The organism is Streptomyces sp. NPDC054765 (assembly GCF_053612065.1).
Genome location: NZ_JBSHBP010000012.1, coordinates 1 through 102837, shown reverse-complemented (window position 1 = coordinate 102837; position 102837 = coordinate 1). Strand labels below are relative to the sequence as shown.

Here is a 102837-nt window from a genome sequence, read left to right as displayed (position 1 = left end):
GTGGCCGCGCGACGGCTGCGGCTGACGCGCCGGGGGCGCCGTGGCGACCCCCCGGCACCGGCGCGGGCCCGCCCGAGGGCTGGGACGCCGGGTGAGGAGCAGCCTCCTCACCGGGCGACCTGCCGTGCCCGTCCGGTCTCATTCGGGGACGGTGCACTCGAACGCGTGCAGATACGGATTGACGACCAGGATCTCGCCGACCTTCAGACCGGCCTCCGCCATGCGGCTGACCAGGCTCGCCTTGGTGTGCTTGGCACCGCCGACGTTGAGGAGCAGCAGCAGGTCCATGGCGGTGGTGAACTTCATCGAGGGGCTGTCGTCGACGAGATTCTCGATGATCACGACACGGGCGCCGGGACGGGCGGCCCTGACGACGTTGGCCAGCGTTCTGCGGGTGCTCTCGTCGTCCCATTCGAGGATGTTCTTGATGATGTAGACATCGGCCCGGACCGGGATGTCCTCGCGGCAGTCGCCGGGCACGATCCGTACCCGCGAGGCGAGCGGGCCGCCGTCGCCCAGCCGCGGGTCGGGGTTCGCCACGACCGTGGGCAGGTCGAGCAGAGTGCCTTCGAGGGCGGGGTGCTTCTCCAGCAGGCCGGCCAGCACATGACCCTGGCCGCCGCCGATGTCCGCCACGGACGACGCCCCGGTCAGATCGAGCAGGTCCGCGATGTCCTGCGCCGACTGCTTGCTGGACGTGGTCATCGCACGGTTGAAGACCTCGGCGGATTCCCCCGCGTCCTGGTGCAGGTACTCGAAGAACCCCTTGCCGTACAGGTCGTCGAAGACGCTGCTGCCGGAGCGCACCGCCTCGTCGAGCCGCGGCCAGGCCTCCCAGGTCCACGGCTCCGTGCACCACAGGGAGATAGCGCGCAGGCTGTTCGGGGTGTCCTCGCGCAGCAGCCGGGACATGTCCGTGTGGACGTACTTCCCGTCATCGGTCTCCGCGAAGATCCCGTAGCAGGACAGGGCGCGCAGCAGCCGCTCCAGCGGCCGTGGTTCGGTCTGCACCGCGGTGGCCAGTTCTTCCGGGGTGGTGGGCCGGTCGCCGAGTGCGTCGGCGACGCCGAGTCGCGCCGCCGCCCGTACGGCCGCCGCACAGGCAGCTCCGAAGACAAGCTCCCGGAGCCGCATGGCCGGCTGGGGGGTGGGACTTACGGTGGTCATTCCGCCTCTATTCTCCCGTTGAGGAGGGGTGCACCCCGTGCACCCCGTACAGCCGCCAGCACAGACCGGCCGGCACCGAGGTCCGGCACACATTGCGGACGAACCTGTTCTTCTTGCCCTTGGGGTCCCGGTTGGCCAGGTCCGCCGGCTTGTTGCGCAGCACGACGTTGTCGCTGATGACATTGCGTTCGTTGAACGTGTTCACAAAGCTGCGGAACAGCACGACGCCGCCGGAGAGCGGGGAGGTGCCGACGTTGTCCCGGATCAGATTGCGCCGCACCAGCGCCTGTTCGGTGCCGGTGAGGACGATGCCGGAGCCCTGGAGGAACGGCAGCCGGCTGGTGGCGGGGCAGTGCTTGTTGTTCTTGGTGATGTTGTTGTCCCGGACCGTCAGCGCTCCTGCCCGCGGGCGGGATTCGTCACCGACGATGAACACTCCGCCGCAGTTCCCGGTGATGGTGTTGTGGGCGACCAGCAGGTTTCTGACCCGCCGGACCGTGATGCCGATCCGGTTTCGCGCGAGATGGTTCCCGACGATCGTGGCCCCCCGGGTGTCGGTGGCCCCGCCCTCCTCCTTGACCGTGTTCGCCAGGAAGATGCCCGAGTCGCCGTTGCCGGTGACGACGTTGTCCCGGATCATCCCGCGGACGGACTTCTCCTGGGCGATGCCCCACACGCCGTTGTTCCGCGCGGCGACCTCGTGCACGGTCAGCCGGTCGGTGCCGGAGGCCCAGATGCCGTTCTTCTTGAAGCCCCTGACGGTCAGCGAGCGGATGCTGACGTCCCGCAGCGGCCTGCCCGCCTCACCGAGCACGCAGATCCCGCTGCCGCTCTGCCCGCAGGCGTTCTCGGCCCGCTTGCCGACCGGGCTGATCACCGTCTTCCGGCCCGCGCCGACGAGGTGCAGCCGCGACTTGCGGATCAGTACGCTCTCCCGGTAGAGGCCGGGCCGGAGGATGACGGTGTCGCCCGGCTTTGCTCTGTCCACGGCCTGCTGGATCGATTCACCGGGGTGGACGACATGCCGTTCCGTTGCGTCGTGCGGCGATGCCGCGCCCAGTCCGCCGACCAGCATCGCGGCGACACACCCCATGTATTTCATCTGTCGTAGCACCATGAGGCGAAGCTATGGGTGATCACTCCCGCTCGCCACATATGGTGACCCGGCGATGACGGTGTGTACGGAGGCCGGCTTCCGACACGCCGTCAAGTCCGCGGCCCCGCCACCCGCCGGACCGCCGGTCAGGGCCGGTCAGCGGGCTTCCGGGGGCTCCTCGCCGACGGCGCCGGACGCGCCGGTGCGCGGGCGGCAACCGGCCGGACCGCACTCAGCTGACCGGGTATCGGACGGGGTATCGTCCCCGTCCTCGGACCGGGTGCCGGGACCGGAATCCGACGGGTCATCAGCCGGCCCGTCCGGCCACGCCTCGGTCAGGAATGCTGCGAGGCTGGTGGGCAGAAACCACGGTCGGGCGCGGGAGACGGTCACGGAGGACCAACGCGCCAGGCCCCGCCGACGACACCCGCTCAAGGGCACCGAACGCGCTTGATCACCCCAACGGCGGTGGGGAGGGCGCCGCCGGACGGGTGGGCACGGGGCGCCGGGGGCGCGCGCCGAGCGCCGGCAGCCGCTTGACCTCCTCGTCCCGGCTCCGGTCCGGTGGCTGCAGATCCAGATGCACCCGGTTCTTCCCGGCCTTGGCGCCGGGCACGGAGACGAACAGCAGCACACCGCCCGCGGACATGACCGTGATCTCCGGATCGCCCGGCAGATCATCCTCGGCCGGTGCCCCGTCCAGCACCTCCCTCCGGAAGCCCGCCAGACGGTAGGGGTCGGAGCAGTCGATCGTGACGTGGCGTACCAGTGAAGTCATGAGCGTCACCATGCGGTGGGGAGGTGGGGGAGTGTCCACCGGATTCCGCGGTACCCGGCGCCGCCGATTCCAACTGCCGCCGGGCGCCGCAGGGTTCGGTGGTGTGCGAGCGGAAGCGCGGGTCGGCGGACGGGGCAGGCCCCTTCCGGCCGACGGCGCCGGGGGGTGTTCGGGAGGTCCGCGCCGCGCAGGGCCCCGATTTGTCCGGCACACCCATTCAATTGGCCCGCACCGGTCGTCTACAGTTGCAGAATTCCGCAATTCAACAGATGACGCGATGGCCGGTCGGCCTGAACGCGGAGGACATGCGTGGGCGGTTTCGCCGGATCGGTACGGAAGCGGGTGCGCGCGGTGCGCCCGGCGCCCGGTCCCGGGAGCGGGGCGCGGATATGAACGGAGCCTGGGTCCCGCGCTGTCAGGCCAAGGCCGACTTCTTCCGGCTGCTGGGGCATCCCGTCCGTATCCGGGTACTGGAACTGCTCCAGAGCGGGCCGATGCCGGTGCGGGGTCTGCTCTCCGCGATCGAGGTGGAGCCGTCCGCGCTCTCCCAGCAACTGGCGGTCCTGCGCCGCTCGGGCATGGTGACGGCCACCCGCAGCGGCTCCACTGTCGTCTACGAACTGGCCGGCGGCGATGTCGCGGAGCTGCTGCGGGCCGCCCGCCGGGTCCTCACCGAGGTGCTCGCCGGGCAGCATGCGCTCCTCACCGAGCTGCGGCAGGCCGAGGCCGGGGCGCTGCCGGCGGCCGGCGGGGTGGGGGCGGCCTCATGATCCGCCCGCCCCGCTCCGCGCACCGTGGCCGCACCGGAACCGTCCGCTCGTTCACCACCGGAAGAGGGTGATCGCGGATGTCCGGTGTACCGAGGCGTAAGGGGCCGCCGCCGTGGCGGGCGGTCCGCTCACGCACCTGCATACCCTCGCCCTCCGGGCCGGGCACCGTACGGCCCTGCCGGGGACGTCCCCCCGGACGAGGACCGCTCCGCACGGCCCGGGGACACGGCCGCGCCTGCCCGGAGAGCACCGCACCCCGCCGCACCCCGCCGCGCTGCGGCATCCGGCGGCCCCGTACGGCCATCGTGCGTCCCGGGGCCCAGCTGGCGCGGCTGCCCGGAGCGGTCCTGCTCGCCCACCGGGCCCCACGACGCAGCCGGTGGCGGCAGGTGCTGCTCTCCATCGTCGTGACGAATCTGCTGCTGGTCTTCCTGGCACTGGTCATCTATCTGGGCCGGCACGCCGGGACGTGACGCGGAGGCCGGTCAGGGCCCGTTCGCGGACGCCCACCACAGGCGTCGTGCCCGCCCTGTCGTCCGCGGTCCGCCACAACCACGCGACATCCCGGCCGAAGGACCACACCAAAAGCCCCAGCGCCACGGCCACCGCGGTGACCGCCGACGCCCGCGGCAGGATCCCGGTGCCGGCCACCACCAGCACGATGCCCTGCAGTGCCGCCACGGTCTTCCGGGCCATGCTGTGCGGCAGCGCGCCGCGCAGCCACGGCAGCACCCAGGATGCCGCGACAAAGGCGTACCGCATCAGGCCGATGCTCAGCACCCAGGCGCCCAGCGGAATCGCGACATGGACACAGAGCACCAGGATCAAGAAGGCGTCCACCTCCATGTCGAAGCGCGCGCCCAGCGGGGTTGCCGTTCCGGTGCGCCGGGCGACCTGCCCGTCCACGGCGTCCAGGACCAGTGCCACGGTGGCGAACGCGATCAGCACCGCGACCGGTGCCCGCCGGTCGAAGGAGTCCGCGACCAGCGCGGTCACCCCGCCGACGAGGATCGTACGGGCCAGCGTGACGCGATTGGCCGGTCCGAACGACGTGGTCCACGTCCGGCGCAGCGCCACGGTGAGCACCGCCCAGGTGACCACGGCGAAGACGCAGCCGGTGAGCCACCCCGCGGTGCCCAGTCCGGTCATCCGGCACAGCGCTTCCAGTACCAGCAGTTGCATACCCATACCGGCCGTAATGTCCGGTCCGAATGGCCTTGTGTCGTAGCGCTCTTGTACGGCCACCCTGCCTCCCGGGTTGTGTGTAGCGGAGTCGAAGGGCGCCGCGTAGGGTGACGGCGTCCTCATGATCTCCAGCATCGATGAACCATCGCCGTAGCGTCCAGGAGGATCCCGATGCCGCGCGCCGCTTGTGCCTTTTGGCTAAGCGCTCCAGGCCGGGGCGAGATCCGGACGGTGCCCCTGCCCGAGCCCGCCGCCGGCGAAGTCCTGGTGCGCACGATCTGCTCCGGAGTGAGCCGTGGAACGGAGACCCTGGTCTTCCGTGGCGGTGTCCCCGAGAGCCAGCACGCCGTGATGCGGGCGCCGTTCCAGGAAGGCACCTTCCCGGCGCCGGTCAAGTACGGCTACCTCAATGTAGGTGTCGTCGAGGAAGGCCCGCACGACCTGCTGGGCCGTACGGTCTTCAGTCTGTACCCGCACCAGACGCACTTCGTCGTCCCGGCGAGTGCCGTCACCCCGGTACCGGACACCGTCCCCGCCGGGCGCGCCGTCCTGGCGGGCACCGTGGAGACCGCGGTGAACGCCCTGTGGGACGCCGCGCCGCTGGTCGGCGACCGGATCGCGGTGGTCGGTGCGGGCATGGTCGGCTGCAGTGTCGCCGCCGTGCTCGCCCGCTTCCCCGGGGTCCGGGTGCAGTTGGTCGACGCCGACCCCGCGCGCGCCGCCACGGCCGGGGCGCTGGGGGTGGACTTCGCGCTGCCCGCGGACGCGCTGGGCGACTGTGACCTCGTCGTGCACGCCAGCGCCACCGAGCAGGGGCTGACACGCTCGCTCGAACTGCTCGCCCCGGAAGGCACCGTCATCGAGCTGAGCTGGTACGGAGACCGGCAGGTCAGCCTGCCGCTGGGGGAGGCCTTCCACTCCCGCCGGCTGGTCGTCCGCAGCAGCCAGGTGGGCACGGTCTCCCCGGCCCGGCCCCGCCGTACCTACGCCGACCGGCTCGCGCTCGCCCTCGATCTGCTCGCCGACCCCGCCTTCGACGCGCTGATCACCGGCGAGTCCGCCTTCGAGGACCTGCCGCGGGTACTGCCCGAGCTCGCCCGTGGCGACCTCCCGGCGCTGTGCCACCGCATCCGGTACGGGCCGGCGGACCACGGCTAGCAGCCCCGGGGACCGCCCCGAATCCGCTGCCCCACGACACCCGCACTGAGACCGACATCACACCGGAGGAACGGCCTTGTTCAGCATCACCGTCCGCGATCACCTCATGGTCGCCCACAGCTTCCGTGGTGCGGTCTTCGGACCGGCGCAGCGTCTGCACGGCGCGACCTTCCTCGTGGACGCCACCTTCCGCCGTGCGGAGCTCGACGCCGACAACATCGTCGTCGACATCGGCCTGGCCACCCGGGAACTCGGCGCCGTGGTCGGCGAGCTGAACTACCGCAACCTCGACGAGGAGCCCGCCTTCGCCGGCATCAACACCTCGACCGAGGCCCTGGCCAAGGTCATCGCCGACCGCCTCGCCGACCGCATCGAGGCCGGCAACTTCGGTGCGGGCGCCCGCGAGCTGGCCGGGATATCGGTCACCCTGCACGAATCGCACATCGCCTGGGCGACATACGAGCGCACCCTGTGACCCGGACCGGCGCCACCGCGGCGGCGGAGCGCGTGGTGCACGTCGTCCTGCCCGGTGACGTCGGTGATCCGGCGGTACCGAGCGGAGGCAACACCTACGACCGCCGGGTGTGCCGCGACCTCCCGGCGGCGGGCTGGCAGGTGCGCCCGTACGCGGTGCCCGGAAACTGGCCGCGGCCGGATGCCGCGGCCGGCGCGGGGCTGGCGCGGCAGCTGGCGGCGCTGCCCGACGGCGCCGTGGTCCTCCTCGACGGCCTGGTCGCCTGCGGTGTCCCCGAGATCCTCGTCCCTCAGGCGGGACGGCTGCGGCTCGCTGTACTGGTCCATCTGCCGCTGGCCGACGAGACGGGGCTCGACCCCGCCCTGGCGGCGGAGCTGGACGCCCGCGAGCGCCGCACCCTGCACGCCGTGGGGGCCGTCGTGGCCACCAGCGAGTGGGCCGCCCGCAGGCTCGTCGCCCATCACGGGCTGGCGGCGGAGCGGGTCCATGTCGCCAGGCCGGGAGCCGACGCCGCACCCCTCGCACCCGGCACCGACGGCGCCACCGGGCTGCTGTGCGTCGCCGCGGTCACCCCGCGCAAGGGGCAGCACCTCCTGGTGGAGGCCCTGGCGACGGTCACCGAGCTGCCCTGGAGCTGCGTATGCGTCGGAGGGCTCGACCGCGCTCCCGGATACGCCGCCCAACTGCACAGCCGCGTCGCGGAGTTCGGCCTCGCCGACCGGATCACCTTCACCGGGCCGCAGGCGGGCGCCGATCTCGACGCCCGGTACGCCGCGGCCGATCTGCTGGTGCTCAGTTCGTACGCCGAGACCTACGGCATGGTCGTCACCGAGGCACTGGCGCGCGGGATTCCGGTGCTGGCGACGGCGGTGGACGGCGTACCGGAAGCGGTCGGGCACGCCCCCGACGGAAGTGTGCCCGGCCTCCTCGTACCGTCCGGACGGCCGTCGGCCCTTGCCGAGGCGCTGCGTGGCTGGCTGGGCGATCCGCAGTTGCGGGACCGGTTGCAGAGTTCGGCACGCGGACGGCGTGCCATGCTGGAGGGGTGGGAGATGACGTCGCACAGTCTGGCCGGAGCGCTGGAACGGCTTCGGGACGAGACCCGGAGCGTACGGTGAACGAAACCGGCAGGCCCCGATTCGCCCCGCGGTGGCTGGAGTTGCGGGAACGCGCCGATGCCGCGGCCCGCGCGCCCGAGCTGCTGCATCCGCTGCTCGACCGGTTGTCCGCGCAGCCGGCGCCCGGCGGCCCGGACGGGAGCCCGCAGGGCCTGGTGATCCGTGATCTCGGTTGTGGCACCGGCTCGATGGGGCGCTGGCTCGCCGTCCGGCTGCCCGGCCCGCAGCGCTGGATCCTCCACGACCACGACCCGCTGCTGCTCGACCACGCCGGGGCGCGGATGCCCGTAACGGCCGCCGACGGCAGACCCGTTGACGCCACGACCGAGCGCGGCGATCTGGCCACCCTCACCGCCGACGACCTCGCCGGCACCTCGCTGGTGACCGCCTCCGCGCTGCTCGATCTGCTCACCCGCGACGAGGTGGAGGCGCTCGCCGAGGCCTGTGTGGACGCGGGCTGCCCGGCGCTGCTGGCGCTGTCCGTCGCCGGACGGGTCGAGCTGACCCCGGCCGATCCGCTCGACGCCGAGATCGCCGACGCCTTCAACGACCATCAGCGCCGCACGGACCAGGGCCGCGCCCTGCTCGGGCCGGACGCGGTCGCGGCGGCGGTCGCGGCGTTCGAGCGGCGGGGCGCGACCGTTCTGGTGCGGTCCAGCCCGTGGCGGCTGGGCTGCGCGGAATCCGCGCTGATCGGTGAATGGCTGCGCGGCTGGGTCGGCGCGGCGCACGCCCAGCGGCCGGAGCTGGCCCCCGAAGCCGTCGCCTATCTGCGGCGGCGGCTGGAGGAGTGCGCGGCGGGGGAGCTGAACGTCGCGGTGCACCACACCGATCTGCTGGCGCTGCCGGGGCCCCCGTCCAGGGGTGCGGGATGAACCGGTCCCGCTGGGCGGCATGGCTCAGGATGCTCGCGGGACTGGGCATCCTGGTGGCGCTGGTGTGGCATCTGGGATCCGACGCCTTCCTGGACGGTCTGCGCAGGATCGACGCCGCCACGCTGTCGGCCGCCCTCGCCATCGGCCTGCTGACCACGGTCTTCAGCGCCTGGCGCTGGTGTCTGGTGGCCCGCGGCCTCGGTCTGCGGCTGCCGCTGGGCGGGGCCGTCGCGGACTACTACCGGGCGCTGTTCCTGAACGCGGCACTGCCCGGCGGTGTCCTGGGCGATGTGCACCGCGCGGTACGCCACGGCCGGGACAACGGTGACCTCGGCCGGGGCGTACGCGCGGTGGTCCTGGAACGCACCGCCGGCCAGTTCGTCCTGCTCCTCGCCGGGGCGGTGGTACTGCTCGCCCACCCCTCACCCGTCCTGGCGCCGGTCGCCCGCTTCCTCACCTCGCCCCCCGTCGCACTGACCGCGGCCGCGGCGGTCGTGCTGCTGGTGGTGGCCGCCGCCCGGCTGCGCCGTCGCCGGGGCGCCTCCCGCGCCGAACGCGCCGTACGCACCCTCCTGGCCGAGGCGCGCCAGGGCCTGCTCGCCCGCGGAGTCTGGCCCGGCGTCGCCGTCTCCTCCGTGGCGGTCCTGGCGGGCTACCTCGGGATGTTCGTACTCGCCGCCCGGGTCGCGGGAGCCACCGCACCGACGGCCGAACTGGTGCCGCTCGTGGTGCTGGCGCTGCTCGCGATGGCGCTGCCGCTGAACGTCGGCGGCTGGGGCCCACGGGAGGGCGTCGCCGCCTGGGCGTTCGGCGCCGCCGGGCTAGGCGCGGCGCAGGGACTCACCACTGCCGTGGTCTACGGTGTGCTCGCCTTCGTCGCGAGCCTCCCGGGCGCCGCAGTACTCCTCGTCCGCCGGTCCGCCCGGCGGCGTGCCGAACGCCCGCAGTTCGAGTTCGAAGAGCGTGTCCTCGCCGAGCAGGGCGCGCCGCAGCGGCGGGCGTAGCGCCTCCCGCATCACCGGTGTACCGGGAAACCGCAGGCCGGGGATGCCGTCGCCGAGCAGGACCGGCGCGACGGTGACATACAGCCGGTGCAGCGCCCGCTCCTGCACGAACCGCGACACGGTGACACCGCCCCCCTCGATCAGTACCCGTCCCAGTCCCCGCCGCGCCAGCGCCGACAGCAGACGCTGCGGGGCGAAGGCGTCCGCGTCCGGCAGCACCAGGACATCGGCCCCGGCGGTTGGGGGCACGGCGCCGGCGTCCGGCCCCACCACCCACAGCGTCGGCGCGGCACCATCGGTGAACACCCCGCTGTGCCGCGGCACCCGGCCCCGTGGGTCGAGCACCACCCGCACCGGATTGTCCCCCGCACAGGCCCGTACGGTCAGCCGCGGATCGTCCGCCACGGCGGTACCGGCCCCGACGACCACCGCATCGGCCAGCGCGCGCAACCGGTGCAGATGGCAGCGGTCCTCCGCGCCGGTGACATAGTCGGCGTCGCCGGTACGGGTCGCGATGAAGCCGTCGAGGCTCTGCCCGAGCTGCGCGAACGCGGCCCGGGGGCCGGCCAGGCACAGCGGCAGATAGCGTCCGGCCAGCTCCGCCGCCCCGGGGGTGGCGGGCAGGCCCCAGCGCAGTCCGCCTTCCCCGTCCGCCACCAGCCCGGCGGCCCGCGCCTCGTCCGGCGTACGGACGGCCCGCAGCCGGTCCCAGGCGGCCGCCGCGTCGAGCACCTCAGTCATGGGCTTCCGTTCGTGCGCCGAACAGTGCGGCATATTCATCGAATGCCTCGACCAGGCCGGCCAGCAATTCCTTCCCCTTCCGGGCGGACGCCAGCGACGGGCGCCCGATAACGCCGGATTCGGTATAGGCCGACATGCCGAGCGTCAGCAGCTGCTTCCGGTCATCGGCGACACAATCCGCTGATTCGTAGCCTTCCTTGACCAATTCGGGATGGGCATACAGCAGAATGGACGTCTCGGCCTCTCCGGCATGCATATCGGTGTGTCCGGAGGTGAGCACCCCGGCCCGGGTACGCGCCGCGTCCCAGTCGGCCGATCCGGGGAAGAGCGCCATCCGTACGCCGCTCCCTGCGGATTCCTGAACGACATTGCGCAGTACGTAATTGCCGCCGTGCCCGTTGACGAGAATGAGGGTGCCGATACCGGACCTGCGGAGCGAATCGGCGATGTCCGTGACGACCGCATGCAGGGTGCGCGCCGAAATGCTGACGGTCCCCGGCCATGCGGCGTGCTCGTGCGAACAGGACACCGTCAGCGGCGGCAGCAGCTGGACCCGGCGGCCGGCGGCCACCTCCCGGGCGATGGTGCAGGCGATGACGGTATCGGTGGTCAACGGCAGGAAAGCACCATGTTGTTCGAAGCTGCCGATGGGCAGCACAGCCATCGTCGGCTGCCGTTCCCGTACGTCCTGTGTGGTGTCCGCCGGCAAGAGGCCGGGTGCCGGAGCGGGGTGTCCCGAAGCGGTCATCGTGTGCTGCGGCCTTTCGTCACTGACTCACCGAGTCATGGTTGTCGCAGCATACTTGTTGTGTTCTGAGTGACTACCGGCGATTGATTCCCCACGCGGGTACGATCGCGCCATGATGGACCCCGACGACGATGCCCGCCCCGACCTCCGTGTCGCAATCGATGATGCCCTCGGCCAGAAACCGGGCGTCGAACAGGTGGTGACGACCAGGCTGCCTACCACATACGGCGAATTTCTTGCCGTCGGCTATCTGGACCGCCGCAGCGGGATCGAGCAAGTGGTGCTGGTCCACGGCGATGTCGTGGGAGAGCAGGTGTTGACCCGGGTACATTCCGAATGCCTCACCGGCGATGCCTTCTCGTCCACCCACTGTGAATGCGGGGACCAATTGTCCGCCGCGCTGCGCGCGATCGTGGCGGAAGGGCGCGGCGTGCTCGTCTATCTCCAGGGGCACGAGGGCCGGGGCATCGGGCTGCTGGCCAAGCTGCAGGCGATGAAGCTCCAGGAGGGCGGGCTCGACACGGTCGAGGCGAACATCGCGCTCGGGCTGCCCGTCGACGCCCGCGAATACGGCGTTGCGGCGGAGATGCTGCAGGATCTCGGCGTCCGGTCCGTGCGGCTGCTGTCGAACAATCCGCGGAAGCGCGAGGCGCTGCTGCGGCACGGCATCGCCGTCGCCGAACAGGTCCCGCTGCTGATGACGCCCCGTGCGGAGAACATCCGCTACCTCCGCGCCAAACGGGAGCGCCTCGACCACGATCTGCCGCATCTGGACGGCATCCCCGGTCTGTCCTGACGCGGCCGGACGGCGCGAAGCCGGCCACCCGTGCCACGAGGGAGGGCTTGCGACGCAGCGGTCGCGAGCCCTCCCTCGGTCCGTGCGGTCCGGCGGCGGACGCCGGAATCAGGAGGTGGCGGGTGCCGCCTCGGCCGTGGCGGCCTCCGGCCGGGCCGGGATGACGCGCTCCGCGAGGTGGCCGAAGACCAGCCCGAAGGCGCTCCACAGCACCAGCTGGATGGCGATCGCCGACAGCCGGAACTGCCAGAGCAGCGTGGGCGAGAAGTCGTGCGGCACCTCGTCGATGGCCGGCAGGAACGCATAGGCGAGGCCGATGGCGACCACGAAAGCGGCGGCGGCCGCGACCGTCGCGTACCAGTTGCCCAGCTTCGGAGCCAGCCGCCGGCCCAGGATCGTGGCGGCGACGGCCAGCAGGATGCCGAGCAGCATCATCAGGAAGTACAGGGCGGTGCGCTTGCCGATGGTGTCGGGGTCACCGACGGACGGCGGGTTGGCCGGGTACTTCAAGAACGGTACGAGGTAGACGGCCAGCAGCGCCGCGCCGGACATCAGCGCCGCCGTGGCGCGGGCACCGAACCGGCCGATCCGCCCGAGGGCGACACAGAAGGCCAGTGCGGCGATGCCGCCCAGCGCCACGCCGTAGATCAGTACGCCGGTGGCCAGTCCCGCCGTGGACTGCAGAGCGCGGCTGACGACCTCCATCTCGTGTTCGTGGCTGTGCGCGTCCTCGAACGCGATGGCGGCGTCCACCCGCGGCTCGCCCAGCAGATAGGCGACGACGAGGGCCAGGACACCGGCGGCCAGACCGGCGAGCATCCCGCGCACCAGAAGGTTTCTGATGGTGACGGAGTTCATGGGTGCGCCGTCCGATCAGTGGCAGGGGAAGCCGAGCAGGTGGCGCCCGTCGTGGACCCACTCGTGGACGTCCGTACCGGAGAGCAGCGAGGTGGCGCCCTGCTCCGCGCCGACGAAGTAGAGCAGGACGAGCATCAGGACGCCGACGAACAGCGCCCAGGGGGCGATTGCCTTGAGGGGGAGCGGGGCCGGGGTGACGGCGCCGGTGGCCGGGGGTGCGATGGTCTGGGCCATGGCAGAACCTCCTGTGCGGGGAACTCGCGTCCCTGATCGGTGGAGTACGTGACGACATGCCGGGTCTGGCTCGCCCGGTTCCGGCCCTGCTGGGCTGGTAAAAACCGGACATACAGTGGCGCGACCGCGCCGGGATCCCACCGGCTTCCGTCATGTCGTCGTCAATATCATCGGGAAGGTACCGCGAACCGACCGCCGGGCCAAGGCCGCGTGGGGGGCGGAGAGGCGCAGGACAGGGCGCGCCGGCCGGACAACTCCCGTGCACCGGCACGGTGTTGCCGGTGCCGGTGAAGAGTGAGAGAAGAGGGCATGACAACTCGGGTGATGTTGGTCTCACCGGCAGCGGGCGACGCCCAGCGCGAGGTGCGCTTCGATGACGACGGCCCGCTGGGCGAGGCCGGGCTGCGTCGCGTCCGGGCCGTCGCCGGGGCGCTGCCGGCCGCCGACCGGACCTTTGTCTCGCCCTCCGTCCGGTGCCGGCGTACCGCCGAGGAGCTGGGGCTGGCGGCCCGCGCCACACAGGAGCTGGCGGGCTGCGCGATGGGGGGCTGGCGCGGCCGGACCCTGGCCGAGGTCGCCGATGCCGAGCCGGTCGCGGTGTCCGCGTGGCTCTCCGACCCGGACTTCGTGGGGCACGGCGGGGAGTCGCTGAGGCAGCTCTGCGACCGGATCGCGGGCTGGCTGACGCGGATGGCCCTGGACGCGGGCCGGGTGCTGGCCGTCGTCGAGCCGGATGTCGTCCGTGCGGCGGCGGTCTGCGCCCTCGGGGTCCGTCCGGACGCGTTCTGGCGGCTGGACGTGGCGCCGTTGACCGTGACGGAGCTGAGCGGCCGTGGCGGGCGCTGGAATCTGGGCCTGGGGCGGGCGCCGGACCGCAGGTGACAGCGGTGTGGTGGATGCGTGGCAAAATTCACTTGCCCTTTCATCTACACATAAAGGCGACATAAGCGCAGAATAAAAGTGCGTGGCTCGATGTCACGCGGAACGGCCAGGCTTGCGAACGAAGGAGGCGAGTCGCATGGCCGACGTCTCACACCACAGGGGTGATCTCGCAGGTCACCCCGATGCTTCTGAGATGCAGGCGCGGTACGAGCGGGTGCTCGGCGGGCGTGACGTGGTACTCGTCGATGGACCGGTGTTCCTGGTCGGCCTGTACTGCGCCGTGTCACCGTGGGTCCTCCACTTCGCCGCCGCACAGCCGGCGCTCGTGGCGCACAACCTCATCCTCGGGATCGCGATCGTCCTGCTGGCGGTCGGGTTCACCGTGACCCCTGAGCGGATGTACGGGCTGAGCGGCGCGATGTGCGCGATCGGCGCATGGATGATCATCTCGCCCTGGATCGTCGCCAGTGCCCCGGACGCCGGTGTCATCTGGAACAACGTCGTCATCGGTGCCCTGACGTTCCTGCTGGGCGCCATGTGTGTCGCCGCGGCGTCCAAGAGCCGCCGCGTCACCTGAGGAGCGCTCCCCACGGGGGCGTGCGAAGGCCGCCGGCCGTTTCCCGCCATGTGAGGGGCGGGCCGGCCGGCGGCTGTATGCGTGGCCGTGGTGCGGTCGGTCCCGGCTGCTAGCGGTACCGGTCGCGGCCGCCGGTGAACCCCAGCAGCCCGGCCAGCACCAGCCCGCCCGCGAGCAGCAGTCCGTGCGCCAGCGCGACGCCGGCGACCAGGCTGCCGGCCGCGGCGGCCGGCGCCAGCCAGGCGAAGCCGCGGTGGTACGGGCGTGGCCGGACCCGCCGGCGCTCTGCCGGGGCGCGGGGGCGGGTGCCGGGGCCGGTGCCGTGCCGGAACAGCTCGGTGAGCTCGCCGAATGGGCGGTCGTCGTACGGGGACAGCGTCGTCCCTCCTCCGGGTCGTGCGGACGGCCGCGCCGTAGCGGCGGGCGAAGGTGAGCGGGGGCATTGCTCCGGTGATCGCGCGAAGTCGGCGTTGCCTCACCAGAGGCGGCGGGGTGGCGACATCATCGGCTTTGTTGTGCCCTGCCCGGCCTTGCCCGTAACGCCGTTGACGAGACAGGTGCTGCATCATCCCGCGCGAGAACGCCCCCCCACACCAGGACCGGGACGCGCTGGTCCGGATCGCGTCATCCCCGACAGCGGCCGGCTGCTGCGCGTGGAGCCGGTGCTGCCGCCGGTCGTCGATCCGGCGGTGGCCGGTGTCAGCTACCTCAGCGACCTCAACATGCTGGGTGAATGCGGGCGGCCGCCGGGAGCGCACCCGGGACGACTTCGAGCGGCTGTGCCGCGCTGCGGGCTTCGCCGTCCGTACGGTCCCCCGGCTCCCGAGGCCCAGCCGCTTCAGCGTCATCGAGGCCGAGCCGGTGTGAGGCGGACAGCGCGGTGCGCGGGGCCCGGCCCCGGAGGGCGCCCGTGCGCACGCCGGGAGCGGATGCCCGCACGCATGCGATAACCGGGCACATTCGGTTAAATCGGTGGCATGGGTCCCGCCGACCGTGGCCCGCCGCCCCGGAGAGGGAGCGTCCCGTGACCGCTGTACCCGTGGACGACCACCAAGACGTCGCCGACGCCGACCGTGGCTTCATCGCCGCGCTCGACCCGCCCCAGGTCACCGCGGACGACGGCCGGGTGATCTGGGACGCCGAGGCCTACGGCTTCCTGGCCGGGAACTGCCCCGACACCGCGCACGAGAGCCTGTGGCGGCAGGGCCGGCTGGTGAGCCGGCAGGGCCTGTACGAGGTCACCGACGGCATCTACCAGGTCCGCGGCCTGGACCTGTCCAACATGACCCTGGTCGAGGGCGACCACGGGGTCATCGTCATCGACCCGCTGGTCTCCGCCGAGACCGCCGCCGCGGCCCTCGAGCTCTACCGCAAGTACCGCGGCGACCGGCCGGTCACCGGCCTGGTCTACACCCATTCGCACACCGCACACTTCGGCGGCGGACGGGGCGTACTGCCGCACGACCACCACCCCGTCCCGGTGCTGGCGCCGGCCGGCTTCCTGCGGCACGCGGTCCGCGAGAACGTCTACGCCGGTACCGCCATGACCCGGCGCTCCGCCTATATGTACGGAACACACCTCCCCAAGAGCCCGGACGGACAGATCGGCTGCGGCCTGGGCACCACCCGCTCGACCGGCACCGTGACCCTCATCCCGCCGACCGTGGACATCACCCGCACCGGCCAGGAGGAGATCGTCGACGGCGTACGCCTCGTCTTCCAGCTCACCCCGGGCACCGAGGCACCCGCCGAGATGAACTTCTGCTTCCCGGCCCACCAGGCCCTCTGCCTGGCCGAGAACGCCACCCACACGCTGCACGCCGTCCAGCCGCTGCGCGGCGGCGCCGTCCGGGACGCCCGAGCCTGGTCCCACCACCTGGGCGAGGCGCTCGCCCTCTTCGGCGACGAGGCGGAGGTCGCCTTCGCCTCCCACCACTGGCCGACCTGGGGCAAGGAGCGCGTCCGGACCCTGCTGGCCAACCAGCGTGACCTGTACGCCTATGTGCACGACCAGACGCTGCGGCTGCTCAACGAGGGGCTCACCGGCACCGAGATCGCCGAGGAGCTGCGACTGCCGCCGGGCCTGGAACAGGACCCGTCCCTCCACGGCTACTACGGCTCGCTCAGCGACAACGTCAAGGCGGTCCACCAGCGCTACCTGGGCTGGTTCGACGGCAACCCCGCCCATCTGTGGGAACACCCGCCGGCCGAGCAGGCCAGGCGCTACGTGGACACCATCGGCGGCCTCGAGGCCACGGTGGACGCGGGCAAACGGTACGCCGCCGACGGCGATCTGCGGTTCGCCGCCACCCTGCTCCACCACGCCGTCTTCGCCGACCCGCACAACCTCCGCGCCCGCCGCGAACTGGCCCTCGTCTACGAGCGGCTGGGCCATGGCAGCGAGAACGGCACCTGGCGCAACTTCTACCTCACCGGCGCCATGGAACTGCGCGGCACCCTCGCCGAGGCACAGCCGGACACCACGGACCCCGGCATGGCCGCCGCCCTGACCGTCGACCAGCTCATCGACTCGCTCGCCATCCGCATCGACGGCCCCCGGGCCTGGTCCACCGCGCTCACCCTCGACCTCTACCTCCCCGACGAGGACCGCACCTGGCACCTGACGCTCTCCCACGGCGCCCTCACCCACCTCAGCGCGCCCGGCGCCCCCATCCCGTCCGGGGAACACACCCCGGACCTGACCCTCACCCTCACCAAGTCCCAGCTGCTCGGTCTGCTTGCCGGACGCGGGCCGGGCGACGCCGCCCAACACGGTGAGCCCGGGGCACTGAACCAACTGCTGGAGCTCGTCCGTACGCCGGACCCCACCTTCCCCGTCGTCACCCCCTGACGGGCACCGCGCCGCCGGACCGAGGCCGTCAACCTCGTGCCCCGGCCCGCCGCACGGGACTCCTGCGGACGCCGCGGCTGGGGCAAACTGGGCCGGTGGCGAGCAACATTCCCGAGGAGCCGACCAGTTTCGTCGGTCGGCACGCCGAACTGCGCCGGATCGACGACGAGTTGACGGAGCACCGGCTGATCACCCTGACCGGCCCCGGCGGTGTGGGCAAGACCCGGATCGCGATGCGGGCCGCGCGCGCGGCGGCCGGGCGGTTCCCCGACGGGGTCTGCTGGGCCGATCTGTGGCCCCTCCAGGGCGCGGGGCGGCTGGTGGCCGCCGTCTGCGATGCCGTCGGGCTGGCCGACCACACGGCGCGGACGCCGGTGGCGGTGCTGTGCGAATGGCTCGCCGACAAACGGCTGCTGCTGGTGCTGGACTCCTGCGAGCACCTCGTCGACGCCTGCCGCGACCTCCTCGGGGACCTGCTGACCGCCGCCCCCGGCGTGACCGTGCTGGTCACCAGCAGACAGCCGCTGGACATCGTCGGCGAGTGGACCACCGAGATCGGCCCGCTGTCCTGCACCGGCGACAACGACGCCCTGGCCCTGTTCACCGAACGGGCCGGGACCGCGGCGCCCGGCGTGCGGTTCACCGACCCACCGCAGGCGACGGCCGCCGCCGTCATCTGCCGGCGCCTCGAAGGCATCCCGCTGGCCCTGGAACTCGCCGGTGCCCAGCTGGCGCACAGCTCCGTCCAGCAGATCGCCGAGCGGCTCACCTCCCGCTTCGACACCCTCGCCGGTGACGGACCGGCGCGGCTGCCGCGGCACCGGACGCTGCGCTGCACCATCGGCTGGAGCCATGAGCTGTGCGCACCGCTGGAACGGCTGCTGTGGGCCAGGCTGTCCGTCTTCCGCGGCACCTTCGACGAGGAGTCCGCGAGCGCGGTGTGCGCCGGGGGACCGCTCACCGGACCCGGGGTGCGCACCACGCTGGCCGCGCTGGCCGCCAAGTCGGTGCTCACCCGCGAGGGCCCGCGCTTCCGCATGCTCGACACACTGCGCGAGTACGGCCGGATGTGGCTGGCCGAACTGGACGAGACGACGGCGCTCGCGGACCGGCATGCCGCGCACTTCGCCGCCTTCGGGCGCCGCGCCGAACTGGGCTGGCTGGGCCCCGAACAGGTCGGCTGGTACGGCAGGATCGCCGAGGCCCATGTCGATCTGTGCTCCGCACTGGACCACCTCCTGGTCACCGACCCGGAACGGGCCCAGGAACTCAGCGCCGCCATCGGCTTCTTCTGGAGCTGCTGCGGTCATCTGCACGAGGCCCGCGACTATGTGGCCCGCGCCCTCGCCGCCCACCGGACCCCGGGCCCGGCACGCACCCGGGCGCTGTGGGCGCTCGGCGTCGCCGTCCTGCTGCAGGGCGATCTGGCGCTGGCCGACGCCCTGGGCCTGGAGTGCTCCCGCACCGCGCGGGCGTGCGACGACTCGGAGGCGGTGCTCCAGGCCGGCTATCTCATCGGCCTCACCCACCTGATGGCCGGCCGGCCGATGTCCGCGCACTCCGTCGCGGACCAGGTGCTCGGCCCGGGACCGCACACCCCGTTCGGCTCTCCCGCACGGCTGCGCTGCCATCTCGTACAGCTCTTCGCGCTCACCGGCCTGGGCAGGCTCGCCGAGGCCCGCGCCGAGGCGACCGCACTGCGCCGCGGCTGTGTGCAGCGCGGCGAATACTGGACCCGCTCCTACATCGACTACCAGCTCTCCCTGATCTCGCTGTTCCAGGGCCGGCCCGAGGAGTCGGCCGGCCACGCACGGGCGATGCTGGCGGCCAAGCAGGGCATCGGCGACAAGTTCGGTATCGCGCTCGGCCTGGACCTGTTCGCGGCCGCGGTGGCGGCCCAGGGCGACGGCGCCGCGGCCGCCCGCGTCTACGGGAGCGGCCAGGCCATCTGGCGCACCGTCGGGCATCCGCAGCGCGGCACCCCGGAGCTGCGCGCGGTACGCGCGGAGTGCGAGCGGCGGGCCCGTGCGGCGATCGGCGACACGGCGTACGCGGACCTCTTCCGCCGGGCCAGCGAGGAACGCCCCGGCACCTCCCTCGCCCGGATCCTGGCGGGCGAGCCGTGAGCGGCGGCCGGGCGAGCTGTGAGCGGCGGCGATCCCCGTTCAGCCGGCAAGATCGCCGGCCAGCGCGTACAGCAGCTCGTAGGCGGTGCCGATCATCCGGCAGGTGCGGCCGCGGCGGGTGGCCAGGGCGACCAGCCCGGTGTGTGAAGCGGGGTGGTAGCCGAGGAACGCCTGCTGGCCGAAGGTCGCCCCGACGTGGAAGAGCAACGGACCCCGTGGGGCCGGATGCTGATACCACGTCAGGGTATGGGTGTTGCGCTTGCGCCAGCCGCGCCGCAGCAGCGGCACCTGGACGTCGCGCAGCGGCCGGGCCAGCGGTGTGCCGTCGGGGGAGAGGTGCGCTTCGAGGTAGGTCAGCAGATCGGCGGGCGTGGCGCGGACCGATCCGGCGGCGAGGAAGGCGCCCATGTCGGCGCTGCACACCGGCGTCACCCCGTTCGTACGGTGGCCGATGGCGTCGGTGCCGGTGGTGCCGGGGCCCAGCGTGGTGCCGGCCAGCCCGAGGGGGCTCAGCACCCGGTCGGTGAGCAGGGCCGGGTAACCGGCCCCCGCGGCGTGGGACAGGGCCGGGCCGAGCAGCGCCAGCCCGAAGTTGGAGTATCGCCAGCGGGTGCCCGGCCGGTGCCGTGGCCGGGTACGCGCGAAGGTGTGCAGCAGCCGCTCGGTGTCGTAACGGGCGTAGCCGTTGGCGTACGGGTGCACCAGCGCCCCGGCGATCAGATCGGCGGGGATCCGCGGCAGCCCGGAGGTGTGGGTGGCCAGATGCCGCAGCGTGATCCGGCGCGAGGAGGGGTGCGGCAGCGGCAGGTCCGGCAGGTGGGCGGCGAGCGGATCGTCCAGGGACAGCACGCCGGACCGGGCCAGTTCGGCGAGCAGCAGCACGGTGAAGGTCTTGGACAGCGACCCCAGCTCGTAGCGCAGCGCATGGCGGGGGGTGGGCGGTGCCAGCGCCGAGCCGCCGGTCATCATGGTCCGCCGGCCGTGCCGGGTGACCGCCAGCACGATGTCCGGGGCGTCGATCAGGGTGACCGCGTCCGCGAGGCGGTCACCGAGCGCAGGTCCGGGGCTTTCGGGGCTCATCCGACGGCGGACATGGCCCGGGAGGTCGCCATCGCGGAGGCGAACGCGGCGACCAGGGTGGGGTGGTGGACCAGGTCGAAGACCCGCGCCGCGTCGCCCTGCGGCATCCGGCGCTGGATGGGCATCGCACCGGTGGGCGACTGCGCGGCGGCGTACCGCTCCCACAGCTCCGCGTCCAGTGTGGGCCGCGGCAGACAGGCGTCGACGACGAGGAGTTCGCCGAGCAGGTCCCAGTGTTGGAGGTCCGCCCAGTCGTCCGTCCAGGCGGGCAGATACCGCGTGAGGTAGTCGGCGATGGCCGGGGGGATGCGCTCGGGGGCCTCGCCCCAGTTGGTGAGGTGGAAGACGGTGTGGGTGAGGTCGTAGGCGATGTGCAGCTGGACCGTCCACGGTTCGGGCAGCTGTCCCAGCCAGGTGCGGTCCACGGCCTGGTCGAAGTCGCTGCTGGGCGGCAGTCCCAGCTTGCGTTCCGCGTTGAGCACGCCGAGCCGGCGGTTGGGCATCATCTCCAGCGCCGTCCAGGTGGTCGTGCGCCGGCACACCTCCAGCGCGGCCTCCAGCCCCGGATGGCGGTGCCCCAGCTCGTGGAACGTCGCATAGATCTCCAGCGGCACGGGGGAGAGCGGCTCGTCGTGCTGCAGCCGGGCCAGCACATTGCCGCCGTCCAGCAGCTCCCGCCAGGCGAAGTCCAGCAGCTTCCCGGCACGCTCTTTCTGCCGGGACCCCGCCACACCCTCCCGGAACAGCACCTGCATATTGAGCGCCAGCTCCCCGATGGGCTTGAGCCGTTCGACGGCCGCGCCGTTGGTGGCGAAGTCGTCGGGGGCCAGCCGGAAGTGCTCGCGGTGGTCGTCGAGCCAGGTCAGGGCCCGGTCGCCGACACCGTGCAGCAGGGCGGGGGATGCGGCCGTCACGGTCACGGGGCTGTCTCGCTTTCGCAGGAGGTCCGCCCGCCCGCCGTCGCCGCATCCCCGGCCGGGGGACCGGCCTCGGCCTCGACGGAGGCGGTACGGGCGAGGGTGGCGGCGAACGCGGTCACCAGGGTGGAGTGATAGCAGGCTGTGAACGCCGCGGCCCGGTCGCCGGTGGCCGGCGCGGCACCGATCTCCGGCACACTGCCGTCGGCCGCCTGGGCGCCGGCCAGCCGCTGCCAGGCCACCGGGTCGTACGGGGCCCCGGGCAGGCAGGCCGTCACGGCCAGCAACTCACCGGCCAGGTCCCACAGCGCTTCCTCCAGCCAGTTCTCCAGCCAGGAGGGGACCCACAGCCGCAGATAGCCGGCGAGTTCGGGGGACAGCCGTTGCCGGTTGCGCCCCCAGTCGGTGAGGTGGAAGACATCATGGGTCACGCCGTACGCGGCCTTGCGGTCCAGCGCCCAGGGCTCCGGCAGCCCGCCGAGGCCGGTCAGGGCCAGGACGGCGCCGAAGTCGGCGTGCTGCCGCAGCCCGATCCGCCGCTCCGCGTTGAGCACTCCGAGCGTGCGGGTGTGGTCCTCACGGGCCACCCGCCAGCCACGCAGCCGCGTGGTGGTCCGCAGCAACTCGTCGACCTCGGCATGGCGCAGCCCGGCCTGGGCGAAGACCCCGTACAGCTCGACCGGGTAGGTGGCGAAGGGCTCACCGCGGATCAGCTCGGCGAACAGCTCGCCGTCGCGGGTCTCGTTCCAGGCGAACGCGAAGAGCCCGCGGGCCGTCTGCCGGACCTCGTCCCGCGGGTGCAGCACCCCGATCAGCTGGGACAGTTCGGCGAGTTCTCCCAGCGGTTTGAGCGTCAGATTGGGGTCGGCGTCGGTGGTGACGTCCGGGGGCAGGCGGAAGAGGTCGCGCACCTCGTCCAGCCACCCCAGGCTGCCGCGGACCATCCGGTCCAGCAGCCCGGGGTCACCCCGGCCGCCGGTCACCAACCCCGTCCGTAGAAGCGCTGGGCGGCCACGACATGCAGTGCCACCCGCGGGTCACCGCCACCCATCTGGCGGACGAACGCCAGCCCGCTGTCGAGCCCCAGGGTCTGCGGTACGTCGGGCAGCCGGGCCAGCCAACGGCCCAGCCCCGCCGCCTGCTGCCAGTCCCGGCGGCGGACCGCCCGGACGAAACCGCGGGCCAGATCGTCGGTACGTGCCGTCAGCTGCTCGGCAAGGCCGGGTGCCAGCCCCGGCAGTGCGAGCGCGGCAAGCTGGGACACGCGATGGGAGAGCTTCGGCCAGGGGTCGCTGCCGACCCATCCGGCCGCGGCCTCGGGGGGCGGCGGCCAGTGCGGTGTGCTTCCGGGCAGAAACGCATGCGAGGCCTCGACCAGGCCCCGGTAGCTCCACACCGAAACCGCCGAGGCATCCGCTCCCGGCGGATAGGCCGTGAGCGCCTGCCGCACGATCTCTTCGTCGTCCGCGCCGACGGGCGCCCCGCGGTGTTCGATTGCGTACGGCGCGAGCGCATCGGCACCGAGCACCCGGAGGGCGGCCGGAGCCAGCGCATCGCTCTGCCGCAGAATGCCGGACAACGCATAAGGGTCGCCCTCACCCCGGAGGGCGAGGGCAACCCCGGTTGCGGCATCGGCAATCACAGCGCTCAGCGGGACTGCTCCCTGCGTCTGGTCAGCCAACGCTTTCCCCTCAGCCTTGGCGAACGTCAGTCTTGGGCCGGGGGGTGGGCGGCGAGATCAGGAGCAGCGCGGCCAGCAGCAGCGCACCTCCACACTCGCGGGTATCGCGGTAAACACCGTCGGCCTCGGCGGGTTCAAGCAGTCCCTCGACCTCGGCGGCCAGGGTGGCCGTCTCGACCGGCGCTGTGCGATCCGTAACCATGCGATCAACTCCTTCGACGAATGGGACACCAGATTCACATCGGCATATTTCGTACGCAAGATGAGAAAAGCGACAAATGGCTATCTTTCGAGTGGTGGTGATGGCCTCTCAGCCGGTCCCGCGACTGTCAACCACCCTTTTCCCGCCCAGCGGTTGACGTTTCGTCCGCCGTGGCAGCCAGGTGTACGGAACAGCTGCCCCGAGGGTGACGAAGCCGCGCCGATGGGGTATCGGACTGCTCTGTTCGGATGCATCGGCCCGGAAGGGGCGCGAGCCTCCTGGGGCCCCGGGGGAGCGGCGTCGGGCGGGCGGCGCAGGCAGGATCGTGGACTGCGCCCGGCCCGGTGTGGGACCGGAACCACAGCGGATCTCCGGCCGGCTGCGCCGCCAAGCGCTGACGACCCACCGCGGGCCCGTCACTCCGAGGACTTACGGGCCCGCTCCACAGCCGCCCGTTACGGTCGCCGCCCTGGCCGGTCCCCGCGCCAAGAGTTAGATTGGTTGATGTCAAGCAAGTAAATATCCCGGTGGGAGTGAGTGCCCCGTGGGAAGTACTGCTGCTGATTTTGGCGACCGGGCCGCTGCCGGCCCGGGGCCGCGCTTCGCGCCGGCCCCGGGCTACAAATGGGTCGCGTTGTCGAACACGACCCTGGGCGTGCTGATCGCGTCGATCAATATGTCGATCATGCTCATCGCCCTGCCGGACATCTTCCGGGGCATCGGCGTGGACCCGCTGCAACCAGGGAACACCGGCCTGCTGCTGTGGCTGATCATGAGCTATCTGGTCGTCACCGCCGTGCTGGTGGTCAGCTTCGGCAGGCTCGGCGACATGTACGGCCGGACCCGGATGTACAACTTGGGCTTCGCCGTCTTCACGGTCTTCTCCGTGCTGCTGTCGGTGACCTGGCAGCACGGCACGGCCGGTGCTCTGTGGCTGATCGCCATGCGGGTCCTGCAAGGCGTCGGCGGCGCGATGCTGATGGCGAACTCCAACGCGATCCTCACCGACGCCTTCCCTGCCCACCAACGCGGCCTCGCCCTCGGCCTGAACCAGGTCGCGGGCATCACCGGTTCCTTCATCGGGCTGGTGCTCGGCGGTCTGCTCGGGCCCGTCAACTGGCGGCTGGTCTTCCTGGTGTCGGTGCCGTTCGGCGTGTTCGGCACGGTCTGGGCGTATCTGAAGCTGCGGGACACCGGCATCCGCACCCCGGCCCGGCCCGACTGGTGGGGCAACTTCACCTTCGCGGCCGGTCTGATCGCCCTGCTGGCCGGGATCACCTACGGCATCCAGCCGTACGGCGGGCACACCATGGGCTGGAGCAATCCCGCCGTGCTCGCCGCGATGGGGGGCGGGGCGCTGCTGCTGGCTGTCTTCTGTGTCGTCGAGACGAGGGTGGCGGAGCCGATGTTCCGGCTCGGGCTGTTCCGGATCCGCGCGTTCACCGCGGGCAACCTCGCCAGTCTGCTCGCCTCGCTCGGCCGCGGCGGCCTGATGTTCATCCTCATCATCTGGCTGCAGGGGATCTGGCTGCCCCGGCACGGTTACGGCTTCACCGAGACACCGTTGTGGGCCGGCATCTACATGCTGCCGCTGACCCTCGGCTTCCTGGTGGCCGGCCCGGTCTCCGGATGGGCCTCGGACCGGTTCGGCGCCCGGACCTTCGCCACCGGCGGGATGCTGCTCGCGGCCGGTACGTTCGTGGCGCTGCAAGCCCTGCCGGTCGACTTCGGCTACCCGAGCTTTGCGCTGATCCTGCTGCTCAACGGCATCGGCATGGGGCTGTTCGCGGCCCCCAACCGGGCCGCCATCATGAACAGCCTGCCGCCCGACCAGCGCGGGGTGGGCGCCGGCATCAGCACCACCTTCCAGAACTCGGCCATGGTGCTGTCCATCGGCATCTTCTTCTCCTTGATGATCGCGGGCCTGGCCGGGGCCCTGCCCCGCGCCCTCACCAGCGGGCTGACCGCTCAGGGCGTCCCGGCACCCGACGCCGCCAAGGTCGCGGCGCTGCCACCGGTGGGCGTGCTGTTCGCCTCCCTCCTGGGCTACAACCCCGTCCGGACCCTCCTCGGGCCCCAGGTGCTCGGGCACCTTCCGGCCGGTCATGCCGCGTATCTGACCGGACGGGAATTCTTCCCGCAGCTGATCTCCCAGCCGTTCTCCGACGGGCTGGCCGTCGCCTTCGACTTCGCCATCGCCGCCTGCCTGATCGCCGCGGTCGCCTCGCTGCTGCGGGGCGGACGGTACGTCCACGACGACGAGCGGGCGCGTGCCGGGGCAGGAGCAGCGCCGGTTCCCGGGCCGGTGCCGCTGCCGGCGCGGGTCGCCGCGGGCGGGACGCCCGGGGCCGTGTCCGCGGGCCCCGGCCCGACCGCCGGCTCCGGCCAGGCCCCCCGCACCGACGCGCCCCCACCCCCACCCCCGGCCCCTCCCAGGAGCCCTTGATGCAGCACCCCGACCCCGCCACCGAGCAGCCGCCACCCTCCCGGGCCGAACCGGCGGAGCTGGCCGGGCGGCTGCGTGCGGTGATCCAGCAACTGCTGCCGCTGCTCCGTGGCGGGAGCCGGCACCGCGATCTCACCCCCAGCCGGACGGCCGCCCTCGCGGCACTCGCCGCCCACGGTCCGCTGCGGGTCGGCGAACTCGCCGCGCGGATGAACATCGCGCTGTCCACCACCTCCCGCATGGTGGATCTGCTCGACAACTGCGGCTGGATCGCCCGCCGTCCCGACCCCGCGGACCAGCGCGCCAGCCTGATCAGCCTCAACGACGACGGGCTGGCGCTGCTGCGCGCCGTACGCCGGGAGACCACCGGACTGCTCTCCGAACGGGTCGCCGCGTTGGCCCCCGACCGGCAGCGGCTGCTGTACGAGGCGCTCCCCGCGCTGGAGGAGCTCGTCGCCTGGGAGAGCCCGCCGGCCGGCCCGCCGCCGCGGAGACCGGCACCGGCGCCGCCGGCACCCTGACCTGACCCCACGTCGCACCCGCCGCCACGGCGGGAGGGCCGAGGCAGCGACGGGCGGTCCCGGCCGACGGTACGTCTGCGTGACCGAGCGGATGGATCACAAGTCAGTAGGCGGTTGACTCTCCCACTGTGGGAGACCCAAGAGTGGAGCGCATGTACGCCGACGACGCCACCTTCTGGAGCATCGGAGAGGTCGCGCGGAAGACCGGACTGACGGTGAAACTCGTCCGGCACTGGTCCGACACCGGAGTGGTGCAACCTGCCGGGCGGACCTCAGCCGGCTACCGGGTCTACGGCTCCGATGCCGTCGTCCGCCTGGAACTGGCACGGACACTGCGGGACCTCGGGCTGAGCCTGGCGACGATTCGTGACGTACTGAACCGCGAACACACCTTGGCCGAGGTGGCTGCGGCTCACGTCGACGCACTGGAAGTGCAGATCCGCACGCTGCGCTCGCAGCAGGTGGTCCTGCGCTCCGTCACCCACCGGAACACCACAACCGAGGGACTCACCGCCATGGCCAAACTGGCCCGCATGTCCGCCGCCGAACGCCGCACGATTATCCAGGACTTTGTGACAGAAACTCTCGGAGACCTGGACGTTCCGACCTACCGCCGCGGACTGCTGGCCGCCACCCCGGAACTGCCCGCCGACCCCACGGACGAGCAGGTCGACGCCTGGATCGAACTGAGCGAACTTGTCGCGGACCCTGCGCTGCGCAGCGGGATGCGCCGTATGGCGCGGTACGCCGCCGAGCACGCTCCCGGCGAGCACGACGAAGACGCGCCCAAGGAGGTGCAGCGTGTGACCGACGACTGGCTGCAGCGAGTCAATGCGGCAATGGAGGACGGGATCGCCCCGGACTCACCGGCAGCCGATGCCGTCGTCGCCGAGGCCGTGGCGGCTTGGATCCCCACGCAAGCTGCTCTGCCCCGTGAGCCGCACACGGACGATGCGCAGGCCAGGAGCTTGCTGCTGGAGCAGCTTGAGGTCGCCTCCGACGTACACGTCGAGCGGTACTGGCAACTGCTGTGCATCATCAACGGCTGGCCGACGCGACCGAGCATGGCGGCGGCCGGGCAATGGCTGATGACCGCGTTGCGGACCAACCCCGAGCCCGGAGCACGCGCCGCGGAACTCGGCGAGATGTACGACACCGGGACCGACGCATGGGAACCGGCAGGCGTACTGAAAGCCTGCCGCGAAGTCCTGGACGCCGTGAACAGCCTCGTGTCCGCCGTGGACCCCGACCAGTTCGACCAGCCGACACCGTGTGCCGGCTGGAACGTATTCACCCTGCTCAACCACCTGGTCTGGGAGAACCTGCTGTGGACAGGCCTGGCCGACGGCGCTCCCCGCTCCGACATGGCCTCCGACCACCTCGGCAAGGATCACATCGAGGCGTTCCGTACCGCCTCAAGAGCTGCACTGACCGCCTTCGACCGGCCCGGCATGCTTGACCAGCGGTACGGGCCGGCACCCGGGCGGCGGCTGGTCGAACAGCTGATGATCGAGATGCTGGTCCACGGATGGGACCTGGCTCAGGCCACCGGGCAGCGACGCGATCTCGTCCCCGACATCGCCGTGTCGGCGCTGCCCGTCGTACGGGAGATCGTCGGCGGCCTGCCCCGCACTGCTGCCGGCTCCTTCGCACAGCCACAGCCGGTTCCTGCCGGCGCGAGCGCTCTCGACCACCTGGCCGCCTACCTCGGCCGCACCGTCACCTGATGAGCCACCAGACCCTCGACCCCCGACAGCGAAGCGGTCGGAGATGGCAGGCTGGGCGGGATACGGATACTGCGCGTCCCACTCACGCTCATTCTGGGGCCGGTGCCTGTTCCTGGTGTGCACGCCGGCCGGGATGCCGATCCTGTGGGCACTGGCACACCCCAAGATCGACGAGCGCGAGATACCGACATCGATGCTGGATCGCGAGCCAGGCGCGGTCTCGGCCCGGCCGGGCCTGCTGCTGTTCGCGGACAAAGGGTTCGCCTCCAAAGAGTTCGAGGCCGAAAGCCATACCTCGCACCCCTCGGATGGCCCAACCCTACGAATGGCCGGACCACACCGATGACCAACGTAAGGACCACTGATCGCTTCGGGGCGACTCGTCTAGAGTGCGAGGGTGCCGACGTACAGCATTGGTCAGGCAGCTGGGCTGCTGGGTGTGAGTTCGGAGACCGTCCGCCGGTGGGCCGACGGCGGGCAGCTGCGGATGGACCGGGACGGTGCGGGAAACCGGATGATCGACGGGGTGAGCCTGGCGGCGTTCGCCAAGGAGCGCGGCGAGGGCCTGCACCCGGTGCCGGGCGATGTGCTGACCTCGGTGCGGAACTCGTTCGCGGGGATCGTCACCAAGGTGGCCCTCGACGAGGTGATCGCCCAGGTCGAGATCCAGTCCGGGCCGCACCGGCTGGTGTCGGTGGTCAGCCGGGAGGCGGTCGAGGAACTCGGGATCGAGGTCGGGGTGACCGCCACCGCCCGGGTGAAGTCCACAAATGTGCACATCGACCGTGCGGGCGACCGGAGTTGAGCACCGGACGCCGCGACCAAGCCCGTCCGGCACCGCTCACCGGCACCGCTCACCGGCACCGCTCACCGGCACCGCGCAGCGGCATCGCTCACCGGCACCCGCACCGCTCAGCGGCAGAGCAGCGCCGCCTGCAGATCCAGTGTGTGATCGAGCCGGGAGAGGTCGCGGCCGGTGAGCGTCTCGATGCGTTGGATGCGGTAGTGCACGGTGTTCACATGCAGATGCAGCGATGCGGCGGTCCGTGCCCATGACCCGTGGTGGGCTAGGAAGACCTCCAGTGTCTCCAGGAGCATGCGGCGTGAGGTGCTCCCGGCTCGCGCCAGCGGGCCCAGCACCCGGCTGCTGAAGGCCGTACGGACGTCGGCGGGGACCCCCGCGAGCAGGGCGCCCAGGGTGCTGAGATCCTCGACGGAGGTCACCCGGGCCCCGTCCGGGCTCTCGGCGCGGGCCGCCGCCAGCGCATAACGTGCCTGTCCCACAGCGGAGTTGAGGCCCTCGGCCGGTACCGGACCGCTGATCCCGGCGTGCAGGGAGGTCTGCGGCCGGCAGGCGTGCACCCTCGGCCACAGGTCGCCGAGCGGGAGCTGGTCCTCGGCATCGGGGTGGGCACGGACCACGGCGGCCGCCTCGCCGCCCGGGAGCCGGCCCGCCGCGAACGGCACGCCGGGGAAGTGCCGCAACGCCTCCGCCAGTGCGCTCACCACCTGCCCGCCGTCCTCGTCGCCCGAGGCGGCCACCACCACCCGGTACGGCCCGGTGGGCGGTAGCCCGCAGGCATACAGCGCGGCCTCGAACGCCGCCCCGTCGGCCGACCCGGCCTCGGCGAGCGCGATCAGCTCGTCCGCCGCCCGCCGTTCGGCCGCCTGCCGCCGCTCGACACGGTGCCGGTACCGGGCCATGACCTCGGCGATCTCGCGCAGCACCCGCGGCGGGGCGTCGGCCGCGGCCCGCAGATGCAGCTGCCAGCCGTCGTACGGACCGGCCTCCCCGTCGATCCGCAGGCCGGCGCCGGCCGCCGTCAGTTCCCGGGCGGCCTGCTGCGCCGGCAGGCAGGGGGCGGCGGGCGTCCGGGCGACGACCCGTCCGGTCGCCGTCAGCACATAGCAGGGCGGCCCGCCCAGATGCGCGAAGGCGCGGTCCAGCAACGCGTCCGGCGCGGCGTCCTCGGCGAGCAGACCGGCGAGTTCGGTGCGGACGTTCTCCGGCAGTGTGGAGTGCTCGGTGGGGCGTCGGCTCAGATCGCCCCACCGGCGCAGATCCACCGCCTCCGTGATGGCGCGGAAGGTGGTGTGCGCGGGCACCGCGACCAGCACGATGCCCCGCTCACGGCAGGCCTCGACCAGGATGTCCGGCACCGTGCCATGGGTCTCCTCGCCGGCCAGCAGTGCGGTGGCCCCGGCCGAGTGCAGCGCCGAGACGAAGCGGTCGGCCTTCGCGCGGCTGTCGTCGGGCGTCCACCACACCAGTCCGCTCAGCACCAGCTCGCCCGGCTGCAGAAACCCGGCCGGGTCCGCCAGGTCGGTGGCGGTGACACCACTGACTTCCCGGGTGAGCAGGGGGCCCTCGCCCCACAGCAGGGTCAGATCGAGCGAGTCGAGCTGGAGGAGATCTTGGACGTGCATGTGGTGACTCCTTGCGCGGCTGCCGGGCGCGGACCCCGGCATCTCACATTCACGAGGCGAATACGAGTACTCGCATCGTAAATGCCAGCTGATCCAGCCCAAAGCCCTCTTGGTTGATCCTCCAGATACCGGGTCCGGCCGTGATGTTTTTCCGTGCTGTGCACCAGTCGTGCCCAAGGGCGCGGCGTTGCTTCACTCGGCGGCATGGACCTGAACACGGTGCAGGACAGCCGTGACGCCCGGCAGCGCGCCCCGTGGCGCACCGGCGACGCCTGGCCGGGCGGCGGCATCTTTCTCTTCTCCGAACCCGGCGGACCGTACGGCGACGGGCCGTACCCGGCGGGCTCCCGGCTCCCGGCTTCCGACTTGCCGCCCGCATGGCCCCTTTTACCTCACATCAGCAAGGGAGATATGCGGAGGTGGCTGGCATCCGTGGTTCAGCGGCGGACCGGTCGGGCATCACAGGGAGGCAGCCGCCGCGCGGATCGCCCCAAGGGGGTCTCGAATGAGCCGACCCGTCCCGCCGTCCCGCACCACCGCCGTACGCCCGGTGCTCGTGGGTGTCGTAACCGCACCACCTGCCGCACCCGCACCACCTGCCGCACCCGCACCACCTGCCGTACCTGCCGGCCCCCGGCGTTTTCTGATCCGCGGTCAGCTGCGCCGTCCGCTCGCGCTGACCGTCGCGGAGCTGCGGGAGCGGTGGCCGCAGCGGCGCGCCGAGGTGGTCTTCGACTGCGCCACGAACGGTCCGCAGCGCCACACCTTCGAGGGGCCGCTGCTGCGGGAGGTGATCGACGCGGCGGGCCCGGCCTTCGACGCCCGGCGGCGCAAGGACCGCTCCCGCTACGTGCTCACGGTCACCGGCCGGGACGGGCACCACACGGTGCTGTCCTGGGCGGAGCTCGACGCCGACTTCGGCAACGCGCCGATCCTGCTGGCCACGGCCATGGACGGGCGGCCGCTCGACACGGCGGGCAGCCAGCTCGTGGTCCCGTCCGACCGCTGCGGGGCGCGCTACATCAGCGCGGTCACCGGCATCTGGTTCGGGACCTGTGCCCCGCCCGAAGCGGACCGGGAGCCGTCCGGCCGGAGGGGGCCGGTCGCGCCCTGACCGCCGCCGGAAAGGCCGAAGTCCCGCGTTGCCCGGGGACTTCGGCGGGCCGCCGTGCTCAGCCGGCGGCGAGCGAGATCTCGGTTGCCTTGATCAGCGCGGTGACCTCCGCGCCGGCGGCCAGGCCGAGATCCTCGACCGCGTCCTTGGTGATCGCGGCGGTCAGCTCCCCGCCCGCGACGGTGACCTTGACACCGGCCATCGCGCCGCCGGTGGTGACCTCGGTGACGGTGCCGGGGATCCGGTTGCGGATGCTGACGCGGTCCACCGCACCGGTGGCGAGCGCGACCTCGGTGGACTTGACCAGCGTGCGTACCGCGGAACCCTCCTTGAGGCCCAGCTCCTTCACTGCCTCCAGAGTGATCGCGGCGGTGATCTCCTGACCGCTGTCCAGACGGACCTTGACAGTTGCCATGGCCTCGCCGGCGGTGACCGAAAGAACGGTGCCGGAAAGCTGGTTACGGATACTCAGGCTCATGGAATTGCCTCACCGGGGGAGTGGAAAGCAAGGGGTGGAATGTCACGTTGTTCCTGATCTGTCGTCTGCACTCTAGCCACCTGCCACACAGTCGTCCGGGCATGCGTGGCAGGCGCCAGGCGGATATCCCTGTGCGCCTGGCAAAATGGAGGCGGAGCATTTCCCTGCCGCATACGAGGCGACTGCCGGCCGGCGGCTTGTTGTCCCTTCCTCCAGGGAGCCTGGCATCTGCCATATAGCTTCGCCTGATGCATTGCAAATGCGAGCCGGTAATGCATATCTTGTCGCACATGCAGTCCTACACGATCGGCCAGGCGGCGCGGCTGCTGGGCGTCAGCCCGGACACCGCCCGCCGCTGGGCGGACGCCGGCAAGGTCGCGACCCACCGCGACGACGGCGGCCGCCGCCTCATCGACGGCCGTGCTCTCGCCGCCTTCTCCATCGAGGTGGCGCAGAACGGCGCCGGTGAGGACGACGCCTCGTACACCTCCGCGCGCAATGCCTTCCCGGGCATCGTCACCGCCGTCAAGCTCGGCGACGTCGCCGCGCAGGTCGAGATCCAGGCCGGTCCGCACCGCCTGGTGTCCCTGCTGACCCGCGAAGCGGTGGAGGAACTGGGCCTGGAGGTCGGCATGCAGGCCACCGCCCGTGTGAAGTCCACCAGCGTGCACATCGACCGCACCTGACCCACCGCGGCAACACCCAGCCGATCCGCCACCACCGTCCCCCACCGGCGGCTGCCTCACACCAGCGGCGTCGACCGTCCACGGCGCGGCTTTTCCCATCCGCTCGGACGCCACCTCTCGTCCCGCGTTCCAAGGAGTCCCGCCCCATGTCCCAGCTCTTCACCGGACGCCGCGCCGCCACCGCGCTGGTCACCGCCGCCCTCCTCGTACCGCTCGCCGCCTGCGGCGGCAACGACAGCAAGAAGAACGAGGGCGCCGCGAAGTCCGGCAGCTCCGCTCCCAAGGCGGACCTCACCGTGCTCGCCGCCTCGTCGCTCACCGATGTCTTCAAGAAGGCCGGCGCGGTCTACGAGAAGGAGCACCCCGGCACGAAGGTGAACTTCTCCTTCGCCGGCTCCCAGGAACTGGCCGCCCAGGTCAGGGAGGGCGCCCCCGCCGACGCCGTGGTCACCGCCGACACCAAGACCATGGACGGACTGAAGCCCGACGTCGGCACGCCCACCGTCATCGCCAAGAACCGTCTGGTCATCGCGACCGGCGAGGGCAACCCCAAGAAGATCAGCAACCTCAAGGCCCTCACCGACAGCAAGCTGAAGGTGGTGCTCGCCGCCGCCGAGGTGCCGGTCGGCCGCTACAGCAAGCAGGTCCTGGACGCCCAGAAGCTGAAGGTCAAACCGGTCTCGCAGGAGCCCAACGTCCGCGCGGTGCTGAGCAAGGTCGAGCTCGGTGAGGCCGACGCCGGCATCGTCTACCAGACGGACGCCGCCACCGCACCGAAGAAGGTCGACGCCGTCGACATCCCCGACGCGCAGAACGCCGTGGCCTCCTACCCGGCGGCGACCCTGAAGGCCTCTCAGCACGCGGCTGCCGCGGCCGCATTCGTGACGTGGCTGAGCACGCCCGAGGCGCAGAAGCTCCTGCAGCAGGCGGGCTTCCAGAAGCCGTGACCCGGTGCGGCGCGCACGCTCCGGCCCGGGGAACCGGACCGGACCGTGCGCGCCGCCGTACACCGGCCCGGCCCGCCCCCCGATCCCAGGAACCCGGATGAGACGCCTGCGCACCCTCGCCCTGCCCCCGGCGGGCAGGCTCCGCGCGCCCGGTGGCCGAGCCCCCGTCGTGCTGGCCGTGCCCGCGCTGGTCGCCATCGCGTTCCTGCTGATGCCGCTGGTCGGGATCCTCGCCCGCACCACCTGGAGCGACCTCGGCACCCATCTGACCAGTCCGGGTGTCCTCGAAGCGCTCCGGCTGTCCCTGCTGGTGTCCTTCTGGGCGCTGGGGCTCTCGCTGCTGCTGGGCGTACCGCTGGCCTGGCTGCTGGCGCGGGTCAGTTTCCCCGGCAAGGCGCTGGTCCGCTCGCTGGTACTGCTGCCGATGGTGCTGCCGCCGACCGTCGGCGGTGTCGCACTGCTCCTCGGCCTCGGCCGCCGCGGAGTGCTCGGCCCCTGGCTGGAGGACACCTTCGGCATCGTGCTGCCCTTCCACACCTCCGGCGCGGTGGTCGCCGCCACCTTCGTTGCGATGCCGTTCCTCGTCATCAGCCTGGAGGGCACGCTCGCCGGACTGCGCACGAGCTACGAGGAGACCGCGGCCTCCCTCGGCGCCTCCCCGGTACGGGTCTTCGGCACCGTCACCCTCCCCATGGTCGCCCCGGGCCTCGCCGCCGGCGCCGCGCTGACCTGGGCCCGCGCGCTCGGTGAATTCGGCGCGACGATCACCTTCGCCGGCAATCTGCCCGGCACCACCCAGACCCTGCCGCTCCAGGTCTATCTGCTGCTCCAGGAATCCCCGGAGGCGGCCACCTCGGTCTCGCTGCTGCTGCTCGTCATCGCCATGGCCGTGCTGGTCGCTCTGCGCGGCCGGTGGACCGGCGCCACCACCGACCGCGCGGCCCGCACCGTACCCGCCACCGACGACACCGACCTGGCGTCGCCGCCCGCCACCGGCGCCGAGGAGCCCGTCGCGACATCCGCCGAGCCCCGGGAACACTGGCCGCTGCACGCCGAGGTCACCGGCTTCAACCAGCTGACCCTGGACGCCGGTCCGGGCACCACCATCGCCGTCGTCGGCCCCAACGGCGCCGGCAAGACCACCCTGCTGCGTGCCCTGCTCGGCCTCACCCCGCGCGCCCGCGCCACGCTACGCCTCGGCGACACCGACGTCAGCACACTGCCCCCGCACCGCCGCGGCGTCGCCTGGGTCCCCCAGGACGGTGCGCTCTTCCCGCATCTGACGGCCCTGACCAACACCGCCTACGGGCTGCGCGCCCATGGCACCCCGCGCGCCGAGGCCCGCCGCGCGGCACAGCTCTGGCTCGACCGGCTGGGCGTCGGCGCGCTCGCACACCGCAAGCCCGCCCAGCTCTCCGGCGGCCAGGCCCAACGCGTCGCGCTGGCAAGGGCGTTGGCCGCACGTCCGCGACTGCTGCTGCTCGACGAACCGCTCGCCGCGCTCGACCAGACCACCCGCGCCCATGTCCGCCACACCCTGCGCGGCCATCTCGCGGGCTTCGGCGGCGTCTGCCTGATCGTCACCCACGACCCCGTCGAGGCGGTCTCGCTCGCCGACCGCGTCCTCGTCCTGGACGACGGGCACGCCCTCCAGGACGCCCCGCCCGCCGAGGTCACCCGGCACCCGCGCTCACCCTGGGTGGCCCGGATGCTCGGGCGCAACGCCTGGCCGGGCACCGCCACCGGCGACGGCCTGGTGCTCACCGGCGGCGGTCACCTCGTCGTCGCCGACCGGCTCCCCGACGGTGTCCGGGCGCTGGCGATCATCGCCCCCGAGGCCGTGTCCCTGCACCTCGGCAAGCCGGCCGGCAGCCCCCGCAACGTCTGGCCGGGCACCGTACGGGAGATCACCTCGGCGGGCAGCCGGCTGCGGATCCTGGTCACCTCGCAGGAGGCCCCCGACCTGGTGGCCGAGATCACCCCGTCGGCGGCCCTCGAACTCGGGCTCGCCGACGGGGTGTCCGTATGGACCAGCGTCAAGGCCACCGAGGTTTCCCTCGTGACGCTCTGAGCGTCCGCGGCGGGTCAGTGCGGTGTGGCCGCCGGCTCCAGGACGAACACCGGGATCCGGCGGTCCGTCTTCTTCTGGTAGTCGTCGTAATCGGGGTACGCCGCGACGGCGCGCCCCCACCACAGGGCCTTCTCCTCGCCGGTGACCTCACGGGCCGTCATGTCCCGGCGCCCCGGGCCGTCCTGCAGTTCCACCCGCGGATCGGCCACGAGGTTGTGGTACCAGACCGGGTGCCGGGGCGCGCCTCCCACAGAGGCCACCACGGCGTACGTCCCCTCGTGCTCCACGCGCATCAGCGGACTCTTGCGGATCTTTCCGCTCTTCGCGCCCCGGCTGGTGAGGACCACGACCGGCATCCCCCGTATCGTCGTGCCCTCCCTGCCGCCCGAGCTCTCGTACTGCTCGACCTGATCGCGCACCCACTGCTCCGGGCTCGGTTCGTACTCACCCTGAAGAGGCATGGCGTCCGTCCCTCCGAACGACGACGAGTGTGGCGTCGGCCGCCGGGCATCCCTGCCGCCCACGACCGACCTGACCCTCGCCAACAACCGTATCGGGGGTCTTCTTCCCGGCTCCGCCGTTCGGCCGAGCGCCGCCGGTGCGCGGACGGGGACGGAAGCCCCCGCGACCGGCGCCGCTCCGCCCGCCCGTCCGTCCGTCGGCCGGCCCGGCGGGCGGAGCGGTCATCAGGACACCAGCTCCACCGTCCGCCGGCTACGGCGGTGCTGTTCGGCCCAGTTCGCCAGCGCGGCGCCACAGGCATGGTCGAGATGGCGCAGCCCGCTCAGATCGAGTTCCACACCCCGGCCGGCCGGCAGCGTGTCGAGCTGGTCGAGGAGCTTGGGCAGCCGCAGGAACGTGGCGTTGCCGACGGCGCGTACGAGCACCGGCTCGTCCTCGTCGTCCGGGGTGTGGATGTCGAGGTGGACGTGTGAGGTCTCCCAGGCGGTCTTCGCGACGGCCATCAGCAGCCCGATGAGCACGCCCTCGAACATATTGACCGTCACGATCGCGAGCGCGGTGACCAGGAGAACCACGGCCTCACCGCGGTGTTCGCGCCACAGCGGCCGCAGCTCCCGCAGCGGGATGAGCTTCCAGCCCGCATGGACCAGCACACCCGCCAGCGCGGCCACCGGCACCACGCCCAGCGCGGCGGGGAACGCCGCGGCGAACACCAGCAGCCAGACGCCGTGCAGCACCCGCGAGGCCTTGGTCTTGGCGCCCGCCTGGACATTGGCCGCGCTCCGGACGATGACCGCGGTCATCGGCAGCGCACCGAGGATGCCGCAGACGGCATTGCCCGCGCCCTGGGCCATCAGCTCCTTGTCGTAGTCCGTGCGCGGCCCGTCATGCAGCCGGTCGACCGCGGCGGCGCTGAAGAGCGACTCGGCCGACGCGATCAGCGCGAAGGCGACGACCGTGCCGAGCACACCGATCTCGGTGAGCCGGCCGAGGTCGGCGAGACCGGGTGGCTGGATCGCGTCCAGCAGCCCGCTGACCTCGACGCGTGCGACGGGCAGATCCAGTGCCCACACCGCGCTGGTGGCGAGCGCCACCGCGGCCAGTGGCGCGGGCAGGACCCGCGCGGCGCGCCGCCAGCGCGGCCACAGCGCCAGGACGGCGATGGTGCCGGCGCCGATGGCGAGCGCGGCCGGTGCCGTCCCCGATCCCACGGTGGCGGTGACCAGGCGGGGCAGGCCGCCGAGGTTGGCGAGTCCGCTGCCGGGCGCCTTGGCGTCCGCGAGGGCGTAGAGCTGTCCGGCGATCAGGACCAGGCCGATGCCGGCCAGCATGCCCTGGACGACGGCGACCGAGATCGCCCGGAACAAGCGCCCCAACTTCAGTGCCCCCATGGCCAGTTGCAGTGCGCCGGCTGCCAGCACCAGCGCGCCGAGCGCCCCGATGCCGTACTCCTTGACGGCTTCGAAGACCAGCACCGTCAGACCGGCGGCGGGGCCGCTGACCTGGAGGCTGCTGCCCGGGAGCAGACCGGTGAGCAGTCCGCCGACCACACCGGTGACGAGCCCCAGCTCGGCCGGGACCCCGGAGGCGACGGCCACCCCGACACACAGCGGGACGGCCACGAGAAATACGACGACGGAGGCGGTGAAGTCCGCCCGGAAGGAGGTGAATCGCTTCATGAGGTGCATGCCCGGCTTCACAGAGGGAGGAACAGGTCGGAGGCGGGGTGATGCGCGGCCACCATGCCGGTGTGCACTTCGTAGAACCAGCCGTGCAGAGTGACCTCGCCGGCGGCGAGCCGCTCGCGCACACACGGATAGCCGCGCAGCCGGCCGAGCTGCTCGCGCACATGCTGCTGGACGGCGGCGGCGACCGTCGGTTCCGCATCCTTGGGCAGTTGGTCGGACAGCTGCTGGGCCAGCCAGTCCCGTACGGCAGGTGCGCCGGTCAGGTCCTCACCGCGGGCCCTGGCGCCGACCGCGCCGCAGTGCGAGTGACCGCACACCACGATGTCGGCCACGCCCAGGACGCGCATCGCGTACTCGATGGTGGCGGCTTCCGCGCAGGCGGCCATGTCCTCGCGGTAGACGGGCACGGCGTTGCCGGCGGTCCGTAGTTCGAAGAGTTCGCCGGGCCGCGCCCCGGTGATCAGGGACGGGATGACCCGTGAGTCGGAGCAGGTGATGAACAGGGCGAGGGGGGACTGGCCGGCCGCGAGCCGGCCGTATGTCTCTTGTTCGTCCCGCCGGTCGGCGATACGGGCCGTCAGGCCCCGGGCATGCTGGATGAAGGTCTCCACGCGGAGGTCTCCTGCTGATGAGTGGTGCCACTGTGGGGTGGTGGCGGGAAGGTGCACGGTGCGGTGGGTGGGGCAGGCCACCATGCCGCTCTCAGCAGCGGAACACGCAGTGCAGGACGGGGAGCGCGGCCGGTCTGGACGCGGCCTTGGCCCGGCTGCCGGGCGCGGGGGCGCGGGACGGCGCGGTGGTGTCGGGCGCCGTGGTGCTCCCGCTGCACGGCGGGTGCGGGCGGCCGGTGTGCTGGGGAATGCCGACGGAGGTCCGGGCGGTACGCCGGGGCTGGCCGCGTTCGGCCTCGCGCTTGGCCTTTTCCTCGGAGGTGTCGTTGTCCGGCTTGGCGGCCGGCGGCGCGCTCACGGACTTCGCGGAGGACGGGACGCTGAACGCGGCCTTCGCCGCGCCGGTGGCCGTGGCCGCACCGCCCAGCAGGAACGCCAGGGTCACGATGAGGGCGGCGAGGGATGTGCGGCACAGGCGCAGCACCGGTATGCGCGGTACGCAGGTGTCCTTCCGCATCATCGCCCCCCGTGGTTCGTTCACACGGTTCCACCCTGCCCTCACAGTGCAGCATCCAGGTTTCGGGCGTGATAACGAGAAATGACGCCAAGTTCCAAGATTTTCCCGAAAAGGTGCCGGGAACATCCGTCACGCGAGCGGGAGTTCATGTCGCTTCGGTTTCCGTACGCCCGGCCGTGGGGGCGGGGGCGGTATGCAGCGGGCGGCGGACGGTCCACGCGACGACGGGCACGACCGCCAGCGCGAGAATCCCGCCGGCCAGCGCCAGCGTGGGGTAGCCGCCCAGGACGACCACCGGGCCCGAGGCCATGCCCCCGGTGGCACCCGCGAGGGCGATGCCGACATCGACCAGTCCCTGTGCCGACGCGCGACGGGCGGGCGGCAGCGCGTCGGTGACCAGGGCGGTGCCGCTGATCAGCCCGAAGTTCCAGCCGAGGCCGAGCAGTACCAGCGCCGCGGCGAGCGCGGGGACGGAGTGCGGCGGCGCCACGGCGGCGAGGACGCCGCCCGCCAGCAGCAGCGGACCGGACGCACCGGCGATCCACCGCCGGCCGACCCGGTCGACCAGCAGCCCGGTCAGCGGCGAGGGCAGGAACATCGCTCCGACGTGGAGGGCGATGACCAGCCCGGTCGCCTGGGTGCCATGGCCGTGCGCCTGCATATGGACGGGCGTCATCGTCATGATCGCGATCATCACCAGCTGGGTGAGGACCATCACCGTGGTGCCGGTGACCACTCCGCGCCGGTCCGGCGGGGCGTCCGGGCGGCCGTCGGTGGCGCCCGCCGGGCTTCCGGCCGCCGCCGTGGTCCGTGCCGCGGCCGGCTTCCCGGCGAGCCGCAGCGGATCGGGCCGCAGCAGAGCGGCCAGGACCAGCGAGGCTGCCCCGAACGCGGCGGCGGCCAGCAGAAACGGCCCGGCGAGACGGGGGATGCCCCAGGAGTGCGCGAGGTCTCCCGTAAGGGTCACCAGGTTGGGCCCGATCACCGCGCCGAGCGTGGTGGCGAAGAGCACGGTGCTCACGGCCCGCCCGCGGCGTGCGGGCGAGGCCAGATCCGCGCCCGCATAACGCGCCATCAGATTGGTCGCGGTGCCGGCCCCGTAGACCAGCAGGGCCGCGAACAGCAGCACCGCGCTGCCGAGGACGGCCGCCACCACGACCCCGAGGCTGCCGAGCGCCCCGACCGCGTACCCGAGCGCAAGGCCCGGACGCCGGCCGTGGCGCCGGCATATCTGGCCGATGCCGGCGGCACCGAGCGCGGAACCGGCGGTGAACAGCGCGCTGGGCACGCCCGCCAGACCGGTCGAGCCGAGCATCTCTTCGGCGAGCAGTGCGCCGACGGTGATTCCCGCGGCCAGGCCCGCACCGCTGAGGATCTGGGAGACGACCAGGACGGCCAGAATCCGTCGTTGTTCCGGAACCTCGTGGACGTCCGGGGAAGCGTGGTGAGCCTTCATGATTCCCTTCTGTTCGAGCCCGGTGCCGAGGCTAGGGCGTCGCCATCGGTTGCAGCGCCGCGATCTCCGTGAGCGACAGGCCCATCTGTTGATGGAGGAAGCGCACCATGGTCCAGTGTGGCAGCGCACCCTCGTCGAACGGGCCGAATTCCCGGCAGTACAGCGGAATCCAGCGCAGCGCCTCTTCGAGTGCCTGCTCGCGGCCCGGCTCCTGCTGGTAGTCCTCGTAGGCGATGCTGCGGTGTTCGATGAAGAACCGCCCCGGCAGCCGTTCCTCGCACAGCGCCCGGTATTCACGGGTCTGCAGGATGAGGTAGTGCCAGATCTCGTCGATCTCCTGCTCGACGGGCAGGAACAGGCCGCCGAGCCGGTCGTGGTGCCGGGAGACGAGATAGAGATAGCGCAGACACTCGGTGACCTGGCGCTCCACGAACTCCCGTGGCGCGGCGCCCTTGTTGCCGAAATGGGTCAGCACCTCGCTGTGCAGCGCGGCACCGAGCAGGTCCTCGAGGGCGTCGGGAGATATCCGTGGCGGGGTGGTCATGCTTCTCCTGTCCGGGGGAGCCGATGTCCGGGTGGGCCGGATCGGTGGGTCGGATGCCGGTCGGTGGGTCGGATGCCGGTGGGTCAGGTGCTCGGGTGGGTCAGGTCCCCGGGCGGGTGTCCGGGCGGGTCAGGTCCCGTTCGTGAGCCAGGCGTACTTTCCCGACTTCCCGATGGGGAGGTGCGTACGGTGTTCGAGCCGGCAGCGCCGCCCGGTCAGGTCAACGATGCCCTCCTCCAGGAGCGCGGCCTCCGCCTGGCCGACGGGCGCGCCGTGGAAGGTCGTGTACACCAGCTGTGCCCCAAAATCGCCGGTCAGCCGCAACTGGTAGACGAAGAGGTGCGGGGACCTCTCCCCGATGCACCGGTCGAGGTCGCCCTGTGCGACGGGTCCGTGCGGGGTGCCGAGCAATTCCTTTTCCCGGCCGCAGAATTGGGAGATCTTGCCGGGGTCCGGCGTCCCGTCCAGGGTGCGCACACAGTCGCCCGAGCGGTACCGGACCAGCGGCATATGGGGATTGCGCACACTGGTGACGATGAGCTGGTAGATCGTGCTCCCGGCGGCGACCGGGTGGAGCTCGACGCTCATCTTGTCGAGATGCGGCCAGTAGGTGCCGCGGCGGTCGCTGAAGTAGAGATAGCCGAGTTCGGTACTGCCGAACAGGTCGATGACCGGGCAGGCGAAGTGCTGGTGCAGAAAGCGCCGGACGTTCACCGGTGTGTATTCGTAGGCGTGAATGATGCTGGCGGGCGGCGGGAAGTCGTCCCACAGCCGCCATTCGCCGGCCTTCCGCAGCAGATGCGCCAGGTGATATCCGGAGCAGTCGAGGTGGTACCACCCGCGCGGGTGCGCCTCCGCCGCCGCGCGGATCTCCTGGAGCATCCGCGCCACCTCGTCGCGCTCCCACAGCGCCGGGTCGAGCCGCAGATTGAGGTAGCAGGTACGCGCATCGAGCCGCCGGTCCTCCTTCGAGGGCACCGGCTCCGGCACCGTACCGTGCCGTGCGGCATTGACCCGCGCCACATGTTCCGTCGCCAGCACCGTGGTCAGCGAGACCCGCCGGCAGCCCGATTCCCAGGTTTCCGCGATATCGGGGTGCTCGCTCCACAGCCGGTAGTAGGAGTGCACCAGGAAATACGGGGGCCGGATGATCTGCATCCGGGCGTGATGGGTGCCGGTGGAGAGGACGAACTCGGCTTCGCCGCATTCCAGCGCCGTGGCCAGCCGGGGCGTCATCCAGTTGTCGGGGAAGCCGCGCGCGATCTCCGGTTTGTCGAGCAGCGGGAAGTGGCCCTTCGCCAGTGACTCGCGGTAGATCGGAATATCACGGATCTGCTCGATGACCTCGGCGGTCGGCTGACCATCCATGGAATCCTCGTTTTTGCTCGGAATGCGGTGCGCACAAGGCAATTCGGGGCGCGGTGCCCGGAGCGGGGCGCTGTCCGGGGCGGGCCGGCGTCCGGAAAGGGGCGCGCGGCCCGTTCCGCCGATCGCCGCCGGCCCGCCCCGGGCTTCACAGGGCGCCAGGCGTCAGGAGATACAGCCGGCCTTGGGGGCGGCGCTGATGCAGCCCGCCTTCGGCGCGGCGCTGATGCAGCCGTTCTTCGCCGCCTGCTGTGCGGAGTTGACGGCGAGCCAGTTCTGCCAGACGTGGTCCTGGGCCATCTTCTTGATGAGCTGCTCCATGGGAACCTCCGATGAGAGTGCGGAAGAAGAACCGGGCATACGGCGCTGACCAGCGCTGATGCCGTTCCATCGAAGGTAAAAGGATGACCAAGTGAATGTCAATTAATGGCAATGTCATCGTCGGGGAAGCGTGCCCGGCGCGCCAACTTTGGCGGGATTCCGTCGAGATGATCACCGACCGGAACCAAGTGGCGATCCGTCAGGCGGGTGAGGGGGCGGGCCGGTCTCCTGGGGTGGCGTCCGGAGTCGCGTTCCGCCGCACGGCGGCCGTCGTTCGGGTGATCCGTGGCGCGGGTGCGGAGCCGGACGGCAGCCCGTGGGGAACGATCACGATCAGTTACCCGCTGACCGGTACCAGCTCCAGGGGAGTCCGCTGTGCGCATTCTGCTCATCGCCGGCGCGTTCAACAGCCTGACGCAGCGCGTATACGCCGAACTCGGTGACAGCGGGCACCACCTGAGCGTGGAGCTGGTAACACGCGGGACCCCGCTCCCCGAGGTCGTCCGCCGTCATTCCCCCGACCTGATCGTGGCACCGATGCTCAAGACGGCCGTGCCCCGCGAGGTGTGGTCCGCCTGCCCCTGCCTGATCGTGCACCCCGGGCCCGTCGGTGACCGTGGCCCGTCCTCGCTGGACTGGGCGGTGCACCTGGGCGCCGACCGGTGGGGGGTCACGGTGTTGCAGGCCAATGAGGAGATGGACGCCGGCGACATCTGGGCCGCGGCCGACTGCCCCGTCCCCGACGTGGGCAAGAGCGACCTGTACCGCAACGAGATCGCCGATGCCGCGGTCGAGGCGGTCCTGTCGGCCGTCGCCCGCCTGGCCTCCGGCACCCACCGTCCGCAGCCGCAGGCCGCCCTGCCTGATGCCGCGAAACCGGGCCGCCCCCGGCCGCCCTTCCGCCAGGACCTGCGCCGGATCGACTGGCGCTGCGACCCCACCGACACCGTCGTACGCAAGCTGCGCGCCGCGGACTCGCAGCCCGGCGTACGGGATGAACTCCTCGGAGAGAGCTGGCATTTGCACGGTGGCCACCCCGAGGACACCCTGACGGGGCGGCCGGGCGAGCTGCTGGCCACCCGGTGCGGCGCGATCTGCCGGGCCACGGCCGACGGCGCCGTATGGATCCCGGAGCTGCGGCCGCCCCGCGCACCGGGGGAGCCCGGCACCCTCAAGCTGCCCGCCACTCTGGCGCTGGGCGGACGCCTCCCGCCGCTGCCCGAGGTCCCGGCCCCGCTCGACCCCGGCGACGGCCCCCGCACCTGGACCGATATCCGCTACCGCGAGGCCGGCCCGGCCGGCTTCCTGGAGTTCTCCTTCCCCGGCGGGGCGATGAGCACCGGCCACTGCCGACGGCTGCTGGCCGCCTATCGTCACGCCTGCGCGCGGCCGACCTCCGTACTGGTCCTCGGCGGCCGCCGGGATTTCTTCTCCAACGGCATCCACCTCCATGTCATCGAGGCCGCCGCCGACCCCGCCGAGGAGTCCTGGGCCAACATCAACGCCATGGACGACCTGGTGCACGCCGTCCTGACCACCACCGACCGGCTGGTGGTCGCCGCGCTCGGCGGCAATGCCGCGGCGGGCGGGGCGATGCTGGCCCTCGCCGCCGACGAGGTGTGGTGCCGCTCGGCCGTGGTGCTCAACCCCCACTACCGGCTGATGGGGCTCTACGGTTCGGAGTACTGGACCTCTACGCTGCCCGGCCGGGCGGGCTCCGAGGTGGCGCGGCAACTCACCGCGCGCGCCCTGCCGATGACCGCCGCGGCCGGAGCGCGGCTCGGCCTGGTCGACCGGATCATCGACTGCCCCGCGCAGGACTTCGCCGCACAGACCACCGCCCTCGCGCGCCGGCTGGCGTCGGCGCCCGCGACCCAGGCCCGTATCGCCACGAAGAAGGCCACCCGGGAACGCGACGAGGCCCGGCGCCCGCTCGCCGCCTACCGGGAGGACGAACTGACCCGTATGCGCCGCATCTTCTTCGACCCGGAGGCGCCCTATCACGCCCTGCGCCGGGCCTTCGTGCGGAAGGATCCGCCGGCCACCACCCCCGCGCACCTGAACTCCCCGGCCGGCGGGGCGTGACGCGCGCTGCCCGGCCCCCACAGGAGCGCCGGAACGGCCGGCGGGACGACGTGCCGCGCCGGCCGGGGACGGTGGCCGCGCTCCGCCGGTCACCGGCCACCGGACCGCTGCGGTGCACCGGCTGCTGCAGTGCACCGACCGCGGCCTTTGAGCCGGCCGCGCGGCCGTGCACCGCGACCGCGGCGCCCGGCACCCGCCGGGGCCGCGCCGCGCCCCCCGCCGTCTACGGGGCCGGCTGGTACTTGTACCCGATGCCGAAGACCGTGCTGATGGTGTCGCGCAGCCCGGGTCCCAGGCGCCGGCGCAGACGGGCGATGTGCACATCGACGGTGCGGGTGCTGGACTGGCTGCCGGGCCAGACGGCGGCCATCAACTGTTCCCGGGTGAAGGCGCGTTGTGGGTGCAGGACGAGATGGGCCAGCAGATCGAATTCCAGCCGTGGCAGATCGAGTTGGCGGTCTCTGATGAAGACCGTCCGGGCCGCGGTGTCGATATGGATGTGCTCCGGCTGCGCCTGGCCGGTCATCGGCTCGGCGGGCCGGGACGATTCCTCGCCGGGCGGCGCCAGGATGATGTGGACCTCGTCGGACGGCAGCCGGTGCACCGATACGGGTTCCAGGTCGTGCAGGGTCAGTTGCCACTTGCCGTCCGGTAGCCGGTCGACCGCCAGGGGTGGCCCTTCGTCGGGCCCGGCTGTGAGCGGCCGGACGAACTCGGCGTCCGGACGCAACGCAAGCGGGGTCGTCGAGGAGTTCATAAACATGATCTGGGCCCATTCCTCTTGCAAAGCAGGCGTGTACGGACAGACATGGCGGTGCTCGACGTTCAAGGGTGCGCAGGTGCTGCACAGTGAGGGCGCTGCGTAGGTACTGCACAGCGACCGCGATGCAGTGCGGTGCTGGGACGGGGCGGCGACCAGGCACTTGTGGTGCAGGTGCGCCCATCGGGGGCGATCGCTCCGCTCGTACCGCGAGAACGCGCGCGCCCATGCCCGTACCTGGCCGTGACGTGGGGTGAAGCCACGGCCCGTGGTCCAGATGAACGCTACATGTGATCACGCGGTTCCGGAAAGTAGCATCCGCTAATTCGGTTGCTCTTGAGCCGACTTCGTGTTTGCCGGAAACCTCCTCGGCCGGCAGGCGGGTCTGTTGGGGCCGGGCGGTCCGCCGTTCGGCTCCACAAGTGCTCAGCAATTCATTGAATGTTGCCGGTTCGGGCGCCCGGGGCGCCGTAAGCCGCAGGAGTGCGCCGTAAGAGGGTGCGGTGAAGGTCCCGTCGGTGAAGATGCTGTCCGCGCGGAGCGGCTCGCGGGCCGTCCGGCGGCGGAGCGTGCTCGCCGAAGGCCGGCCCGCCCGTCCGTCCGGGCCCGGTGCTGAGCCGTGACGGCGTGGCCGGAAAACGCCTGTGAACTGGCCGAGAACGGCGAGCGGTTGGTGGGGATCGGTGCGATCCGGGCGAGGTCATGTCGCCCGGGGTGCGGGGTGCGGGGTGCGGGGTGCGGGGTGTGGCGGTCCTCGGGGGTGATGTGCTATCCCTCCAGGGTGTGTGGGATACGGAGGGGTAATCGGCGATCAGGCTCACTTGTGAAGGTTCCGTGGGTATGTGAATATGCCAAATAACTGCTCGATGGCGAACCGGGCCGCAAAGCGACGGGGTTCGGGAGGTGGCGTGAGAAGTCGTTCCCCTTTCAATTTCATCGAGACTAAAAGGTGCGGAACCAGATATTCCAGGCGACTTGTTTTCCGAATGAGTGGAGGGTGAGTAGGGTGTGGCCCGCTGTCACTTGACCGGTGGCAGGGATCCGGCTGAATTCGGCGCAGCTGGAATGCGGTGTGGGGGATGACGCCTTCGTGACCGGGAGGGGACCATGGCGGCCGGCTCTTTCGAGGGGCAGTACGTGTGGAGTCCGGCTGCCAATGACCGGGCGCTGGCGCGCGCGTGTATGGACGTACGGACCGGACGGTATCTGAGCGCGCACGAAGTTCTCCGGGAAGCCCGGGAGGATTTCGAGGTCCGCGCCCACCGGTCGCTGGTGCTCGCGTCCGTGGCGGCCGATTCGGACCTGGCGGAGCGCTGGCTGGCCGAGGAGCCGGGGCCCGAGGCCGCGTTGCTCTGGGCCCGGGTGGCAATGCTCCGCGCCCTGCGCATGGCCGATGCCGGTGACCGGCGGCAAGGCGCCCTGGCGCGGATAGCGCGGTCGGCGTGTGAGCGGGCCGCGAAGCTGCTGCCCAAGGACCCCACCCCCTGGGTGGCGCAGCTGGCGCTGACCCGCCTCGACCGCCCCCAGGACCCCGCGCCGCAGGGGCTGTTGACCGCGCCGGCCGGGCCCTGGTACCTCTTCGCGCACATCCTCCGGCTCGACCCCTGGCACCGCGAGGCGCATCACCGCTTCCTGTCGTTCTTCTTCACCCGCTACGGCGGCTCGTCCAGCGCGAGCTGGGACGTTGCCGCGTTCCTGAGCCAGCGGGCCCCGGCCGCCTCACCGCTGCGGCTGCTCCCGCTGGTGGCGCTGGTCGAGGACTACAACCCGTCCGCGCTGCTCGCGGACAGCACCTGGGAGCAGCCCCAGTGGATCACCGCCGCGATGGGCATTTACCGGAACTGGTTTCCGCAGGTGGCCGCTTACCGTTTCACGCCGGTGCTGGATCTGGCGTATCTGGCCCATGCGCTGTTCATGGCGAAACGTGAATTCGAGGCACGGGAAGTCCTCACGGCAATGGGGCCGTATGCCTCGCGCATGCCCTGGAGCGCATTCGGTGATCCCGAGGATCAATTGACCAGGGCGAGACGCTCCTGCGGGCTCCCCGTACCCCATGACGGCTGATGCACGGTGAGGTCCGAACCGCCCTGGTTATTCACCGTAAAGGGCCCACTCATTCTGTTTCACCCGTTCGATCCACTCCACCCGATCCATTCTCTCCCCCCACAGTTCCCCAGAAAGGTTTCGGTTGTGTCCGAGCGTACGTCCCCAGCTCGCTCGAAAACCCCCCACACGGCAGATTCCGTCGCACTCGACGATGACGCCACGCTCCACGCCATGGGCTATCCGCGGAAACTCACCCGCAGATTCCGCGCGTTCGACAATTTCGCCATTTCCTTCACCATCATCAACATCATCTCCGGGATCTTCTCCTCCTTCGGCTTCGGCATGAATGCCGGCGGTCCGCGGATCCTGATCTTCGGCTGGATCGGCGTCTCCGTCATGGTGCTGTTCGTCGGCGCCGCGATGGGCGAGATCGCCTCCGCCTACCCGACCAGCGGCGCCCTCTACTTCTCGGCCGGCAAACTGGCCAAGCGGCACCAGGGCGCCTGGTCCTGGTACACGGGCTGGCTGAACTTCGTGGGCCAGGTCGGCGGCACCGCCGCCACCAACTTCGCCGCCGCCACCTTCATCCAGGCCCTCATCGCCATGCAGTGGCCGTCCTATGAGCCGGCACCGCAGCAGACGGTCGCCATCACCGCGGCCATCCTTCTCGTCCAGGCGCTGGCCAACACCTATACGGTGCGGCTGGTTGCCGTGGTGAACCGTATTTCCGTGTGGTGGCTGCTCATCGGCATGGTGGTGATCGTCGGTGCACTGACCCTGATACCCGGCCATCACCAGTCGCCTTCGTTCGCGACGCACTTCGTCAACAACACCGGTTTCACGCACGCAATTTACGGCGGAATGCTGGGCCTGCTCGTCACCAGCTGGACCTTCACCGGCTTCGACGGCAGCTTCCACATGTCTGAAGAAACGGTGAAGGCCACCGTCAATGCGCCCAGGGGCATCATGCGGGCGATCAGTTACTCCGCGATCACCGGACTGATCCTCATGCTTGCGCTGGTGTACGCGATCCGTGACTACGGTCACGCCGCGAAGGCCGAGGCGCCGCCGGTGCAGATTCTCATCGACGCCCTCGGGCAAAGCACCGCCAAGTTCCTGCTGTTGATCGTGATCGGCGCCATGCTCTTCTGTGGTCTGGCCAACATGACCAGCAATACCCGGCAGATCTTTGCCTTCTCCCGGGACGGCGCGATGCCCGGCTCCCAGTGGTGGCATTCGGTGTCCGCGCGCACCCGCACCCCCGTCAAGGCCGTCTGGCTCGCCGCGGCCTGTCCGCTGGTGCTGGTGCTCCCCGGCTGGTGGTCGCACACCGCCTTCACCGCGGTGGTGAGCGTCAATGTCGTCGGGCTGTTCCTCGCCTATGCCGTCCCCATCTTCCTGCGGCTGCGGCTCAACGACTTCCAGGCCGGACCGTGGAACCTCGGCCGCTACGGCAAGCCCGTCGCGGCGATCGCGGTGATCTGGATCCTGATCAGCAATGTGCTGTTCATGCTGCCCCAGGCATCCCCGATCACCCCCGCCTCGTTCAACTACGCCCCTCTTGCACTGGCCGTGGTGCTGATCATCGCCACCATCTGGTGGTTCGCCACCGCCCGCCGGCGCTTCCAGGGACCGGTCAGTTACGGCCGTCCCGACGAGGTCGCCGCCATGGACCTGATCTAGGACTCCTCCCGGGGACCGTGGCGGGCTCGCGCGGGCCGGCCGGACCTTCCCGGCCGGCCCACCCGCGCCCCGCCACCGGCCCCGCACCGTTCCCGCTCGCCCCCTGCCTCCACCAGAAGGGACGAACACCGGCATGCCTCCCCATGGCTACGCCCCCGACCGGCAGCCCGCCCCCGCCGGACTCACCGTCACCACCGCCTCGTTGGCGGACTGGCACCAGGTGGCCCGGTGGGCCGCCGAGGAGGAGTGGAACCCCGGCCTCGGCGACACGGCCTGCTTCCACCCGACCGACCCCACGGGCTTCTTCCTCGGACGTCGCGCCGGGCGCACCGTTTCCGCGGTCTCGATCGTCAACTACTCGGACGCCTACGCGTTCCTCGGCTACTACCTCGTCCACCCCGACCACCGCGGGGAAGGCCTCGGGCTCGCCACCTGGCGGGCCGCCTTCCCGCACGCCGGCGCCCGGACCGTGGGCCTCGACGCCGTCCCCGCCCAGCAACTCACCTACCGGCGGGCCGGGTTCACCCCCGCCTACGACACCGTCCGCTACGCCGGACGCCCGCTCCGCTCCGGCACACCGCCGGCGGCGGCCGTCCCCGTCACCGGTTCCCACCTCGACGCTCTCGCCGACTACGACCGGCGCTGCTTCCCCGCCGACCGCCGCGCCTTCGTCACCCGCTGGCTGACGGCCCCCGGCCACACCGCCCGTGTGTATCTGCACGAGGGCGGGATCGCCGGCTACGGCGTGCTCCGCCCGGCCCGCACCGGCCATCGCATCGGCCCGCTCTTCGCGGACACCACCGAAGCCGCCGAGGCCCTCTTCGACGCTCTCACCGCGTCCGTCGACCCGGGCGACGAGATCTTCCTCGACGTCCCCGGGCCGCGGCGCGGCGCACACGCCCTGGTCACGGCCCGCGGTCTGGCTCCGCAGTCGCACACCGTCCGGATGTACACCGGCCCGGTCCCGCCGGTGGAGCAGGAGCGGACCTTCGCCGTCACCAGCCTGGAACTCGGCTGACGGCCGGCGGCGCCAGGCGGCGGCGACGACGGTCGTCGGCACCCCGGCCACCGGCCCAGGCAACGTGTATCCCGAAGGGGGGCAGCTTCACCGGGATGCCTACACCTGGCGCGGTAGCTTCTCGGGAACGCCGACGCTGTCCGCGTGCGGCGCCCGGCTGTCGCTCGCCTGCCGGAGGAGCGCGAGGGCCTCCTCGGACGAGGAGCCGGCGGGCGTTGTGCACACGATGAGCGCCTGCTCCGGTGAACGGGCGACCGACAGTGTCTGCTGTGTCACCGTCACCCTGCCGACGACGGGATGGTGCAGCTCGTAGGCCGCGGCATCGCACGGCGTCACACGGTGGTCCCCCCACAGTGCGACGAACTCCGGGCTCTTCATCGTCAGCTCGCCGATCAGCTCCGCGAGCAGTGGGTCCTCCGGGTGCCTGCCGACGGCGATGCGCAGGTTGCCGACCACCGCGCGCGCCTTGCGCTTCCAGTCCGCGTACAGCTCCTGACAGTGCGGGTCCAGGAACAGCATCCGGCTCATGTTCGGGCGTCGCGCCGGGTCATCCGGGCCAAGGAAGTCCAGGTGACCGGCCAGCAGGGCGTGCCCGAGGGTGTTCCAGGCCAGCACGTCCGTACGGCGGCCGAGCACCACCGCCGGGACGCCGTCGACGGCGCGGAGGAGGTCGCGTGTCTCGCCGGCGAGCTTCTCGGGCCGCGGGCGGCGCACCCGGGGCGCGTGGCGGGCGGCGCCGGCGAGCCGGTCGAGGTGCTCGCGCTCGTGGCCGTCGAGCAGGAGAGCGCGGGCGATCGCGTCGAGCACCTCGGCCGAGGCCCCGCGGGAGAGGCCCTGTTCCAGCCGTGCGTAGTACGAGACGCTGACGCCCGCCAGCTGGGCCAGTTCCTCGCGCCGGAGCCCGGTCACCCGCCTGCGGGGCCCGAGTTCGCGCAGGCCGACGTCCTCGGGGCGCAGCCGCGCCCGTCGGGCTTGGAGGAAGGCGCCGAGCGGGCCGGGTCCATTCATCACCCCAGTATCGGTGCGCGGCCCGATCCCAGCCACACCCTGCGAGGGGTAGGACAACCCGGGAGTGGTGCGTGCCCGTCCGCGTGTCCAGGCTGGGTCCCAGTCGGCCACCTACCCCAGACCTGAGGACGGACCACATGGATCAGAGCCCGGAGCAGATCACCCTCGGCGACGTCACCGTCACCCGCATCAAAGAGTTTTACGGCTCGGTCGAGATGCCCCCGGGGCAGTTCTTCCCGGACAGCCCCCACGGCTCGTGGGACGAGCACCGCGACTGGCTGGCGCCCGACTTCTGGAACCCGCAGACGGACGAGTGTCATACGGCGATCCAGTCCTGGCTGCTGCGCAGCGAGGGGCGCACGATCCTCGTCGACACCGGCGTGGGCAACCACAAGGACCGGCCCTACGCGCCGGTGTGGAGCCGCCGGGACACGAACTACCTCGACCACCTCGCCGCCGCCGGGGTGCGGCCCGAGGACGTCGACATCGTGGTCAACACCCACCTGCACATCGATCACGTCGGCTGGAACACCCGCCTCGACGGGCGGACCTGGGTGCCGGCCTTCCCGAACGCCACGTACCTGATGACCCGGCGGGACTTCGAGTTCTGGGACCCGGCCAACGAGAACAAGACCGTGTTCGGCCGCGGGAACCAGAACGTCTTCGAGGACAGCGTCACGCCGGTCCACCAGGCGGGACTCACTCACCTGTGGGAGGGGACGTACCGGATCGACAAGAACCTGCGTCTCGAGCTCGCTCCTGGGCACACCCCCGGCTCGTCCGTGCTCACCCTGGAATCCGGCGGCGATCAGGCCTTGTTCGTCGGGGACCTGGTGCATACGGCGCTGCAAATCGCAGAGCCGGAGACCAACTCCTGCTTCTGCGAGGACCCGGCGGAGTCCCGCGCCACCCGGCACAAGCTGCTCGGCCGCGCCGCCGAGAACAACGCGCTCCTCTTCCCGGCGCACTTCGGCGGCCAAGGCGCCGCGCAGGTCGCGCGCAGCGGCTCGAAGTTCGCGATCAAGGAGTGGGCGGGCTTCTCCCGCCTGTCCTGATGTCCCCCTCCGGAAAGGAAGCGTCTCCCATGTACCACCAGGCAGATCCGGTCGTCGAAACCCCGGCGGGCGCCGTGCGCGGCCTCCGTGACGGATCCGGCGAGCGCTACCGCGCCCTCCCCTACGCGGCGGCCCCGACCGGCGCCGGCCGTTTCGCCCCACCCGCACCGCACCCGGGCTGGTCCGGTGTCCGCGACGGCACGCGGCCCTCGCCCACCGCTCCCCAGCCGGCCCGCGACTTCGGCCGACTCGACATGATCCCCTACTTCGGGCCGGGCTGGGTCCCCGGCGAGGAGTACCTGACCGTCGATGTCCACACGCCCGCCGCCGATGACGGCAGGCGTCCCGTCATGGTCTTTGTGCACGGCGGCGGGTTCGTCACCGGCTCGAACCGTGCCGCGCTCTACGACGGCAGCGCGTTCGCCCGCGATGGCGTCGTCCTCGTGACGGTGAACTACCGCCTCGGCATCCCCGGGTTCCTCGATCTGGCGGGTGCTCCGGCCAACCGCGGACTGCTCGACGTGGTCGCCGCACTCGGCTGGGTACACGACACCGTTGCGCTCTTCGGCGGCGATCCCGAGAACGTCACGGTCTTCGGCCAGTCCGCGGGCGCCACGCTCACCGGCGCGCTGCTCGCGACACCGGAGGCAGGCGGTCTGTTCCGGCGAGCGATCGTCCAGAGCGGCAACGGCACCGGCGCGTTCACCCCGGAGCAAGCGCAACGGGTCACCGCCACGGCGGCCGCCGCACTGGGCGTCGAGCCGACCGCCGAGGCGTTCGCCCCGGTCCCGGACGAGCGCTTCCTGTCGATCCTGCCCGCCCTGGCCGGCCTCGACCTCCGCACCGGCACCGCCATGGACCCGCTGGCCGGGCTCAGCCCGTTCAGCCTGGTCCTGCCGGTCCAGCCCGCCGACAATCTCGCCGACGGTCCGGCCCGCGACGTCGACCTGCTCATCGGCACCAACACCGAAGAGGGGCACCTCTACCTCGTACCGCAGGGCGCCCTGGAGTCCACCACGGAGGCCGACGTACTCGCCGTCGCCACCCGGGTGCATGCAGACCCGGAGACCACCCTCGCCGCGCACCGCGCGGCACGGCCGGACGAAACACCGGGCGAGCTGCGCTCCGCCGTGCTCGGGCAGGCCCTGTTCGAGGCCGGTACGACGCGCATGGCGCAGGCCCACGCGCGGATCTCGGGCGGCCGCACGCACGTCTACTCGTTCGGGTACCGCTCGACGGCCCTGGACGGGCGACTCGGCGCTGCCCACACCGTCGAACTGCCCTTCGTGTTCGACATCGCCGACAAACCCTGGCTGCACGGGGACACCTGCCTCCTCGGCCCCGGGCCCGCCCCAGCAGGACTCGCAGCCCAGGTACACGGCGCCTGGGTCGCGTTCGCCGGCACCGGGAACCCGGGCTGGGCCGGCTACGACCCGCAGCGACCCGTGGTGGAGATCCTCGGCGGCTGAGCGTCCTCTCACCGGACGGGGCGTCGCCGGTCGCCCAAGTCCGGGGCAACCGGTCGCGCCCGCACCGCTTCGTTGTACTGACCAGCGGGTTTTTGGGCTGTCTCATCCGGTGACCGGGCGCTCGTCTCAGGACGGATGGCATTTCCACGCCCGCTTCTGGAGTCATGACGGCCGGGTGGCGATCTGCCGGCGAGCGGTCTCCCAGATCTCCTCGAACTCCTCGGAGGCCAGCTGTTCCGGATCATGGCCTTCCCCCTCGGAGACGGGGAGTTCAGCGGTGCTCCCGAACCTGCTGTCGTACGCGTCGAGGCGGCCTGCGCCGTAGGCCCGCTGCCCTTCTTCACGGCAGGCCGCTGCGACCGGGGTCAGCTCGTCTCCAGCGCGGCCAACATCTGTTCGGCCGTGCCGGAACGACGGTTCGACTCGGTGCAGGAATGGACGGTCGACATCACCGTGCGCACAACCGGTCCCATGCCGACCGGCTCTCGTCGTCCGCGGCGCGGTAGATCACCAACCGCTGGTCCGGATCTTGAAGTGGCATGAGCACTTCGAAATGTACTGCGATCACACCGGCGTCAGGATGCCGCAGCACCTTGCGCCCGCGGCCGTTGACCTTGATGTCCCGCTCGGCCCACCATCGTGCGAACTCCTCGTCACGAGTGGTGAATTCGGCGATGAGGTCGGTCAACGCCTGGTCCTGCGGATGCGCGGCCCACGCAGCGCGCAGGTGGGCGATCCCCTCCCGTACCACGCGTTCGCGGTCGACATAGAACTCACGTATCTCCGGATGCATCAGGCACAGCCACATCGCATTGCGCTGCGACGGCGGCAGGGTGTCGAAATCCAGGAGCAGCCTCGCCATTTCGCCGTTCCAGGCCAGGATGTCGTAGCGATGGTTCATCAGCATGGCCGGCAGCGGCGACAGGTCGGCGACCAGCCGGGCCAGCGGCGGCGCCGCAGTGGTGGCGGGCTTGTCGGCGTTGCGAGGGCGCTGCTGGGCCAGGTTGAAGAGGTAGGCGCGTTCGTCGGGGGCCAGGCGCAGCGCCCGCGCCAGCGCCTCCACCACCTCCGCCGAGGGCCGCAGCCCGCGGCCCTGTTCCAGCCGCACGATGTAGTCGATGCTGACCCCGGCCAGTTCGGCGACCTCTTCACGGCGCAATCCCGGGGTCCGCCGGACCTGCCGACGCGACGGCAGGCCGAAATCGTGCGGGTCCAGGCGTTCGCGCCGGGTCCGCAGGAACGCGGCCAACTCCTGTGTCGTGTCCACGGTGTGGGTCATCATGTTCGACCCTACAGCCGGGGTCCTACCGCCAGGGTAGGACTGGCGTTCCCAGGAACGTCTTTCCCTTATCCCCGGCTCGCGGCGGTCACAGGCTTGTTTTCGGCAACGGATCACAAGCACAGGAGGACACGATGTCGCTCACCCTTGACACCTACCGGCTGCTGGGCCGCTCCGGGCTGCGGGTCTCACCGCTGGCACTGGGCGCGGCGACCTTCGGCACCGAATGGGGCTGGGGTGCCGAGCAGGACGAGGCGCGCAAGCTGTTCGACCTCTACGTCGAGCGCGGCGGCAACTTCATCGACACCGCCGTCACCTACACCAACGGCAGCTCCGAGCGCCTGCTGGGCGAATTCACCCGCGACAACCGCGAAAGCCTGGTGCTGGCAACGAAATACACGACGCTGCGCCGGCCCGGCGACCCGAATTCCGGGGGCAGTCACCGCAAGAGCCTGTTCGCGTCGGTGGAAGCCAGTCTGCGACAGCTGAACACGGACTACATCGATCTGCTCTACCTGCACGTGTGGGATTTCACGACGCCGGTCGAGGAGATCCTGCGCGGTATGGACGATCTGGTCCGGCAGGGCAAGGTCTTGTATGTGGCGATGTCCAACGTCCCGGCCTGGCAGGTGTCGCGCATGCAGGCGATCGCCGACCTGCGCGGCTGGTCGCCACTGGTCGCGCTGCAGATCGAATACAGCCTGATCGAGCGTACCGGGGAACGTGACCTGATCCCCATGGCACGCGAGATGGGGCTGGGGGTGATGCCGTACTCACCGTTGGCCGGCGGGGTGCTCACCGGCAAGTACAGCCGCGACGACCTGACCGCGACGCAGGCCGGCATCGACGACGGCACCCGCAAGAGCGTCACCCTTGCCAACGGCGCCCTCACCGAGCGCAACTTCGCCATCGTGGACGCCGTGAAGGAGGTCGCCACGGAGCTGGGCCGCACACCCGCCCAGGTCGGGCTGGCCTGGACCCTGCAGAACCCGGCCGTGACGGCACCGATCATCGGCGCCCGCACCCCGGCGCAGCTGGAGGACAATCTGGGCGCCCTGGACGTTGACTTCACGGCCGCCCAACTGGCCCGCCTCGACGAGGCCGGCGCGATCGGACTCGGCGTCCCGCACGACCTGCTCGCCGGCGACTTCGGCCGCACGCTGACCCGCGGCGATCTGAAGGTCGAAACCCGCCGCTGACACCCGACCGAGCGCCCCCCTCGTCGGTGATCAGCAGAGGGTGTTCCGGACGTGCTTGTGGATTCCTCCCGTCACGGGAGATACCGCTCGATGGCCGGGCCGGGGCCCTCCTCGGCCATCAGGCGCCTGGCCCATTCCAGGCTCGCGGGGGTGGGTTCGCGCCCGGACACCTTCACCAGGTCCTCCGGGTCGTAGGGCCGCTCGCTGCCGGTGTACAGCTCGACCGGGCTGTGCTCGGCCGGCTTGTCCCTGCCATTGGTCGTCACAGGTCCTCCTCTGTCCGCGCCCGCCGGGTCGCCGGGACCTCGCTTGGTTCCATCATGGGACCGCCTCCGAACACCCGCACGATGTGCGCCGCGCCCGCCCCGGCCCGCACCCCCGGCAGCCGGTCATCCGGCCGGGCGCGGGGCCCCGGGATAGTCCGGCGGAAACGCCTGTTCCGTCCAGATCGTCTTGCCGTTCGGGGTGTAGCGCGTGCCCCAGCGCTGCACCAGCTGCGCGACGATGAAGAGCCCCCGCCCGCCCTCGTCGTCGCTGGCGCTGTGCCGCAGGTGGGGAGAGGTATGGCCGGTGTCCGACACCTCGGTCAGCAGGGTGCGGTCGCGCAGCAGCCGCAGATGCAGCGGCCCCGACGCATGGCGTACGGCGTTGGTGACCAGCTCGCTGACCACGAGTTCGGTCGCGTAGGACAGCTCCTCCAGGCCCCAGTCCCGCAGCTGCCCGGTGGCCAGTTCACGGGCCTTGCTCACCGCGGCCGGCTCGGCGGGCAGCTCCCAGGCCGCCACCTGCCGGGCGTCCAGCTCGCGGGTACGCACCAGCAGCAGGGCCGAGTCATCGACGGCCGGCCCGTCCGGCAGCAGCTCCGCCAGCGCGTGAATGCACAGCTCGTCCAGCGGCCGGCGGTGATCGCTCAACACCCGGCCCAGGATGTCCAGCCCCTCGTCGACGTCCCGGTCCCGGGCCTCCACCAGCCCGTCGGTGAACAGGGCGATCAGGCTGCCGGCCGGCAGCTCGATCTCCAGGGATTCGAACGGCAGGCCGCCGAGGCCCAGCGGTGGGCCGGCGGGCAGATCCGGGAAGGACAGACCGCCCTCCGCGTCGACGACGGCCGGCGGCAGATGGCCGGCCCGCGCCATGGTGCAGCGCCGCGACACCGGGTCGTAGACCGCGTAGAGACAGGTCACGCCGGTGGCCACGTCGTCCGGCCCGGCGTCCGCGCCGATCGTGGCGGCCTGGTCCTCCGCGGTCTGTCCGACCAGGTCGTCCAGCCGGCTCAGCAGCTCGTCGGGGGACAGGTCCAGCCGGGCCAGGGCGCGTACGGTCGTCCGCAGCCGGCCCATGGTCGCCGCCGCCTGGAGGCCATGGCCGACCACGTCCCCGACGACCAGGCCGACCCGGGTACCCGAGAGGCCGATGACGTCGAACCAGTCACCGCCGACCCCGGCCCGGTCGTCGCTCGGCAGATAGCGGTAGGCCAGATCGACGGCGGACTGCGCCGGCAGATGCTGCGGCAGCAGATTCCGCTGGAGGGTGAGCGCGGCGGTGTGCTCCCGGGTGAAGCGGCGGGCGTTGTCCAGGCACACCGCAGTCCGGATGACCAGCTCGTCGGCCAGCTCGATCTCCCCCTTGTCGAACACCGACGGGGCGCCGCGGATAAACGTGACCAGCCCCATCAGGGTGCCGCCGGCCCGTAGCGGCACGACCATGGTGCCCTCCTCACGCACCATGCCTCCGGAGGACAGGCTGCGGTACTGGAGCGAGCCGGGCGGGTACTCGACGTGGTGCCGGGCGGGCGGCGGGCCGTCCGGTGCCTGAGCGGCGGTGCGGGTGGCGACCCGCATCAGGGCCGGCAGGGTGCCGTCGACCGGTTCCGGCTCCCCGCCGTCCAGTACGGACCGCACCAGGTCGACGGTGACCACGGACGCGAAGTCCGGCACCGCCACTTCGGTGATCTCCTGCGCGGTGACGGCCATGTCGAGGGTGGTGCCGATCCGGGCACCTGCCTCCACCAGGAGGTTCAGCCGGCGCTGGGCCTGGTAGCGGCCGCTGATGTCGAAGGCGTCCTCGCACACCCCGAGCACCTGGCCGCCGGCGCCCTGCAACCGGTAGTAGGAGCAGGACCAGACGTGATCGAGCCCGGGATCGGAGGGCTGCTGGCCGACGAAGTGCAGATCGAGGACCGGTTCGCCGGTGTCGAGGACCTGCCGCATCACCGCCTCGAGGGTGCGGGGATAGCCCTCGGTCACAAACTCGCCGTCCGGGTACAGCTCATCGGCCCGTGCGCCGAGGAAGTCCTCCACCGGCAGCCCGATCTCCTCCACATACGCGGCATTCGCCCAGGTCAGCCGCAGCTCGGTGTTGTAGATCCCCAGGCCTACCGGAGACTGGGTGGCCAGGCCGTGCAGCATCGCCTGGCGGGACTCCCACATCAGGTGTTCGTCCAGGCCGGCCGCCACCAGGACCCGGGCGGGCCGCACACCGGCGACCTCGGACACCTCGGCGAGCGGACAGCTCGTGACGGCCATCCGCAGCAGCCGGCCGTCCCGGTGGCGCACCGTGTGCACCTGGCTGCCGCTCGGCGAGGCTTCCGGAGCGCCGGCGGCGCCCGCGGAACCGGCCGCTACCAGCGCTTCCAGGGAGCGCCCGATGATCTCCTCCGGTGCGTATCCGAGGAGTCGCTGTGCCTCCGGGCTCCACCCGATGATGCGGTCCTGGGCGTCCAGGACCGCTGTGGCCGCCCTGGTGACGTCGAGGGGACCACGGAAGTCGGCGTTCTCCGCCGCGTTCCATGCGTTCATGGCATCAACCCAGACCGGTTCAGTATCTACAGCATCGAGCCTGATCAAGACCCGCACAACTGCGCTGCGGACGCCGGGACGCGCCCTTGGTGCGGCTTCGTCCCGTCGCTGGCAGAGTGGGAAGGGGCGCTGAGCAACAGGAGGCAGATGTCATGTCGGCCCATGGCCCGGCCACTCCGGTGCGCGGCGCTCCGTGCTGGGTCAGCCTGATGGCCCGCGACCTGGAGTCCGCGCAGGAGTTCTACTCCGCTGTCCTGGGCTGGCGGTTCCGCCCGGCCAGCCTGGGCGAGGAGTTCTCCGTCGCGGTGGCCGGCGGGCAGCCGGTCGCCGGCATCGGTGCCCTCGCCCAGAGCTTTCAGGTCGCCGTGGCCTGGACCTCGTACTTCGCGGTGGAGAACGCCGACGAGACCGCGGACCGGATCCGCGAGCGCGGGGGGACCGTCGCCGTCGGCCCGCTCAAGCTCGGCCCCGGGCGCGCCGCCCTCGCCGCCGACGCCGACGGCGCCACCTTCGGCTTCTGGGAGGGCCAGACCCTGGCCTGGTCGGTCGGCGAGGGCGCCGGACCGGCCCTGCTCGAATTGCGCACCCGGGACGCCTTCGCCGCCGCCATCTTCTACGCGGAGGTCTTCGGCTGGGCCTCCGGAGAGCCGGGCGGTTGCGATGTCACCTACGAACACGACCAGGTCATCGTCCGGGACGGTACACACACCGTCGCCACCCTGCGCGGCGGCGCTGTGGAATCCGCCCCGGACCCACGGGTGCGCCCCCGTTGGCACGTTCACTTCCCGGTCCGCGACATCGAGAAGGTGACGGCTGCCGCGGTGGAGGCGGGCGGAACCGTGACCCCCGTGACACCGAGTGCGGACGGCAAGGGCTGCCAGGCCGTCATCCGGGACCCCGACGGTGGCTTCTTCACCGTCACCTCTTCCTGAGGGCTTCCTGAGGGCTTCCTGAGGGCTTCCTGAGGGCCGACCGGGAGCCCGGGGCGCCGGCACGGCCCGTCGGCCCCGCCCTCCTTCGTCGTCGAAGGGGACGGGGCCGAGGGGCAGAGGGATTCCGGGGATTCCGGGGTGGTCGGTTCAGCGAGTTGCCGCCGGCCGTCCCGGGGTCACTGGCTGCCGCCGGCCCCCGGGTCCTGGGCGCCCGCTCCGGGGTCCTGGGAGCCGGCACCCGGGTCTTGCGCACCGGTTCCGGGGTCCTGGGAGCCCGCACCCGGGTCCTCCGTGCCCGTTCCGGCGCTTCCTGCTCCGGCGTCACCGGCACCGGCGCCGCCCGCCGCGGCGTCACCGCCGCCCGCGCCACCTGCTGCTGCGCCGCCGCCCCCGGAGCCGATCTCGGCTCCCGTGGCCTTGAGCGCGTCGGTGACCGGCTGGAAGAAGGTCTCGCCCCCCTGGGTGCAGTCGCCGCTGCCGCCGGAGGTCAGCCCGACGGCTGAGTCGCCGGAGAACATCGAGCCGCCGCTGTCGCCGGGTTCGGCACAGACGTCCGTCTGTATGAGGCCGTTGACGATGTCGCCGTTGCCGTAGTTCACCGTCGCGTCCAGGCCGGTGACGGTGCCGTCGTGGAGGCCGGTGGTGCTGCCCGAGCGCTGCACCTTCATGCCGACGGCGGCTTCGGCGGCCTTGGTGATCTCCTGGGTGGAGCCGTCCCCCTTGTCGACCGCGCTCTGTGGCTTGGCGCCCTTGTCGTCGTAGGTGACCAGTGCGAAGTCGGTCTTCGGGAACTTGGAGTCGGCGACCGTGCCCAGCGGCTGGCTGCCGCCCTGGTCGGCAGTCCAGGTCTTGGAGTCGTTGCCGCAGTGACCGGCCGTCAGGAATGCCGGGGCGCCCTTGACCGTGACGTTGAAGCCCAGCGAGCAGCGTGCGTTGCCGCCGAAGATGGCACTGCCGCCGACCGGCCCCGCGGCCTGCCCGCCACCACCTCCGGCGCCCCCGGCACCACCGGCGGAGCCCCCGGCACCGGCCGATTGCCCGCCACCGGAACCTCCGGCGTCACCCGCTCCACCGGAACCTCCGGCGTCACCCCCACCGCCCGAGCCTCCGGCGTCACCCGCTCCTCCGGCGCCGCCCGCGGCCTGCCCGCCGCCACCGGCCGCGCTCCCGGCCGTACTTGCCGCGTCCCCGCCGTCGTACCGCTTGAATTCGCCACGGGACCGCTTGACCGTGACCATGCCTGCGCCCATGCCACTCGTGGCCTTGTTGAGCGTGGCCATCTTTGCGCCGGTGACGGTTCTGTCGGCGAGCACCACGATTTTGTTGGTCTTCGGGTCGATCGACCACGCCGTGCCGGGCACCGAGGCGGAGTCGCGCAGGGTCTTCGCGCCGGCCTTCAGCGCGGTCATGCTGTTGTGCACGACCTTGGCGACGGCGCCCTTGGCCGTGACGCTCTTGGCGTCGTCCTCCGACAGCACGTTCATGACCAGATGGCCGTTCGCGCCGTCCAGGTACCAGCCGGCCGTCTTGTCCCCCAGGTCCGCCTTCAGGGATGCCGCCAGCTGCGTGGCCGAGTGGGCGCTGAGCGTCTTCGGGGCCGTCGGCTGGTCCGTGCTCGCGTTGGCGTTGGGGAGCAGGATCGCTGCGGCGGCGATGGCGGCCGCCGCGGCGCCGGCGAGGGCGCCGGTCCGCTTGTTCACATGTCGGTGGCTCAATTCACTGACCTCCAGGGACGCACAGGAACGGGGCACACGGGGAGCCGCGGTGCGTCGCATCAGCACCCGTGTGTTGCTGCCACCCAGTCCTACGTAGGGCCGTGCACCCCGGTCTCACGGCCACTCACGCTGTGATGAATTCCGACGCTTGCGGTGGCGAACGTTTACACTCCCGCGCCGGCCGGCCCGCCCGGCACCCCGCGGCGGGACCGGCCTGACCCCCTCGCGCAGACCCCGTGGCACCGCCCCCGAGCTGCGCTTCCGGCGACCGGGCCGAGCGGGTCATCCGCGCGTGAGCGCGCTCACGTCCAAGGCCCGACGCCCCTCTCCCCGCGGGGCGTAAAGGGCAGCTGTGGCCGTGCTTAAGAAAACCTCGATGGACCCGGCGGCCGGTGTAGGGAAGATTTCCTGACGAAGATCGGGTGGCCGGTTCGGGCCCCTGGCAGGTCACACACGTACGGGAGCCGTTGCGGTGAAGGCACTGGTCAAGCAGAAAGCGGAGCCGGGTCTCTGGCTCATGGACGTGCCGGAACCGGCCATCGGTCCGGGCGATGTCCTGATAAAGGTCCTGCGCACCGGCATCTGCGGCACGGATCTGCACATCCGCGCGTGGGACGGCTGGGCCCAGCAGTCGATCGGCACGCCGCTGACGATCGGCCATGAATTCGTCGGCGAGGTGGTGGCGACCGGCCGCGATGTGGCCGAGGTCAAGACCGGTGATCTGGTCAGCGGCGAGGGCCATTTGGTCTGCGGCAAGTGCCGCAACTGTCTGGCCGGCCGCCGCCATCTGTGCCGCGCCACGGTCGGCCTCGGCGTCGGCCGGGACGGTGCCTTCGCCGAGTACGTGGCGCTGCCCGCCACCAATGTGTGGGTGCACCGCGTCCCCGTCGACCTGGACATTGCCGCCGTCTTCGACCCGTTCGGCAACGCCGTGCACACCGCACTGTCGTTCCCGCTGGTCGGCGAGGACGTGCTGATCACCGGCGCCGGCCCGATCGGCATCATGGCCGCGGCCGTCGCCCGGCACGCCGGCGCCCGCAATGTCATGATCACCGACGTCAGCGAGCCGCGCCTGGACCTGGCCCGCAAGGTCGGCGTCACCCTCGCGCTGAATGTCGCCGAGACGTCCATCGCCGAGGGCCAGCGCGAGCTGGGTCTGCGCGAGGGCTTCGACATCGGACTGGAGATGTCGGGGCGGCCCGAGGCGATGCAGGACATGATCGCCAATATGACGCACGGCGGCCGGATCGCGGTCCTCGGCCTGCCCGCCGAGCAGTTCCCCGTCGACTGGTCCCGGATCGTCACCTCCATGATCACGATCAAGGGCATCTACGGCCGGGAGATGTTCGAGACCTGGTACGCGATGTCCGTGCTGCTCGAAGGCGGTCTCGACCTCGCGCCCGTGATCACCGGCCGCTATCCGTACCAGGACTTCGACGCCGCCTTCGACGATGCCGCCGGCGGCCGCAGCGGCAAGATCATCCTCGACTGGACCTGCTGACCGGCGCCCATCCGGCCCGCCCTCACCCCAACTCCTGGAGATATTCCTGATGTTCGACTCCGTACGCGACGAACTGCGCGGCACCCTCGACGAGATCCGCGCCGCCGGTCTGCACAAGCCCGAGCGCGTCATCGGCACCCCGCAGTCCGCCACCGTCGCGGTCACCGCAATGGGGTCTCCCCTGCTCGAGCGAAGCCGAGAGCTCGGGGAAGGCACCCCCGGTGAGGTCCTCAACTTCTGCGCCAACAACTACCTCGGCCTCGCCGACCACCCCGAGGTCGTCGCGGCCGCCCATGAGGCACTCGACCGCTGGGGCTACGGCCTCGCCTCGGTCCGCTTCATCTGCGGCACCCAGGAGGTCCACAAGGAGCTGGAGCAGCGGATCTCCGGCTTCCTCGGGCAGGAGGACACCATCCTCTACTCCTCCTGCTTCGACGCCAACGGAGGCGTCTTCGAGACCCTGCTCGGCCCGGACGACGCGGTCATCTCCGACGCCCTCAACCACGCCTCCATCATCGACGGCATCCGCCTGAGCAAGGCCCGCCGCTTCCGCTACGCCAACCGCGACATGGCGGACCTGGAACGCCGGCTGAAGGAGGCCGGCAGCGCCGGCCGCAAGCTGGTCGTCACCGACGGCGTCTTCTCCATGGACGGCTATGTGGCACCGCTGCGGGAGATCTGCGACCTGGCCGACCAGTACGGCGCCATGGTGATGGTCGACGACTCGCACGCGGTCGGCTTCGTCGGCCCCGGCGGCCGCGGCACCCCCGAGCTGCACGGCGTGATGGACCGCGTCGACATCATCACCGGCACCCTCGGCAAGGCCCTCGGCGGCGCCTCCGGCGGCTATGTCGCGGCCCGCGCCGAGATCGTCGCCCTGCTGCGCCAGCGCTCGCGCCCGTACCTCTTCTCCAACTCGCTCGCCCCGGTGATCGCCGCCGCCTCGCTCAAGGTGCTCGACCTGCTGGAGTCGGCCGGTGACCTGCGCGAGCAGCTGCACGCCAACACCGCGCTGTTCCGCTCCCGGATGACCGAGGAGGGCTTCGACGTCCTCCCCGGCGACCACGCCATCGCCCCGGTCATGATCGGCGACGCGGCCGAGGCGGCCCGGATGGCGGAGCTGCTCCTGGAGCGCGGCGTGTACGTCATCGGCTTCTCCTACCCCGTGGTCCCGCAGGGCCAGGCACGGATCCGGGTGCAGCTGTCCGCCGCCCACTCCACCGCGGACGTCCACCGCGCCGTCGACGCGTTCGTCGATGCGCGCGCCGCGCTCGGGGGCTGACACGGCCCGCGGGCCGTTCCCTGCGAAACTGGAAGCATGATCGAAGCACGACGGCTGCACATCCTCCGTGCGGTAGCCGACCACCGTACGGTTACCGCCGCGGCCGCCGCGCTCTATCTCACCCCCTCGGCGGTCTCCCAGCAGCTGGCCGCCCTGGAACAGGAGACCGGCCACCGTCTGGTGGAGCGCAGCGCCCGCGGCGTACGGCTGACCGCCGCGGGCGACATCCTGCTCGCCCACGCCAATGCCGTCCTGGCCCAGCTGGAGCGCGCCGAGTCGGAGCTCGCCGCCTACGGCTCGGGCGAGGCCGGCACGGTCACGGTCGCGGCCTTCGCCACCGGTATCGGCCTGGTGGTCGCGCCCGCGCTCACCGCACTGGCCCGCACCGCCCCCGGCATCCGGGTCCGTGTCCAGGACGCCGAGGGCGACGCCAGTCTGCTCATGGTCCTGGACCGGCAGGTCGATGTGGCGGTGGCCGTCGAATACCGGGGCGCGCCCCGGGCCGACGATCCACGGCTGACCCGGGTCCCGCTCTACGCCGAGCCGTTCGACGCGGTGCTGCCGCCCGGCCACCGCCTCGCCGCCATGCCACAGGTGGCCGTCGCCGATCTCGCCAAGGACCCCTGGATCGGGCCCTACCCCGGTAACCCCTGCCATGACGTGGTCGTCCTGGCCTGCGAATACGCCGGTTTCGAACCCCGGCTGGAGCATTCCTCCGACGACTTCCGCGCCGTCGTCGCCCTCGCCTCGGCCGCCGCGGGTGTGGCCCTCGTTCCCCGCTCGGCACTGCGCGACATGGACCTCACGGGGGTGGCGGTCCGCCCCGTCGACGATGTGGCCCCCACCCGCCGGGTCTTCGCCGCCGTACGCCGCGGGGCCGAGGAACACCCCCTGCTCCGCCCGGTCCTGGCCGCCCTGCGCGAGGCGGCGGCGCCGCAGGAGTGAGGGGCGGAGTCCGCCGCCCCGGTACGGCCGGCCCGCGCCGGGGCGCCCCGCCGGGTACCTGCCCGGCCGCGCCCGGGATGCCGGCCCGGACCGGCCGTGGCAGGCTCGGCACGGCGGCGGCCCGCGCGGACGCCGGGGCACCCCCGGTACCGAGGAGGCGAGGCGGATGTCGGTCGGCCCGGCCGGTCCGGTGGGCAAGGATCCGGCCACCGTGCGCCAGGACCCGTACGCGCTGGTGCGCACCCGCGGGTATCTGAAGCTCCTGCTGGTGGCCGCAGTGGTCGGCTTCCCGGTCTGCGCCGTCGCGTTCGGCTTTCTCGCCCTGGTCCACGAACTGGAACCGCTGATCCACCAGGATCTGCCGCGGGCGCTGGGCCTCGCCGGGACACCTCTGTGGTGGCCGGTCCCGATGCTCGTGGTGGCCGGTCTCCTGGTCGGCCTGACCGTCCGTTATCTGCCGGGCCACGGCGGCCATGAGCCGGCCGACGGGCTGGCGCTCAGTGGCGCGCCCCCGCTCTCCGCGCTCCCCGGGATCGTGTTCGCGGCCCTGGCCTCCCTCAGCTTCGGTGCGGTGCTCGGCCCGGAGGCGCCGCTGATCGCCCTCGGCGGCGGGCTGGCCGCGGGCGCCTTACGGCTGCTGGGCCGGGGGATGACCTCCCAGGCCGTCGCCGCGGTGGGCGCCGCCGGCAGCTTCGCCGCGGTCAGCGCACTGCTCGGCTCCCCGCTCCTGGGCGCGTTCCTCTTGATGGAGGTGTCGGGGCTGGGCGGCCCGATGCCGGGGATGATGCTGGTGCCCGGCCTGCTCGCGGCCGGGATCGGTGCGCTCGTCTTCACCGGGCTGGGGGACTGGACCGGACTGGGGACGTACTCCCTCGCGCTGCACGACATTCCCCCGGCCGCGGGGCCGACGGCTGCGGAGTTCGGCTGGGCGCTGGTGATCGGACCGGCCGCCGCGTTCCTCGGGGTCGGTGTGCGGTGGCTCTCGCGGTTCCTCAAGGGACATGTGGTCCGCCACCGGGTGCCGGCCACGGTGGTGATGGGCCTGGTGGTGGGCGCGCTGGCGGTGGCGTTCGCCACGGCGACCGGCAAGCCCGCCACCGAGATGCTCTATTCGGGCCAGTCGGCGCTGGGATCGCTGTTCCGGGACAGCGCCGGCTACTCGGTGGCGGCGCTGCTGCTGCTCATCCTGTGCAAGGGCCTGGCGTACTGCGCCTCGCTGAGCGCCTTCCGCGGCGGCCCCATCTTCCCCGCGCTGTTCCTCGGGGGGGCGGGCGGTGTGGTGCTGTCCCATCTGCCGGGCCTGTCGCTCACCCCCGCCTTTGCGATGGGCGTCGGCGCCATGTGTGTGGCCATGCTGCGGCTGCCGATGACCTCGGTGCTGCTGGCCACCCTGCTGCTCGGGCGCAGCGGGCTGGCCGTGATGCCGCTGGTGATCGTGGCGGTGGTCGTCGCCTATGTCGTGGCGCTGCGGCTCACTCCGCCCGCCGTCGCGGACGCGCCCTCCGCCGACGCGCCTCCCGCGGCCGCGCCGCATGCCGCCTGACGGCCCGCTCAGCGGCGCGGCGTGCGGCCCGTCCGGGTCCAGGTGGCCAACTGGCGCTCCGTCCAGGTGTTGATGACGCGGTCGGCAGTGACACCGCACTCCTCGGCGCGGGCACAGCCGTAGATCTGCCAGTCGAGCTGGCCCGGCGCATGGGCATCGCTGTCGATGGAGAAGAGGGTCCCCGCCTCCCGCGCCTGGCGGAGCAGCCGGCGCGGGGGATCGAAGCGGTCGGGACGGCAGTTGATCTCGACGGCCGTACGGTGCTCGGCGCAGGCCGCGAACACCTCCGCGGCGTCGAACTGCGACTCCGGACGCAGCTTGCCGGTGATCTGCCGTCCGGTGCAGTGGCCGAGCACGTCCACCAGCGGATTGCGGACCGCGGCCAGCAGCCGCCGGGTCATCGGCGCCTTGTCCATCCGCAGTTTGGAGTGCACCGAGGCGACCACCACGTCCAACTGGTCGAGCAGCTCCGGGTCCTGGTCGAGGGTGCCGTCGTCGAGGATGTCGCACTCGATCCCGGTCAGCAGCCGGAACGGCGCCAGCCGCCGGTTCACCTCCGCCACCAGCGACAGCTGCTGCCGCAGCCGCTCGGCGGTCAGCCCGCGGGCCACGGTGAGCCTGGGGGAGTGGTCGGTCAGCACACACCAGGCGTGCCCGAGGTCGCGGGCGGTGCGGGCCATCGCCCCGACCGGGCTGCCGCCGTCCGACCAGTCCGAGTGCAGATGGCAGTCGCCGCGCAGCGCCCGCCGCAGGCGCTGCCCCCGCTCCCCTTCGACCAGCGGACCGCCGGCCTCCTCCTCCAGACGGGACAGATACCCGGGCCGGACGCCCGCGAACGCCTCCTCGACGACCCGGGCGGTCTTGGGCCCCAGCCCTTTGACCCGCCCCAGTGAACCGTCCAGGGCACGCCGGCGCAGCTCGTCGGGGGACATGGCCCCGATCACCGTCGCGGCCGTACGGAACGCCTGGACGCGGTAGCTCACCGCCCCCTGCCGCTCCAGCAGAAAGGCGATCCGCTCCAGCGCCTCGACGGGGTCCACCTACGGCTCCTTCCCGGGGCGCCGGCCCCGCAGCGTCCTTTCACGGTGCCCCACCCGGTGGGCGGCTGCCACCGGGGTGTCGGTGCCGCCACCGGGAACCGCCCATTACCGACGGGTCCGAAGGCGCGCCGTTATGCGGCTATGTCCGTTCTCCGGCCACTCGATCCGATTCCATGGGAATGGTGTACGGATAGTGCCGATGATTGTGTTCAATGCGTTCAACTCCCCCAATGGCGCCCATGAACTCCGGGCGAATCGGGCACATTTCATGCCTCTGCAACATTCGGAGCGGTCTGCCGGAAGCGTGCGCCGGAGTTCCCCGGCCGTGCTGTGCCCGGGTGTCGTAAAAACCGGCAGTCTTCAAGGGATCTGCACACCGAATGCGCAGTAGGCACCTGCTCTCCCTTGTTGTATCCCCGCGCTGACCTGCGCATCAGCGGTTTGGTGCGGGAATGTCCCGTTCGTCGAATGCGTGGCTACCGGTGAGTCAGAAGTGAAACCGAAGAAGATGTGAAGAAGCTGCCATCAAGTCATGGACAGGCGTGCACTTCAGGTAATTCGGCGGGGCGTTGGTGCCCGGATCAGCGGTTCTCCGATTAGCAGCGCAACGCGCCTGCATGCTTTGATCCTTCGCACCGCGGGAGTCACACCATCGGTTCCCGATTTTGGGTACCCGACTGCCGCAGCCGCGGCCGGACCACCCCACCGGACGGTTCGGGCGCAGCTTTTTCGAGATATTCATCCGAAGGGAAACATCATGAACTCCACCCCCCAGGTTCAGACCCAGGAAATCTCCGACACCGACCTGGACAACGTGTCCGGTGGCCTCCTCAACGGCGTGGTCGGCACCGCCACCAACACCGTTGACTCCATCACCCCGGTCTCGGGTTTCGTCGGCACCGCCACCGGCCTGGTCGACGGCGCCACCGGCCTCAACGCCTCGGGCGCCGTCCGCACGGCCACGGGCCTGGCCTCCGGTCTCTGAGTCGCTTCTGTGCCGCTGAGCGGTACAGCCGGCTTTGAACGGTGACAACGGCAGGTCGGCGCCCCCTCCTTGCCGACATGCCGGGCCGAGTGCCCCGGATTCCCTGGCTCCGCCCGGGACCGGGGCGCCCGGCCGCCACCTGTCTGAACAGACCATTGCAGTTGAGGGAAGAGTGTCGTGCAGTTCCGCCAACAGGCCCTTTCCAAGCTGCAGTCGCCCGAGGAAATCGACCTGCCGGTGCGCTTCGCCCGCCCGCAGGGCTGGCTCGTGCTGACCGTCACGGTCCTGTTCGTGATCGCCGCGTCCGTATGGGCGGTGACCGGCACCGTGTCGTCCACCCTCAGCGCACCCGGAATCCTCACCCACGGCCAGGGCAGCTATGTCCTGCAGAGCCCCGTCGCGGGCCAGGTCACCGCGGTACTCGCCGAAGAAGGCAAGCGGGTGGCCGCCAACACCCCCGTCCTGAAGGTCCGCACCGCCCGGGGCACCGCCGTCGTGCGCACGCTCGCCGCCGGCCGGCTGACCACGATGGTCGCCACGATCGGCTCCGTCGTCACCACCGGGGCGGACGTGGCCTCCGTGGAGCGCGTCGCGCGCGCGAGCGACCCCCTGACGGCAACCCTGTACGTACCGGCCGAGAGCGGCGCCACCGTCCCCGTCGGCGCATCCGTCGACCTCACCGTCCAGTCCGTGCCGAGCCAGCAGTACGGCGTACTGCGCGGTCGGGTCAGGGCCGTCGGCAGGACCGCGCAGACCCGCCAGCGGATCGGCGCCTACCTGGGCAACAGCCAGCTCGGCGAGCAGTTCTCGCAGCACGGCCAGCCCCTCGCGGTCCTGGTGCAGCTCGAAGCCTCGCCGCAGAACAAGTCCGGCTACGCCTGGTCGACCTCCGGCGGCCCGCCGTACGCCGTCGACTCCATGACGCCGGCCAGTGGCGCCGTCCATCTGGCCGCACAGCACCCGATCGATTGGCTGCTGCCGTGACCGCCACCGACGACTCCGCAGCCCCGCAGCAGCAGCTGCCGCCCCCCGTCCGCGGCCGGCACCGCCCCGAGCCCGCGCCCGGCGCCCGCCGCGCCCGCCGTGCCGCGCCGCCCGCCCCGAAGCCCAAGAAGACGAGGGCCGTACGCACCCCCACCATCCTCCAGATGGAGGCCGTGGAGTGCGGCGCCGCCTCGCTGGCCATGGTGCTCGCCCACTTCGGACGGCACGTCCCGCTGGAGGAGCTGCGGATCGCCTGCGGGGTCTCCCGCGACGGCTCGCGCGCCAGCAATCTGCTCAAGGCCGCCCGCAGCTACGGCCTCCAGGCCAAGGGCATGCAGATGGAACCGGCCGCGCTCGCCGAAGTGCAGGCGCCGGCCATCCTGTTCTGGGAGTTCAACCACTACGTCGTCTACGACGGCACCGGCCGCCGCTTCGGCCGCCGCGGTGTGCGCATCAACGACCCCGACAAGGGCCGCCGCTTCGTGCCGACGGAGGACTTCGACACCAGCTTCACCGGTGTCGCCCTGGTCTTCGAGCCCGGCGAATCCTTCCACAAGGGCGGCCGCAAGCCCGGCGTCCTCGGCGCGGTGCCCGCCCGGCTGCGCGGGACCACCGGCACCCTGCTGGCCGCGCTGCTCGCCAGCCTGCTGCTGGTCGCGGTCGGCGCGGCGGTGCCCGCGCTGAGCCGTACATATATCGACATGTTCCTGATCGGCAACCAGACCTCGCTGCTGGGGCCGCTCTTCGCGTCGATGGCCGCCATGGTGGCGCTGACGGCCGTACTGACCGGTCTGCAACAGGCGAATCTGCTGCGCGGCCGCATCATCTCCTCCACCCTGACCAGCGCCCGCTTCCTGCGCCATCTGCTCAGACTTCCGGTCACCTTCTTCGCCCAGCGCAGCCCGGCCGATCTGGTCCAGCGGCTGCAGTCCAACGACGCGGTGGCCGAAACCCTGGCGCGCGACCTCGCGGCCGCGGGCGTGGACGGGATCGTCGTCATCCTCTACGCCGTCCTGCTGTGGACCTACGACCCCCAGCTGACGGTCATCGGCGTGGGGATCGCCCTGCTCAACGTCGTCGCCATGCGGATCGTGATCCGGCTGCGGGCCACCCACACCCAGAAGCTGCGCGCCGACTCCGCCCGGCTGACCAACACCTCCTACACCGGTCTGCAGCTCATCGAGACGATGAAGGCCACCGGCGGGGAGAACGGCTACTTCCGCCGCTGGGCCGGCCAGCACGCCACCACGCTGGAGGTGCAACAGCGCCTCGGTGTGCCGAGCGCCGCACTGGCCGTCGCCGCCCCCACCCTGGCCACGCTCAACAGCGCACTGATCCTGTGGATCGGCGGACTGCGGGCGGTCGAGGGCCATATCTCCATCGGTCTGCTCGTCGCCTTCCAGGCGCTGGTGACCCGCTTCACGGCACCCATCACCCGGCTCAACGGAGTGGCGGGCAGAATCCAGGACTTCGCCGCCGATGTGGCCCGCCTCAAGGACGTCGAGAGCTTCCCGGTCGACACCCTCTACTCACGCCCCGAGCCGGACGCCGACACCCGCAGGCTCAAGGGCCATGTGACGCTGGAGGGGATCACCTTCGGCTACAGCCCGCTGGACACACCACTGCTCACCGGCTTCTCGCTGGCCGTCGGCCCCGGCCGGCAGGTCGCCCTCGTCGGCGGATCCGGCAGCGGCAAGTCCACCGTCTCCCGGCTGATCTCCGGGCTCTACAGCCCCTGGGAAGGCACCATCCGCATCGACGGGCAGCGGCTGGAGGACCTCTCCCGCAGTGCGCTGGCCGCCTCCGTGTCCTTCGTCGACCAGGACATCTTCCTCTTCGAGGGCACGGTCCGCGACAACGTGGCGCTGTGGGACCCCTCGATACCGGACGACGCGGTCATCGCCGCCCTGCAGGACGCGGCGCTCTACGACGATGTGATCGCCCGTCGCCCCGACGGCATCCACAGCCGGGTCGAGCAGGACGGCCGCAACTTCTCCGGCGGGCAGCGGCAGCGGCTGGAGATCGCCCGCGCACTGGTCCGGCGCCCCAGCATCCTGGTCCTCGACGAGGTCACCAGCGCACTGGACGCCCGGACCGAGCAGACCATCATGGACAACCTGCGGCGGCGCGGCTGCGCCTGCGTCGTCATCGCCCACCGGCTGAGCACCGTCCGCGACAGCGACGAGATCGTCGTCCTCGACCACGGGGTGGTCGTCGAACGCGGCCGGCACGAGGACCTGGTCGCCGCCGGGGGCCCGTACGCCGAGCTGGTCAAGGAGCACTGACGTGTCATCCATGCCCCCGCCCGCGGTCGTGGGACCGGGCGACACCGACGCGGTGACCCAGGCGCTGGGCGCCCTCGGCACGCCCGTCGACTGCACCGGGCTGCGCAGCGTGCCCCTGGAGGGCCCGCATGTGCTGTGGCTCGTCACCGGCGGAGCGCTGGACCTCTTCGCGGTCGACGCCGCCCAGGAAGGGCACTGGCACTTCCTGGGCCGTCTCGAAGCGGGCACCCTGCTGCTCGGCCCGGTCGCGGGCCCGCAGCACACCCTGCTCGGCCGGCCGTCACAGGACTGCCGGCTGCGCCGGGTGCCGCTGCGCGAACTGCCCCGGTACGAGTACGGGGAGTACGGCGACACCGGGTCGTACCCGCAGTACGGCACGCAGGGCGGCCCCGGCCACGACCCCGCGTACGGCGGCCAGGGCGAGGCACCCTCCGCGCTGGAACACGCCTTCGCGCTGGGCACCGCCCGCAGCCTGGGCGTGCTGTTCGAGGCACCGCTCGACGGCCGGCCCGGTGACGAGGCGGTGGCCGACGACGACATCCTGTGGATGCCGGTCCCGCCCGGCAGCGTGCAGTACGGCGCTTCCTACAGCGCGGAGGCGGCCGGCGATCTGCTGGTCGACCCCGGGCTGTGGCAGCAGATGGTCAATCAGCAGTACCGGCTGCTGTCCGCCGTCGACCGCTGGATCGAGCAGCTGGAGCGCGCTCACGAGGACCGCACGGCCGCCGGCATCAAGGCGGGCCAGGCCGTCCGCGAGCGGGCCGACCAGGCGCTGCTGGCGTCCATCGGACGGGACCGGGCCGGGCGCGGCGGGGCCGGGACGGACCGGGCCGGCGACGATGCCACCTTCGCGGTCTGCCGTACGGTCGCGGAGGCGGCCGGGATCACGCTCACCGAACCGCCGAAGGGCGCCGCCGCCAACGACCGCATCACCCCGGTCGAGCGGATCGCGGTCAGCTCGCGGATCCGCACCCGCGCGGTCCGGCTCCAGGGCCGCTGGTGGCGGACCGACACCGGCCCCCTGGTGGGCCACCGCGCCAAGTCCGGTGCCCCCGTGGCGCTGCTGTGGCGCCGCGGCCGCTACGAGGCGGTCAACCCGGCTTCCGGACTGCGGATGCGCATCGGCAAGGACAACGCCGAGGAACTCGAACCGCGCGCCGTCATGTTCTACCGCCCGCTGCCGGAGCGGCCCATGAACATGTGGCGGCTGATGCGTTTCAGCCTGCGCGGTACGCGGATGGACCTGCGGAATCTGGCCCTCGCCGGACTGGTGACGGTCGGCCTCGGCGCCCTTGTCCCCATTGCGACCGGCAAGGTGCTCGGGGTGTACGTCCCGAGCGCCGACAAGAGCCTGATCGTCCAGGTCTCCCTGGCCGTCATCATCACCGGCGTCGTGTCCGCCGCCTTCATGCTGCTGCAGAACCTCACGGTGCTGCGGATGGAGGGCCGGATCGAGAGCGCGCTGCAGCCGGCCGTGTGGGACCGGCTGCTGCGGCTGCCGACCAAGTTCTTCACGGAACGCTCCACAGGAGAGCTGGCCAGTGCCGCGATGGGCATCAGCGCCATCCGGCGGGTGCTGTCCGGCCTCGGCCCGGTGGCCGTGCAGTCCACGACCGTCGGCGCGATGAACCTCGTGCTGCTGCTCGTCTACAGCGTGCCGCTGGCGCTGGCCGCGATCGCCATGCTGATCGTCATCGGTGCGGTGTTCCTCGCCATGGGCCTGTGGGAGCTGCGCTGGCAGCGCCGGCTGGTCAAGCTCGGCAACAAGCTCAACAACCAGGCGTTCCAGACCCTGCGCGGTCTGCCCAAGCTCCGGGTCGCCGCGGCCGAGAGCTTTGCGTACGCGGCCTGGGCCCGCGAGTTCGCCCGCTCCCGGGAACTCCAGCAGAAGGCCGGCCGGATCAAGAACCTGACCACCGTCCTCAACGCGGTCTATCTGCCGGTCTGCTCGCTCACCATGTTCATGCTGCTGGCCGGACCGGCCCGCGGCAGCATGTCGGCCGGGTCGTTCCTCACCTTCAACACCTCGGTGACCATGCTGCTGACCTCGGTCACCCAGATCACCGGGGCATTCGTCTCGGCCGCCGCCGCACTGCCGATGTTCGAGCAGATCAAGCCGGTGCTGGACGAGAAGCCCGAAGTGCGCGGCGCCAGCGCCCAGCCCGGCGCCCTGTCCGGTGGCATCGAGGCCAAGAAGCTGTCCTTCCGCTACACCGACGACGGTCCGCTGGTCCTCGACGATGTCTCGCTGCGCATCCGGCCCGGCGAGTTCGTGGCCGTCGTCGGCCCGAGCGGCTGCGGCAAGTCGACCCTGCTGCGGCTCCTCATCGGCTTCGACAAGCCGTCCTCGGGCCATGTGCTCTACGACGGTCAGGATCTGGGCGCCCTGGACCAGGCGGCGGTGCGCCGCCAGTGCGGGGTCGTCCTGCAGAATGCGCAGCCCCTCACCGGATCGATCCTGGACTGCATCTGCGGCGCCGAGTCCTTCACCCAGGAAGAGGCCTGGGCCGCCGCCGAGATGGCCGGCCTGGCCGAGGACATCAAGCGGATGCCGATGGGGCTGCACACCATGATCTCCGGTGGTGGCGCCATCTCCGGCGGTCAGCGGCAGCGGCTGATGATCGCCCAGGCGCTGGTCCGCCGCCCCCGGATCCTGTTCTTCGACGAGGCCACCAGCGCCCTGGACAACGAGACCCAGCGCATCGTCATCGACAGCACCCGCAAGCTCAGCGCCAGCCGGCTGGTGATCGCTCACCGGCTGTCCACGGTCATGGACGCGGACCGTGTGATCGTGATGGCGGACGGCCGGATCGTCGAGCAGGGCGCCCCGGCCGACCTGCTCGCCGACACCGGCGGCCGGCTGCACGACCTGGTGCGGCGTCAGCTGACCTGAGCCCGCCGCAGTTCCGCCCCGCCGGGCCCCGGCCGGTCGAGCCTTCCGGTCATCCCCGTAAAGCACCGCATATCGTGCAGGGAGCGAGCGGAGGATGCGATGGCCACCATCAGAAACCTGTTCCATGCGATGCCGCCCGACCGGCGCCGGCGGCTGACCGATATCGCCGTCGAGGTGTCGATGCCGCGTGCCACCCGCCTCTTCGAGGAGGGCCGGCGGGCGGACCGCTTCTGGATCATCCGCAGCGGACAGGTCGCGCTCGACCAGCGGGTCCCCGGGCGCCGGGCGGCGGTCGTCGAAACCCTCGGCCGGGATGAACTGCTCGGCTGGTCCTGGCTGTTCCCGCCCTATCTGTGGCACCTGGGAGCGGAGACCGTCGGCCCGGTGGAGGCCGTGGAGTTCGACGCCAGGGTGGTCCGCGCCCTGTGCGAGTCCGACCCCGTCCTCGGCCGGGCGATGTACCACTACGTGGCCGAGACGGTGGCCGACCGGCTGCACGGCACCCGCACCCGACTGCTGGACCTGTACGGCCCCCAGGGCAGCGGCCTCGCACCCTGACCACCCGCAGCGCCTGCCGCAGCCGTCCCTACCCCCACACGGTGCGCGGCCCGCAGCGCAGGCACCGGCCGCCGTGACGCCTCACCCGGCCCGGCCGGCTCACGGCCGGACCGGCTTCCGGCCGGAAAAGGGCGCCACCGCCCGGAACCGCCTCCGACGCCCGGCCGACTACCTGTGCCGGGTCGCGCCTGCGGCCCGTCGGCCGCTGCTGCGGCGGATGAGACGGCCGGTGCGCCGGCCGGTGATGCGTAGGGGAGAAACGCCATGCGTCCTGGGAAGTTGTGCGGTGTCGCGGTAGCGCTCGCGCTGGCCGCCACCGCGTGCGGCGGCAGCGGAGGAGGCAGCGGCACGGGCTCGGCGAACGGCGCCGGCGGGCCCGGCTTTCCGGTGCGGATCGCCGACTGCAAGGGCGTCACCACCACCTTCTCGTCCCCGCCGCGCAAGATCGTCACCAGCAATGCCGCTGCCCTGGAGATGCTGCTGCGGCTCGGTGCGGGCGACCGGGTCATCGGGACCGGATTCCCGCCCGGCAAGGGCACCCTGCCCGGCGCTCTGGACGCGCAGGCCCGGAAGGTGCCGGTGCTGGGGAAGTCCGTGATCCCCAAGGAGAAGCTGCTCGGCTCGGGCGCCGACCTCTACATCGACACCTTCGCCTCGATGCACTCCATGGGCCGGGCCGGTGACGCGCCGACCGAGGAGGAGTTCACGGCGGCGGGCATCAGGCACCTCTACCTCGCGTCCACCGCCTGCGCACCGACGGCCGGGAAGCCACAGCGCGACCTGTCCGGTGTGGAGGGCGACATCAGGCGGCTGGGCGCGGTGACCGGCACCGCGAAGCGGGCGGAGGCGCTCGTGGCGGGGATGCGGAAGAAGACCGGCACGGTGCAGCGGGCGGTGGGTGATATCGCCCCCGGCAAGCGGCCGACGTACTTCTTCTTCGACTACGACGCGGGGACCGGGCAGCCGCTCGCCGTCTGCCGCGCGCAGGTCGCCAACGCGGTGATCGGCCAGGCCGGGGCCCGCAATGTCTTCGACGGCTGCAACGGGGACTTCAAGCCGGTCTCCTGGGAGGACGTGGTCGCCAAGAACCCGGACTGGATCCAGCTCGCCGTACGCAACCGCGGCGATGCGGCGGCCAACGCCAAGGCGTACGACGAGGCCGCGGCGTTCCTGAAGAGCTTCCCCGCCACCAAGGGCCTCGCGGCGGTGCGCCACGGGAAGTTCCTGCGGATCGGCTCGGAGCGTACGACGATCGCCGGTGTCGGCAACGCGGACACCGTCGAGGAGATCGCGCACACCGTCCACCCCGAACGGTTCAAGGCGGAGCGGTAATGGCCGCGTTGGCCTCCGGACCGCACGGACTCAAGGAACCGGCCGAACGGGCCGCGCGCCGCGCCCCGCGCGCCGGACTGCTCGCCGTGGGGCTCGGTATCGCGCTGGTGGTGGCGCTGACCGCCGCGGTCTCCCTGGGCTCCACCGGCATCGCGCCGGGTCACGTCTGGTCGGTGGTGTTCCGGCGGCTCGGCGGTGCGCCGCCGAGGCCGGGAACCGACGATCTGATCGTGTGGCAACTGCGCGTGCCACGGGCCCTGTTGGCGGCGCTGGTGGGCGCGGGGCTGGGCCTGGTGGGGACGGCGACCCAGGCGCTGGTGCGCAATCCGCTGGCGGACCCCTATCTGCTGGGCATCTCCCACGGCGCCTCGCTCGGCGCGGTTGCCGCCATCGTGCTGGGCGCCGGCGCGGGCGGTGCCCTGGGGCTGGGGCTGTCGGCGGCGGCCTTCGCCGGAGCGCTCGCCTCGTTCGCGCTGGTGTGGTGCGTGGCCCGGCGCGGCGGGGGCTTTGCGCCGCTGCGCCTGGTGCTGGCCGGCGTCGGCATCGGACAGTTCCTGTCCGGCTTCACCAGTTACCTCGTACTCCAGGCGGGCGATGAACAGCAGACCCGCAGCGTGCTGTTCTGGCTGATGGGCAGCCTGGGCGGGGCCACCTGGGACGCCCTGTGGCCACCGGTACTCGCCGTCGCCGCCGGGCTGGCGGCCCTCCAGGCGCGGGCCCGCGCCATGAACGCGCTGATCATGGGCGATGAGACCGCGGCCGGGGTCGGGGTGGACGTCACCCGGCTGCGCCGGGAGCTGTTCGCGGTGACCGGTCTGCTGACCGGCGTCCTGGTCGCGGTCTCCGGAGCCATCGGCTTCGTGGGCCTGATGGTGCCGCATCTGTGCCGGCTGGTCATCGGCGGTGACCACCGCCGGCTGCTGCCGCTGTCCGCGCTGACCGGGGCGCTGCTGCTGGTCGTGGTGGACCTCGTGTGCCGTACGGCGATGGACTCCCAGGAACTGCCGGTGGGAGTCGTCACCGCGATGCTCGGGGCGCCGGTGCTGCTGTTCCTCCTGGACCGGCGGATGGAGGCGGGCCGGTGAACGTCGAGATCGAGGATCTGCACGTCGGCTACGCGAGCCGGAATGTCGTCGCCGGAGTGCATCTGATGGCGGCGGACGGCGAGATCGCCGGACTGGTCGGCCCCAACGGCAGCGGCAAGTCCACCGTGCTGCGGACCGTCTACCGGCATCTGCGGCCCAGCGCCGGGCGGGTGCTGCTGGCCGGGGCCGACCTGAGCACGCTCACACCGGGGCAGACCGCACGCCGGGTCGCCGCGCTGCCGCAGGAGCGCGGCAGCGACTTCGAGCTGACCGTGCGCGAGGTGGTGACGATGGGGCGTACGCCCTACAAGCGGGCCTTCGCGGGCGAGGACCGGGCCGACCGGGAGAGCGTGGCCCGCGCCCTGGCCGCCGTCGGACTGGCCGGGCAAGGCGCCCGCCGGTTCTCCGCCCTGTCCGGCGGAGAGCGTCAACGGGCGCTGCTGGCACGGGCATTCGCCCAGGACCCGGACGTCCTGGTGCTGGACGAACCCACCAACCACCTCGACGTACGGCACCAGGTCGAGCTGCTCGCGCTGCTGCGGGCCCAGCGTCGTACGACGCTGATCTCACTGCACGACCTGAATGCCGCGGCGTCCCTGTGCGACCGGCTGCACGTCCTGCACGCCGGGCGGGTGGTGGCGTCCGGTACGCCCCGTACGGTGCTGACGCCGCCGCTGCTGGCCGAGGTGTTCGGGGTGCGTGCCGCGGTGACCGAACATCCGCTCACCGGCGATCCGCTGATCGCCTTCGATCACCGGGAGCCCCTGCCCGCCGGGGACCGGTGAGGGGCACACCCCCGCACGGTCCGGGCCGGGACGCCACCACCCGGACCCTCACCCGGCCGCTCACCCGGCTGCTCACCCGGCCGCTCACCCGGCCACGAAGTGGCTCGGCCGCCCCCGGCGGAACACCATCCGGCCGAGTCGCTCGGCATCCGCCCGGCGCAGCAACTCATGTCGTCCGTCGGCGCGTTCGAGTACGCATGCGTGCCAGGGCGGCATCCGCACATCGGGCGCGTCGAGCAGCTGGATGCCGGACTTCGCCGAGCCCCTCAGGCTGACGACTTGGCCTGGCGCCAATCCCCGAGGGGCCAGTCAACTTGCGGATGCGGCGGCGCACTTTGTCCCTGGAAATGGCCTACCGGCCCGGCGGCGTCCTGGCCACCAAGATCCACATGAAACATATCGCCGTGGCCACAACGGAGGGCTATGCCTCGCGCCCTGGAGGGGCCCAGGCCGAGCTGTTGGCCGAGGTCAACAAGCACGAGAGCGAGCGCAATCTCCAACTGGTACTGGAGGAGTTCCGAAACTACCAGGAAGGCGTTCTGCCCGCCGGTCCCGGCGCCCGCAGCCTCACCGAGTTCTTCGCCGACATCGACGCCCAACTCGATGCCGGCTCGGCCACGGCCCCGAAAACCCAGCGCAACGACCGAGACCTCCTCAACCTGCTGACCAAACGCGCCAACGTCTTACACCTCGGACCGGCGAACTACTGCTGGTTCACCGACCCTTCCCGGGCGCTCTGCCTCAAACTCGCGGGCACCCCGACCGCGGACCGTCCGCTGATCGGGATGTGTGACTCCGCCCGCTGTCCGCAGGCCACCCATCACGCTTGTCACCGTCCCGTCTGGGCCGAGCACGCCGAACGCACCGAGACTTTCCTCGGCCAGCTCGGCACCACACGCAAGACCGAACGCACCCGGCTCCGGGCCGACTACGACCGGGCCCTCCGCGTCGTCGCCGAGATCGACGCCGCCAACTCCATCGACGGGGGGTCCGCATGAGGATTTCCGCAGCTCAGCGAACCGAGAACGAGAACCGCATCCGGGCCGCCATCGACCGGCTCATCCGAGGCGAGATCCCGCCCGGCGGAAGGTGCGATATCAAGACCCTCGCCATCGAGGCCGCGGTCGACCGCACTGCGTTTTACGGCACACGCCCCTACTCTCACCTCCGCATCGAGTTCGAACGACGCCTGAACGCCATGCGAGAGGCCGGCGAGATCCCCGATCCTCGCGAGGCCCAGGTCGCCCGGCTCAAAGCAGAGAACACCAATCTCCGGGAACGGCTCGCCAAGTCCGAGCAGACGATCAACGAGCTCACCGACTTCCGCAGCCAGGTCCTGGCCCGGCTCGCCGCCCAGCACGAAGAGATCGTCCGGCTCCGCGAGATCGCCGCAGGGACAACCCGAGTGAGCCACCTTCCCGCACCGCGAACCACAGTGATCGGAACCTGCAGCTGACAGCCCCGGAACTCGCTGTTCGGCACCTTCGGAAGCAGGGTGATCGAAAAGGGTTTGCGGACGAGGGCTGCGGTTGGATAGACGTTACCGCTGGACCCCCACCACGAGGGCTGAGGGGCCACGACAGCGAGAGGAGGGATAAGCCCATGATCCCCATGATCACCGCGCTTGTGTCCTCCCGGGGCGCGGACCGCGTCTGACCCTGGAGGGGACGGGCGCCTTCACCGGAGCGTGCCTTGACCGTGAAAACGAACGACCTGACCATGCGTCCGATCACTGGACGCGAAGAACTCGACCTCTTCTCCCAACTGCCTTACGTCCTCAACAAGGAATTGGCGGACGACCTCGTAGGCGGCCGTCGACGTCCGGAGTGGATGTGGGTCGCCCTGCGCGGTGACCGCCTGCTGGCCAGAGCAGCCTGGTGGAGCCGATCGGCCGACGACGCACCACTCATCCTGGACATCGTCGACATCGAAGACAGCACCTCGGGCTCCGATCACGTGGACATCGGGGTGCGACTTCTCCAGACCGCGATGGCCGCTACCCTCCCGAACAGGTCGCCTCGCCCTGAGTACAGCCGTTTCGTCCCGCCGGACTGGCGTGAGAACGCGGTGACGAGACAAGCCGTCGAAGACCGCATGACGGTACTCGAACGGACCAGTGCCCGGCTCTTCGTCGAACGACTGCGCCTGGAATGGCGTCCGAAATCGCCTGTTCCCGAGCCCAACGGGCGCCTCCTCTTCCGGCCGGTCCACGATGGCGAGGAACTCATGGCTCTGATGGCCTCGGTTCTTGACGGAACGCTGGACGCACATGGCCGTGATGACCTGACCCGGATGTCAGTACACGAAGCGGCCGTCCGGCACTACGAGGACGAGCTGGCGCGTTACACGAGCCCGCGGGATTGGTGGCGCATCGCAACACTGCCCCACGGAGAGCCAGTGGGGTTCGTCATCCCGGCCCGCAACGACTACAACGCGATCATCGCCTACATCGCGGTCCTGCCGTCACACCGCGGCAACGGCTACATCGACGACATCCTCGCCGAGGGCACCCGAGTCCTCGCTGAGCAGCACGTCCCCCGCATCCGTGCGTCCACAGACCTCGGCAACATCCCGATGGCGAACGCCTTCCGGCGCGCTGGATACATCAATTTCGAGCGTGAAATCAACATGACCTGGAGCTGATCGAGCATGGGGCGGGAGCTCCGCAGACGGTGCCCCCGCCCAACTCCCCCCACCCCCATCGAGTGATCTACACCACATCAACAAGGTCGGAATGCAACACGTGTCGTTCCCGTCATCGCGAAAGTAGTCCCGGCAGCGGACCTGCTCAATGGCGACACGAGCTCACCGCACACGGCCTCTGCGGACACAAGCCACTCATACGTCACGCATCTGACCGAGGACGGGGTGGACCGGCGCTTCATCCAGCTTCTCTTGAGTCCTCAGCAGTGTGTCCATGACGTGCAGCACGAGCCTGGGGCGGGCGGCGATCTGTGTGGTGGAGGTGGTTATCTACCGCCGTCCACCAGGCAGTTCTCCGGGAGGTTTGATGCTGGTGCAACGGGTGCTGATGCCCGACTCGTCGCTTGAGTCATGGACGGTCCTCGGCAATGAAGGCGGGATAGTCGAGCCGATCGAGCGTTACCTCGCCTACCTGACCGACATCGAGCGGTCGCCGAACACGATCAAGGCATACGCCCATGATCTGAAGGACTGGTTCGTCTTCCTCGACCGACGCGGTCTGGACTGGCGTGAGGTCCGGCTGGAGGACTTGGGCGAGTTCGTTGCCTGGCTCCGGCTGCCGCCTGCGGGACGGCATGGCGGTGTGACGTTGCTGCCCTCGGCGGAGCATCACTGCGGGGTCACCACGGTCAACCGCAAGCTCTCCGCCGTCAGCGGTCTGTACGTCTTCCACGCACGTCACGGAGTGGACCTCGGCGACCTTGTCACCGAGCTGCAGCCGGTCCGCGCCCGCCGCACGGGCTGGAAGCCATTCCTCTACCACCTGGCCGGCGACCAGCCGGAGCGGCGTCGCACGATCAAGCTGAAGACGCCTCGCACGCATCCGACGATCCTGACGGCCGCCCAGGTCCAGGCGATCCTGGACGCCTGCACCCGGCTGCGGGACCGGTTCCTGTTCGCACTGCTGTGGGAGACCGGGGTCCGGATCGGCGAAGCTCTGGGCCTGCGGCACGAGGATCTGGCTGCGGCAGAAGGCGAGTTGACCGTCATGCCGCGCGTCAACGACAACCGGGCGAGGGCCAAGTCCGCATCGCCCCGCACCGTTCCCGTCGGCCCCGAGATCGTACGGCTCTACGCCGACTACCTCCACGGTGAGTACGGTGACCTCGACAGCGACTACATGTTCGTCAATCTGTGGGGCGGCTCCTACGGGCGCCCGCTGGCCTACGCGTCCGTCTACGATCTCGTCCTGCGACTGCGCCGCGACACCGGCATCGACTTCGACCCCCACTGGCTCCGGCATACCCGAGCGACCTTGCTCCTGCGGCAGGGGGTGCCGATCGAAGTGGTCAGCACTTTGCTGGGACATTCCTCGATCGCCACCACGCACGACATCTACGGCCACCTGTCGGTGGAGGACGCTCGCCGTGCTCTGGAGGCCGCAGGATTCCTGACCGGCCGGGAGGTGCGCTGGTGAGCCAGGAGACTTCCGCCGTTCCGTCTCCCGGCGCCGGGCTGCTGGGCAAGTTGATGGCTGCCGTCCGGCCGGAGTTCCGGGTGGAGGTGTTCATCCCCGAGCCCGGGGAACTGATCTTCGGTCTGGGTGCCTGCCGGGTTCCCGGCTGCCCGCGCCAGCCCCGCACCCGCCAGCTCTGCCGCGGCCACTACTACCGCTGGCAACGCCGCGGGAAACCGGACGTTGAAGCGTTCATCGCCGATCCCGGAGCCGATCCGGTCGGGCGGTCCGAGTTGACCGCCTGCGCCATCGCCGGATGCCGCTTCGGAGCGGCCCGTCAGGGCCTATGCGTGAGCCACAACGGCTTCTGGGAGCGAGCGGGCAAACCCGACAAGAAGATCTGGACCGCGGGTCTCCCGGTGGTCGAAGACGACGGCCGCCGGGTCTGCCGGCTGTCGTTCTGCACCCTGTGGGCTCAGGGGAAGTCGCCGTTCTGCCATAACCACAACTCCCGCTGGCAGGCCGTCGGCCGCCCCGAGATCGAGGAGTTCGTACGCCGCTGCGAGGCAGCGGGCGACGACCGGTTCGACTTCCGACCGCTGGACGGCCAGCGGCAGCTGCGACTGGAGCTGCAGTACGCACTCCAGTGCCGTCACGACGACCGGCAGGTCAACACCCACAGCTCGGCCGTCGCCCCGGTGATCCGACTGGCCGCCGCCAGCGGCACCGCGTCGTTGCTGGAGTGGCCGATGGAGCGGTGGAGCGAGTACTACGCGGCGATGCGAGGTGCCAGCCACAGCCAGAACGGGCAACTGGCCTTCCTGCGCTATGCGTACACGCATCTGGAAGACCTCGTCCACGGCAACGGCTGGGAGAGCGAATTCCCGCGCGACGTATGGGAACTGCGCCGGCTCGGCATCGAGGGCACCCGGGCCCGGCTGCGGTTCGACCGCATCACCCAGCCGTGGCTGCGCGAGCCGGCCAAGCGATTCGTGCGCTGGCGGCTGAGCATCGGCCGCAGCATCAACCAGGCCGTCGTCGACATCCTTGCCCTCAACCGCTTCTCCGGCTTCCTGGCCGATCCCCGCGTCGCCGCCGACAAGCTCGCCCGCGTGGACCGGACCGTACTGGAACGCTACCTCGCCGACCTGGCCCTGGACCCGCGCTCTACCCATTCCCGCAGCCGGGACATCGGCTCGCTCAACGCGTTCTTCAACGCCGTGCGCCGCCACGGCTGGGACCAGAGCCTACCGGCGAACGCGACCTTCTACCCCGACGACTTCCCCCGCCCCGACAAGCGACTACCCCGGGCGCTGGCCGAGCACGTGATGGCCCAGGTCGAGCAGCCCGCCAACCTCGACCGATGGCACAACCCCGACGGCCGCGTGCTGACCTTGATCCTCATGCGCTGCGGACTGCGCGTCGGCGACGCCTGCAACCTGGCCTTCGACTGCATCATCCGGGACGCCGACGGCGCCGCCTACGTGCGCTACCTCAACCGGAAGATGAAACGCGAAGCCCTGGTCCCGATCGACGAGGAAGTCGAGAACGAGATCACCACGCAGCAGCAGCGCGTTCTGGACCGCTGGCCCAGTGGCAGCCGGTGGCTGTTCCCGGCACCCCGGATGAACCCCGACGGCACCCGGCCACTGACCACGCACTCCTACCGCGGGCAGCTCGACCTCTGGCTGGAGCGGTGCGACGTCCGCGACGAACACGGCCGGGCCGTCCATCTGACGCCCCATCAATGGCGCCACACTTTTGGAACCAGACTGATCAACCGAGACGTCCCGCAGGAAGTTGTACGCGTCCTTCTCGATCACTCTTCCGGCGAGATGACAGCCCACTATGCCCGGCTGCACGACACCACGGTCCGCCGGCACTGGGAGAAGGCCCGCAAGGTCAACATCCAGGGCGAAAGCGTCACCGTCGACCCCCAAGGCCCTCTGGCCGAGGCCACATGGGCCAAGCAGCGGCTCGGCCGTGTGACCCAGGCCCTGCCCAACGGCTACTGCGGTCTGCCAGTACAGAAGACCTGTCCGCATGCCAACGCTTGCTTGACATGCCCGATGTTCGTAACGACCCCCGAGTTCCTGCCGCAGCACCGTGAGCAACGGCAGCAACTGCTGCAGATCGTCTCCGCCGCCGAGGCCCGTGGCCAAGCACGCGTGGTCGAGATGAACCGCCAAGTCCTCGGCAACCTGGAGAAGATCATCACCGGTCTGGAGTCCGACCCCGGACAGTCGGAGGCGACCGCCGATGCGAGCTGACAACAGCCGGCACATCGTCGACGCCGCCCGCCGCCGCAGCGAGTACACCCGCGCCAAGGCTGTCCAAGCCCTCCGCACCCTCGATGCCGCGGGCGAGCCGCTCACTTTCGAGACCGTTGCGAAGCGAGCCGGAGTGTCCCGGTCGTGGCTCTATGCCCAGCCGGACCTGCGGGCGGATATCGAGCGACTGCGGGCAGCACACCGTCGGGAGCCCAGATCGCCGGTTCCGGCACGTCAGCGCACTTCCGACGCTTCATTGCTGCGGCGGCTCGAAGCCGCCAATGCCCGCATCAGTAGGCTCGCCAAGGAGAACCAGCAACTTCGCGAGCAACTCGCCCGTGCACTCGGCGAACAACGCGCCGCGACAACTCGTACCAAGCCCCACGAGCAGGAGCGGATAATCCCAGGTGAGAGTAACCCGCACGCATCGTCTTCACCTCATTGACGTGGTGGGGCTGGGTAAATGTTTCATGTGCGCAGCCAGTCCCGAGGCGAGAGCCCCCCGAGGGCCGGTACGGACGGGACACGGTAGATACAAGATGACGTGAAGGGCCTTCGGGGGAGAATCAGTTGGAACGGATCGGATCGTACGCCGTGGTGCGGGAACTCGGCGCGGGCGGGATGGGCACGGTCTACCTGGCCCGGTCGCGCGGCGGGCGTCTGCTGGCGGTGAAGGTACCCAGAGCGGAGCTGGCCGCGGACGCGGCCTTCCGGGCCAGGTTCCGGGTTGAGGTAGACGCGGCGCGCGCGGTCGGCGGCTTCCACACGGCGCAGGTGGTGGACGCCGATCCGGAGGGAGATCCGCCCTGGCTGGCCACGGTGTATGTGCCGGGCCCGACGCTCGCCCACTTAATCACCGCCGAAGGGCCCATGGCCGAGGAGGAGTTGAGGCAACTCGGCGCGGCGCTGGCGGAGGCGCTCCAGGCGGTGCACGGATGCGGGCTTGTGCATCGCGATCTGAAGCCGGGCAACATCATCATGGCGCCGGACGGTCCAAGGGTCGTGGACTTTGGCATTGCCCGAGCCGTCGAGTCCACCCGGCTGACGATGCCGGGCCAGGCCTTCGGCACCCCCGGCTATCTTGCGCCCGAGCAGGCGGAGGGCCAGGAAGTGACCAGTGCCGCCGATGTGTTCGCCCTTGGCGCCGTTCTCGTGGCGGCGGCGGGTGGCAGCGCCTTCGGCGAGGGCACACCGATGATGCTGATGTACCGGTCGGTGCACGCGGAAGCGGACCTCTCACGGGTCCCGGAGGGTATATGCGGGATTGTCGGGGCCTGCCTGGAGAAGGACCCAGCACGGCGGCCCACCACGGAGCAACTGCTAGACGCGTTCACCGGGGTTGTGGACGCCTCGCACCCGCCCACGCTCCTGGTGCCACCGCCCACCCTCGTGATGCCACCCACCGAGGACGGCCGTGGAGTGGCCGGGGTACTCCCCTCCGGGGAGGCCGAGTTCTTCCAGGCAGAGGACGACGAGCGTGCCATGGTCATCGATGCCCACGGGGTCGAGATCAGGCTGTTCGGACCCAACGGCATCAGCATTGACTTCCCCTGGAACGACATCGCGAGCATCGGCCACGCCCTCACGGACGCCAGCCTGCAATGCACGCTATTCATCGAGGTCACCGACGACGTTCCGTACGACTGCACACTGACCGCGCCCGACGACGTGACGTACGACAGATGGGCGCGGCACCTGCCGGACGTCCTGAATCACTACTGCGAGTAGAAGCATCCCCGGACAGCGACCCGCGCTCGCGCGGTCCGCGATCATTCGTATACAAGGTCAGTGGTCCCTCGAAAGGAACTGCTCCCATCCCAGATCGATATCGATCGGCCCGCACTGAAAGAGCACCCAGTGCCCTCACCCGCTACGTCACGGACAACCACCACGACGCGAACACCCAGGTCAACAGCCTATCGGGCGAGCGAACTCAAGATAATGCAGCAGCAGGTCGGCCACGAGTGCGACAGCTCCCTGGCCATCTACACGCACGTCAGCGACGACTTCATGAACACCGCCCTGAGCAAGGCCCTGGCCCCGGCGTTCGCCGGCGTCTGACGAGGAAGGACCGACATGAACGAGGCAGTCAAAGCTGAGGTTCTGGCGGAACTCGACGCGCTGCGGCGCGCGAGCGGTGTCGCCGCCGGCCACGCCGACCTGGTGCGCGAGTACTCGGCGGATGGCTCGGAGTGCCGGATCGTCTTCGCCGACCTGGCGGACGGCGAGGTCGTGGAACTGGTCCGCGGAGAGCGGGAGCTCGCCCGGTCCGGCGGCTACACCCTGGAGTGGAAAGTCTACGGTCATGACAGGCAGCAGGGCCTGGCTGCCGCGCTCGAAGCAGCGGGCTTCGAGCCCGACGAGGAGGAACAGGTGCTGATGCTCCCGGTCGCCGAGGCATCATCGGCCCTGTTCGACACCTCGGGCTACGAGATGCGGCAGGTGACCGATGGTGCCGAGCTCGACGATTACGCCGAGATCTCCCGCCAGATCGGTCGGCGTAACGCGGACGAGGAGCATCGGCAGCTGGCTCGGCTGCTCGACGAGCAGCCTGACGCGATGAGCGTGCACATCGCCTATGCCCAGGGCGAGCCAGTCTCCTGCGGACGGGTCTACTTCCAGGCTGGCAGCCCGTTCGCCGAGCTGGCAGGCGCCCGGACCAAGACGACCCACCGTCGGCAGGGCTTCTTCACCGCAGTGGTCGGCTCCCGGCTGCGGCAGGCCAGGGAACGCGGCTGCGGGCTGCTGGTCACCGATGCGCTGCCCACCTCCGAACCAATCCTGCGCAAGCGCGGCTTCGAGGTGGTCACCTTCACCCGGCCGTACATCTTCGAGCCGGACCACTGAGCGCCTTGGTGCGCCGTCCGGAAGACGGGTCCCCGGCGGAAGTCGGCCCGGAGGAATCGGGCCCGGGACTCGCGGGCCGACGAGAGGGAGGAACCCGATGATGGTCGCCAAGCTCGACTACCACTGGCACCTGCGCAAAGTCATGGCCGACCGCGGGATGTTCTCCACCACCGATCTTCTCCCTCCGCTCGCCGAACGCGGCATTACCCTGTCCTCCAGCCAGGTCTACCGGCTCGTTGTCGAGCGACCGGAGCGACTGAGCCTGAAGATCCTCATGGCCCTGCTCGACATCCTCGACTGCACCATGGACGACCTCATCGAGCCCATCGCGGCGGCCGGGACCGTGAAGAAGCCGAGGAAGGCAGCCGGCGGCGGCTCGGCGCCCGATGCGGAGGGACTCGGCGGACTGCGGCCAAAGCGTGCACGGATCAGGGGTGTTGACCGGTCATGACCACGGCTGACCAGCTCGACCGCGCCGTCACAGACCCGGTCGGCTTGATCACGGACCTCGTCGCCTACGTCGAGAAGCAACTCGACGCCGAGACGACCTGGCCGTGGTCACCGCGGTCGCGGGCGGCCGCGCCAAGTCACGGAGCCTGGCCAAGGCCCTGGCGATACGGCTCACGGACCTGACCGACGGCCGGTCCCCAGCGCCCCGGGACATCGGCGATCTGCTCATCGAGCCCCGCAAGGTCGGCGCCTCGGCGATCGCACCGCCGGTCTGCGCCGAGTGCGGCAAGAAGCTGCGAACCCTCCAACGCAAGGGCCAGGACTGGTACTGCGGAGTCTGCGGGCAGGAGACCGCCGAGTGCACCGCCTGCGGAAACGTCCGACGCGTCGGCTTCCGGGACCGCAAGGGCCTGCCGCGCTGTTCGATGTGTCCCGACATCGACGACCGTGACCCCGTCACGGTCGTCCACGAGCTGATCGCCACGATTGCTCCGGGCGCCGACCGTGACGTGGTCGCCGAGGCCCTCCGGCGGACGGCACCGCACCGTCCCCACTATCGCCGGCGAGTGGTCTGGGCCCTGGAGGAGAACCCTCGTCTGCTGACCGGGGAGGGCTATCTGGCGCCGCATCGCGCCATCTTGAAGTTCGTCGACCTGCTTCACGAGGCCGGTGTCGCCGGGATCGTCCTGCCCGCCTGCCCTCGCTGCCAGCGGGTGGTCCGCATCGACAAGCCGCTCGACGGGCAGCCAGTCTGCCGCAACTGTATTGCCAAGTCCCGCATCGAAGAATGCGTACGCTGCGGCGCTCGGCGTGAGCCGGTCACCCGAGACGACCAGGGGCGACCGCTGTGTCCGAACTGCCTGATCACCGATCCGGCCAACCTGGAGACCTGCATCGTCTGCGGCAAGTCGCGCCTGGTCAACTCCCGCACCGCCGACGGGCCGATCTGCCCGAACTGCCGTCCCCTGCCCGTACTGCTCTGCTCGATCTGCGGCCACACCGCACCCTGCACGCTCTCGAAGCTCACCAGCCTGCCCCGCTGCGGTGGCTGCGACCGGCGCCAAGCTCACTGCACCGTCTGCGGACGACTCCGCGGCATCCACTCCGGCACTGCCGACGCCCCCGTCTGCGGCCCTTGCACCACACCGGACGCCGAGCTCTGGTGCCCCTGTCCTACCTGCGGACAAGCCGAACGGCTGCATGCTCCAGGACCGTGCCCTCGCTGCACCCTCAAGCAGCGGCTCTACGAGCTCCTCGCCGGTGACACCGGCTCCATATCCCCGAAGCTGCAGCCCCTCCGCGACGCCTTGGCCGACACTGAACGGGCCGCCACCGCGATGCGGTGGCTCTCCAAGGGCATCGTCTCCACGGTCCTGTCCGACCTCGGCTCTGGCCGCCGCCCCCTCACCCACGAGGCCCTGGACGAACTCCCTGAAGGCAAGGTCGTCGAGCACATCCGCAGCGTTCTCGTCGCCACCGAAGTCCTGCCCCGGCGGGACGAGCAGATGGTCCGTCTCGAACGGGACGTGAAGGACCTCGTCGCCTCCCATGCGACGGCCGAGGGACGGAAAATCCTTCACCGGTACGCGACTTGGCACCTCCTGCGCCGGCTTCGCCGACGCAGCCGCGGCAAGGAGATTACGCACTACCAGCTCACGGGCACCCGGCAACATCTGCGGGCGGCAGTCCCTCTCCTGGACTGGCTCGAGGAGCAGAACCTGATCCTTGCCACCTGCCGTCAGGCCGACCTTGAACGCTGGATGACCAGCGACGGTGTCCGCCACCGCAGGGAGGCAGGCCACTTCGTGCGCTGGGCCCTGGCCCAGAAGATCGCCCGAGACCTCAGCTTCCCAGCCGTCAGATGGAATGGCCCCTCCCAGGCGATGGACGACGAGGCCCGCTGGGACACCGCCCGCCGCCTGCTGCACGACGACACAGTCAAGCCCGAAGACCGCCTCGCCGGCCTGCTGTTGCTTCTCTATGCCCAGTGGCCCGCCGCGATCTCCCGCCTCACCGTCGACCACATCGAGGAGACTGACGGAGCGGTCCGCATCCGCCTTGGCGCCGTCCCGGTCGTGTTTCCCGCACCCGTCGCTGAACTGGCCCTCCACCAGGTCGCGGTTCGCCGCAGCCATGCCGTCCTTGGCCGGACAGAGTCGCCCTGGCTCTTCCCCGGCGGTCAGCCCGGCCGTCCGATCAGTGCCTGGGGCATGGGCGAACGGCTCCGCAAACTCGGCATCCGGCTGGCGGAAGCCCGCTCGACCGCGCTGTTCCAGCTCGCCACCGAACTGCCCGCCGCGGTCCTCGCCCGCACCCTCGGCATCGACATCACCGTCGCCGTCAAATGGCAGCGAGCCGCCGCTGGAGACTGGGCCGCCTACGCAGCCGAGGTCAGTCGCCGCACTTCACCACAACCTTCGATCTACGAGCCAGGAGTACCGACATGAGATTCGACGATCACCGCGTGGTCATTACCGCCGGCGGCCGCGATTTCGGACGCACTTTAGCCATCCGCCTCGCGGACCTCGGCGCCGAGGTCCTCCTCTCCGCGCGCACTCTCGCCGCCGCTGAACGTGTCCGCGACGAGATTCGCGGCCGAGGGCACCAGCAGGTCCACGCCTTCGCCTGCGACCTGACGGACCCGGCCTCGATCCGCGACTTCGCTGCCGGCGTCGCCCGGCACACCGACCGCATTGACGTGCTGATCAACAACGGCTCCCGCTACCTCGAAGGACCAGACCTCCAATCCGCCTCCGACGCCGACGTAGTCGACACCATCGCCTCCGGCGTCACCGGCACCGTCCTGACCGTGAAGAACTTCCTCCCCCTCCTCCTCAACTCGGATAAGCCGGATGTGGTGAACATGGTCTCCGCCTGCGGAACAGCCGGTCATCACCGCTCGGACGCGCACGACGCCTTCTATGCGGCCAAGAGCGCCCAGGCAGGGTTCGCCGAGATCCTCTCCAAGCGGCTGCGGCCCCAGGGGGTCCGGGTGATTTCCCTCTACCCGCCCGACTTCGACAACCCTGACCCGCTCTCCGAGCAGTGGGAGACCACACCGCGCGAAGGCAAGGGCGCCCTCACCGCGCAGTCACTCGTGGAGTGCATCCTCTTCGCCGTCGCCCAGCCCCGCGACTGCTTCATCAAGGCGTTCCACTTCGAACAGGTCTGACCGATTCCCGGCACGTCCACCCACAGCGACTCACACCGCGGTCCGGGCGGCACATGGGCCCCGGACCGGGGGCATGCAGACAGTTCCAATACCCGAGCCCACCATTAGCCGTCTTCCAGGACGACCTGATCCGGACCTACCGCGGCTTCCTCGACCGCCGCCGGGCCGAGCGGCCCGCCGAGGAGTACCGGGAGCCCACCGAGCAGGAGTGGCGCGACTTCCAGCAGCGCTTCGAGCTGCGCAAGGTCTCCTTGGGCACCTGCGGCCGCCCCTACGGAACCCCGTGCAAGCACGAACACGCCTGCATCCGCTGCCCCGTCCTCCAGATCGACCCACGCCAGCGCGGCCGGCTCATCGAGATCACCACAACCTCAGCGAGCGCATCCGCGAAGCACGTGGCAACGGCTGGCTTGGCGAGGTCGAAGGACTCCAGGTCAGCCTCGACGCCGCCACCGCCAAGCTCAACAGCCTCAGCCGGAGCCGGGCCGACGGTCGGCCACAGCTGGTCGACCTCGGCATGCCCGTCTTCACCGACCACGCACCGTCACCTGCGCCGGGACTACCGGAACACGAGCCTCAAGGCTGATTCCCTCCGCACCAACGCGGCCGTCGGCCCCGCACCAGGCGGGGCCGCTCTCTCACCACTTCATGCGGGTGAAGTGGGCTGCTGTGGTGCGACAAGCAGGCGACATTGCATGGCCTGCTCCTTCACTCCGCCATCCTCGCCGGGCTCTACCCGATACAAACGGGCCTGAGGCGTGCGCGTCACGGAGTCCGTCAGCAGACCGCCCGTGAAGAGGGCGCCGACGCCATCCTCGACTGCCCAGCCGGCCGGAAGCGCGCGGTTTGCCACGGCTGCCTGATAGGACGACCGCCGGCCGGGCTCACTGTCGTAGTGCGGGCAGACCGAGCCGGACAGCAGGCCCAGCCCGTCCGAGAGGTGGGTCAGCGGTCCGAAAGAGTCGGTATGCGAGCCCTCGGCCCAGCAGTTGGCACCAGCACTGATGCCGCACAGCAAGGTGCCGCGGTCGAAGGCCTCGCGAAGTAGCCGGTCCACGCCGTGCGCGCGCCAGACCGCCAGCATGTTCGCGGTGTTGCCCCCACCTACATAGACGACATCTTGAGAGAGCAGGAACGTGCGCAGGGCGTCGTCATTGAGCTCCCGCCGAAAGAGATGCAAGACGCTGGGCTCGCAGGAACGTGACTGGTAGGCCCCGAAGAACTGCGTGATGTAGGCGGGCGCGTCGCCACTGGCTGTCGGAATGAAGCACACCTTGGGGCGAGGAACGGGCACCTGATCGAGCACCCAGTCATCCAGCAGACCGTCGTCGTCGGTGGAGAAGCCGCCTCCGAGGAGAGCCAAACGACGTTCCGGAATGGCAGCCACGAGGGTGCCTCCTCAGATCAGGATTCAGATGCGCATGATGCCCTGAACCGTGCCAAGCCATCGGCTACGTCCGCAATCGAATAGTTCCTCTGGCTGCCCGAGGCCCTGTTTATCCGAGGCAGGCCAAGACCAACCGCGGACGGTGAACGGCAGCGACCAGGCCAGTTCGACTCCTTAGTCCGGAAAAGCGGAAAGGACGCCGCCCAAACCCAGGTAGTCGGGCCCGGAGACCGGTGAGTTCCGGCGCCGGAACGGGACAATCCTCACCCTCCGCCGAGCCCCCGATTGCCCGCTCGGCACCGCCTTCACCTGCCACGATGACGCGATGTCCCGCTCTTTTGCCGATCGTGCTCGGCCCTCTGCCCGCCAGGCCGTCCAGCGGCTGTTGCCCGCCCCTCCGGTCCTCGCCTTCCTCCTGCTGCTCGCTCTGCTCGGCACGCTGTCCTACGCGGCCGGCGCCGCCGCCGGTCCGGTGGCCCCGGATCTGCACCCGGCCGGCGGCACCCGCACGGGAGGCGGCACGCCCGACGACGACGGGGACATGGGAGGGATGCACGGCATGGACGCCGCGGCACCCCGCCCGGTGACGCCGGGAGCACCCCGATGACGACACGGCCCCGGCCCGGATCCCCGTCGCCGCACCACACCGACGCGGCCCCGCCCCGCACCACCACCCTCACGATCGGCGGAATGACCTGCGCCGCCTGCGTGGGCCGGGTCGAGAAGAAGCTCGGCCGGCTGGACGGCGTCGCCGCCACGGTGAACCTGGCCACCGGCCGGGCAACGGTCAGCCACCCCGCGGCGGTGTCCGTCACCGATCTCGTCACCACCGTCGAGGCGGCCGGATTCACCGCACAACTCCCCGGGCCCGCCCCGGCGCCGGACACGGAAGGGCCGTCGCCCGCCGCCCGCCCGGACGACCGGGACGACGGCGCCCGCGCCGAGCGGCACCGGCTGCTGGTCACCGCCCTGCTCGCACTGCCCGTCCTGGTCCTGTCGATGGTGCCCGGCTGGCAGTTCCGCGACTGGCAGTGGCTGTGCTTCGTGCTCGCCGCGCCCGTCGCCGTGTGGGGCGCCGCCCCCTTCCACATCCGGGCGCTGCGCGGTCTGCGGCACGGCGCCGCGACCATGGACACCCTGGTCTCGCTCGGCGTTGCCGCCTCCTTCACCTGGTCCGCCTATGCGCTGTTCCTCGGCGGGGCCGGGGCACCGGGGATGACGATGCCGTTCAGCCTGCTGCCGGCCGCCGGCGACGGGACCGCGCACCTCTACCTCGAAGCCGCCGTCGGCGTACCGCTGTTCGTGCTGGCCGGGCGGCGGATGGAGGCCAGGGCCCGGCGCGGCACCGGGGCCGCGCTGCGCGCGCTGGCCGAACTCGCCGCCAAGGACGTCGAGATACTCCCGGCCGACGGCACGGGAATCCACCCGGCCATGGGAGCCCCCGTTCTCGAACACGGCCCGGAGCGGGGGAGGCGCATCCCGGTGGACCGGCTGCGGGTCGGTGACCGTTTCCTGGTCCGCCCCGGGGAACGGGTCGCCACCGACGGCACGGTCGTCGAGGGCCGCTCCGCCCTGGACCTGTCCCTGATCAGCGGCGAGAGCCGCCCCGTCGAGGTCGGTCCGGGCTCGGCGGCGGTCGGCGGCGCGGTCAACTCCGGTGGCCTGCTGGAGATACGGGCCGACGCGGTGGGCGCCGACACCCAGCTCGCCCGGATCACCCGGCTCGTCGAGGAAGCCCAGACCGGCAAGACCAGGGTGCAGCGGCTGGCCGACGCGGTGGCGGCCGTGTTCGTCCCCGCCGTACTGACCGTCTCGGTCACCGTCCTGGGCTTCTGGCTCGGTGCCGGGGCCGACCCGCAGGCCGCGGTCACCGCCGCGGTGGCCGTCCTCGTCGTCGCCTGTCCCTGCGCGCTGGGGCTGGCCACGCCGACCGCGCTGCTGGCCGCCACCGGCCGGGGCGCCCAGCTCGGCATCCTGGTCCGCGGGCCGGAGGCGCTGGAGCGGCTGCGCCGCATCGACACGGTCGTCCTCGACAAGACCGGCACCCTCACCACGGGCCGGATGGGCGTCATCGCACTCACCGCACGCACCGGCGGCCTCGACGCCGAGCGGGCACTACGGCTGGCCGCCATCGTCGAGCAGGGCTCCGAGCATCCGCTGGCCCGCGCGATCGGCGCCTACGCCGGCGAACGGCTGCCGGACCAACCGCTGCCGCCCGTGGCGGACTTCGGCGCCACCCCCGGGTACGGCGTACGCGGCACGGCGGACCGGCACCGGGTGGAGGTCACCGGGCCCGGCGACCCCACCGCCCTGCCGGCCCCGCTGCCGGACGCGGTGCACACCGCGGAGACGGCCGGGCACACCGCCGTCCTGGTCACCGTCGACGGCACCCCGCAGGCCGTCATCGCGGTCGGCGACGCACTCCGCCCCGACAGCTACCGCGCCGTGGACCATCTGCGCCGGCTGGGGCTGCGGCCGGTCCTGGCCACCGGCGACCGCGAGGCCACCGCCCGCGCGGTGGCCGGCCATCTCGCCATCACCGAGATCCACGCCGGGGCCCGCCCCGAGGACAAGGCCGCCCTCGTCACCACCCTGAAGCAGCAGGGCGGCCGCGTCGCCGTCGTCGGCGACGGCGTCAACGACGCGGCGGCCCTCGCGCTCGCCGATCTCGGGATCGCCATGGGCAGCGGCACCGACGCCGCGATCGGCGCCGCCGATGTCACCCTCGTCCGCGAAGACCTCCAGGCCATCGCCGACGCGGTACGCCTGGCCCGGCGCACCCTGGGCACCATCCGCAGCAATCTCGTCTGGGCCTTCGGCTACAACCTCGTCACTGTCCCGCTTGCCGCCGTCGGCCTGCTCAGCCCGATGCCCGCGGCCGCCGCCATGTCCGCCAGCTCCCTGCTCGTCGTCGGCAACAGCCTCCGGCTGCGCGCCTGGCGGCCGGGCACGGCCGGCAGGCCCGTCCGCCGCATCAACCACAGCCGGACTCCGGCCGGTGGGGAGACCTCATGAAACGGCTGCCCGTCCCGTCCGTCGCCGTACCGCTGCTCACCTGCCTGGCGACCCTCGGCACGCTCACCGCATGGACCGTTACCGGCCACGCGGGCGGGCCGGCAAAGCTGAGCGCTCCCGAAGGACGGGTGCTGATCCCCTCGGGATCCGAGGCCACCGCCGCGTTCTTCACCCTCCGCAACACCGGCGGCGCCGATGACGTGCTGACGGGCGTCACCGGCCCCGCCGGCCACCGTGCGATGCTCGGCCGCACCGTCGACATCGGGCACAACGCCCTGAGCATGGCGATGGTCCGGGCCGCCACCGTCCCGGCCGGCGGCGCGCTGACCATGACGCCGACCACCCTGGACGTCATGGTCAGCCCACCGCCACGGCTTGTGCCCGGCGACCGGCTCACCTTCACGCTGCACTTCCGCCACAGCCCGCCACTGACCGTACGGGCCCGAGCGGTGCAGCCCGGCCGGTGACGTGCCGGGCCGAACACGCCACGGGGCTCACGGACCGGCCTTCGCCGCGTCCATGAGCCCCGTCGCTCTCCCGCGTGCGCCTCCGTCAGGCCACCGCACCCGCGAAGGCGCTCGGCCCGTCGGCCGGTTCGCAACGCTCCGCTTCCGTCAGCGAGGCGACCAGCGTCTCCCGGGCACGCGCCACCCGGGACCGCACGGTCCCCACGGGACAGCCCATCACCCCGGCCGCCGCCGCGTACGGAAGCCCGAGCAACTGCGTGAGCACGAACGCCTCCCGCCGCTGCGGCGCCAGCCCCGCCAGCAGTTCGGCCAGCGCGACGCCCTCGTCGAACCCCGGCACACCCCGCGGCTGCACCCGCTCCGCAGCCGACTGCCAGTCATCCGTCGCGGCCAGCCGGGGCCGCACCGCATGGGACCGGATACGGTCCGCCACGACCCGCCGGGCGATGGTCAGCAGCCAGGTCCGCGCCGATGACCGGCCCTCGAACCGCGGCAGACTGCGCAGCGCCCGGACATAGGTGTCCTGCACCAGGTCGTCGGCCGCCTGCGGGTCACCGCTGAGGTGCGTCACATAGCGCCGCACATCGAGCTGGGTGGCCCGGACGAACTGCTCGACGGCCCGCTCGTCACCGGTACGGGCGGCCAGCGCCCAGCCCGTCACCGCCTCGTCATCGCGCATACCGCGACCGCCCCTCGGCGCCTGCCCACGCGTCGGGGAGGATGGGCGCATGCTCTGCTCGCGCATCCGTACGGCCCTCTCCGCCCGCCTCGACGGCGAGGAGTTGCCCCCCGGGCTCACCCCCCGCCGGCTCGACGACCACCTCGCCGGCTGCCGGGACTGCCGACGGTGGGACGCGCAGGCACAGGCCCTGACGGCCGGCCTCGCCCGCGTCACCGCGCATCCCGGAGACGACCCGGCGGCCGCCGAGGCGCTGCTCGCCCGGCTGCGGCCGGCCTCCGCAGGGCCGGGGACGGTATCTCCCGAGACGGTGGACGGCGGCGGCAAACGGGCCGGTTGAGGCGTCCGACGGGGGTGACGCGGCGGCGGGCGGGCGCCCGCCCGCGTCGGCCGGTGCGCCGGGAACGGACGCGGGCAGCAGTGCCACCGGCATCCGGACAGCAATCATCATCTGGAGTCCTTCGCATGATCCGGTCACCGCGCGCGGCGGGACCGGTGACGTCGCAGCCGGGACGGCGGCAGGCGGGCTCCGTGCCCGTCCTGGGTCCGTCGCGGCTCAGGAACCGACCGTGCTGTCAGCCGACAGCCGGTTCATGCGGCGGACCCCGCAACGACCTCGTGTGCGCCAGCAACAGCCGCACCGCACACCGCGGTTCTCGACGGACGGCGCGCACGGCGGGCCGCGGGTCGGGCAACAGGACCCGAAGGACCAGCACCAACGGCGCGAACAGCCGGGCCGACACGGTCCGTACGAGCCGGAACGCCGCCCGCTCGCCGCCCCACAGCCACCCGGCGCTGAGCACCGCGACCAGCAGGTGGGCCGCCAGCATGCCGGTTGCACTGCCGTGCATCCCGGGCATCCGATCCGCGGCCATGCCGCCCATGTGCCCCATGCCACCCATGTGCCCCATGCCGACCGCGCCGTGCAGGGGACGTACCTGATCCATCGAGGGCATGGCCGCCATCTGCTGATGCATCAACTCCAGCAACTGCGCACTGTCACGTCCGCCGGAGTTCCCCCGGGCGCCGCACAGCCAGGTCTGTGCCCACTCGCGCGCGAGCGACCGCTCGCCGTCACCGGAACCGGCGACCGCCTGGCCGAACGAGAAGGCGCTGTGCAGGGCCGTCTGGGTACCGACGGTCAGCAACCCCACCAGCAGCGGCCCGCGTTCCCGGCCCGCGCAGCACCAGGCACCGGCCGCGGTCCCCACCCCGGCCACGAGCAGCATCCACGCGGGTATCACGGCATCCGACATCACCATGTGCCCCAGCGCGGTGAGCAGCACACACACCGCCGCGAACACCGCGGCGCGTAGCCCCCTGAGAACCTGCCCCGCATCCATGACCGGCCCATCGTCGCACCCCGCTTCACGAGCGGGACGGGAGGGCCCCCGCCTGCCGCAGTCAGCCGGTGCCGGGGGACGGCGCGTTGCCGCGGCGCGGGCCGGCGAGGCGCGGGCCGACGAGGTACGGGCCGGCGAGGCGCGGAGCCCGGAAAGCAGCGCCGCCCGCCCCGACGGCTTCGGGGCGGGCGGCAACGGTGCACTGCTGAGGATCAGGGCGCTGATGAGGATCAGGCGTTCTCTTCGGCGTCGAGGTACTGCTTGATCTTCTTGTCCAGCGCGCGGGCCTGGGCGCGGGCACGATCGGCGGCGGCGTGCTCGCCCTCGTGGTCCAGCCGCGCGGCCTTGGCCTTCAGTTCGGCGGACTGCCGGCGCATCTCGTTGATGTTGACCTTGATCGGGCCCGCGGCCGCCACGGTCTGCCGGCCGGCGGACGCGGTGGTGGCGGCCTGCGCGGGCAGCGCGGTGAGCAGCAGACCGCCGGCCATGGCAGCCGTCACGGCCACTGCGGAAAGGTGTCGACGCATGAAATCCCCCTGGATGAAGTAGTCGTTACCGAGTGGTAAGTCTACCGGAAACGATGGTGCCCGTCGGTGGTGGAGCAGCCCGTACGGAGCGGACTCGCGCCCTGCTCGACGGCGGTACGGCGCGCAGCGGTCACCGGTGTGCCACGCACAACGGGGCGCGGCCCCCGGCCACGCCCCGTCAGCTCCGCCCGCACCCTAGGGCCGGGGCCCGATGACCTCCTCGCCGTCGCGGACGGTGATGGCGAGGGCCGGGCAGACGTCGGCGGCGTCCAGGGCGCGCTCGTCCGCGTCGACCCGGTCCTTCAGCGGACGGGCATGGTCACCGTCCAGGGCGAACAGATCCGGCGCGATGGCGGCGCAGGATCCCGAGGCCATGCACTGCTGCGGGTCGATCTCCACCTTCCAGGTCATCCGCTCACCACCCCACCGGCATGACCCGCGGACCGCGCACCAGCATCTCCCTCTTCCACACCACATCGCCGGCCAACCGCAGTTGCGGGAACCGGGTGATCAGGGCGAGGATCGCCTCCTGGAGCTCCAGCCGGGCCAGTGGCGCCCCCAGGCAGTGATGGACGCCGTGACCGAACCCGAGGTGCTGGTTCCCGGCCCGGGAGATGTCCAGCGTGCCCGGTGCGTCGAAGCGCAGCGCATCCCGGTTGGCCGCGCCCACCGCCACCAGAACCGGAGTGCCGGCCCGCACCAGCGTGCCGCCGACCTCGATGTCCTCCGTCGCATAGCGCGGCTGGCCCGCGCCACTGCCCAGCGGTACGAACCGCAGCAGCTCCTCCACCGCCCGGCCGATCAGCTCCGGCTGTGCACGCAACAGCGCGAGCTGGCCCGGGTGATCCATCAGCGCAAGAACGAAGTTGGGGATCTGGGTGGCGGTGGTCTCGTGCCCGGCCACCAGAATCCCGACGCACAGATCGACGAGTTCCAGCTCGGACAGCCGGTCGTTGACATCACGGGCATCGATGAGCGCCGTCATCAGATCGTCCTGCGGAGCGCGCCGGTGCTCCTCGATCAACTGCCCCATATAGGAGCGGAGTTCTTCAAGATTGGCGTCGAATTCCGCCGCGGTCAGGGAACTCGTCGACAGCGCGGCGTCGCTCCACACCCGGAACCGCGGCCGGTCCTCGGCCGGCACCCCGAGCATCCGGCAGATCACGGCGACGGGGATGGGCAGCGCAAAGCCGTCCACCAGGTCGGCGGGCGACCCGGCCGCCTCCAGCACGTCGAGCAGCTCGTGCGCCAGCTGCCTGACCTGCGGCCGGAGCTTTTCGACCTGACGGACGGTGAACGCCTTGGCCACCAGCGTCCGCAGCCGGGTGTGATCGGGCGGGTCCATTCCCAGGATGCCGCTGTTGCGGCGCCCTTCGGACTGCCGGGGCTCGTCGTGCAGCGCGCCCTCGGCCCGGCTGAAGCGCTGGTCGCCGAGGACGAACCGGGCCTCGGCATACCGCGTGACGAGCCAGGCGGGCTCGCCGTAGGCCATCCGTACCTTCAGCAGCCCCGGACGGTTGCGGGCCTGCTCGTACTCTTCGGAAAGCTCAAGGCTCTCGGGGATATTGAAGGGGTAGGAGAGGGGTGCTGTGTCGGCTGTGGTCATGCTGACCTCCCTTGTGTAAGCACCTGCTTACATAAGGTATGCCGCTCCCTCGGGGCGGTCAACGATGCATTGTGGCCGTCATCGTGACGGGCCAACGGAGAGGAGCGTGGTGATGGCGGAGTCCCCGCAGCACGGCACGGCGGGCGGATACCGCCGGGACGCACAGGGCACCCGGCTGCGGCTGCTCGATGCCGCGTCGGAACTGTTCGCCGAGCGCGGCTACGAACGGGCGACGGTGCGCGACATCGCGGCCCGCGCCGGGGCCAATCAGGCCCTGCTCTTCCGCTACTTCGGTTCGAAGAAAGCGCTGTTCGGCGAGGTGATGGCGCGTGGCGGCCAGGAGCAGCTGCGCACCACTCCCGCCGAGCGGCTGTTCGAGGTCGCGCTGCGCGGCATGCTGGCCGGCGGCGCCGGGGACGCCGACCGTTCGCTGGAGGTGTGCCTGCGCTCCATCGGCGGCAGCGACGAGATCGCGGACGCACTGCGGGGGCTGGGGGAGGAGTATGCGGCGGTGCTCGCCACGCTCTCCGAGGCCGATACCGGGAGCCTGCGCGGCGATCTGGCGCTGTCCTGGCTGCTGGGAATTGGCTTGATGCGTGTGGTGGTCGGCAAGGAGCCGCTGGCGAGCGCCGACCCGGACACGGTGTGCAGGCTCGTCGGGGGCGCCCTGGGCAGTCTGCTGGAGGGTCTGCCACAGGACGGGAAGGCCGGCGGGGAAAACGGTGGGATTCCGGGCTGAACGGGAGGTCCCGGCGTGGTCCGTTGCCATGGTGCTGCGTTCCAGTGACTCTGCGGCGGGTCGCAAGTCGATGGACAAAACCCCCCTTATTGTCACTTTTGCAGAGAATATTCATTTTCTGCAGAGTCGAGTGAAGGTGGAAACATGCTCCGTTCGATCCCTCGCGGCCTTGTAGTGGCCGGCCTGACCGCGGCTGCCCTGGTGGCGCCGACGGCAGCCGCCACCGCCGCAACCCCGACCCCTGGCACTTCACAGAGCGACAGGTGCCACTCGCGCCACTGCGACAGGGGTCACCACGGCGACCGCGACCGCGACCACGGCCGCGACCACGGCCGTCACCACGGCCGTCACCACGGCCACGGCCACGGCCGCTTCGGGCACGGCGGCCACGACGGCTACGACGGTTTCGGCCGTGACGGCCGCCGCGACGGCTACGGACGCGATGGCTACGGCCGTGACGGCGGCTACGGCCGTGACGGCGGCTACGGTCGTGACGGCGGTTACGGACGCGACGGCGGCTACGGCCGCGACGGAGACGGCCGCGACGGAGGCGGCCGCGACGGCTACGGCGCAGGCAGGAACGGGCTGCTCGGCCTCGGGCTGCTCGGGCTCCTCTAGGGCCTGTCGGGTAGTCACGCAGCGGGCCCGGGATCGTGATCCCGGGCCCCTGTATGTGTCCCGCCGCATGCCGCGCCGCGGTCCTCTCCGGCCGGGCGGACGGGGGCTCGCACAGGTGGCAAGTGATGCCGGCCGGACCGTCCGGATAAAAGGAGCCTTGCATTCCGCGGGCCGCCGCGCCGAATTTCCGGCGTCGGCATTTCTTGTCGTCCCGTGAATCATTGTCATGGGGCTTGCGAAATGACAGGATTGCCCTGTCGCATCGTGAATGGGGGATTTGCGGCTGATGGGGGACGGGGGAAAGGTCCCATCTGCATAGTGCGCACCTGACCCGTGCGCCAACCAACAAGCCCAGGGGTACCTCGCTGCCGCGAGTGCGCTTTTTTGTGCTGCCCATTTGCCACGGTTCGGATTCTGGTGACAGCGGAAGAAGTTTATGATCCGTGCCGGATGATCTCTTCATCCGGCTCGGCCGACTGGTTCCGGGGAGCTCGCGTTTTCCTCAAACGGGAAGGTCTCCCTCCTGCCGGTTCGCTAAAGCCTGACCCGTCGGCGCCGTACGTCCGCGGAATCCGCCACGTGAGCTGCGGAATCCGCCATGTGAGCTGAGGAGGCCCCGGCCGGCGACCCCCCCTGCCGGGCCCCGGCAGGCG

95 protein-coding genes and 3 pseudogenes are annotated in these 102837 nt (G+C 71.4%); 59 read left to right on the top strand and 39 right to left on the bottom strand.

Annotated elements, in window-relative coordinates; translation table 11 throughout:
* Positions 1–138: 138 nt before the first annotated feature.
* The 3 genes from ACWGJY_RS11015 to ACWGJY_RS11005 all read right to left on the bottom strand — a co-directional run bounded on the left by ACWGJY_RS11015 (position 139) and on the right by ACWGJY_RS11005 (position 3041).
* Positions 139–1167 (bottom strand): methyltransferase, encoded by a 1029-nt coding sequence (locus ACWGJY_RS11015; RefSeq protein WP_453260470.1) that lies wholly within the window; start codon positions 1165–1167, stop codon positions 139–141.
* 7 nt (positions 1168–1174) lie between these two features.
* Positions 1175–2284 (bottom strand): right-handed parallel beta-helix repeat-containing protein, encoded by a 1110-nt coding sequence (locus ACWGJY_RS11010; protein ID WP_453260469.1) that lies wholly within the window; start codon positions 2282–2284, stop codon positions 1175–1177.
* Positions 2285–2717: 433 nt separating this feature from the next.
* Entirely contained in the window at positions 2718–3041 is a 324-nt protein-coding gene (locus ACWGJY_RS11005; protein WP_453260468.1) for a VOC family protein, read from the bottom strand.
* Positions 3042–3430: 389 nt separating this feature from the next.
* On the opposite strand from ACWGJY_RS11005, the gene ACWGJY_RS11000 reads away from it, so the two are divergent.
* On the top strand, positions 3431–3811 hold the full coding sequence (locus tag ACWGJY_RS11000; RefSeq protein ID WP_453260517.1) for an ArsR/SmtB family transcription factor: 381 nt from the start codon (positions 3431–3433) through the stop codon (positions 3809–3811).
* A 305-nt stretch (positions 3812–4116) separates the two neighbouring features.
* The gene (locus tag ACWGJY_RS10995) at positions 4117–4284 is read left to right on the top strand and encodes a hypothetical protein (RefSeq protein ID WP_453260467.1); all 168 of its coding nucleotides are present in this window, start codon (positions 4117–4119) and stop codon (positions 4282–4284) included.
* On the opposite strand, the gene ACWGJY_RS10990 is transcribed toward ACWGJY_RS10995, so the two are convergent.
* Positions 4253–4999 carry a CDP-alcohol phosphatidyltransferase family protein gene (locus ACWGJY_RS10990; RefSeq protein ID WP_453260466.1) on the bottom strand — a complete coding sequence of 249 codons (747 nt, stop codon included), beginning with the start codon at positions 4997–4999 and terminating at the stop codon, positions 4253–4255. The genes ACWGJY_RS10995 and ACWGJY_RS10990 overlap by 32 nt on opposite strands.
* Before the next feature lie 168 nt (positions 5000–5167).
* On the opposite strand from ACWGJY_RS10990, the gene ACWGJY_RS10985 reads away from it, so the two are divergent.
* The 5 genes from ACWGJY_RS10985 to ACWGJY_RS10965 all read left to right on the top strand — a co-directional run bounded on the left by ACWGJY_RS10985 (position 5168) and on the right by ACWGJY_RS10965 (position 9626).
* Positions 5168–6154: a zinc-dependent alcohol dehydrogenase gene (locus ACWGJY_RS10985; protein WP_453260465.1), complete on the top strand. Its 987-nt coding sequence runs from the start codon at positions 5168–5170 to the stop codon at positions 6152–6154.
* A gap of 76 nt (positions 6155–6230) precedes the next feature.
* Positions 6231–6629, top strand: coding sequence for a 6-pyruvoyl trahydropterin synthase family protein (locus tag ACWGJY_RS10980; RefSeq protein WP_453260464.1), 399 nt, complete (start codon positions 6231–6233; stop codon positions 6627–6629).
* Positions 6626–7747, top strand: coding sequence for a glycosyltransferase family 4 protein (locus tag ACWGJY_RS10975; protein WP_453260463.1), 1122 nt, complete (start codon positions 6626–6628; stop codon positions 7745–7747). The genes ACWGJY_RS10980 and ACWGJY_RS10975 overlap by 4 nt, the downstream gene beginning before the upstream one ends.
* A complete protein-coding gene (locus tag ACWGJY_RS10970) occupies positions 7744–8622 on the top strand; it encodes an SAM-dependent methyltransferase (protein ID WP_453260462.1) in 879 nt (292 codons plus the stop codon). Before ACWGJY_RS10975 ends, ACWGJY_RS10970 begins: the two co-directional genes overlap by 4 nt.
* Positions 8619–9626, top strand: coding sequence for a lysylphosphatidylglycerol synthase domain-containing protein (locus tag ACWGJY_RS10965; RefSeq protein ID WP_453260461.1), 1008 nt, complete (start codon positions 8619–8621; stop codon positions 9624–9626). Before ACWGJY_RS10970 ends, ACWGJY_RS10965 begins: the two co-directional genes overlap by 4 nt.
* A 108-nt stretch (positions 9627–9734) precedes the next feature.
* On the opposite strand, the pseudogene ACWGJY_RS10960 reads toward ACWGJY_RS10965, so the two are convergent.
* Together ACWGJY_RS10960 and ACWGJY_RS10955 are read right to left on the bottom strand one after the other, a co-directional pair.
* Positions 9735–10367, bottom strand: a pseudogene (locus ACWGJY_RS10960) (RibD family protein); the annotation flags it as partial.
* Positions 10360–11115, bottom strand: a complete 756-nt coding sequence (locus tag ACWGJY_RS10955; protein WP_453260460.1) for a creatininase family protein — start codon at positions 11113–11115, stop codon at positions 10360–10362. The gene ACWGJY_RS10955 and the pseudogene ACWGJY_RS10960, both read right to left, overlap by 8 nt.
* A 115-nt stretch (positions 11116–11230) precedes the next feature.
* Between ACWGJY_RS10955 and ribA the strand changes: the two genes are divergently transcribed.
* Entirely contained in the window at positions 11231–11911 is a 681-nt protein-coding gene (gene ribA / locus ACWGJY_RS10950; RefSeq protein ID WP_453260516.1) for a GTP cyclohydrolase II, read from the top strand.
* Positions 11912–12019: 108 nt separating this feature from the next.
* Here the strand turns inward: ribA and ACWGJY_RS10945 are convergent, their stop codons facing one another.
* Together ACWGJY_RS10945 and ACWGJY_RS10940 are read right to left on the bottom strand one after the other, a co-directional pair.
* Positions 12020–12769: a CbtA family protein gene (locus ACWGJY_RS10945; protein ID WP_453260459.1), complete on the bottom strand. Its 750-nt coding sequence runs from the start codon at positions 12767–12769 to the stop codon at positions 12020–12022.
* A gap of 15 nt (positions 12770–12784) precedes the next feature.
* On the bottom strand, positions 12785–13003 hold the full coding sequence (locus ACWGJY_RS10940; RefSeq protein ID WP_444477586.1) for a CbtB domain-containing protein: 219 nt from the start codon (positions 13001–13003) through the stop codon (positions 12785–12787).
* A 309-nt stretch (positions 13004–13312) separates the two neighbouring features.
* On the opposite strand from ACWGJY_RS10940, the gene ACWGJY_RS10935 reads away from it, so the two are divergent.
* The 5 genes from ACWGJY_RS10935 to ACWGJY_RS10915 all read left to right on the top strand — a co-directional run bounded on the left by ACWGJY_RS10935 (position 13313) and on the right by ACWGJY_RS10915 (position 19439).
* On the top strand, positions 13313–13885 hold the full coding sequence (locus ACWGJY_RS10935; protein WP_453260458.1) for a histidine phosphatase family protein: 573 nt from the start codon (positions 13313–13315) through the stop codon (positions 13883–13885).
* Between the two features lie 136 nt (positions 13886–14021).
* Positions 14022–14462, top strand: a complete 441-nt coding sequence (locus ACWGJY_RS10930; protein ID WP_453260457.1) for an SPW repeat protein — start codon at positions 14022–14024, stop codon at positions 14460–14462.
* Positions 14463–15191: 729 nt separating this feature from the next.
* Positions 15192–15329 (top strand): hypothetical protein, encoded by a 138-nt coding sequence (locus ACWGJY_RS10925; protein ID WP_453260456.1) that lies wholly within the window; start codon positions 15192–15194, stop codon positions 15327–15329.
* 157 nt (positions 15330–15486) lie between these two features.
* The gene (locus tag ACWGJY_RS10920) at positions 15487–17313 is read left to right on the top strand and encodes an alkyl/aryl-sulfatase (protein WP_453260455.1); all 1827 of its coding nucleotides are present in this window, start codon (positions 15487–15489) and stop codon (positions 17311–17313) included.
* Between the two features lie 95 nt (positions 17314–17408).
* Positions 17409–19439, top strand: a complete 2031-nt coding sequence (locus tag ACWGJY_RS10915; RefSeq protein ID WP_453260454.1) for an ATP-binding protein — start codon at positions 17409–17411, stop codon at positions 19437–19439.
* Positions 19440–19478: 39 nt separating this feature from the next.
* Here ACWGJY_RS10915 and ACWGJY_RS10910 read toward each other — a convergent pair whose 3' ends face one another.
* Genes ACWGJY_RS10910 through ACWGJY_RS10890 form a run of 5 tightly spaced genes read right to left on the bottom strand, consistent with a single transcriptional unit; the run spans position 19479 to position 23319 of the window.
* Positions 19479–20519, bottom strand: a complete 1041-nt coding sequence (locus tag ACWGJY_RS10910) for a serine hydrolase domain-containing protein (protein ID WP_453260453.1) — start codon at positions 20517–20519, stop codon at positions 19479–19481.
* Complete coding sequence (locus tag ACWGJY_RS10905; RefSeq protein ID WP_453260452.1) at positions 20516–21439, bottom strand: DUF6895 family protein; 924 nt, start codon at positions 21437–21439, stop codon at positions 20516–20518. Before ACWGJY_RS10905 ends, ACWGJY_RS10910 begins: the two co-directional genes overlap by 4 nt.
* The gene (locus ACWGJY_RS10900) at positions 21436–22419 is read right to left on the bottom strand and encodes a DUF6895 family protein (protein WP_453260451.1); all 984 of its coding nucleotides are present in this window, start codon (positions 22417–22419) and stop codon (positions 21436–21438) included. Before ACWGJY_RS10900 ends, ACWGJY_RS10905 begins: the two co-directional genes overlap by 4 nt.
* On the bottom strand, positions 22416–23117 hold the full coding sequence (locus ACWGJY_RS10895) for a hypothetical protein (protein WP_453260450.1): 702 nt from the start codon (positions 23115–23117) through the stop codon (positions 22416–22418). The genes ACWGJY_RS10900 and ACWGJY_RS10895 overlap by 4 nt, the downstream gene beginning before the upstream one ends.
* Before the next feature lie 10 nt (positions 23118–23127).
* Complete coding sequence (locus ACWGJY_RS10890; RefSeq protein ID WP_453260449.1) at positions 23128–23319, bottom strand: hypothetical protein; 192 nt, start codon at positions 23317–23319, stop codon at positions 23128–23130.
* 676 nt (positions 23320–23995) lie between these two features.
* On the opposite strand from ACWGJY_RS10890, the gene ACWGJY_RS10885 reads away from it, so the two are divergent.
* The 5 genes and pseudogenes from ACWGJY_RS10885 to ACWGJY_RS10865 all read left to right on the top strand — a co-directional run bounded on the left by ACWGJY_RS10885 (position 23996) and on the right by ACWGJY_RS10865 (position 28818).
* Positions 23996–25765 (top strand): MFS transporter, encoded by a 1770-nt coding sequence (locus ACWGJY_RS10885; protein ID WP_453260515.1) that lies wholly within the window; start codon positions 23996–23998, stop codon positions 25763–25765.
* Positions 25765–26286, top strand: coding sequence for a MarR family winged helix-turn-helix transcriptional regulator (locus ACWGJY_RS10880; protein ID WP_453260448.1), 522 nt, complete (start codon positions 25765–25767; stop codon positions 26284–26286). Before ACWGJY_RS10885 ends, ACWGJY_RS10880 begins: the two co-directional genes overlap by 1 nt.
* Positions 26287–26438: 152 nt before the next feature.
* On the top strand, positions 26439–28013 hold the full coding sequence (locus tag ACWGJY_RS10875) for a TIGR03086 family metal-binding protein (RefSeq protein ID WP_453260447.1): 1575 nt from the start codon (positions 26439–26441) through the stop codon (positions 28011–28013).
* Positions 28014–28038: 25 nt separating this feature from the next.
* Positions 28039–28296: pseudogene (locus ACWGJY_RS10870) on the top strand (IS982 family transposase); the annotation flags it as partial.
* 114 nt (positions 28297–28410) lie between these two features.
* Entirely contained in the window at positions 28411–28818 is a 408-nt protein-coding gene (locus tag ACWGJY_RS10865; RefSeq protein WP_453260446.1) for a TOBE domain-containing protein, read from the top strand.
* A 107-nt stretch (positions 28819–28925) separates the two neighbouring features.
* Here the strand turns inward: ACWGJY_RS10865 and ACWGJY_RS10860 are convergent, their stop codons facing one another.
* Positions 28926–30440 (bottom strand): PucR family transcriptional regulator, encoded by a 1515-nt coding sequence (locus ACWGJY_RS10860; RefSeq protein ID WP_453260445.1) that lies wholly within the window; start codon positions 30438–30440, stop codon positions 28926–28928.
* Between the two features lie 505 nt (positions 30441–30945).
* Between ACWGJY_RS10860 and ACWGJY_RS10855 the strand changes: the two genes are divergently transcribed.
* The gene (locus ACWGJY_RS10855; RefSeq protein ID WP_453260444.1) at positions 30946–31554 is read left to right on the top strand and encodes a molybdopterin-dependent oxidoreductase; all 609 of its coding nucleotides are present in this window, start codon (positions 30946–30948) and stop codon (positions 31552–31554) included.
* A gap of 58 nt (positions 31555–31612) precedes the next feature.
* Here ACWGJY_RS10855 and ACWGJY_RS10850 read toward each other — a convergent pair whose 3' ends face one another.
* Positions 31613–32032: a TOBE domain-containing protein gene (locus ACWGJY_RS10850; RefSeq protein ID WP_453260443.1), complete on the bottom strand. Its 420-nt coding sequence runs from the start codon at positions 32030–32032 to the stop codon at positions 31613–31615.
* A 290-nt stretch (positions 32033–32322) separates the two neighbouring features.
* On the opposite strand from ACWGJY_RS10850, the gene ACWGJY_RS10845 reads away from it, so the two are divergent.
* The 3 genes from ACWGJY_RS10845 to ACWGJY_RS10835 all read left to right on the top strand — a co-directional run bounded on the left by ACWGJY_RS10845 (position 32323) and on the right by ACWGJY_RS10835 (position 35736).
* Positions 32323–32718 carry a TOBE domain-containing protein gene (locus ACWGJY_RS10845; RefSeq protein WP_453260442.1) on the top strand — a complete coding sequence of 132 codons (396 nt, stop codon included), beginning with the start codon at positions 32323–32325 and terminating at the stop codon, positions 32716–32718.
* A gap of 146 nt (positions 32719–32864) precedes the next feature.
* Positions 32865–33665, top strand: a complete 801-nt coding sequence (modA, locus tag ACWGJY_RS10840; protein WP_453260441.1) for a molybdate ABC transporter substrate-binding protein — start codon at positions 32865–32867, stop codon at positions 33663–33665.
* 97 nt (positions 33666–33762) lie between these two features.
* Positions 33763–35736 carry an ABC transporter permease gene (locus ACWGJY_RS10835; protein WP_453260440.1) on the top strand — a complete coding sequence of 658 codons (1974 nt, stop codon included), beginning with the start codon at positions 33763–33765 and terminating at the stop codon, positions 35734–35736.
* Positions 35737–35750: 14 nt separating this feature from the next.
* On the opposite strand, the gene ACWGJY_RS10830 is transcribed toward ACWGJY_RS10835, so the two are convergent.
* From ACWGJY_RS10830 to ACWGJY_RS10795, 8 genes are all read right to left on the bottom strand, one after another.
* The gene (locus tag ACWGJY_RS10830; RefSeq protein WP_453260439.1) at positions 35751–36197 is read right to left on the bottom strand and encodes a nitroreductase family deazaflavin-dependent oxidoreductase; all 447 of its coding nucleotides are present in this window, start codon (positions 36195–36197) and stop codon (positions 35751–35753) included.
* A 225-nt stretch (positions 36198–36422) separates the two neighbouring features.
* The gene (locus ACWGJY_RS10825; protein WP_453260438.1) at positions 36423–37877 is read right to left on the bottom strand and encodes a SulP family inorganic anion transporter; all 1455 of its coding nucleotides are present in this window, start codon (positions 37875–37877) and stop codon (positions 36423–36425) included.
* Positions 37878–37894: 17 nt separating this feature from the next.
* Positions 37895–38497, bottom strand: a complete 603-nt coding sequence (locus ACWGJY_RS10820) for a carbonic anhydrase (protein WP_453260437.1) — start codon at positions 38495–38497, stop codon at positions 37895–37897.
* Positions 38498–38588: 91 nt separating this feature from the next.
* Entirely contained in the window at positions 38589–39038 is a 450-nt protein-coding gene (locus ACWGJY_RS10815; RefSeq protein ID WP_453260436.1) for a hypothetical protein, read from the bottom strand.
* Between the two features lie 121 nt (positions 39039–39159).
* A complete protein-coding gene (locus ACWGJY_RS10810) occupies positions 39160–40470 on the bottom strand; it encodes an MFS transporter (protein ID WP_453260435.1) in 1311 nt (436 codons plus the stop codon).
* 31 nt (positions 40471–40501) lie between these two features.
* Positions 40502–41014, bottom strand: coding sequence for a hypothetical protein (locus ACWGJY_RS10805; protein ID WP_453260434.1), 513 nt, complete (start codon positions 41012–41014; stop codon positions 40502–40504).
* A gap of 129 nt (positions 41015–41143) precedes the next feature.
* Positions 41144–42382, bottom strand: coding sequence for a hypothetical protein (locus tag ACWGJY_RS10800; protein WP_453260433.1), 1239 nt, complete (start codon positions 42380–42382; stop codon positions 41144–41146).
* Positions 42383–42544: 162 nt separating this feature from the next.
* Positions 42545–42700, bottom strand: coding sequence for a hypothetical protein (locus tag ACWGJY_RS10795; protein ID WP_453260432.1), 156 nt, complete (start codon positions 42698–42700; stop codon positions 42545–42547).
* A 375-nt stretch (positions 42701–43075) separates the two neighbouring features.
* Between ACWGJY_RS10795 and ACWGJY_RS10790 the strand changes: the two genes are divergently transcribed.
* Entirely contained in the window at positions 43076–44785 is a 1710-nt protein-coding gene (locus ACWGJY_RS10790; RefSeq protein ID WP_453260431.1) for an enoyl-CoA hydratase-related protein, read from the top strand.
* A gap of 223 nt (positions 44786–45008) precedes the next feature.
* On the opposite strand, the gene ACWGJY_RS10785 is transcribed toward ACWGJY_RS10790, so the two are convergent.
* Positions 45009–45542, bottom strand: a complete 534-nt coding sequence (locus ACWGJY_RS10785; RefSeq protein WP_453260430.1) for a winged helix-turn-helix domain-containing protein — start codon at positions 45540–45542, stop codon at positions 45009–45011.
* A gap of 1110 nt (positions 45543–46652) precedes the next feature.
* Here ACWGJY_RS10785 and ACWGJY_RS10780 point away from each other — a divergent pair.
* The 3 genes from ACWGJY_RS10780 to ACWGJY_RS10770 all read left to right on the top strand — a co-directional run bounded on the left by ACWGJY_RS10780 (position 46653) and on the right by ACWGJY_RS10770 (position 50292).
* A complete protein-coding gene (locus tag ACWGJY_RS10780; RefSeq protein ID WP_453260429.1) occupies positions 46653–47609 on the top strand; it encodes a hypothetical protein in 957 nt (318 codons plus the stop codon).
* 213 nt (positions 47610–47822) lie between these two features.
* Positions 47823–49274 carry an amino acid permease gene (locus ACWGJY_RS10775; protein WP_453260514.1) on the top strand — a complete coding sequence of 484 codons (1452 nt, stop codon included), beginning with the start codon at positions 47823–47825 and terminating at the stop codon, positions 49272–49274.
* A 133-nt stretch (positions 49275–49407) separates the two neighbouring features.
* On the top strand, positions 49408–50292 hold the full coding sequence (locus ACWGJY_RS10770) for a GNAT family N-acetyltransferase (protein WP_453260428.1): 885 nt from the start codon (positions 49408–49410) through the stop codon (positions 50290–50292).
* A 99-nt stretch (positions 50293–50391) separates the two neighbouring features.
* Here the strand turns inward: ACWGJY_RS10770 and ACWGJY_RS10765 are convergent, their stop codons facing one another.
* Complete coding sequence (locus ACWGJY_RS10765; RefSeq protein WP_453260427.1) at positions 50392–51300, bottom strand: helix-turn-helix domain-containing protein; 909 nt, start codon at positions 51298–51300, stop codon at positions 50392–50394.
* A 137-nt stretch (positions 51301–51437) separates the two neighbouring features.
* On the opposite strand from ACWGJY_RS10765, the gene ACWGJY_RS10760 reads away from it, so the two are divergent.
* Both ACWGJY_RS10760 and ACWGJY_RS10755 read left to right on the top strand, forming a co-directional pair.
* Positions 51438–52355, top strand: coding sequence for an MBL fold metallo-hydrolase (locus tag ACWGJY_RS10760; protein WP_453260426.1), 918 nt, complete (start codon positions 51438–51440; stop codon positions 52353–52355).
* A 29-nt stretch (positions 52356–52384) separates the two neighbouring features.
* Positions 52385–53824 (top strand): carboxylesterase/lipase family protein, encoded by a 1440-nt coding sequence (locus ACWGJY_RS10755; RefSeq protein ID WP_453260425.1) that lies wholly within the window; start codon positions 52385–52387, stop codon positions 53822–53824.
* A 162-nt stretch (positions 53825–53986) separates the two neighbouring features.
* Here the strand turns inward: ACWGJY_RS10755 and ACWGJY_RS10750 are convergent.
* Together ACWGJY_RS10750 and ACWGJY_RS10745 are read right to left on the bottom strand one after the other, a co-directional pair.
* Positions 53987–54202: pseudogene (locus tag ACWGJY_RS10750) on the bottom strand (hypothetical protein); the annotation flags it as partial.
* Between the two features lie 70 nt (positions 54203–54272).
* Complete coding sequence (locus tag ACWGJY_RS10745; RefSeq protein WP_453260424.1) at positions 54273–55106, bottom strand: helix-turn-helix transcriptional regulator; 834 nt, start codon at positions 55104–55106, stop codon at positions 54273–54275.
* 131 nt (positions 55107–55237) lie between these two features.
* On the opposite strand from ACWGJY_RS10745, the gene ACWGJY_RS10740 reads away from it, so the two are divergent.
* The gene (locus ACWGJY_RS10740) at positions 55238–56302 is read left to right on the top strand and encodes an aldo/keto reductase (RefSeq protein ID WP_453260423.1); all 1065 of its coding nucleotides are present in this window, start codon (positions 55238–55240) and stop codon (positions 56300–56302) included.
* 71 nt (positions 56303–56373) lie between these two features.
* Here the strand turns inward: ACWGJY_RS10740 and ACWGJY_RS10735 are convergent, their stop codons facing one another.
* The gene (locus ACWGJY_RS10735; RefSeq protein WP_453260422.1) at positions 56374–56568 is read right to left on the bottom strand and encodes a hypothetical protein; all 195 of its coding nucleotides are present in this window, start codon (positions 56566–56568) and stop codon (positions 56374–56376) included.
* 123 nt (positions 56569–56691) lie between these two features.
* Positions 56692–59100: a SpoIIE family protein phosphatase gene (locus tag ACWGJY_RS10730; RefSeq protein ID WP_453260421.1), complete on the bottom strand. Its 2409-nt coding sequence runs from the start codon at positions 59098–59100 to the stop codon at positions 56692–56694.
* 152 nt (positions 59101–59252) lie between these two features.
* Between ACWGJY_RS10730 and ACWGJY_RS10725 the strand changes: the two genes are divergently transcribed.
* Entirely contained in the window at positions 59253–60032 is a 780-nt protein-coding gene (locus tag ACWGJY_RS10725) for a VOC family protein (RefSeq protein ID WP_453260420.1), read from the top strand.
* 176 nt (positions 60033–60208) lie between these two features.
* Here ACWGJY_RS10725 and ACWGJY_RS10720 read toward each other — a convergent pair whose 3' ends face one another.
* Entirely contained in the window at positions 60209–61807 is a 1599-nt protein-coding gene (locus ACWGJY_RS10720; protein ID WP_453260419.1) for a S1 family peptidase, read from the bottom strand.
* A gap of 412 nt (positions 61808–62219) precedes the next feature.
* Between ACWGJY_RS10720 and tdh the strand changes: the two genes are divergently transcribed.
* The 4 genes from tdh to ACWGJY_RS10700 all read left to right on the top strand — a co-directional run bounded on the left by tdh (position 62220) and on the right by ACWGJY_RS10700 (position 67018).
* Positions 62220–63248, top strand: coding sequence for an L-threonine 3-dehydrogenase (tdh, locus tag ACWGJY_RS10715; RefSeq protein WP_453260418.1), 1029 nt, complete (start codon positions 62220–62222; stop codon positions 63246–63248).
* 49 nt (positions 63249–63297) lie between these two features.
* Positions 63298–64530: a glycine C-acetyltransferase gene (locus ACWGJY_RS10710; protein ID WP_453260417.1), complete on the top strand. Its 1233-nt coding sequence runs from the start codon at positions 63298–63300 to the stop codon at positions 64528–64530.
* Between the two features lie 36 nt (positions 64531–64566).
* Positions 64567–65475 carry a LysR family transcriptional regulator gene (locus ACWGJY_RS10705; protein WP_453260416.1) on the top strand — a complete coding sequence of 303 codons (909 nt, stop codon included), beginning with the start codon at positions 64567–64569 and terminating at the stop codon, positions 65473–65475.
* Positions 65476–65641: 166 nt separating this feature from the next.
* The gene (locus ACWGJY_RS10700) at positions 65642–67018 is read left to right on the top strand and encodes a chloride channel protein (RefSeq protein WP_453260415.1); all 1377 of its coding nucleotides are present in this window, start codon (positions 65642–65644) and stop codon (positions 67016–67018) included.
* An 8-nt stretch (positions 67019–67026) separates the two neighbouring features.
* Here ACWGJY_RS10700 and ACWGJY_RS10695 read toward each other — a convergent pair whose 3' ends face one another.
* Complete coding sequence (locus ACWGJY_RS10695; RefSeq protein WP_453260414.1) at positions 67027–68058, bottom strand: PHP domain-containing protein; 1032 nt, start codon at positions 68056–68058, stop codon at positions 67027–67029.
* Positions 68059–68815: 757 nt separating this feature from the next.
* Between ACWGJY_RS10695 and ACWGJY_RS10690 the strand changes: the two genes are divergently transcribed.
* The 8 genes from ACWGJY_RS10690 to ACWGJY_RS10655 all read left to right on the top strand — a co-directional run bounded on the left by ACWGJY_RS10690 (position 68816) and on the right by ACWGJY_RS10655 (position 78965).
* Positions 68816–69043, top strand: coding sequence for a type A2 lantipeptide (locus tag ACWGJY_RS10690; RefSeq protein WP_453260413.1), 228 nt, complete (start codon positions 68816–68818; stop codon positions 69041–69043).
* 177 nt (positions 69044–69220) lie between these two features.
* Positions 69221–70027, top strand: a complete 807-nt coding sequence (locus ACWGJY_RS10685; protein WP_453260412.1) for an HlyD family efflux transporter periplasmic adaptor subunit — start codon at positions 69221–69223, stop codon at positions 70025–70027.
* Positions 70024–72312: an NHLP family bacteriocin export ABC transporter peptidase/permease/ATPase subunit gene (locus ACWGJY_RS10680; protein WP_453260411.1), complete on the top strand. Its 2289-nt coding sequence runs from the start codon at positions 70024–70026 to the stop codon at positions 72310–72312. Before ACWGJY_RS10685 ends, ACWGJY_RS10680 begins: the two co-directional genes overlap by 4 nt.
* Positions 72313–72322: 10 nt before the next feature.
* Positions 72323–75205 carry an NHLP bacteriocin export ABC transporter permease/ATPase subunit gene (locus tag ACWGJY_RS10675; RefSeq protein ID WP_453260513.1) on the top strand — a complete coding sequence of 961 codons (2883 nt, stop codon included), beginning with the start codon at positions 72323–72325 and terminating at the stop codon, positions 75203–75205.
* A gap of 99 nt (positions 75206–75304) precedes the next feature.
* Positions 75305–75763: a cyclic nucleotide-binding domain-containing protein gene (locus tag ACWGJY_RS10670; protein WP_453260410.1), complete on the top strand. Its 459-nt coding sequence runs from the start codon at positions 75305–75307 to the stop codon at positions 75761–75763.
* 264 nt (positions 75764–76027) lie between these two features.
* Positions 76028–77095: an ABC transporter substrate-binding protein gene (locus tag ACWGJY_RS10665; protein ID WP_453260409.1), complete on the top strand. Its 1068-nt coding sequence runs from the start codon at positions 76028–76030 to the stop codon at positions 77093–77095.
* A complete protein-coding gene (locus ACWGJY_RS10660; RefSeq protein ID WP_453260408.1) occupies positions 77095–78180 on the top strand; it encodes a FecCD family ABC transporter permease in 1086 nt (361 codons plus the stop codon). The genes ACWGJY_RS10665 and ACWGJY_RS10660 overlap by 1 nt, the downstream gene beginning before the upstream one ends.
* Entirely contained in the window at positions 78177–78965 is a 789-nt protein-coding gene (locus ACWGJY_RS10655) for an ABC transporter ATP-binding protein (RefSeq protein WP_453260407.1), read from the top strand. Before ACWGJY_RS10660 ends, ACWGJY_RS10655 begins: the two co-directional genes overlap by 4 nt.
* 84 nt (positions 78966–79049) lie before the next feature.
* Here ACWGJY_RS10655 and ACWGJY_RS10650 read toward each other — a convergent pair whose 3' ends face one another.
* Complete coding sequence (locus ACWGJY_RS10650) at positions 79050–79259, bottom strand: hypothetical protein (protein ID WP_453260406.1); 210 nt, start codon at positions 79257–79259, stop codon at positions 79050–79052.
* Between the two features lie 53 nt (positions 79260–79312).
* Here ACWGJY_RS10650 and ACWGJY_RS10645 point away from each other — a divergent pair, with 53 nt between their 5' ends.
* From ACWGJY_RS10645 to ACWGJY_RS10595, 11 genes are all read left to right on the top strand, one after another.
* Positions 79313–79963: a hypothetical protein gene (locus ACWGJY_RS10645; protein WP_453260405.1), complete on the top strand. Its 651-nt coding sequence runs from the start codon at positions 79313–79315 to the stop codon at positions 79961–79963.
* Positions 79960–80421 carry a hypothetical protein gene (locus ACWGJY_RS10640; protein ID WP_453260404.1) on the top strand — a complete coding sequence of 154 codons (462 nt, stop codon included), beginning with the start codon at positions 79960–79962 and terminating at the stop codon, positions 80419–80421. Before ACWGJY_RS10645 ends, ACWGJY_RS10640 begins: the two co-directional genes overlap by 4 nt.
* Before the next feature lie 263 nt (positions 80422–80684).
* A complete protein-coding gene (locus tag ACWGJY_RS10635) occupies positions 80685–81608 on the top strand; it encodes a GNAT family N-acetyltransferase (protein ID WP_453260512.1) in 924 nt (307 codons plus the stop codon).
* 367 nt (positions 81609–81975) lie between these two features.
* A complete protein-coding gene (locus tag ACWGJY_RS10630; protein WP_453260403.1) occupies positions 81976–83085 on the top strand; it encodes a tyrosine-type recombinase/integrase in 1110 nt (369 codons plus the stop codon).
* Positions 83082–85334 carry a tyrosine-type recombinase/integrase gene (locus ACWGJY_RS10625; RefSeq protein WP_453260402.1) on the top strand — a complete coding sequence of 751 codons (2253 nt, stop codon included), beginning with the start codon at positions 83082–83084 and terminating at the stop codon, positions 85332–85334. The genes ACWGJY_RS10630 and ACWGJY_RS10625 overlap by 4 nt, the downstream gene beginning before the upstream one ends.
* On the top strand, positions 85324–85779 hold the full coding sequence (locus tag ACWGJY_RS10620) for a DUF6262 family protein (protein WP_453260401.1): 456 nt from the start codon (positions 85324–85326) through the stop codon (positions 85777–85779). Before ACWGJY_RS10625 ends, ACWGJY_RS10620 begins: the two co-directional genes overlap by 11 nt.
* Positions 85780–85904: 125 nt before the next feature.
* Positions 85905–87062, top strand: coding sequence for a serine/threonine-protein kinase (locus ACWGJY_RS10615; protein WP_453260400.1), 1158 nt, complete (start codon positions 85905–85907; stop codon positions 87060–87062).
* A 348-nt stretch (positions 87063–87410) separates the two neighbouring features.
* Positions 87411–88181, top strand: coding sequence for a GNAT family N-acetyltransferase (locus tag ACWGJY_RS10610; protein ID WP_453260399.1), 771 nt, complete (start codon positions 87411–87413; stop codon positions 88179–88181).
* Between the two features lie 100 nt (positions 88182–88281).
* Complete coding sequence (locus ACWGJY_RS10605; protein WP_453260511.1) at positions 88282–88632, top strand: helix-turn-helix domain-containing protein; 351 nt, start codon at positions 88282–88284, stop codon at positions 88630–88632.
* Between the two features lie 103 nt (positions 88633–88735).
* Positions 88736–91078: a site-specific integrase gene (locus ACWGJY_RS10600; RefSeq protein WP_453260398.1), complete on the top strand. Its 2343-nt coding sequence runs from the start codon at positions 88736–88738 to the stop codon at positions 91076–91078.
* Positions 91075–91803 carry an SDR family oxidoreductase gene (locus ACWGJY_RS10595; protein WP_453260397.1) on the top strand — a complete coding sequence of 243 codons (729 nt, stop codon included), beginning with the start codon at positions 91075–91077 and terminating at the stop codon, positions 91801–91803. Before ACWGJY_RS10600 ends, ACWGJY_RS10595 begins: the two co-directional genes overlap by 4 nt.
* A 104-nt stretch (positions 91804–91907) precedes the next feature.
* On the opposite strand, the gene ACWGJY_RS10590 is transcribed toward ACWGJY_RS10595, so the two are convergent.
* Positions 91908–92102, bottom strand: coding sequence for a hypothetical protein (locus ACWGJY_RS10590; protein WP_453260396.1), 195 nt, complete (start codon positions 92100–92102; stop codon positions 91908–91910).
* Between the two features lie 347 nt (positions 92103–92449).
* Positions 92450–93190, bottom strand: coding sequence for a Type 1 glutamine amidotransferase-like domain-containing protein (locus ACWGJY_RS10585; protein ID WP_453260395.1), 741 nt, complete (start codon positions 93188–93190; stop codon positions 92450–92452).
* A gap of 325 nt (positions 93191–93515) precedes the next feature.
* On the opposite strand from ACWGJY_RS10585, the gene ACWGJY_RS10580 reads away from it, so the two are divergent.
* The 3 genes from ACWGJY_RS10580 to ACWGJY_RS10570 are packed head-to-tail and all read left to right on the top strand — an operon-like array spanning position 93516 to position 96672.
* Complete coding sequence (locus ACWGJY_RS10580) at positions 93516–93797, top strand: hypothetical protein (protein ID WP_453260394.1); 282 nt, start codon at positions 93516–93518, stop codon at positions 93795–93797.
* Positions 93794–96205: a heavy metal translocating P-type ATPase gene (locus ACWGJY_RS10575; protein WP_453260393.1), complete on the top strand. Its 2412-nt coding sequence runs from the start codon at positions 93794–93796 to the stop codon at positions 96203–96205. Before ACWGJY_RS10580 ends, ACWGJY_RS10575 begins: the two co-directional genes overlap by 4 nt.
* On the top strand, positions 96202–96672 hold the full coding sequence (locus ACWGJY_RS10570; protein ID WP_453260392.1) for a copper chaperone PCu(A)C: 471 nt from the start codon (positions 96202–96204) through the stop codon (positions 96670–96672). The genes ACWGJY_RS10575 and ACWGJY_RS10570 overlap by 4 nt, the downstream gene beginning before the upstream one ends.
* An 85-nt stretch (positions 96673–96757) precedes the next feature.
* Here ACWGJY_RS10570 and ACWGJY_RS10565 read toward each other — a convergent pair whose 3' ends face one another.
* Positions 96758–97351, bottom strand: coding sequence for a sigma-70 family RNA polymerase sigma factor (locus tag ACWGJY_RS10565; protein WP_453260391.1), 594 nt, complete (start codon positions 97349–97351; stop codon positions 96758–96760).
* 49 nt (positions 97352–97400) lie between these two features.
* Here ACWGJY_RS10565 and ACWGJY_RS10560 point away from each other — a divergent pair, with 49 nt between their 5' ends.
* Positions 97401–97691 (top strand): zf-HC2 domain-containing protein, encoded by a 291-nt coding sequence (locus ACWGJY_RS10560; protein WP_453260390.1) that lies wholly within the window; start codon positions 97401–97403, stop codon positions 97689–97691.
* A gap of 235 nt (positions 97692–97926) precedes the next feature.
* Here the strand turns inward: ACWGJY_RS10560 and ACWGJY_RS10555 are convergent, their stop codons facing one another.
* From ACWGJY_RS10555 to ACWGJY_RS10540, 4 genes are all read right to left on the bottom strand, one after another.
* On the bottom strand, positions 97927–98694 hold the full coding sequence (locus ACWGJY_RS10555) for a PE-PGRS family protein (RefSeq protein ID WP_453260389.1): 768 nt from the start codon (positions 98692–98694) through the stop codon (positions 97927–97929).
* 230 nt (positions 98695–98924) lie between these two features.
* Positions 98925–99200 (bottom strand): hypothetical protein, encoded by a 276-nt coding sequence (locus tag ACWGJY_RS10550; RefSeq protein WP_453260388.1) that lies wholly within the window; start codon positions 99198–99200, stop codon positions 98925–98927.
* A 216-nt stretch (positions 99201–99416) separates the two neighbouring features.
* On the bottom strand, positions 99417–99632 hold the full coding sequence (locus ACWGJY_RS10545; RefSeq protein ID WP_453260387.1) for a ferredoxin: 216 nt from the start codon (positions 99630–99632) through the stop codon (positions 99417–99419).
* 4 nt (positions 99633–99636) lie between these two features.
* Positions 99637–100827 carry a cytochrome P450 gene (locus ACWGJY_RS10540; protein WP_453260386.1) on the bottom strand — a complete coding sequence of 397 codons (1191 nt, stop codon included), beginning with the start codon at positions 100825–100827 and terminating at the stop codon, positions 99637–99639.
* 112 nt (positions 100828–100939) lie between these two features.
* Between ACWGJY_RS10540 and ACWGJY_RS10535 the strand changes: the two genes are divergently transcribed.
* Positions 100940–101566 (top strand): TetR/AcrR family transcriptional regulator, encoded by a 627-nt coding sequence (locus ACWGJY_RS10535; RefSeq protein ID WP_453260385.1) that lies wholly within the window; start codon positions 100940–100942, stop codon positions 101564–101566.
* A gap of 144 nt (positions 101567–101710) precedes the next feature.
* Positions 101711–102184 (top strand): hypothetical protein, encoded by a 474-nt coding sequence (locus ACWGJY_RS10530; protein WP_453260384.1) that lies wholly within the window; start codon positions 101711–101713, stop codon positions 102182–102184.
* The last annotated feature ends 653 nt before the right edge of the window (positions 102185–102837 follow it).

Coding starts and splice junctions, on each gene's coding strand:
- ACWGJY_RS11015 (WP_453260470.1), bottom strand. CDS start 1,167: ATGACCACCGTAAGTCCCACCCCCCAGCCGGCCATGCGGCTCCGGGAG.
- ACWGJY_RS11010 (WP_453260469.1), bottom strand. CDS start 2,284: ATGGTGCTACGACAGATGAAATACATGGGGTGTGTCGCCGCGATGCTG.
- ACWGJY_RS11005 (WP_453260468.1), bottom strand. CDS start 3,041: ATGACTTCACTGGTACGCCACGTCACGATCGACTGCTCCGACCCCTAC.
- ACWGJY_RS11000 (WP_453260517.1), top strand. CDS start 3,431: ATGAACGGAGCCTGGGTCCCGCGCTGTCAGGCCAAGGCCGACTTCTTC.
- ACWGJY_RS10990 (WP_453260466.1), bottom strand. CDS start 4,999: ATGGGTATGCAACTGCTGGTACTGGAAGCGCTGTGCCGGATGACCGGA.
- ACWGJY_RS10985 (WP_453260465.1), top strand. CDS start 5,168: ATGCCGCGCGCCGCTTGTGCCTTTTGGCTAAGCGCTCCAGGCCGGGGC.
- ACWGJY_RS10965 (WP_453260461.1), top strand. CDS start 8,619: ATGAACCGGTCCCGCTGGGCGGCATGGCTCAGGATGCTCGCGGGACTG.
- ACWGJY_RS10955 (WP_453260460.1), bottom strand. CDS start 11,115: ATGACCGCTTCGGGACACCCCGCTCCGGCACCCGGCCTCTTGCCGGCG.
- ribA (WP_453260516.1), top strand. CDS start 11,231: ATGGACCCCGACGACGATGCCCGCCCCGACCTCCGTGTCGCAATCGAT.
- ACWGJY_RS10945 (WP_453260459.1), bottom strand. CDS start 12,769: ATGAACTCCGTCACCATCAGAAACCTTCTGGTGCGCGGGATGCTCGCC.
- ACWGJY_RS10940 (WP_444477586.1), bottom strand. CDS start 13,003: ATGGCCCAGACCATCGCACCCCCGGCCACCGGCGCCGTCACCCCGGCC.
- ACWGJY_RS10935 (WP_453260458.1), top strand. CDS start 13,313: ATGACAACTCGGGTGATGTTGGTCTCACCGGCAGCGGGCGACGCCCAG.
- ACWGJY_RS10930 (WP_453260457.1), top strand. CDS start 14,022: ATGGCCGACGTCTCACACCACAGGGGTGATCTCGCAGGTCACCCCGAT.
- ACWGJY_RS10910 (WP_453260453.1), bottom strand. CDS start 20,519: ATGAGCCCCGAAAGCCCCGGACCTGCGCTCGGTGACCGCCTCGCGGAC.
- ACWGJY_RS10890 (WP_453260449.1), bottom strand. CDS start 23,319: ATGGTTACGGATCGCACAGCGCCGGTCGAGACGGCCACCCTGGCCGCC.
- ACWGJY_RS10885 (WP_453260515.1), top strand. CDS start 23,996: ATGTCGATCATGCTCATCGCCCTGCCGGACATCTTCCGGGGCATCGGC.
- ACWGJY_RS10880 (WP_453260448.1), top strand. CDS start 25,765: ATGCAGCACCCCGACCCCGCCACCGAGCAGCCGCCACCCTCCCGGGCC.
- ACWGJY_RS10875 (WP_453260447.1), top strand. CDS start 26,439: ATGTACGCCGACGACGCCACCTTCTGGAGCATCGGAGAGGTCGCGCGG.
- ACWGJY_RS10860 (WP_453260445.1), bottom strand. CDS start 30,440: ATGCACGTCCAAGATCTCCTCCAGCTCGACTCGCTCGATCTGACCCTG.
- ACWGJY_RS10855 (WP_453260444.1), top strand. CDS start 30,946: ATGAGCCGACCCGTCCCGCCGTCCCGCACCACCGCCGTACGCCCGGTG.
- ACWGJY_RS10850 (WP_453260443.1), bottom strand. CDS start 32,032: ATGAGCCTGAGTATCCGTAACCAGCTTTCCGGCACCGTTCTTTCGGTC.
- ACWGJY_RS10845 (WP_453260442.1), top strand. CDS start 32,323: ATGCAGTCCTACACGATCGGCCAGGCGGCGCGGCTGCTGGGCGTCAGC.
- modA (WP_453260441.1), top strand. CDS start 32,865: ATGTCCCAGCTCTTCACCGGACGCCGCGCCGCCACCGCGCTGGTCACC.
- ACWGJY_RS10835 (WP_453260440.1), top strand. CDS start 33,763: ATGAGACGCCTGCGCACCCTCGCCCTGCCCCCGGCGGGCAGGCTCCGC.
- ACWGJY_RS10830 (WP_453260439.1), bottom strand. CDS start 36,197: ATGCCTCTTCAGGGTGAGTACGAACCGAGCCCGGAGCAGTGGGTGCGC.
- ACWGJY_RS10825 (WP_453260438.1), bottom strand. CDS start 37,877: ATGAAGCGATTCACCTCCTTCCGGGCGGACTTCACCGCCTCCGTCGTC.
- ACWGJY_RS10810 (WP_453260435.1), bottom strand. CDS start 40,470: ATGAAGGCTCACCACGCTTCCCCGGACGTCCACGAGGTTCCGGAACAA.
- ACWGJY_RS10805 (WP_453260434.1), bottom strand. CDS start 41,014: ATGACCACCCCGCCACGGATATCTCCCGACGCCCTCGAGGACCTGCTC.
- ACWGJY_RS10800 (WP_453260433.1), bottom strand. CDS start 42,382: ATGGATGGTCAGCCGACCGCCGAGGTCATCGAGCAGATCCGTGATATT.
- ACWGJY_RS10795 (WP_453260432.1), bottom strand. CDS start 42,700: ATGGAGCAGCTCATCAAGAAGATGGCCCAGGACCACGTCTGGCAGAAC.
- ACWGJY_RS10785 (WP_453260430.1), bottom strand. CDS start 45,542: ATGAACTCCTCGACGACCCCGCTTGCGTTGCGTCCGGACGCCGAGTTC.
- ACWGJY_RS10780 (WP_453260429.1), top strand. CDS start 46,653: ATGGCGGCCGGCTCTTTCGAGGGGCAGTACGTGTGGAGTCCGGCTGCC.
- ACWGJY_RS10775 (WP_453260514.1), top strand. CDS start 47,823: ATGGGCTATCCGCGGAAACTCACCCGCAGATTCCGCGCGTTCGACAAT.
- ACWGJY_RS10770 (WP_453260428.1), top strand. CDS start 49,408: ATGCCTCCCCATGGCTACGCCCCCGACCGGCAGCCCGCCCCCGCCGGA.
- ACWGJY_RS10765 (WP_453260427.1), bottom strand. CDS start 51,300: ATGAATGGACCCGGCCCGCTCGGCGCCTTCCTCCAAGCCCGACGGGCG.
- ACWGJY_RS10760 (WP_453260426.1), top strand. CDS start 51,438: ATGGATCAGAGCCCGGAGCAGATCACCCTCGGCGACGTCACCGTCACC.
- ACWGJY_RS10755 (WP_453260425.1), top strand. CDS start 52,385: ATGTACCACCAGGCAGATCCGGTCGTCGAAACCCCGGCGGGCGCCGTG.
- ACWGJY_RS10745 (WP_453260424.1), bottom strand. CDS start 55,106: ATGATGACCCACACCGTGGACACGACACAGGAGTTGGCCGCGTTCCTG.
- ACWGJY_RS10740 (WP_453260423.1), top strand. CDS start 55,238: ATGTCGCTCACCCTTGACACCTACCGGCTGCTGGGCCGCTCCGGGCTG.
- ACWGJY_RS10730 (WP_453260421.1), bottom strand. CDS start 59,100: ATGAACGCATGGAACGCGGCGGAGAACGCCGACTTCCGTGGTCCCCTC.
- ACWGJY_RS10725 (WP_453260420.1), top strand. CDS start 59,253: ATGTCGGCCCATGGCCCGGCCACTCCGGTGCGCGGCGCTCCGTGCTGG.
- ACWGJY_RS10720 (WP_453260419.1), bottom strand. CDS start 61,807: ATGCGACGCACCGCGGCTCCCCGTGTGCCCCGTTCCTGTGCGTCCCTG.
- ACWGJY_RS10710 (WP_453260417.1), top strand. CDS start 63,298: ATGTTCGACTCCGTACGCGACGAACTGCGCGGCACCCTCGACGAGATC.
- ACWGJY_RS10705 (WP_453260416.1), top strand. CDS start 64,567: ATGATCGAAGCACGACGGCTGCACATCCTCCGTGCGGTAGCCGACCAC.
- ACWGJY_RS10700 (WP_453260415.1), top strand. CDS start 65,642: ATGTCGGTCGGCCCGGCCGGTCCGGTGGGCAAGGATCCGGCCACCGTG.
- ACWGJY_RS10690 (WP_453260413.1), top strand. CDS start 68,816: ATGAACTCCACCCCCCAGGTTCAGACCCAGGAAATCTCCGACACCGAC.
- ACWGJY_RS10675 (WP_453260513.1), top strand. CDS start 72,323: ATGCCCCCGCCCGCGGTCGTGGGACCGGGCGACACCGACGCGGTGACC.
- ACWGJY_RS10670 (WP_453260410.1), top strand. CDS start 75,305: ATGGCCACCATCAGAAACCTGTTCCATGCGATGCCGCCCGACCGGCGC.
- ACWGJY_RS10665 (WP_453260409.1), top strand. CDS start 76,028: ATGCGTCCTGGGAAGTTGTGCGGTGTCGCGGTAGCGCTCGCGCTGGCC.
- ACWGJY_RS10660 (WP_453260408.1), top strand. CDS start 77,095: ATGGCCGCGTTGGCCTCCGGACCGCACGGACTCAAGGAACCGGCCGAA.
- ACWGJY_RS10645 (WP_453260405.1), top strand. CDS start 79,313: ATGGCCTACCGGCCCGGCGGCGTCCTGGCCACCAAGATCCACATGAAA.
- ACWGJY_RS10640 (WP_453260404.1), top strand. CDS start 79,960: ATGAGGATTTCCGCAGCTCAGCGAACCGAGAACGAGAACCGCATCCGG.
- ACWGJY_RS10635 (WP_453260512.1), top strand. CDS start 80,685: ATGCGTCCGATCACTGGACGCGAAGAACTCGACCTCTTCTCCCAACTG.
- ACWGJY_RS10630 (WP_453260403.1), top strand. CDS start 81,976: ATGCTGGTGCAACGGGTGCTGATGCCCGACTCGTCGCTTGAGTCATGG.
- ACWGJY_RS10620 (WP_453260401.1), top strand. CDS start 85,324: ATGCGAGCTGACAACAGCCGGCACATCGTCGACGCCGCCCGCCGCCGC.
- ACWGJY_RS10610 (WP_453260399.1), top strand. CDS start 87,411: ATGAACGAGGCAGTCAAAGCTGAGGTTCTGGCGGAACTCGACGCGCTG.
- ACWGJY_RS10605 (WP_453260511.1), top strand. CDS start 88,282: ATGGTCGCCAAGCTCGACTACCACTGGCACCTGCGCAAAGTCATGGCC.
- ACWGJY_RS10595 (WP_453260397.1), top strand. CDS start 91,075: ATGAGATTCGACGATCACCGCGTGGTCATTACCGCCGGCGGCCGCGAT.
- ACWGJY_RS10580 (WP_453260394.1), top strand. CDS start 93,516: ATGTCCCGCTCTTTTGCCGATCGTGCTCGGCCCTCTGCCCGCCAGGCC.
- ACWGJY_RS10575 (WP_453260393.1), top strand. CDS start 93,794: ATGACGACACGGCCCCGGCCCGGATCCCCGTCGCCGCACCACACCGAC.
- ACWGJY_RS10570 (WP_453260392.1), top strand. CDS start 96,202: ATGAAACGGCTGCCCGTCCCGTCCGTCGCCGTACCGCTGCTCACCTGC.
- ACWGJY_RS10565 (WP_453260391.1), bottom strand. CDS start 97,351: ATGCGCGATGACGAGGCGGTGACGGGCTGGGCGCTGGCCGCCCGTACC.
- ACWGJY_RS10560 (WP_453260390.1), top strand. CDS start 97,401: ATGCTCTGCTCGCGCATCCGTACGGCCCTCTCCGCCCGCCTCGACGGC.
- ACWGJY_RS10555 (WP_453260389.1), bottom strand. CDS start 98,694: ATGGATGCGGGGCAGGTTCTCAGGGGGCTACGCGCCGCGGTGTTCGCG.
- ACWGJY_RS10545 (WP_453260387.1), bottom strand. CDS start 99,632: ATGACCTGGAAGGTGGAGATCGACCCGCAGCAGTGCATGGCCTCGGGA.
- ACWGJY_RS10540 (WP_453260386.1), bottom strand. CDS start 100,827: ATGACCACAGCCGACACAGCACCCCTCTCCTACCCCTTCAATATCCCC.
- ACWGJY_RS10535 (WP_453260385.1), top strand. CDS start 100,940: ATGGCGGAGTCCCCGCAGCACGGCACGGCGGGCGGATACCGCCGGGAC.
- ACWGJY_RS10530 (WP_453260384.1), top strand. CDS start 101,711: ATGCTCCGTTCGATCCCTCGCGGCCTTGTAGTGGCCGGCCTGACCGCG.